Annotated in this window: 102 protein-coding genes, 1 tRNA gene and 1 riboswitch (2 of these 104 cut by a window edge); of the genes, 43 read left to right on the top strand and 60 right to left on the bottom strand. The window is 68.4% G+C overall.

The features are described from left to right. Window positions 1-425, bottom strand: partial view of a molecular chaperone DnaK gene (gene dnaK / locus P6F26_RS00825; RefSeq protein ID WP_278026729.1) — the beginning only. Its footprint begins 1,492 nt before the window's first position; the window shows 425 of its 1,917 coding nt (coding positions 1-425); its start codon is at window positions 423-425; the stop codon falls past the left edge of the window. A gap of 187 nt (window positions 426-612) precedes the next feature. On the opposite strand from dnaK, the gene P6F26_RS00830 reads away from it, so the two are divergent. Continuing rightward, window positions 613-1,215 (top strand): alpha-ketoglutarate-dependent dioxygenase AlkB family protein, encoded by a 603-nt coding sequence (locus tag P6F26_RS00830; RefSeq protein WP_278026730.1) that lies wholly within the window; start codon window positions 613-615, stop codon window positions 1,213-1,215. Window positions 1,216-1,222: 7 nt separating this feature from the next. Here the strand turns inward: P6F26_RS00830 and P6F26_RS00835 are convergent, their stop codons facing one another. Beyond that, the gene (locus P6F26_RS00835; protein WP_278026731.1) at window positions 1,223-2,047 is read right to left on the bottom strand and encodes an ABC transporter permease; all 825 of its coding nucleotides are present in this window, start codon (window positions 2,045-2,047) and stop codon (window positions 1,223-1,225) included. Between the two features lie 142 nt (window positions 2,048-2,189). Between P6F26_RS00835 and cysQ the strand changes: the two genes are divergently transcribed. The 8 genes from cysQ to P6F26_RS00875 are packed head-to-tail and all read left to right on the top strand — an operon-like array spanning window position 2,190 to window position 11,380. Continuing rightward, window positions 2,190-2,987 carry a 3'(2'),5'-bisphosphate nucleotidase CysQ gene (gene cysQ / locus P6F26_RS00840; RefSeq protein WP_278026862.1) on the top strand — a complete coding sequence of 266 codons (798 nt, stop codon included), beginning with the start codon at window positions 2,190-2,192 and terminating at the stop codon, window positions 2,985-2,987. Between the two features lie 13 nt (window positions 2,988-3,000). After that, window positions 3,001-3,801 carry a 3-deoxy-manno-octulosonate cytidylyltransferase gene (locus P6F26_RS00845; protein ID WP_278026732.1) on the top strand — a complete coding sequence of 267 codons (801 nt, stop codon included), beginning with the start codon at window positions 3,001-3,003 and terminating at the stop codon, window positions 3,799-3,801. Further along, window positions 3,798-5,054 (top strand): glycosyltransferase family 2 protein, encoded by a 1,257-nt coding sequence (locus P6F26_RS00850; RefSeq protein WP_278026733.1) that lies wholly within the window; start codon window positions 3,798-3,800, stop codon window positions 5,052-5,054. The genes P6F26_RS00845 and P6F26_RS00850 overlap by 4 nt, the downstream gene beginning before the upstream one ends. A gap of 56 nt (window positions 5,055-5,110) precedes the next feature. Then, a complete protein-coding gene (gene galU / locus P6F26_RS00855) occupies window positions 5,111-6,004 on the top strand; it encodes a UTP--glucose-1-phosphate uridylyltransferase GalU (protein ID WP_278026734.1) in 894 nt (297 codons plus the stop codon). Next, the gene (locus tag P6F26_RS00860) at window positions 6,001-7,272 is read left to right on the top strand and encodes a glycosyltransferase (RefSeq protein WP_278026735.1); all 1,272 of its coding nucleotides are present in this window, start codon (window positions 6,001-6,003) and stop codon (window positions 7,270-7,272) included. The genes galU and P6F26_RS00860 overlap by 4 nt, the downstream gene beginning before the upstream one ends. Continuing rightward, on the top strand, window positions 7,269-8,279 hold the full coding sequence (locus P6F26_RS00865; protein WP_278026736.1) for a glycosyltransferase family 2 protein: 1,011 nt from the start codon (window positions 7,269-7,271) through the stop codon (window positions 8,277-8,279). The genes P6F26_RS00860 and P6F26_RS00865 overlap by 4 nt, the downstream gene beginning before the upstream one ends. Then, window positions 8,276-9,979, top strand: a complete 1,704-nt coding sequence (locus tag P6F26_RS00870) for a DUF5927 domain-containing protein (RefSeq protein WP_488356494.1) — start codon at window positions 8,276-8,278, stop codon at window positions 9,977-9,979. The genes P6F26_RS00865 and P6F26_RS00870 overlap by 4 nt, the downstream gene beginning before the upstream one ends. Window positions 9,980-9,982: 3 nt before the next feature. Continuing rightward, complete coding sequence (locus tag P6F26_RS00875; RefSeq protein WP_278026737.1) at window positions 9,983-11,380, top strand: nodulation protein NodH; 1,398 nt, start codon at window positions 9,983-9,985, stop codon at window positions 11,378-11,380. A gap of 17 nt (window positions 11,381-11,397) precedes the next feature. On the opposite strand, the gene P6F26_RS00880 is transcribed toward P6F26_RS00875, so the two are convergent. The 9 genes from P6F26_RS00880 to P6F26_RS00920 all read right to left on the bottom strand — a co-directional run bounded on the left by P6F26_RS00880 (window position 11,398) and on the right by P6F26_RS00920 (window position 20,848). Beyond that, window positions 11,398-11,862: a PTS sugar transporter subunit IIA gene (locus P6F26_RS00880; protein ID WP_278026738.1), complete on the bottom strand. Its 465-nt coding sequence runs from the start codon at window positions 11,860-11,862 to the stop codon at window positions 11,398-11,400. Between the two features lie 79 nt (window positions 11,863-11,941). Then, window positions 11,942-12,517 (bottom strand): ribosome hibernation-promoting factor, HPF/YfiA family, encoded by a 576-nt coding sequence (hpf, locus tag P6F26_RS00885; protein WP_278026739.1) that lies wholly within the window; start codon window positions 12,515-12,517, stop codon window positions 11,942-11,944. Window positions 12,518-12,739: 222 nt separating this feature from the next. Then, complete coding sequence (gene lptB, locus P6F26_RS00890; RefSeq protein WP_278026740.1) at window positions 12,740-13,501, bottom strand: LPS export ABC transporter ATP-binding protein; 762 nt, start codon at window positions 13,499-13,501, stop codon at window positions 12,740-12,742. Continuing rightward, window positions 13,498-14,001 carry an LptA/OstA family protein gene (locus P6F26_RS00895; protein ID WP_278026741.1) on the bottom strand — a complete coding sequence of 168 codons (504 nt, stop codon included), beginning with the start codon at window positions 13,999-14,001 and terminating at the stop codon, window positions 13,498-13,500. The genes lptB and P6F26_RS00895 overlap by 4 nt, the downstream gene beginning before the upstream one ends. 9 nt (window positions 14,002-14,010) lie before the next feature. Then, window positions 14,011-14,607, bottom strand: a complete 597-nt coding sequence (locus P6F26_RS00900; RefSeq protein ID WP_278026742.1) for a hypothetical protein — start codon at window positions 14,605-14,607, stop codon at window positions 14,011-14,013. Between the two features lie 12 nt (window positions 14,608-14,619). Further along, complete coding sequence (locus P6F26_RS00905; protein ID WP_278026743.1) at window positions 14,620-15,231, bottom strand: ribonuclease D; 612 nt, start codon at window positions 15,229-15,231, stop codon at window positions 14,620-14,622. A gap of 63 nt (window positions 15,232-15,294) precedes the next feature. Beyond that, window positions 15,295-15,381: transfer RNA gene (locus P6F26_RS00910), tRNA-Leu, on the bottom strand. Window positions 15,382-15,464: 83 nt separating this feature from the next. Then, the gene (locus tag P6F26_RS00915) at window positions 15,465-19,046 is read right to left on the bottom strand and encodes a translocation/assembly module TamB domain-containing protein (RefSeq protein WP_278026744.1); all 3,582 of its coding nucleotides are present in this window, start codon (window positions 19,044-19,046) and stop codon (window positions 15,465-15,467) included. Then, a complete protein-coding gene (locus P6F26_RS00920; RefSeq protein WP_278026745.1) occupies window positions 19,043-20,848 on the bottom strand; it encodes an autotransporter assembly complex protein TamA in 1,806 nt (601 codons plus the stop codon). The genes P6F26_RS00915 and P6F26_RS00920 overlap by 4 nt, the downstream gene beginning before the upstream one ends. Window positions 20,849-20,985: 137 nt before the next feature. Here P6F26_RS00920 and P6F26_RS00925 point away from each other — a divergent pair, with 137 nt between their 5' ends. Continuing rightward, a complete protein-coding gene (locus tag P6F26_RS00925) occupies window positions 20,986-21,972 on the top strand; it encodes a complex I NDUFA9 subunit family protein (protein ID WP_278026746.1) in 987 nt (328 codons plus the stop codon). Here the strand turns inward: P6F26_RS00925 and P6F26_RS00930 are convergent. Beyond that, window positions 21,959-22,780 carry an undecaprenyl-diphosphate phosphatase gene (locus tag P6F26_RS00930; protein WP_278026747.1) on the bottom strand — a complete coding sequence of 274 codons (822 nt, stop codon included), beginning with the start codon at window positions 22,778-22,780 and terminating at the stop codon, window positions 21,959-21,961. The genes P6F26_RS00925 and P6F26_RS00930 overlap by 14 nt on opposite strands. A 204-nt stretch (window positions 22,781-22,984) precedes the next feature. Here P6F26_RS00930 and P6F26_RS00935 point away from each other — a divergent pair, with 204 nt between their 5' ends. The 4 genes from P6F26_RS00935 to gltB are packed head-to-tail and all read left to right on the top strand — an operon-like array spanning window position 22,985 to window position 30,162. Further along, the gene (locus tag P6F26_RS00935; RefSeq protein ID WP_278026748.1) at window positions 22,985-24,427 is read left to right on the top strand and encodes an NAD(P)-dependent oxidoreductase; all 1,443 of its coding nucleotides are present in this window, start codon (window positions 22,985-22,987) and stop codon (window positions 24,425-24,427) included. 10 nt (window positions 24,428-24,437) lie between these two features. Then, entirely contained in the window at window positions 24,438-25,175 is a 738-nt protein-coding gene (locus tag P6F26_RS00940; RefSeq protein ID WP_278026749.1) for a hypothetical protein, read from the top strand. Further along, window positions 25,172-25,627, top strand: a complete 456-nt coding sequence (locus P6F26_RS00945; protein ID WP_278026750.1) for a GFA family protein — start codon at window positions 25,172-25,174, stop codon at window positions 25,625-25,627. The genes P6F26_RS00940 and P6F26_RS00945 overlap by 4 nt, the downstream gene beginning before the upstream one ends. Next, on the top strand, window positions 25,624-30,162 hold the full coding sequence (gene gltB, locus P6F26_RS00950) for a glutamate synthase large subunit (RefSeq protein WP_278026751.1): 4,539 nt from the start codon (window positions 25,624-25,626) through the stop codon (window positions 30,160-30,162). The genes P6F26_RS00945 and gltB overlap by 4 nt, the downstream gene beginning before the upstream one ends. A 42-nt stretch (window positions 30,163-30,204) precedes the next feature. Here the strand turns inward: gltB and serB are convergent, their stop codons facing one another. Then, window positions 30,205-31,080 carry a phosphoserine phosphatase SerB gene (gene serB / locus P6F26_RS00955; RefSeq protein ID WP_278026752.1) on the bottom strand — a complete coding sequence of 292 codons (876 nt, stop codon included), beginning with the start codon at window positions 31,078-31,080 and terminating at the stop codon, window positions 30,205-30,207. A gap of 127 nt (window positions 31,081-31,207) precedes the next feature. Between serB and P6F26_RS00960 the strand changes: the two genes are divergently transcribed. After that, the gene (locus tag P6F26_RS00960) at window positions 31,208-32,686 is read left to right on the top strand and encodes an esterase/lipase family protein (RefSeq protein WP_278026753.1); all 1,479 of its coding nucleotides are present in this window, start codon (window positions 31,208-31,210) and stop codon (window positions 32,684-32,686) included. Between the two features lie 4 nt (window positions 32,687-32,690). Here the strand turns inward: P6F26_RS00960 and P6F26_RS00965 are convergent, their stop codons facing one another. From P6F26_RS00965 to P6F26_RS01005, 9 genes are all read right to left on the bottom strand, one after another. Beyond that, the gene (locus P6F26_RS00965; protein WP_278026754.1) at window positions 32,691-33,218 is read right to left on the bottom strand and encodes a pyridoxamine 5'-phosphate oxidase family protein; all 528 of its coding nucleotides are present in this window, start codon (window positions 33,216-33,218) and stop codon (window positions 32,691-32,693) included. A 5-nt stretch (window positions 33,219-33,223) separates the two neighbouring features. After that, complete coding sequence (locus P6F26_RS00970) at window positions 33,224-35,626, bottom strand: FtsX-like permease family protein (protein ID WP_278026755.1); 2,403 nt, start codon at window positions 35,624-35,626, stop codon at window positions 33,224-33,226. Window positions 35,627-35,628: 2 nt separating this feature from the next. Next, the gene (locus P6F26_RS00975; RefSeq protein ID WP_278026756.1) at window positions 35,629-36,309 is read right to left on the bottom strand and encodes an ABC transporter ATP-binding protein; all 681 of its coding nucleotides are present in this window, start codon (window positions 36,307-36,309) and stop codon (window positions 35,629-35,631) included. A gap of 48 nt (window positions 36,310-36,357) precedes the next feature. After that, entirely contained in the window at window positions 36,358-37,002 is a 645-nt protein-coding gene (locus tag P6F26_RS00980; protein ID WP_278026757.1) for an adenosylcobinamide amidohydrolase, read from the bottom strand. Then, complete coding sequence (locus P6F26_RS00985) at window positions 36,999-37,757, bottom strand: ABC transporter ATP-binding protein (RefSeq protein ID WP_278026758.1); 759 nt, start codon at window positions 37,755-37,757, stop codon at window positions 36,999-37,001. The genes P6F26_RS00980 and P6F26_RS00985 overlap by 4 nt, the downstream gene beginning before the upstream one ends. Beyond that, entirely contained in the window at window positions 37,754-38,743 is a 990-nt protein-coding gene (locus tag P6F26_RS00990) for a FecCD family ABC transporter permease (RefSeq protein WP_278026759.1), read from the bottom strand. Before P6F26_RS00990 ends, P6F26_RS00985 begins: the two co-directional genes overlap by 4 nt. Next, complete coding sequence (locus tag P6F26_RS00995) at window positions 38,740-39,576, bottom strand: ABC transporter substrate-binding protein (protein ID WP_278026760.1); 837 nt, start codon at window positions 39,574-39,576, stop codon at window positions 38,740-38,742. Before P6F26_RS00995 ends, P6F26_RS00990 begins: the two co-directional genes overlap by 4 nt. Next, complete coding sequence (locus tag P6F26_RS01000) at window positions 39,563-41,422, bottom strand: TonB-dependent receptor plug domain-containing protein (RefSeq protein ID WP_278026761.1); 1,860 nt, start codon at window positions 41,420-41,422, stop codon at window positions 39,563-39,565. The genes P6F26_RS00995 and P6F26_RS01000 overlap by 14 nt, the downstream gene beginning before the upstream one ends. Before the next feature lie 143 nt (window positions 41,423-41,565). Continuing rightward, window positions 41,566-41,757: riboswitch (cobalamin riboswitch) on the bottom strand. Window positions 41,758-41,886: 129 nt separating this feature from the next. After that, the gene (locus tag P6F26_RS01005) at window positions 41,887-42,321 is read right to left on the bottom strand and encodes a MarR family winged helix-turn-helix transcriptional regulator (protein WP_278026762.1); all 435 of its coding nucleotides are present in this window, start codon (window positions 42,319-42,321) and stop codon (window positions 41,887-41,889) included. A 340-nt stretch (window positions 42,322-42,661) separates the two neighbouring features. Between P6F26_RS01005 and P6F26_RS01010 the strand changes: the two genes are divergently transcribed. The 4 genes from P6F26_RS01010 (at window position 42,662) to P6F26_RS01025 (ending at window position 49,029) form a co-directional block, all read left to right on the top strand. Then, the gene (locus P6F26_RS01010) at window positions 42,662-43,816 is read left to right on the top strand and encodes a phosphoserine transaminase (protein ID WP_278026763.1); all 1,155 of its coding nucleotides are present in this window, start codon (window positions 42,662-42,664) and stop codon (window positions 43,814-43,816) included. A 78-nt stretch (window positions 43,817-43,894) separates the two neighbouring features. Further along, on the top strand, window positions 43,895-45,490 hold the full coding sequence (gene serA / locus P6F26_RS01015) for a phosphoglycerate dehydrogenase (protein WP_278026764.1): 1,596 nt from the start codon (window positions 43,895-43,897) through the stop codon (window positions 45,488-45,490). A 107-nt stretch (window positions 45,491-45,597) separates the two neighbouring features. After that, window positions 45,598-46,773: an acetyl-CoA C-acyltransferase family protein gene (locus P6F26_RS01020; protein ID WP_278026765.1), complete on the top strand. Its 1,176-nt coding sequence runs from the start codon at window positions 45,598-45,600 to the stop codon at window positions 46,771-46,773. A 105-nt stretch (window positions 46,774-46,878) separates the two neighbouring features. Further along, a complete protein-coding gene (locus P6F26_RS01025) occupies window positions 46,879-49,029 on the top strand; it encodes an ATP-binding protein (protein ID WP_278026766.1) in 2,151 nt (716 codons plus the stop codon). A 7-nt stretch (window positions 49,030-49,036) separates the two neighbouring features. On the opposite strand, the gene P6F26_RS01030 is transcribed toward P6F26_RS01025, so the two are convergent. Next, a complete protein-coding gene (locus P6F26_RS01030; RefSeq protein ID WP_278026767.1) occupies window positions 49,037-50,053 on the bottom strand; it encodes an asparaginase in 1,017 nt (338 codons plus the stop codon). Between the two features lie 225 nt (window positions 50,054-50,278). On the opposite strand from P6F26_RS01030, the gene P6F26_RS01035 reads away from it, so the two are divergent. Together P6F26_RS01035 and rlmN are read left to right on the top strand one after the other, a co-directional pair. Then, window positions 50,279-50,794 carry an invasion associated locus B family protein gene (locus P6F26_RS01035; RefSeq protein WP_278026864.1) on the top strand — a complete coding sequence of 172 codons (516 nt, stop codon included), beginning with the start codon at window positions 50,279-50,281 and terminating at the stop codon, window positions 50,792-50,794. Between the two features lie 62 nt (window positions 50,795-50,856). Then, window positions 50,857-52,044 carry a dual-specificity RNA methyltransferase RlmN gene (rlmN, locus tag P6F26_RS01040; RefSeq protein ID WP_278026768.1) on the top strand — a complete coding sequence of 396 codons (1,188 nt, stop codon included), beginning with the start codon at window positions 50,857-50,859 and terminating at the stop codon, window positions 52,042-52,044. Window positions 52,045-52,162: 118 nt separating this feature from the next. Here the strand turns inward: rlmN and P6F26_RS01045 are convergent, their stop codons facing one another. The 9 genes from P6F26_RS01045 to paaI form a co-directional block, all read right to left on the bottom strand. Beyond that, window positions 52,163-52,345 (bottom strand): hypothetical protein, encoded by a 183-nt coding sequence (locus P6F26_RS01045; RefSeq protein ID WP_278026769.1) that lies wholly within the window; start codon window positions 52,343-52,345, stop codon window positions 52,163-52,165. 347 nt (window positions 52,346-52,692) lie between these two features. After that, on the bottom strand, window positions 52,693-53,181 hold the full coding sequence (locus tag P6F26_RS01050; RefSeq protein ID WP_278026770.1) for a L,D-transpeptidase family protein: 489 nt from the start codon (window positions 53,179-53,181) through the stop codon (window positions 52,693-52,695). A gap of 67 nt (window positions 53,182-53,248) precedes the next feature. Beyond that, on the bottom strand, window positions 53,249-54,115 hold the full coding sequence (locus tag P6F26_RS01055) for an SDR family oxidoreductase (RefSeq protein WP_278026771.1): 867 nt from the start codon (window positions 54,113-54,115) through the stop codon (window positions 53,249-53,251). Next, on the bottom strand, window positions 54,112-55,119 hold the full coding sequence (queG, locus tag P6F26_RS01060) for a tRNA epoxyqueuosine(34) reductase QueG (RefSeq protein WP_430736708.1): 1,008 nt from the start codon (window positions 55,117-55,119) through the stop codon (window positions 54,112-54,114). Before queG ends, P6F26_RS01055 begins: the two co-directional genes overlap by 4 nt. 20 nt (window positions 55,120-55,139) lie before the next feature. Then, window positions 55,140-55,805, bottom strand: a complete 666-nt coding sequence (gene fzlA / locus P6F26_RS01065; protein ID WP_278026773.1) for an FtsZ-binding protein FzlA — start codon at window positions 55,803-55,805, stop codon at window positions 55,140-55,142. Window positions 55,806-55,862: 57 nt separating this feature from the next. Next, window positions 55,863-56,621, bottom strand: a complete 759-nt coding sequence (mtgA, locus tag P6F26_RS01070; protein ID WP_430736703.1) for a monofunctional biosynthetic peptidoglycan transglycosylase — start codon at window positions 56,619-56,621, stop codon at window positions 55,863-55,865. Between the two features lie 120 nt (window positions 56,622-56,741). Then, window positions 56,742-57,326: a TetR/AcrR family transcriptional regulator gene (locus tag P6F26_RS01075; protein ID WP_278026774.1), complete on the bottom strand. Its 585-nt coding sequence runs from the start codon at window positions 57,324-57,326 to the stop codon at window positions 56,742-56,744. 3 nt (window positions 57,327-57,329) lie between these two features. Further along, window positions 57,330-58,640, bottom strand: a complete 1,311-nt coding sequence (paaK, locus tag P6F26_RS01080) for a phenylacetate--CoA ligase PaaK (protein WP_278026775.1) — start codon at window positions 58,638-58,640, stop codon at window positions 57,330-57,332. Then, on the bottom strand, window positions 58,633-59,070 hold the full coding sequence (gene paaI, locus P6F26_RS01085; protein WP_278026776.1) for a hydroxyphenylacetyl-CoA thioesterase PaaI: 438 nt from the start codon (window positions 59,068-59,070) through the stop codon (window positions 58,633-58,635). Before paaI ends, paaK begins: the two co-directional genes overlap by 8 nt. A 100-nt stretch (window positions 59,071-59,170) precedes the next feature. On the opposite strand from paaI, the gene P6F26_RS01090 reads away from it, so the two are divergent. After that, window positions 59,171-60,001 (top strand): class I SAM-dependent DNA methyltransferase, encoded by an 831-nt coding sequence (locus P6F26_RS01090; RefSeq protein ID WP_278026777.1) that lies wholly within the window; start codon window positions 59,171-59,173, stop codon window positions 59,999-60,001. A gap of 126 nt (window positions 60,002-60,127) precedes the next feature. Here P6F26_RS01090 and P6F26_RS01095 read toward each other — a convergent pair whose 3' ends face one another. Then, window positions 60,128-60,922 (bottom strand): class II aldolase and adducin N-terminal domain-containing protein, encoded by a 795-nt coding sequence (locus tag P6F26_RS01095; protein WP_278026866.1) that lies wholly within the window; start codon window positions 60,920-60,922, stop codon window positions 60,128-60,130. Window positions 60,923-61,059: 137 nt separating this feature from the next. On the opposite strand from P6F26_RS01095, the gene P6F26_RS01100 reads away from it, so the two are divergent. After that, window positions 61,060-61,965 (top strand): LysR family transcriptional regulator, encoded by a 906-nt coding sequence (locus P6F26_RS01100; protein ID WP_278026778.1) that lies wholly within the window; start codon window positions 61,060-61,062, stop codon window positions 61,963-61,965. Window positions 61,966-61,978: 13 nt separating this feature from the next. Here P6F26_RS01100 and P6F26_RS01105 read toward each other — a convergent pair whose 3' ends face one another. The 3 genes from P6F26_RS01105 to P6F26_RS01115 are packed head-to-tail and all read right to left on the bottom strand — an operon-like array spanning window position 61,979 to window position 64,441. After that, window positions 61,979-62,968 (bottom strand): OmpA family protein, encoded by a 990-nt coding sequence (locus P6F26_RS01105; protein WP_278026779.1) that lies wholly within the window; start codon window positions 62,966-62,968, stop codon window positions 61,979-61,981. Between the two features lie 16 nt (window positions 62,969-62,984). Next, complete coding sequence (locus P6F26_RS01110; RefSeq protein ID WP_278026780.1) at window positions 62,985-63,716, bottom strand: GNAT family N-acetyltransferase; 732 nt, start codon at window positions 63,714-63,716, stop codon at window positions 62,985-62,987. Next, on the bottom strand, window positions 63,713-64,441 hold the full coding sequence (locus P6F26_RS01115) for a competence/damage-inducible protein A (RefSeq protein ID WP_278026781.1): 729 nt from the start codon (window positions 64,439-64,441) through the stop codon (window positions 63,713-63,715). The genes P6F26_RS01110 and P6F26_RS01115 overlap by 4 nt, the downstream gene beginning before the upstream one ends. A 54-nt stretch (window positions 64,442-64,495) precedes the next feature. Between P6F26_RS01115 and sfsA the strand changes: the two genes are divergently transcribed. The 3 genes from sfsA to radC are packed head-to-tail and all read left to right on the top strand — an operon-like array spanning window position 64,496 to window position 66,943. Then, a complete protein-coding gene (gene sfsA / locus P6F26_RS01120; protein ID WP_278026782.1) occupies window positions 64,496-65,236 on the top strand; it encodes a DNA/RNA nuclease SfsA in 741 nt (246 codons plus the stop codon). A 60-nt stretch (window positions 65,237-65,296) separates the two neighbouring features. After that, window positions 65,297-66,106, top strand: coding sequence for a type I methionyl aminopeptidase (gene map / locus P6F26_RS01125; protein WP_278026783.1), 810 nt, complete (start codon window positions 65,297-65,299; stop codon window positions 66,104-66,106). A 57-nt stretch (window positions 66,107-66,163) separates the two neighbouring features. Then, on the top strand, window positions 66,164-66,943 hold the full coding sequence (gene radC / locus P6F26_RS01130; RefSeq protein WP_278026784.1) for a RadC family protein: 780 nt from the start codon (window positions 66,164-66,166) through the stop codon (window positions 66,941-66,943). Between the two features lie 7 nt (window positions 66,944-66,950). On the opposite strand, the gene P6F26_RS01135 is transcribed toward radC, so the two are convergent. The 3 genes from P6F26_RS01135 to secA all read right to left on the bottom strand — a co-directional run bounded on the left by P6F26_RS01135 (window position 66,951) and on the right by secA (window position 72,389). Continuing rightward, window positions 66,951-68,510 (bottom strand): phosphate ABC transporter substrate-binding/OmpA family protein, encoded by a 1,560-nt coding sequence (locus P6F26_RS01135; RefSeq protein ID WP_278026785.1) that lies wholly within the window; start codon window positions 68,508-68,510, stop codon window positions 66,951-66,953. A gap of 22 nt (window positions 68,511-68,532) precedes the next feature. Further along, entirely contained in the window at window positions 68,533-69,552 is a 1,020-nt protein-coding gene (locus P6F26_RS01140; RefSeq protein ID WP_278026786.1) for a hypothetical protein, read from the bottom strand. Window positions 69,553-69,668: 116 nt separating this feature from the next. Beyond that, window positions 69,669-72,389 carry a preprotein translocase subunit SecA gene (gene secA / locus P6F26_RS01145; protein WP_278026787.1) on the bottom strand — a complete coding sequence of 907 codons (2,721 nt, stop codon included), beginning with the start codon at window positions 72,387-72,389 and terminating at the stop codon, window positions 69,669-69,671. Window positions 72,390-72,625: 236 nt separating this feature from the next. Here secA and P6F26_RS01150 point away from each other — a divergent pair, with 236 nt between their 5' ends. From P6F26_RS01150 to P6F26_RS01165, 4 genes are all read left to right on the top strand, one after another. Beyond that, window positions 72,626-73,465: a peptidylprolyl isomerase gene (locus P6F26_RS01150; RefSeq protein WP_278026788.1), complete on the top strand. Its 840-nt coding sequence runs from the start codon at window positions 72,626-72,628 to the stop codon at window positions 73,463-73,465. Window positions 73,466-73,481: 16 nt separating this feature from the next. Next, window positions 73,482-74,840, top strand: a complete 1,359-nt coding sequence (gene argJ, locus P6F26_RS01155; protein ID WP_278026789.1) for a bifunctional glutamate N-acetyltransferase/amino-acid acetyltransferase ArgJ — start codon at window positions 73,482-73,484, stop codon at window positions 74,838-74,840. Window positions 74,841-74,863: 23 nt separating this feature from the next. After that, the gene (mutT, locus tag P6F26_RS01160; protein WP_278026867.1) at window positions 74,864-75,262 is read left to right on the top strand and encodes an 8-oxo-dGTP diphosphatase MutT; all 399 of its coding nucleotides are present in this window, start codon (window positions 74,864-74,866) and stop codon (window positions 75,260-75,262) included. Window positions 75,263-75,407: 145 nt separating this feature from the next. Beyond that, on the top strand, window positions 75,408-75,548 hold the full coding sequence (locus P6F26_RS01165) for a hypothetical protein (RefSeq protein ID WP_278026790.1): 141 nt from the start codon (window positions 75,408-75,410) through the stop codon (window positions 75,546-75,548). Between the two features lie 3 nt (window positions 75,549-75,551). Here the strand turns inward: P6F26_RS01165 and hemH are convergent, their stop codons facing one another. Both hemH and P6F26_RS01175 read right to left on the bottom strand, forming a co-directional pair. Then, a complete protein-coding gene (gene hemH / locus P6F26_RS01170) occupies window positions 75,552-76,622 on the bottom strand; it encodes a ferrochelatase (protein WP_278026791.1) in 1,071 nt (356 codons plus the stop codon). 54 nt (window positions 76,623-76,676) lie between these two features. After that, the gene (locus P6F26_RS01175; RefSeq protein ID WP_430736709.1) at window positions 76,677-77,513 is read right to left on the bottom strand and encodes a methyltransferase domain-containing protein; all 837 of its coding nucleotides are present in this window, start codon (window positions 77,511-77,513) and stop codon (window positions 76,677-76,679) included. Window positions 77,514-77,559: 46 nt separating this feature from the next. Between P6F26_RS01175 and P6F26_RS01180 the strand changes: the two genes are divergently transcribed. From P6F26_RS01180 to P6F26_RS01190, 3 genes are all read left to right on the top strand, one after another. Then, the gene (locus tag P6F26_RS01180; RefSeq protein WP_278026793.1) at window positions 77,560-78,285 is read left to right on the top strand and encodes a ComF family protein; all 726 of its coding nucleotides are present in this window, start codon (window positions 77,560-77,562) and stop codon (window positions 78,283-78,285) included. 58 nt (window positions 78,286-78,343) lie between these two features. After that, entirely contained in the window at window positions 78,344-78,604 is a 261-nt protein-coding gene (gene grxC / locus P6F26_RS01185; protein ID WP_278026794.1) for a glutaredoxin 3, read from the top strand. A gap of 147 nt (window positions 78,605-78,751) precedes the next feature. Next, a complete protein-coding gene (locus tag P6F26_RS01190; RefSeq protein ID WP_278026868.1) occupies window positions 78,752-79,153 on the top strand; it encodes a MarR family winged helix-turn-helix transcriptional regulator in 402 nt (133 codons plus the stop codon). A 3-nt stretch (window positions 79,154-79,156) separates the two neighbouring features. Here P6F26_RS01190 and ubiG read toward each other — a convergent pair whose 3' ends face one another. Continuing rightward, window positions 79,157-79,927: a bifunctional 2-polyprenyl-6-hydroxyphenol methylase/3-demethylubiquinol 3-O-methyltransferase UbiG gene (gene ubiG / locus P6F26_RS01195; RefSeq protein WP_278026795.1), complete on the bottom strand. Its 771-nt coding sequence runs from the start codon at window positions 79,925-79,927 to the stop codon at window positions 79,157-79,159. Window positions 79,928-79,996: 69 nt separating this feature from the next. Here ubiG and pip point away from each other — a divergent pair, with 69 nt between their 5' ends. Next, window positions 79,997-80,986, top strand: a complete 990-nt coding sequence (gene pip / locus P6F26_RS01200; protein WP_278026796.1) for a prolyl aminopeptidase — start codon at window positions 79,997-79,999, stop codon at window positions 80,984-80,986. 15 nt (window positions 80,987-81,001) lie between these two features. On the opposite strand, the gene P6F26_RS01205 is transcribed toward pip, so the two are convergent. Beyond that, entirely contained in the window at window positions 81,002-83,932 is a 2,931-nt protein-coding gene (locus P6F26_RS01205; protein WP_278026797.1) for an error-prone DNA polymerase, read from the bottom strand. Window positions 83,933-84,046: 114 nt separating this feature from the next. Here P6F26_RS01205 and P6F26_RS01210 point away from each other — a divergent pair, with 114 nt between their 5' ends. Continuing rightward, window positions 84,047-84,532, top strand: a complete 486-nt coding sequence (locus P6F26_RS01210) for a hypothetical protein (protein WP_278026798.1) — start codon at window positions 84,047-84,049, stop codon at window positions 84,530-84,532. A 22-nt stretch (window positions 84,533-84,554) separates the two neighbouring features. Here the strand turns inward: P6F26_RS01210 and P6F26_RS01215 are convergent, their stop codons facing one another. The 7 genes from P6F26_RS01215 to rsfS all read right to left on the bottom strand — a co-directional run bounded on the left by P6F26_RS01215 (window position 84,555) and on the right by rsfS (window position 93,009). Next, window positions 84,555-85,034: an RNA pyrophosphohydrolase gene (locus tag P6F26_RS01215; protein ID WP_278026799.1), complete on the bottom strand. Its 480-nt coding sequence runs from the start codon at window positions 85,032-85,034 to the stop codon at window positions 84,555-84,557. A gap of 4 nt (window positions 85,035-85,038) precedes the next feature. Continuing rightward, window positions 85,039-86,373 carry a S41 family peptidase gene (locus P6F26_RS01220; protein WP_278026800.1) on the bottom strand — a complete coding sequence of 445 codons (1,335 nt, stop codon included), beginning with the start codon at window positions 86,371-86,373 and terminating at the stop codon, window positions 85,039-85,041. A gap of 77 nt (window positions 86,374-86,450) precedes the next feature. After that, on the bottom strand, window positions 86,451-87,584 hold the full coding sequence (locus P6F26_RS01225; RefSeq protein ID WP_278026801.1) for a murein hydrolase activator EnvC family protein: 1,134 nt from the start codon (window positions 87,582-87,584) through the stop codon (window positions 86,451-86,453). After that, window positions 87,581-89,098: a 2,3-bisphosphoglycerate-independent phosphoglycerate mutase gene (gpmI, locus tag P6F26_RS01230; protein ID WP_278026802.1), complete on the bottom strand. Its 1,518-nt coding sequence runs from the start codon at window positions 89,096-89,098 to the stop codon at window positions 87,581-87,583. Before gpmI ends, P6F26_RS01225 begins: the two co-directional genes overlap by 4 nt. Window positions 89,099-89,203: 105 nt before the next feature. After that, a complete protein-coding gene (locus tag P6F26_RS01235) occupies window positions 89,204-92,032 on the bottom strand; it encodes a calcium-binding protein (protein ID WP_278026803.1) in 2,829 nt (942 codons plus the stop codon). A gap of 131 nt (window positions 92,033-92,163) precedes the next feature. After that, window positions 92,164-92,634: a 23S rRNA (pseudouridine(1915)-N(3))-methyltransferase RlmH gene (gene rlmH, locus P6F26_RS01240; protein WP_278026804.1), complete on the bottom strand. Its 471-nt coding sequence runs from the start codon at window positions 92,632-92,634 to the stop codon at window positions 92,164-92,166. A gap of 6 nt (window positions 92,635-92,640) precedes the next feature. Further along, window positions 92,641-93,009, bottom strand: coding sequence for a ribosome silencing factor (gene rsfS, locus P6F26_RS01245; protein WP_278026805.1), 369 nt, complete (start codon window positions 93,007-93,009; stop codon window positions 92,641-92,643). Between the two features lie 481 nt (window positions 93,010-93,490). Here rsfS and P6F26_RS01250 point away from each other — a divergent pair, with 481 nt between their 5' ends. Both P6F26_RS01250 and P6F26_RS01255 read left to right on the top strand, forming a co-directional pair. Further along, window positions 93,491-96,946, top strand: a complete 3,456-nt coding sequence (locus tag P6F26_RS01250; RefSeq protein WP_278026806.1) for a chromosome segregation SMC family protein — start codon at window positions 93,491-93,493, stop codon at window positions 96,944-96,946. An 84-nt stretch (window positions 96,947-97,030) separates the two neighbouring features. After that, complete coding sequence (locus P6F26_RS01255) at window positions 97,031-97,402, top strand: YybH family protein (RefSeq protein ID WP_278026807.1); 372 nt, start codon at window positions 97,031-97,033, stop codon at window positions 97,400-97,402. Between the two features lie 54 nt (window positions 97,403-97,456). Here P6F26_RS01255 and P6F26_RS01260 read toward each other — a convergent pair whose 3' ends face one another. The 5 genes from P6F26_RS01260 to P6F26_RS01280 form a co-directional block, all read right to left on the bottom strand. Continuing rightward, window positions 97,457-98,638: a lytic murein transglycosylase gene (locus tag P6F26_RS01260; protein ID WP_278026808.1), complete on the bottom strand. Its 1,182-nt coding sequence runs from the start codon at window positions 98,636-98,638 to the stop codon at window positions 97,457-97,459. A 64-nt stretch (window positions 98,639-98,702) separates the two neighbouring features. After that, on the bottom strand, window positions 98,703-99,620 hold the full coding sequence (cbiB, locus tag P6F26_RS01265) for an adenosylcobinamide-phosphate synthase CbiB (protein ID WP_278026809.1): 918 nt from the start codon (window positions 99,618-99,620) through the stop codon (window positions 98,703-98,705). Further along, window positions 99,617-100,573: a threonine-phosphate decarboxylase gene (locus tag P6F26_RS01270; protein ID WP_278026810.1), complete on the bottom strand. Its 957-nt coding sequence runs from the start codon at window positions 100,571-100,573 to the stop codon at window positions 99,617-99,619. Before P6F26_RS01270 ends, cbiB begins: the two co-directional genes overlap by 4 nt. Before the next feature lie 42 nt (window positions 100,574-100,615). Next, window positions 100,616-101,605 carry a glutathione S-transferase family protein gene (locus P6F26_RS01275; RefSeq protein WP_278026811.1) on the bottom strand — a complete coding sequence of 330 codons (990 nt, stop codon included), beginning with the start codon at window positions 101,603-101,605 and terminating at the stop codon, window positions 100,616-100,618. 100 nt (window positions 101,606-101,705) lie between these two features. Next, window positions 101,706-102,278: a CGNR zinc finger domain-containing protein gene (locus P6F26_RS01280; protein ID WP_278026812.1), complete on the bottom strand. Its 573-nt coding sequence runs from the start codon at window positions 102,276-102,278 to the stop codon at window positions 101,706-101,708. A 253-nt stretch (window positions 102,279-102,531) separates the two neighbouring features. Between P6F26_RS01280 and P6F26_RS01285 the strand changes: the two genes are divergently transcribed. The 5 genes from P6F26_RS01285 to P6F26_RS01305 all read left to right on the top strand — a co-directional run bounded on the left by P6F26_RS01285 (window position 102,532) and on the right by P6F26_RS01305 (window position 106,521). Then, the gene (locus P6F26_RS01285) at window positions 102,532-102,882 is read left to right on the top strand and encodes a hypothetical protein (RefSeq protein WP_278026813.1); all 351 of its coding nucleotides are present in this window, start codon (window positions 102,532-102,534) and stop codon (window positions 102,880-102,882) included. Window positions 102,883-103,029: 147 nt separating this feature from the next. After that, entirely contained in the window at window positions 103,030-104,031 is a 1,002-nt protein-coding gene (gene dgcN, locus P6F26_RS01290; RefSeq protein ID WP_278026814.1) for an N-acetyltransferase DgcN, read from the top strand. Next, complete coding sequence (dgcA, locus tag P6F26_RS01295; RefSeq protein WP_278026815.1) at window positions 104,028-104,990, top strand: N-acetyl-D-Glu racemase DgcA; 963 nt, start codon at window positions 104,028-104,030, stop codon at window positions 104,988-104,990. Before dgcN ends, dgcA begins: the two co-directional genes overlap by 4 nt. 63 nt (window positions 104,991-105,053) lie before the next feature. Further along, window positions 105,054-105,596 (top strand): DUF421 domain-containing protein, encoded by a 543-nt coding sequence (locus P6F26_RS01300; RefSeq protein ID WP_347403024.1) that lies wholly within the window; start codon window positions 105,054-105,056, stop codon window positions 105,594-105,596. 52 nt (window positions 105,597-105,648) lie between these two features. Next, window positions 105,649-106,521 carry a D-amino-acid transaminase gene (locus P6F26_RS01305; RefSeq protein ID WP_278026817.1) on the top strand — a complete coding sequence of 291 codons (873 nt, stop codon included), beginning with the start codon at window positions 105,649-105,651 and terminating at the stop codon, window positions 106,519-106,521. Between the two features lie 96 nt (window positions 106,522-106,617). On the opposite strand, the gene P6F26_RS01310 is transcribed toward P6F26_RS01305, so the two are convergent. Both P6F26_RS01310 and P6F26_RS01315 read right to left on the bottom strand, forming a co-directional pair. Then, entirely contained in the window at window positions 106,618-107,049 is a 432-nt protein-coding gene (locus P6F26_RS01310; RefSeq protein ID WP_278026818.1) for a VOC family protein, read from the bottom strand. Window positions 107,050-107,060: 11 nt separating this feature from the next. Then, window positions 107,061-108,749 carry a DUF6504 family protein gene (locus tag P6F26_RS01315; RefSeq protein ID WP_278026819.1) on the bottom strand — a complete coding sequence of 563 codons (1,689 nt, stop codon included), beginning with the start codon at window positions 108,747-108,749 and terminating at the stop codon, window positions 107,061-107,063. Window positions 108,750-108,832: 83 nt separating this feature from the next. Here P6F26_RS01315 and P6F26_RS01320 point away from each other — a divergent pair, with 83 nt between their 5' ends. Next, window positions 108,833-109,306 carry an MOSC domain-containing protein gene (locus P6F26_RS01320; protein ID WP_278026820.1) on the top strand — a complete coding sequence of 158 codons (474 nt, stop codon included), beginning with the start codon at window positions 108,833-108,835 and terminating at the stop codon, window positions 109,304-109,306. A 3-nt stretch (window positions 109,307-109,309) separates the two neighbouring features. Here the strand turns inward: P6F26_RS01320 and P6F26_RS01325 are convergent, their stop codons facing one another. The 3 genes from P6F26_RS01325 to dapE all read right to left on the bottom strand — a co-directional run. Beyond that, window positions 109,310-110,680, bottom strand: a complete 1,371-nt coding sequence (locus P6F26_RS01325; RefSeq protein ID WP_278026821.1) for a lytic murein transglycosylase — start codon at window positions 110,678-110,680, stop codon at window positions 109,310-109,312. Between the two features lie 118 nt (window positions 110,681-110,798). Then, the gene (rnr, locus tag P6F26_RS01330) at window positions 110,799-113,054 is read right to left on the bottom strand and encodes a ribonuclease R (protein WP_278026822.1); all 2,256 of its coding nucleotides are present in this window, start codon (window positions 113,052-113,054) and stop codon (window positions 110,799-110,801) included. A gap of 200 nt (window positions 113,055-113,254) precedes the next feature. Beyond that, window positions 113,255-113,449 carry the final stretch of a succinyl-diaminopimelate desuccinylase gene (gene dapE / locus P6F26_RS01335; protein WP_278026823.1) on the bottom strand. Its footprint extends 951 nt past the window's final position, so only the last 195 of its 1,146 coding nucleotides appear in the window; its start codon lies beyond the right edge, outside the window; the stop codon is at window positions 113,255-113,257.

Raw genomic sequence — 113,449 nt, forward strand, 5'->3', positions numbered from 1 at the left:
GGAACCGTGATGACGGCCTGCGTGACTTCCTCGCCGAGGTAGCTTTCGGCAGTTTCCTTCATCTTGCCGAGGATCTGCGCCGAGATCTGCGACGGCGAGAACTTCTCACCCTTCACCTCGACCCATGCGTCGCCGTTGCCGCCGTCCACGATCGAATAGGGCACGAGCTTCTTGTCCTTCTCGACCTCGGCGTCGCCGAGGCGGCGGCCGACAAGCCGCTTGACCGCGAAGATCGTGTTCTCGGGGTTCGTGACCGCCTGCCGTTTCGCCGGCTGGCCGACGAGACGCTCGTCGTCGGTGTAGGCGACGATCGACGGCGTCGTCCGTGCGCCTTCAGAGTTTTCGATCACGCGCGCCTGGCTGCCGTCCATGATGGCAACGCAGGAGTTGGTGGTTCCAAGGTCGATACCGATCACTTTGGCCATATCGTATAGTCCCTTTCTTCAAGCGAACAGGTGGTCGCGGGTCCGGTTGCAGCCCCCTCGCCGCCTTGTCATGCCTCTTGTGATGCCCGGCCGGGATGCACGCCCCTGACCGCTTCCGGGCGTATATAAGAAGGGGGTTATGGGCCTGCAAGCGCCCGAGGGAAACGCGATGGCGAGGATTGGCCGAATGAACACCGTGGATGTGAACGGCGCAGTAGTTCATCCGGGGCTTCTGGACGAGACCGCGCAACGCGCGCTTGTCGAAGACGTGCGCGCCATCGTGCGCGCCGCACCGCTGTTCCGGCCTGTTACGGCGCGGGGCAAGCCGATGTCCGTGCGGATGACGTCGGCGGGGGAAAAGGGCTGGGTGTCGGACAGGCGCGGCTACCGCTACGAGCCGAGGCACCCCGATGGCGGTCCATGGCCGCCGATCCCGCAAGCCGTCCTCGAGATCTGGCGTCGGGTCGCGGGCGTCGCGCGCGATCCGCAATGCTGTCTCGTGAACTTCTACGACGCCGATGCGCGCATGGGGCTGCACCAGGACCGCGACGAGGCCGATTTCTCGATGCCGGTGGTCTCGGTTTCGCTGGGCGACGAGGCGCTTTTCCGGGTCGGCGGGACGGAACGAGGTGGCCCGACGAAATCGATCTGGCTGCGCTCGGGCGATGTCGCCGTACTGGGCGGCGCCGCGCGGCTCGCCTATCACGGGATCGACCGCATCCGCCCCGGAAGCTCGACGCTTCTTCCAAGGGGGGGACGGATCAACCTGACGCTCAGGGTCGTGGACTGATGGCGCTTCAGCGCCGCGCCTCCCAACTCGCCGAGGCGCGCTTGCGGGTATAGAATTCCGCCATCATGCCCAGAAGGAGCAGGAAGAGCATCGCGTAGAGCGGGTATTCCCAGTTCGTGTGATGCGGAAAATAGTTCACGAAGGTGAAGCCCCGGGCCTGGTCGATGATGTGGAACAGGGGGTTCCAGTCGAACATCGCGATCATCATGCCGGGAAGCATGTTCGCGACGAACATCTTTCCCGAGGCGATCATGTTCGCCCTGACGTAGACCATCTGCACGATCGTCACCACGTCGGGCGCCCACGGCTTGGCCGCCATGAGGATCAGTCCCAGCGCGCAGCCCGTGCCCCACGCCAGCAGGTACATCATGAACGCCCCGGCCCAATCGTGCAGCACGACAGGCTCGACGATGGCGTGCAGCGCGAAGAGGATCACCAGAAGGCTGACTGTCTTGACGTAGAGGACCGAAAACGCCGACGACAGGATCGCCACGAGCGTGTTCATCGGCGCGTGCTGCATCATCGCCGAGGTCGCGCTTTCGGAATTCATCACCGCCTGAAGCGCCTGGATGTGAACCAGGTACATGAAGATGCCGGTCAGCAGGTAAAGCATGAAGTCGCCGCGGATCGCCATCGTCCGCGCGCCTGGCACCAGCGTGAACAGAAGGTAGAAAGCGGCGACGAAAAGAACGCTCTGGAAGACGCTCATGACGATCGCCATCACGGCATTGCCGTGGTTTTTTCTGACCTTGCGGACCGTGGCGTGGTAGGTCACCTCGAGCATACCGAAGATCAGCGCGCCCGTGGTCGTCGGTCTCGAGGGTTGGAACATGGTGTTCTGCTCGTTCGCTGGGGCCCGTGCGTTCCGCGCCCGCCTTCCCGGACCGGTCGGACGACTTGGCCCCGAGGACAGGATCGACGATAACGTTTCAGGGCCGCGGGTTCAATCGCGCACGAAACCGGAATGGACGATGATGGATTACACCGAACTGATGTTGGAAATGCGGCGCTCGGCCATTCTGGCGGGTGAAAAGATCATGGAAATTTATGGATCTGACGAATTCGCCGTTCGCGCGAAGTCCGACGAAAGCCCCGTGACCGAAGCCGACGAGGCCGCAGATGCGCTGATTTCCGCGCGCCTTCGCGCGGCCTATCCCGATATCGCGCTGGTGACCGAGGAACAGGCCGACAGCCACGGCATGACGGCCTCGACCTTCCTGATCGTCGATCCCCTGGACGGCACGAAGGAATTCGTGAAACGGCGCGGCGACTTCACGGTGAACATCGCGCTGGTCGAGGACGGCGTCCCGGTGCGCGGCGTGGTCTACGCCCCGGCGCGCAACCGGCTGTTCTATACGCGCGGCGACGGAACCAGCGTCGAGGAGCGCGGACCGTTCGATCCCGACACGCCCGGCGAGGCCAGCCCGATCTCGGTGCGAAAGCCCGACAACTCGGCGCTTTTCGTCGTGGCCTCGGCGTCCCACCGCGATGCGGCCACCGACGCCTACATCGCGGCCTACGACGTGGCGGACATGAAAAGCGCGGGCAGTTCGCTGAAGTTCTGCCTCGTGGCTACTGGCGAGGCGGATCTCTATCCGCGCCTTGGCCGGACGATGGAATGGGACACCGCGGCGGGCGATGCGGTCCTGCGCGGCGCCGGCGGACAGGTGGTAAGGTTCGAGGACCACGCGCCGTTCACCTATGGCAAGCCGGGCTTCGCGAACGGTTTCTTCATCGCCCATGCGCCGGGCGTCGCGTTGCAGACGCCGTGAAGCGCGCCTGATCATGGGCATCGTCTGCATCATTCCCGCGCGCTATCCCTCGGTGCGCTTTCCGGGCAAGCCGCTTGCCATGCTGCGCGGCGCCACCGGCGAGGCGCGGAGCCTGATCGAACGCAGCTGGCGCGCCGCCCGCGACGTTGGGCGCTTCGACGCTGTCCATGTCGCCACCGATGACGAGCGCATCGCCGAGGCGGCGAGGGCGTTCGGCGCCGACGTCCTGATGACCTCCGACCGTTGCCGCAACGGCACCGAGCGCTGCGCCGAGGCACTTGCGCTTCTGGGACCGGGCGTCGACATGGTCGTCAACCTGCAGGGCGACGCGCCGCTGACGCCGCCTTGGTTCCTCGAGGCGCTGATCGACGGCCTCGAGGGCGACAGCCAGGCCGCGCTCGCCACGCCGATCCTGCGCTGCGACGGCGAGACGCTCGCCGCCCTAAAGGCCGACCGCGCCGCAGGGCGCGTCGGCGGCACGACGGCCGTTTGCGACAGCGAGATGCGGGGGCTCTATTTCTCGAAGGAAGTCATCCCCTACACCGCCGAGGCCTACGCTCCGGACGATCCCACGCCCGTCTTCCACCATGTCGGCGTCTACGCCTACCGCCCCTGGGCCTTGCACGCCTATCCCGACTGGGCGGTGGGGCCGCTGGAACGCCTCGAGGGGCTCGAACAGCTCCGCTTCCTCGAGGCCGGGCACCGCGTGCTCTGCGTCGAGGTCGAGGGGCGGGGCCGCAAGTTCTGGGAGCTGAACAACCCCGAAGACATTCCCCGGATCGAGGCGATGCTGGCCGAGATGGGCCAGCCGTGAAAGAGACGCCGGCGCTCAGCGTCGTGGTGGCCAGCCATGGGCGGCCCCGCGCGCTGAGGCGCTGCCTTCTGGGCCTGTCGCAATCCCGGCTTCGCCGCATGGAGGTCATCGTGGTGGCCGACGCGGCGGGTCTTCGGGCGACGTCGGATCTTGCCTTCGCGGATCGTCTGAAGACCGTGCCGCAGGCCGAGCCGAACCTGTCCGCCGCGCGCAACGACGGGGTCGCGCGGGCGGCGGGCGACGTGGTCGCCTTCATCGACGACGACGCGGTGCCCGAGCCCACTTGGGCCGGGGCGCTTGCCGAGGCCTTCGCCCGCGACGCCGATCTTGCCGCGGCGACCGGCCCGGTGCTTGGCCGGAACGGCATCTCGGTGCAGTGGGGCCGCATGTCCGTCGACCGGCAGGGCCGCGACGGGCCGTTTTCCGAACGGCTTCCCGCGGGTGCCGTCCTCAAGCTGCACGGGACGAACATGGCCGTACGCCGGGACGTCCTGCACGATCTCGGGGGGTTCGATCCGGCGTTCCGCTTCTACCTCGACGACACCGACCTGGCGCTGCGCCTCGGGCAGGCAGGCCATCGCGCGGTCTGGGTGCCGCGCGCGCAGGTTCATCACGCCTTCGCGCCAAGCGAGCGCCGGGATGCCGAACGGGTGCCGTTGAGCCTTTTCGACATCGGCGCCTCCACCGCGAGCTTCCTGCGCAAGCACGCGCCGGACGAGATGGAGGCGGAAATCGCCCGCCTTGCCGAGGATCAGCGCGCGCGTCTCTTTCGGCTCGTGCGGAGGCGGAAGCTTGGGGCCCAAGCGCTGGAGCGGCTGACTTCAAGCCTGCGCGACGGCATCGCCGAGGGCCGCGGCCGGCCCGTGGGCGCGCGCGGGCCGGCGTCTCAGGAGGCCGCCTGGATCGCCCTTCACGACGGCCCCTCCCCGCGCGACGAGGTGCTGTGGGGCTGGCGGACGCGCGCGCGACCCCTGCGGGCGGAGGCCGCGCGACGCGTCGCCGCCGGCGCGCGCGTCAGCCTTTTCCTGTTCGAACCGACGCCGAGGGCGCATCGCGTGCGCTTCGACGATGGCGGCTGGTGGGAGCAGACCGGCGGCCTTTACGGCCGATCCGAAAGGACGATGCCCAGAATTCAGGCATGGCGCTTCGATTCACGACTTTTTTCCGAAATCCGCCGCATCGGGGACACAAGATTTGGGGAAGGAGGGACCGATCGGTTCCGCGAGGATGCGGGAACCGGTATTTTCGAGTGATGAGCGCAGGCCCTGTGGACACATCGTCCGCCTTGCGCCGACCTAGAGAGGCCGACATGAAAAAGCGCGTGACCAAGGCGATTTTCCCGGTTGCGGGACTCGGGACACGGTTCCTGCCGGCGACCAAGTCGATCCCCAAGGAGATCATGACGCTGGTCGATCGACCCCTGATCCAGTACGCGATCGACGAGGCGCGCGCCGCCGGGATCGAGGAATTCATCTTCGTCACCAGCCGCGGGAAATCGGCGCTGGAGGATTATTTCGACCACTCCCCTGAACTGGAAAACCAGCTTCGGGAGAAGGGCAAGACGGACCTTCTCGAGGCGCTCGGCGCCAGCAACATGGCCTCGGGCGCGATCGCCTACATCCGGCAGCACAAGGCACTGGGCCTTGGACATGCGGTTTGGTGCGCGCGTCGCCTTCTGGCGGACGAGCCCTTCGCGGTCATACTGCCCGACGACGTGATCGCGGCCGAGACGCCCTGCCTCAAGCAGATGGTCGACGCCTATGCCGAAACCGGCGGAAACATGGTCGCGGCGATGGAAGTTCCCGATTCCAAGACCCACGCCTACGGCATCCTCGACATCGAGGACGACATGGGTTCCGTCGTGTCGGTGAAGGGGATGGTCGAGAAACCGAAGGCGGGCACCGCCCCGTCGAACCTTGCCGTCATCGGGCGCTACATCCTCGATCCGCGCGTGATGGAGAACCTCGAACGGATCGAGGCCGGCGCGGGCGGCGAGCTTCAGCTGACCGATGCCATCGCGCAGGAGATCGCGACTTCGGGCAACGTCTACGGCTTCCGGTTCCGGGGACAGCGGTTCGATTGCGGGTCGAAGGCCGGGTTCCTTCAGGCCACTGTCGCCTTCGGTCTGGCCCGCGACGACCTGCGCGGCGAGTTCTCCGAATTCCTGTCGGACATGACGTCGATCCGCACCGCGGCGCAGTGAGCCCGGCGCCGGACGACGCGCTGTTGCGTGGCGCGGTCTGGCTCGATCTCACGCGTCTGCTGACGCGGGCGGGACGGGGCGCGCCGACCGGGATCGACCGGGTGGAGCTTGCCTGGTTCGATCATCTCTCGGCGGCCAATTCCTGGCTCATGTGCCTGTGCCGCACCACGCGCGGCTTCCTGCTGCTTCCCCCCGGCGTCGCCCGTGCCATCGTGGACGTGGTGCGCGGCACGACCGGCCTCGGTCGGGCGGACCTGTGGTCGCGGGCGACCGGGCGCGGGGCGCGTCCGCGGCACCGGGCCGAGGCGATGGTGCGCCACGGCGCCGCCGACCGCTGTCCGCCGTGGGGACTTGCCGGGATGATCCGGCGGCACGGACCCGACGCCTACCTCAACGTCGGCCATGCCAACCTGCGCGACCGTGTGCTCGGCGCGTTCCAGGACGCCGGCACGGACGTGGTGGTGCTGGTTCACGACCTCATCCCCGTTCTGCATCCCGATCTCGTGCCACCCGATCAGCCGGGCGTCTTCGCGGCAAGGATCGACGCGGTCGCGCGGCACGCCAGCCTCGTCGCCACCGTCTCCGGGGATACGCGCGCCAGCCTTGAACGGCACTGGTCGTCGCGGGACCGAAGCCCGCCCGTCGTCGCCGTGCCGATCGGGATTCCCGCGATCCCGCCGGCCGGCCCGCCCGAGCGGGAGGCGGGACGCTTCCTGATGATCGGGACGCTGGAGCCGCGCAAGAACCACGCGACGCTCCTGAAGGCGTGGTCGCTTCTTGCCGGCGAGTTCCCCAAGTGGGATATGCCCCAGCTCCATATCCTTGGAAACGAGGGCTGGCAGGGCGACGCGATCCGGCGCGAGATCGAGGGTCACGACCTGTTCGGCACGGCGATCTTCCTTGGCGGCGGCGTGCATGACGACGCGCTGGCCGAGCAGATGCGGCGCGCCGATGCGCTGCTCTATCCCTCGCTCGCCGAGGGGTTCGGTCTGCCGCCTTGGGAGGCGTTGGACGCGGGCCTGCTTCCGATCTGTTCCGACCTGCCGGTGCTGCGCGAATTGCTCGGCGCACGCGCCGTTTACGTCGACCCGACCGACGTCTATTCTTGGGCGGAAACGGTCAGGCAACGGGCCCGTGGCGGTTTGGAAATGCCGGTTGGCGCCATGCCGGACAGGCCCCGATGGCAGGAGCATTTCGCCGGTGTCGCCAGGGCGCTGGCCGAGGTGCGGCAGGCAGGTCGCCTGACCGGGCAGAAGGGCCGTGAATGAAGGCGGTTGAACGCTATGCGTTGCGACTGGAGCGCAAGAAGTACCTCGTCCGCGCATGGCGGAAGGGACGGACGCTCGCGCCCGTGGCCGACCGGACGGATGCGATCCGGGCGGGGGATGTCCTGTGCTTCTCCACGCTGCGCAACGAACGTCCGCGCCTGAAGTATTTCCTCGATTACTACCGCGCGCTCGGCATCGCGCATTTCCTGTTCGTCGACAACGGCAGCGACGACGGCTCGCGCGAGTTTCTCGCAGGTCAGCCCGACTGCTCGGTCTGGAGCACGCCCGACAGCTACAAGCGCGCCCGTTTCGGCATCGACTGGATGAACCGGTTGCTGAGGCTGCACGGTTCCGGGCACTGGTGCCTGACCGTCGATCCCGACGAGTTCCTCGTCTACCCGTTTTCGGATACGCGCCCCATCCCGGCGCTGTGCGACTGGCTGGACGCCTCGTCCATCAAGAGCTTCGGGACCATGGTCCTCGACATGTATCCCAAGGGACCCTTCACCGCGCAGCCCTGTGCCGAGGGGCAGAACCCGTTCGAGATCGCGTGCTGGTTCGATCCCGGCAACTACATGATCGAACGGAACTGGACCTACGGGAACCTATGGATCCAGGGCGGGCCCCGCGCGCGCACTTTCTTCGCCGAGGATCCCGCCCGCGCGCCCGCGCTCAACAAGATCCCGCTGGTGCGCTGGCAGAAGGGGTTCGCCTATGCCAGCTCTACGCACATGCTCCTGCCGCGCGGCCTGAACCTCGTGTTCGACGAATGGGGCGGGGAAAAGGCCTCGGGCGTCCTTCTGCACGCCAAGTTCCTGTCGACTTTCGCCGAAAAGGCCGCCGAAGAAATGGTGCGCCGGCAGCACTACGCCGCAAGCGCGGAATACAAGGCCTACAACGAAGGGGTCTCGGCCAACCCCGACCTTTGGACGCGCTGGTCGGAGCGATACATCAACTGGCGCCAGCTCGAGATCCTCGGCCTCATGTCCAAGGGAAACTGGGCGTGAGCGCGCTGGGCTTCGTCATGCTGTGCCATACGGCCCTGCACCGCGCGGCGCAGGTCGCCCGCCACTGGGCCGAGCGTGACTGCCCCGTGGTGATCCACGTCGATCGTGCCGTGGGCCGCGCGCGTTTCGACGAGTTTCGCGCCGCGCTCGCCGACCTTTCGAACGTGCGGTTCTGCAAGCGCCATCGCTGCGAGTGGGGGACATGGTCGCTGGTCGCGGCAAGCCAGACCGCGTCCGAGATGATGCTCGAGGATTTTCCCTCGGTGCGGCACGTCTATCTCGCATCGGGATCGTGTCTTCCGCTACGTCCCGTCGACGACCTGCGCGCCTATCTGGCCGCGCGACCGATGACCGATTTCATCGAAAGCGTCACGATCCGCGACGTGGACTGGACGGTGGGCGGGCTGAATGAGGAACGGTTCGAGTTCCGCTTTCCGTGGCCGTGGAAGAAGCGCCGGTTCCTTTTCGACCGCTATGTCGAGGTGCAGCGCGCCCTTGGATGGCGCCGCCGGATGCCCGAGGGCGTGACCCCGCACCTCGGCAGTCAGTGGTGGTGCCTGACGCGCCACACCCTGTCGGCCATCCTCGAGGATCCGCGCCGCGGGGAGCTGGAGGATTTCTTCCGCCTCGTCTGGATTCCCGACGAAAGCTACTATCAGACGCTGGTGCGCAAGTATGGCCGCAGGGTCGAAAGCCGGTCCCTGACGCTGTCCAAGTTCGATTTCCAGGGCAAGCCGCACGTCTTCTACGACGATCACCTGCACCTTCTGCGCCGTTCCGACTGCTTCGTCGCGCGCAAGATCTGGCCAAAGGCGAACCGCCTTTACCGCACCTTCCTGTCCGACGAGCATACGTCCGACCGGATGGCCGAGCCTGCGCCGGGCAAGATCGACCGGGTGTTCTCGGGGGCGCTGGAACGGCGGACGCGCGGGCGATCCGGTCTCTACATGCACAGTCGGTTCCCGAACCCCGGCTGGGAAAACGGCATCACGGCGGCGCCCTATTCAGTCTTCCAGGGATTCAACGACCTGTTCGAGGATTTCGAGCCGTGGCTGTCGCGCCGGCTTGGAACCATGGTGCACGGCAACCTCTTTGCGCCGCGCCGCGCAAGGTTCGCGGGCGACGCCGACATCCACGCCGGCGCGCTCAGCGCCTCGGCGAGCCTCCGGGACTACAATCCCGAGGCGTTCCTGACGAACCTCGTCTGGAATACCCGCGGCGCGCGCCAGGTCTTCATGTTCGGCCCGCAGGACAATCAGCGACCCGGCGCTTTCATGGCCAACGACGCCAACGCGCAGATCTCAGTCATCACCGGCGCATGGGCGGTGCGCCTCTTCATGTCGAACCGAAACTTCGCCACGATCCGCGCCGAGGCTGCGCGGCTTCAGCGGCGCGAGGCCGAGTTCGTCGAGACGCTTCGCGACCGCAGCCGGAGGGCCGATATCCGCATCTGGACGCTTGCGGAGTTCGTCGACGAACCGATGGAGAACGTTCAGGCGATCCTCGACGCCATGGAGGGCGCGCCCATCCAGCGGCTCGGCGAGGCGCCGCGCCTCGTCGATCTGCAGGGGTTCCCGCAATTCCTTCAGAACCTCAGGAACCAGGGGATGAACCCCTTCCTCGTGGGCGATTTCCCGCAGGAGGGATACGGCGACGCCCCAAGGCCCGGCGACGAAAGCCGCCCCTACCTGGTGCGCTAGGCCATGACGCGCCCGTTCGACGCCTTCGTGATCTTCGCCGAGATGCGGACCGGGTCCAACCATCTCGAGGAAAGCCTGAATTCCCTGCCGGACGTCACCTGCCACGGCGAGGTGTTCAATCCCGTCTTCATCGGTCGCAAGGACCGGTTCGAGTTGTTGGGACACGATCTTGCGGCGCGGGAGCGCGATCCCATGAGCCTGCTTCGCGCGATGATCGCCGATGCGAAGGGCCTGGCCGGGTTCCGTTTCTTCCACGACCACGATCCCCGCGTGCTTGCCCCCGTGATCGCGGATGCGCGCATCGCCAAGGTGATCCTCACGCGCAACCCGCTCGACGCCTATGTCAGCCGCAAGATCGCCGCCGAGACCGGACAGTGGCGGCTGACCGACCTCAAGGACGCGCGGACCAGCCGCATCCGCTTCGACGCGGACGAATTCGCCGCGATGCTCGGAGACTGGACGGCGTTTCACGACCAGGTGAGCAATGGGCTTCAGCGCGCCGGACAGGGCGCTTTCCACATAAGGTTCGAGGACATCAACGACCTCGAGGTCCTGAACGGCCTCGCGCAGTTCCTCGGCTCGGAGCATCGGCTGTCGCGGGCGTCCGGGCGGCTGAAGCGCCAGAACCCCGCGCCGCTCGAGGACAAGGTCGAGAACCACGACGAAATGGTGGCCGCGCTGGGCCGCATGGAACGGTTCGGGCTGGACCGGATCGTCGAGACGGAGGCGCCGCGTGCGCCGGGCGTGCCAGGTTTCGTGGCGCATCCCGACGCGGGGCTCCTGTTCCTGCCGGTTTCGGGCGCGCCCCGGTCCGGCGTCCTCGACTGGATGGCCGCCATCGGAGACGTCGGTCGGAACGGATTGCTGCGGGGGATGTCGCAGAAGGACCTGCGCAAATGGATGCGGGGGCATCCCGGCTTCACCAGTTTCACCGTGCTGCGCCACCCAGCGCCACGCGCGTTCGGGGCCTACTTGCGCCTTCTTTCGCCAGCCATGGTCGCGACCCGCGAGGTTCTGCGCGGGCGTTACGGCGTTCCGTTCCCCGCCGACGAAGGCGGTCCGCACCGCGATGCGTTCTTGCGGTTCCTCGCATTCCTGAAGGGCAACATCGCGGGGCAGACCAGTCTTCGGACCGAGGCCGACTGGGCGACGCAGACCGCGATCCTTCAGCGCGCGGCCCATGCCGTCCTGCCCCAAATGGTCCTGAAGGAGGCCGAGGCGCCGCAGGCCCTTGCGGGCCTTGCCGCCCGGTCGGGCCTCGACGCCCCGCCGATGTCCGCCGGGGAGGGCCGCGCTCGGTCCCTTTCGGCGATTTGGGACGATGGTGTCGAGCGCGCCGTCTTCGACGCCTACAGACGCGATTTCGTGCAGCTCGGCTTCGGCCCGTGGTCGAGGCCGTGATGCGCGCCCTCGGGGCGTCAGGCGGCCTGGGTTTCGGCGCCGTCGGCGAGGATCGTGTAGAGCGTCGATGGATCGCTGTTGGCGCGAAGTTTCGCGCACAGTGCGGGATTGCGCAGCGTGCGTGACACCAGCGCGAGAGCCTTCAGGTGATCGACCCCGCTGTCGGCGGGGGCGAACAGGGCGAACACCAGATCCACTGGCTGCCGGTCGGCCGAGTCGAAATCGATCGGCTTCTCAAGCTTCAGGAACGCGCCCTGAACCTCGCTCAGGGCGGAGAGCCGCGCATGTGGAAGCGCCACGCCATGGCCGACGCCGGTGGGCCCGAGGCTTTCGCGTTCCTGCAGGGCGTCGAAAATGTCCGATGCAGGCAGCCCGATCAGATCCCCGGCCATGTCCGCGATGGACTGAAGGAGGCGCTTCTTGCTGCTGATATCCGTCACCACGCGCACCGCACGAGGTTTCAGCAAGGACGACAGGTTCATACGACCTCCCTTGTTTCAGTCGTATCGTGGTCGTTTCACGGTTCCGCGAGTTCGAATCCCGTGGGCTCTGTTTCGTCATTCAGCTCCGGCGGGGGTCGATCCAGCCGACGTTGCCGTCCTCGCGCCGGTACACGACGTTCACGCCGTCATGACCTTCGTTGCGGAACACAAGCAGCGGCGCGCCGGCGATCTCCATCTGCATCACGGCTTCGCCTACGGAGAGCGAAGGGATCTTCGTCTCCATTTCGGCCACGATGATGGGCTGGAGGGTCTCCGGTTCGGCGTCTTCATGCTCCGCGTCGGACGAGGCGAGGATATAGGTCGGTGCTCCGAAAACATCAACCGGTTGCGTCCGTTCGCGGTGATGGTCCTTGAGCCGGCGCTTGTAGCGGCGCAGCTGCTTTTCCATCTTGTCAGCCGTCTTTTCGAAGGCCGCGTAGATCTCGTGCGCGGTGCCCTTGGCGGAGGCCGTCAGGCCAGTGGACAGATGGACGGTCGCCTCGCAGACGTACTCGGCCCCGGACTTCGAGAAGATCACGGTCGAGTCGGTCGGCCGCTCGGCGTATTTGCCGACCACGGTGCCGAGGCTGTCCTTGACGTGCGTCTGCAACGCCTCGCCGATGTCGATCTGTTTTCCGCTGATCTGGTAACGCATGTGTCCTCCCGAGTGTAAGACGTGCCGCCTTCCGCGTCGGAACGCGTGTGCTGCACGCAGCGTGTTCGTGTTGTCCTGATGGGAGCCTGTCCACTCCCCGATGGGTGTCGTGGCGCAAGTCGCGGGGACTGGGTCGCAGATGAAGCAAACGCGAACATCGGCTTCATTTGGCGACAACTTCGCGGCCCGTGTCAACGTGGGTCGTGCGGATGGACGGACGCATCAGCCGATGCGGAAGCTCTGGCCGAGATAGACGCGGCGCACCGTCTCGTCGCGCACGACCTCGTCGGCGCTGCCGGACATGATGATGGTCCCGTCGTGCAGGATGTAGGCGCGATCCACGATCTCGAGCGTCTCGCGCACGTTGTGATCGGTAATGAGAACGCCGATGCCGCGGGTCTTCAGTTCGGAAACTAGGTGGCGGATGTCGCCAACCGCGATGGGATCGACGCCCGCGAAAGGCTCGTCAAGAAGGACGTATCGCGGGTTCGAGGCAAGGCAGCGCGCGATCTCGGCGCGTCTCCGCTCGCCGCCCGAAAGCGACAGGGCGGGCGCGCGCCGCAGGTGCTCGATCGAGAATTCCGCCAGAAGCTCTTCCAGGCGTTCCTTACGGCGCGAGCGCTTGGGCTCCACCACCTCGAGGATGGCCATGATGTTGTCCTCGACGGACAATCCGCGGAAGATCGACATCTCCTGCGGAAGATAGCCGATCCCCGACCGCGCGCGGCGATACATCGGGAAAAGCGTGACGTCCTGCCCGTCGATCGTGACGCTTCCCCCGTCCGGCGTGATCAGGCCGGCGATGCAGTAGAACGACGTCGTCTTGCCCGAACCGTTCGGGCCGAGCAGCGCGACGACCTCGCCTCGGTTCAGCTCCATCGTCACGTCGCGGATGATCGGGCGCCGGCGATAGCTCTTTCTGAGCCTGTTCACCTTCAGGCCGCTGGACCCTTCGGTGACGGAGAACGGCGCGTCGTCCCTCATTCGTCCCCGCTGGTGTCGAGGACGGTCCGCACCCGCCCCTCGACCGAGCCGTTGCCGGTGCGCATGTTCACGACCATCCGGTCGCCCGCCACTGCCGTCGGACCCTGCGTCACGAGGACGGAGCCTGACATCGTCAGAAGCGAGGCGGCCACGTCGAAGCGCGCCTCCTGCCCCTCGGCCGCGTCCGCGCCGCGCGTCACGAGGACGCCGCCGGTCGCAAGAACCTCGTCCACGGCCCGCCGGCCTTCAGCCTCGCTGTAGAAGACGCGAACCTGCGACGCCGCCATGCGCAGGTCGCCCTGATGCACGATCACGTTGCCGGTGAACACGGCCTCGCCCGTCGTCTGGTCGATGGTCAGGCTTTCGGACGTGACCTCGACGGGCTGGCTGGAATCGTAAGCGATGCCGCCGAAGCCGATGGCGACCTGCGCCGACGCGGGAATGGCGACGACTGCGCTCAGGAGCAGCGCGAGGATTGGGAATGCATGACGTGCGATCATCGCCGTTCCTTACTCTTCCGGTTCGTATAGCAGCCGGACACCGCCGGTGAAACTCAGAACCTCCGCGCCCGATGGACCGGCAAGTTCCATCGCGCCCGCCGTCAGGATCAGGCCCGGCCCCTCCACCCGCACGTCCGATGGCGTGCTCAGCCCCAGTTCGGCAAGCTTCATGCGCATCGTGGCGGAAGTCAGGCGGTAGCCCTGCGAAGTTTCGGCCTCCACGCCGCCGGACAGGTCGGCGATGCGGCCCGCCACGTCGATCCGCCCCGACCCGGCGTCGACGTAGAGGAACTCGTTGTCGTCCAGCGCGATCCGCCCCTCCAGCGTGTCGGTCAATATGACGTCAGTCGTCTCGAAATCCGGAGCGGCTGTTTCGGCCACGAGCGTGATCTCCCGGCCGTCCGGCAGAAGCCCGGCGTAGCGCGGCTGCGTCAGCCGCATCTCGCGGGCGAGCTGCGCCACGTCGACCTCGGCATAAGGCAGCGCGCGCTCGGGGTCCGGCGGGTCGGACAGGAGGAAGATCGTCGACAGAAGGACAATCGCCCCGAGCGGCATCACGACCTTGAGCCCGGTCACGAGCCTCGAATATCGGTTATGCCGGGCCATGATCGTGGCGGCTCAGTGCGCGAAGATGTCGGCCTCGGGCCAGCCTTCGAGGTCGAGGCGCGCGCGCGTCGGCAGAAAGTCGAAGCACGCCTGCGCCAGTGCGGTCCGCCCTTCGCGCGCGAGCATGGCGTCAAGCGCGTCGCGCAGGCGATGCAGGTAAAGGACGTCCGACGCGGCATAGGCCACCTGCGCCTCCGTCAGCTTGGCCGCGCCCCAGTCCGAGCTTTGCTGCTGCTTGGAGATGTCGACGTCGAGCAATTCCTGCAGCAGGTACTTCAGCCCGTGCCGGTCGGTATAGGTCCGCACCAGCTTCGAGGCGATCTTGGTGCAGTAGACGGGCGCGGCAAGCGCGCCGAACGCATGGTCGAGCACGGCGATATCGAAACGGCCGAAGTGAAACAGCTTCAGCACCTCGGGGTTGCGCAGCATCCGCACGAGGTTTGGCGCCTCGGTCTGGCCGATCTCGACCTGTACGAGGTGCGCGTCGCCGTCGCCGCCCGACAACTGCACGACGCAGAGCCGGTCGCGGTGGGGGTTCAGCCCCATGGTCTCGCAATCGATGGCGACGACCGGCCCAAGGTCGAGGCCGTTCGGAAGATCGCGCGTGTGAAGATGATTGGTCAAAGCCGAACCCTTTCCATTCCCCACCCCGAAGCCTTTGCGGTCAGGGCCCGCGACTGGGAAGGATGGTGCCCAGGAGAGGACTCGAACCTCCACGACCGTTAAGTCACTGGTACCTGAAACCAGCGCGTCTACCAATTCCGCCACCTGGGCAGGTGTCGTGAATGCGGCTGATATAGCGGGGCTCGGGACGTGTCAACAAGCTCCGGAACGGTTTCGGCCCCGGCCGCGAACGCTCAGTAATCGCGCTCGAAAAACACGCCCAGCGAGCTGCCGCCGCCCGAGGACACGCTTCCCCGCGCCGTGATGCTGGGGGTCAGGTCGATGTTCAGCGAAACCTCGCTGTCACCCTGCGCGCCTACGGTGACGTCCGTGTAAATGTTGTCCGACAGGTAGCGCCCCGCGCGCACGGCGGCGTTGCCCTCGTCGTCGGTCTGCAGGTCGAGGTTGTCGAGACCGAGCCCCTGCCGGAGATTCGACAGGATGCCGCCGTCGGACCGCCCGCCCGCGAGCGAGCTTGCGGCATCGGCCAGTTGCAGAAGCTGGATCGGCGACAGCGCCGAGACCGACCTGCCGAACAGGAGCTGGGCGAGGATCTCGTCCTCGGGAAGGAACGGATCGGACCTGAGGGAAATGTCCGGCGACGAGGCCGGTCCCCCGACAGCGATCGTGATCCGGTATCCGCCCGCGCGGCTGACCGCGCTCAGGTCGAGAAACGGGTCGAAGTCGCCCTGCAGCGTCGCGGATCCCTCGCTGATGTCGAGGCGGGTTCCGAGGATCGAGATGCGGCCCCGCACCAGCTCGAACCGGCCCGCCGGGATCACGTTGGCGGTGGTGCCGCCGATCCTGATCGAGCCGCCGAACTCCGCGTCGATGCCCCGGCCCCGCAGGAAGATCCGGCCCGGCGCGGCGATCTCGACGTCAAGGCCGATCGGGGACGACCCGCCGCCGCCATTGCCGCGCGTCTCAAGGAAGCCCGCGGCGGCGAGCGTGCGCCGTTCCGTTGCCGTCATGCCGACGTGGCTGATGTCCGGCACAGCCGCCGCGACGCCAAGTCCGGCCTCCGGCACCCGCAACTCCGACTCGCCCAGCACGATGCGCCCGGCGACCACCGGCCCGGCCGCAAGCGCGCCGCTGATCGACAGGTCGCCGCGGCTCACCACCACCTGGTAAAGGGTGGGGTCCACCAGGCGGACGGCGTCGAGCGTGGCCTCGATGGTGCCGGGCACGCCCGACGCAGCGGCGTTCACCGACCCCGAAAGCCCGACGCGCCCGCCCGTCGAGACGTCGCCACCGCCCTCGAACGACACCTGCCCGCCCGACAGCGATGCCCGCAGGCCGATGTTCTCGAGCGCAAACTGCAAGGTCGGCGCCGAGAGGCGCGCGTTGGCCGTCGACAGGGTTCCCGACAGCGCCTGAAGGCCCGGCTGGCCCCGCAGGCCGAGGTCGAACCGAAGTGCGCCCGCGACGGAGCGGGGCGTGATGTACTGGTTCGCCAGTTCCAGCGGAACCGTGCCGGTGGCCGCGAGGTCCACGCGCCCGCCCTCCAGTCCCACGGTCCCGTTCACCGCCGCGCCAAGGCCGCCAGGTCCGCGCAGCGTTCCATCGACGCCCCAGCCCTCGCCGCCGTCCTTGGCGAGGCTGACCGCGACCGTGGCCGGACCGTTGATCGCCGTCGTGAAAAGGCCAAGGTCGGCAAGCCGCGCCTCGGCGCTCAGGCTGCCGCCGCGCGCCGTCACCTCGCCCGATCCGTTCAGAGTAAACTGGGTGCCGTCGATCGAAAGCGTCTCGATCCGCCCGTTCCCTGCATCGTCCCTCGCGGCGGCGACGCGAAGCCGCGTCTCGCCGGACAGAAGCCGGGGGGGGAGCGCCGGGGCCGCCACGACATCTTGCGCAAGGCCGTCCAGAACGAAGTCGACCGCCCCCGTGCCGAGATCCGCCGTGCCCTCGAGGCCGGCGCGGAGCGACCCCGAAAGGTTCTGCCCTCCGAGGCCCGAGAACCGGCCGAGATCGCCGATGTCGAGGGCGACGTCATAGCCAAGCGGGGTCCCGCCCTCAGCCGACCCGATCGAGACGGACCCGTCCACGGAAAGGTCCCCCGAAACCAGCGAAAGGTCCTCGATGCGGGTTCCCGTCTCGTCGCGGACGGCCGCGACCCGCAGGCGCGTTTCCTCGGCCAGCAGCCGGGGGGGCAGGGCCGGACTTGCGCCCGCGTTCCGCGCCAACCCTTCGAAGGTGAGGTCGAAGGCGCCCGACAGCGCCTCGGCGGTGCCTGCGAGGTCGGCCGTCAGAGCGCCCGACAGATCCTGCCCGGCGAGGCCCGAGAAACGGCCGAGATCGGCGATGCGCGCCGTCAGGTCGTAATCCAGCGGCACCCGTGCGTCCCCGAAACCGGCGGACAGCGTGCCCTCGGCCGAAAGACCGTCGGACGCGACCGAGATCGCGTCGAGGCGGATCGGCGAGCCTTCGGACCAGCTTGCCTGCGTGGACAGGGTCAGCGCCCCGCCAAGCGCTTGCGACAGGTCGGGATCGGAATGGTCGATGCCGGAAAGCCCGGCGGTGAGGTCGACCGTCACGGCGCCGACGCCGTCCGCCGAGGGCGTGATCCTCCCGCTGGAGGAGATCTCGGCCGAAGCGAGGGTCAGCGCGTCGACGGCCAGTCCGTTCAGGCGCGCCGAAAACCTGAAGGCGTCGCTTTCGGTCGCGTCGAAATCGAAGTTCACGTCAGCCGAGGACACCAGCGTTTCGGCGCCCGGCACCGGAAGCCGGATGGGTCCTGACGCATCGGGATCAGCGATGCGGCCGCTGACGTCGATCGCGACCGGACGGCTTTGCGGATCGAGCGTGACATCGCCCCGAAGCAGCAGGGCCGCCGAGGCGAGGCGCATGTCGTTCAGCCGCGTGGTGCCGTCCGCCTCGCGCGCGACACGGGCCGTGATCTCCGACGACGTGCCGAAGAAGGGCCGGTATTCCGAAGCCAGGAGCGGCGAGAGATCGCCCGCCAGATCGAGCTCGATGATCTGGCCTTCGCCGTCGGCCATCGCCATGCTGCGCAGCGTGCCGTTCACGCGCTCCTCGCCGCCCGTCGCAAGGCCGAGGGTGATCGCGATGTCATCCAGCGGACCCTCACCCGCCAGCTCGAGCCGCACCGAAGGTTCGTCGGGGATGTTCAGGACGCCAGCCACGATGCCGCCCTCGGCCTCGTTCAGCAGAACCCCGAGGTCGAGCACGCGCGTCGCGTTGTCGAAGGCCGCCTCGAGGCGGAACGTGCCCTCGGGACCGTCGAGGCGCTGCATCACCACATTCGCCTGGCCCGACCCGCCAGCAAGCCGCGCCTGCCCGGACAGCGACACCTCAGCCGGCGTTCCGAGGATCGGTTCGCCCAGCTCTAGCGTGGCGATGGAGATCTCGCCGATGTCGATGCTGACCGGCAGCTCGGGCAGGGAGAACGGCGTCGCGGCGGCGGGCGGAAGGTCGGGACCTTCGGGTGGCAGCGGCTGTCGCAGGATCGTCAGGCGGTCGGCCGTCAGAGACTGGATGCGCAATTCGCCCCGCAGAAGGGCGGCGCGCCTCCAGTTCAGCGCCGCATCCTCCAGGATCAGCCACGCGCCGTCCGGGTCCGAGATGGTCATCCGGTCCAGCGTCGCCTCGGAGGACAGCGCGCCGCGGAAGCCGTCGATGCGCACCTGCCGATCCGCGCCTTGCGACAGCTGGCTTTCGATGAGCCGCGTCAGCCGTCCCCGGTCGTCGTCCTGCGCCGACGCGCCCTGCGGAAGTCCCGCCAGAAGCAGGATGGCGATGAGGAGAACCCGAATCAAAATGCCTGTCCGATGCCGATGTACAGAAACAGATCCTCGCCCACGCCATTGCCGCGGACGGGTGTGGCGATGTCCACGCGGACGGGCCCGAAGGGCGTCGCATAGCGCAGGCCTACGCCAGCGCCGGCGTGCCAGTCCCCGTCCTGGAAATCCGCCCCGGGCGAGATGAAGCCCGCGTCGGCGAAGGCGACGAGCCCGAAATTCGAATCGCCCAGCGATTGCCGGATCTCCGCGGAAAGCCCGGCAAAGCCGCGCCCGCCTGAATCGATGCCCTGCTGCACAGCGCCGAGGGATTGGTATTCCTGCCCTCGAACCGTGCCCGAGCCGCCCGAGAAGAACAGGAAGTCAGGCGGAATGGTGTCGTAGTCTCCCCCCGCAAGCACGCCGAGCTGGGCGCGCCCGGCCAGCACGGTCCGGTCGTTCTCGCCGAAACCGACATAGCCGCGGGTGTCGGCGGTCAGGCGGATGCCGGTCCCGTCGTCGAGGCTGAGGAACGGCGTCGCCGTGCCGACCATGTAGACACCGGCGGTCGGGTTCAGCGCGTCGTCACGGTTGTCCCATGTGATTTCCCCCGGAAGGAAAAGCACCGTGGTCTCGCGCGTGCCCAGCGCATCCTCGAACCGGACCTGCCTCACGCCGATGCCCAGCGCGCCTTCCAGCGAAGTCGAGAACCAGCGTTCGACACCGACCTCAAGCTCGATCGCGGCAAGCCGGTAGGTGGGCTCGTCGAGGCCGATGATGGACAATTCGCCATAGGCCAGCGTGTCTGGCGTGAAGGTCGCGGGCCGTGAAAGCCGCGCGCGCAGTCCCGCGTCGATGCCCTCGACCTCCTCGGTGTCTATGCCTTCCTGGCCAATGCCGCTGATCTCGCCGTCGATCCGCAGCCGTTCGGCCCCGCCAAAGAGGTTGCGGTGCAGCCAGAAGGCCGTGACCCGCGCGCCCTCGTCCGTAGAAAGCTCGGCGCCGGCGCCGAAGCGGCGCGGAGGCGATTCGGCGACGTTCGCGATGATGTTCATCGTGTTGTCGGGCCCAAGCGGCCGTTCCTCGAGGGCGACCGCCGAGAAGACGCCGGTGTCGCGAAGCCGTTCGGTCACGCGGGCGAGGATCTCGGGCGAGTAGACGACGCCCTGTGGCAGCCCCGCGATTTCCGTGATGCGCTCGGTCCGCATCCGGTCCTCGCCGCGCGGCACCAGCCGTCCGAAGGTCACGACCGGGCCGGGCGCGACCACGATCGAGGCGTCGAGCGCGGCGTCCCTGTGCCTCGCGACGATCCTCTGGCTCTGGACATCGGCCACGGCGTGGCCGCGCGCGCGCCACTGGTCGATCGCGGCGGCAGCCGTGTCCTGAAGCACGGGTGTGGTCGCGGCGCCGCCGGGACGGAAGTCTTCCGGCAGGTCCGTTCCCGGCGCGAGAGGCCCGATCTCGGCGGTGCCGAACGAAAATACCGGGCCCGGCTCCACCTCGATCGCGACCGTAGCGATGCTGGCGGGAACCGAGAATGGCGACAGGCCCGAGGCCTCGCGGCCGTCGAGCGTGATGCTCACGACCGGGGCGAAATGCCCGAACTCGTAGAGCGTCGCCGTCAGCCGGGCATAATCCGTCCGCGCCGCCGCGACGATGTCCTGCGCCGTTCGTCCGGCGCCGTCCTCGGCCTCCTGCAGGAGCAGGGCGTTCGCGCGCAGCCGGTCGGCCAGGTCCTCGTCCGCGCCGGGCGCGTCGAAGGTGATGTCCTGCGCCGCCGCAGGCAGGGCCAGGCACCCCGCAAGGACCAATCGCGCCAGGGTTCGAGAAGCAAAAACCATGACCAACACCTAGAGCCCTTGAGGAGCCAAGGCCAGTAACCTTTGCCACGCCCCCCGCGATTGGGACGATTTGCGCCTTGTGACGGTGCGCCATGGGTCCTATCACCCGGCGGGAACAGACTCCGGGAGTTTCGGTCATGGCGAAACTGGTCACCATATTCGGCGGCTCGGGCTTCATTGGGCGATATATTGCACGCCGCATGGCCAAGGAGGGCTGGCGCGTCCGTGTCGCGGTGCGCCGCCCGAACGACGCACATTTCGTGCGGCCCTATGGCGTCGTCGGCCAAGTGGAGCCGGTGTTTGCCAATATCCGTGACGACGATTCGGTGCGCGCCGCGATCCATGGTGCGGATGCGGTGGTGAACTGCGTCGGCATCCTTGCCGAAACCGGAAAGAACCGCTTCGGCCTCGTCCAGCACCATGGCGCCGCGCGCATCGCCCGGATCGCCGCCGACGAGGGCGTGTCCCGCCTCGTCCAGATTTCGGCCATCGGCGCGGACGCCGACAGCGACAGTCAGTATGCGGAAAGCAAGGGCCTTGGCGAGCAGGCCGTGCTCGAGGCCTTTCCGCAGGCCGTGATCCTGCGTCCCTCCATCGTGTTCGGCCCCGAGGACCAGTTCTTCAACCGTTTCGCGAAGATGACGCGCCTCAGCCCGTTCCTTCCGGTGGTAGGCGCCCAGACCCGTTTTCAGCCGGTCTATGCCGACGACGTCGCGCGCGCGGCCGTCAAGGGTGTGCTGGGCGAGGCGGAACCGGGCATCTACGAGCTTGGCGGCCCCGAAGTGCGCAGTTTCCGCGAGCTCATGGCGATGATGCTGCGGATCATCCGCCGCCGCCGCCTGATCGTGAATGTGCCGTTCTGGGCCGGCATGATGATGGGCGGCGCGTTCGACCTGCTGCAGGCCGTGACGCTGGGCCTGTTCCGCAACGGCGTGCTGACCCGCGACCAGGTGCGCAACCTTCGCCGCGACAACGTCGTGACCGAAGGCCGCAAGACCTTCGCGGATCTCGGCATCTCGCCGGTGGCGATGGAGCTCGTGCTGGACGACTACCTGTGGCCGTATCGCCCGGCGGGCCAGTATGCGGCGATCATGGAAAGCGCCGAACGTCTCAAGCGCCCGTAAGGGCCCCGCTGTAGCCGAGCCATAGCAGGATCACGCCCAACACCACGCGGTAGATGACGTAGGGTGTGAAGCTGACGCTTTTCAGAAGCCGCATCATCAGGGTCAGCGCCGCGAGCGCCGCGACGAAGGCAAGAGCGGCCGCGATGGCGCCGTCACGGGCTGCCTGCGCATCCGCGGTGACGGCGACCTCGGCGCCAAGCACGACGCCGGAGGCAAGGATGGTGGGAATGGACATCAGCATGGCAAGCCGCGCCGACGATTCGCGGTCGTAGCCCAGAATCCGTCCGGCGGTGATGGTGATGCCCGAACGCGAGGTGCCGGGGATCAGCGCCACCGCCTGCCAGAGGCCCATCGAGATGGCGTCCCTGAGGGTCCAGTCCGCGTCCCGCCTGCTTTGCGCGCCGCGCTGGTCGGCCCAGTAGAGGACGAGGCCGAAGATCAGCATGGTCCAGCCGATCACGGTGACCGACCGCATGGCCTGCGCAAGGCCCGTCACCTGCAGGATCACGCCCGCGACGATGACAGGCACGGTGGCGACCGCCAGCAGGAAGGCGAGCCTTGCGCCGGGCGTGTCGATGCGGCCGGTCAGAAGCCGCGGCACGCCAGCGAGCCCCAGTTTCACGTCCCGCCAGAAGTAGACCACCACGGCGCCCAGCGTTCCGACATGGACCGCCACGTCGATGGCCTGGCCCTGGTCCTGCAGCCCGGAGAGATTCGGCAGGAGGATCAGGTGCCCGGAGGACGAGATCGGCAGGAACTCGGTGATGCCCTGGATCAGGGCGATGAGAAAAAGGTGGAGAAGCGACATGTTCTGGTTGTCTCGGCACTAACGGAAGGCATTGTTTTTATTTTATTGTTTCCAAACTAGGTTCGCCTCGTTACCTAATTTCGGCGCCGAACCTGACCCTGGCATCCATGGCGGCATCAGGAATTCGCAAATAGGTCAGTATTGCTGTCTTTTTATATCCCGGAACGCTCGGTATAGGGGCGTTCGAAGAATGGGAGATGTTCCGTGGCCAAGCAACCCATGTTGAAATTCGTGACGGTGCAAAAAGAGATGCCGTCGAAGCGTGCGGCGACCGACCGGACCGACGACTTCGCCGAGATCTATGGCGAGTACGCCCGAGAGAAGGCGGCCGAGCAGGCCGGGCGCTGCAGCCAGTGCGGCGTTCCCTACTGCCAGAGCCATTGTCCCCTGCACAACAATATCCCCGATTGGTTGAAGCTGACGGCCGAGGGTCGCCTGCAGGAAGCCTACGAGATCAGCCAGTCGACCAACACCTTCCCCGAGATCTGCGGCCGCATCTGCCCGCAGGACCGCCTGTGCGAGGGCAACTGCGTCATCGAGCAGTCCGGCCACGGCACCGTCACGATCGGCGCGGTGGAGAAATACATCACCGACACCGCCTGGGAGGAAGGCTGGGTGCAGCCCATCCGCCCCCATGCAGAGCGCGCGGAATCGGTCGGCATCATCGGTGCGGGACCGGGCGGCCTTGCCGCCGCGGACATGTTGCGCCGCGCCGGTCTGCAGGTCACCGTCTACGACCGCTACGACCGTTCGGGCGGGCTGATGGTCTACGGCATTCCCGGCTTCAAGCTGGAGAAGGACGTGGTCATGCGCCGCAACGCCCAGCTGGAAGAAGGCGGCGTCACCTTCGTGATGAACTGCGACGTCGGTCACGACATCACTTTCGACCAGATCCGCGAGAAGCATGACTTCGTCGTCATCGCCACGGGCGTCTACAAGTCCCGCGACCTGCAGGCGCCCGGCGTCGGCGCGACAGGCATCGTGCGGGCGATCGACTATCTCACCGCCTCCAGCCGGGTGGGCTTCGGGGACGAGGTGCCGGAATTCGCCTCGGGCGAGCTGGACGCCGAGGGCAAGCGCGTCGTCGTCATCGGCGGGGGCGACACGGCGATGGATTGCGTGCGCACCGCGGTGCGGCAGGGCGCCACCAGCGTGAAATGCCTCTACCGCCGCGACCGCGCCAACATGCCGGGCTCGCAGCGCGAGGTCGCGAACGCAGAAGAGGAGGGCGTGGAGTTCATCTGGCTCTCGGCGCCAAAGGGCTTCTCGGGTGATGCCGTAGAGGGCGTGATGGTCCAGAAGATGCGCCTTGGCGCCCCCGACGCGACGGGCCGCCAGATGCCCGAGGTGATCGAGGGCGCGGACTATGTCGAGGGCGCCGACCTCGTGATCAAGGCGCTGGGCTTCGAACCCGAGGACCTGCAAAGGCTCTGGGGCGTGCCGGAGCTGGAGGTGACGCGCTGGGGCACCATCAAGGCCGATTTCCGCAGCCACGAGACGTCGCTTCCGAACGTCTACGCGGTCGGCGACATCGTGCGCGGCGCAAGCCTTGTGGTCTGGGCGATCCGTGACGGCCGCGAGGCCGCCGAGGCCATCCTCGCGAAGGTGATGGCCGAGGGCGCGAGTGCGGGCGTGGCCGCGGAGTGAACCCCATCCGATGATCGCACGCGCCTTCCATATCCTGCTGGCCGCCGCGCTGGTCCTGCCTGCCGCCACGCCCGTCGTGGCGCAGGACGGCCCGCGCCTGTTCCAGGTGCCGGAAGGCTGCGAGGCGTTCCTGACGGTTCAGGCGCGGTCCTGCACGGTGTCCCACCATTGGACCTGCGAGGGTGACCCGGAAGGCACGCATTGGCGCGCCGCGCTCGACCAGGACGGCGCCTTCTATCTCAGCTTCACTGATGCGGAATTCCGCTGGATCAGGTCGTGGGACCTGCGCAACGGAGGCACCGACGTCCTGATCGAACCCGAGGAGGACCCGGCCTCGATGACGGAGCTGCTGGCCACCGGCAGCGACGCCATGGTGTTCTCGATCCTCGAGGAAAACGACCTCGGCACGTTCCAGCGCGACTACACGGGCTTCGACAGGCTGACGGGCGAGACCATCGTCGTGGATGGCCGCGAGCTTCTCGTGACCGAGTTCAGCTACCAGTACGACACACGCGACGGTCCGCGCCGGACGGAAGGCAACCAGTTCGTCCACGAGGGCTGGCGCCTGTTCTTCGGCGGGCTCGAGACGGTGACGTTGCCCGACGGCGAGACGTTCGAGGGAAACTACAGCCCGATGGAATTCGCCGAACCGGGCGAGCGCGGTTTCCTGACGACGCAGCCGCTCTACGATTGCGGAGAGATGATGAGCGCGTTTGACGATGGCGCCGTGTGGCGGGTCCGGCAATGATCGACGCCTTCCGCAGAACCGGCCGGATGACCGGCAAGTGCCTGTGCGGGGCGGTGACGCTGTCCATCGATGGCGATTACGTCGCCGCGGTCGGCGCCTGCCATTGCAGCAAGTGCCAGAGGTCGGCGGGCGTCATGTGGGCGGCGTTCACGGCCGAGGCCGAGGCGGTGACGGTGACGGGGGAGGTGACGCGCTACGCCTCGACGCCCTTCGCCGAGCGCGCCTTCTGCCCGGTCTGCGGCAGCAACCTGTGGCTGCGGAATACGGACGATCCTTCGGCGGAGTATGAGTTCATGCCCGCCCTGTTCCCCGAGGCGGCGGAGTTCCCGCTGATCTCGGAAATCTACACCGACCGGCGGCCGGCCTACGTGCCGCTGAGCGGAAACCACCGGACGAAGACCCGCGCCGAATGGGAAGCGGAGAACCGTCATGTCGAGGGAGACATGCCATGACCAAGTATGACGCCGACTGGGCCGCCGCCGAAGCCGCGAAGCGCGAGTGGATGGCGCAAAACAGTCTCTATTCCGAGGCGGACGAGCATTCCTCGTGCGGCGTCGGCCTTGTCGTGTCCATCGACGGCAAGCCCAGCCGCAAGGTCGTGCAGAACGGCATCGACGCGCTGAAGGCGGTCTGGCACCGGGGTGCCGTGGACGCGGACGGCAAGACGGGTGACGGGGCGGGCATCCACGTCCAGATCCCGCCGCGCTTCTTCTACGATCAGGTGCGCCGCACCGGCCACGAGCCGCGCGAGGACGAGCTGATGGCGGTGGGGCAGGTGTTCCTGCCGCGCACCGACTTCGGCGCGCAGGAAACCTGCCGGACCATCGTGGAGTCCGAGGTCCTGCGCATGGGCTACTACATCTACGGCTGGCGGCACGTCCCGGTGAACATCACCGTTCTGGGCGAGAAGGCGAACGCGACCCGGCCCGAGATCGAGCAGATCATCATCTCGAACTCGAAGGGCAGCGACGTCGAGACGTTCGAGCGCGAGCTCTACGTCATCCGCCGCAGGATCGAGAAGGCCGCGCAGGCCGCCGGTATCAAGGAGCTCTATCTCTGCTCGCTGTCCTGCCGGTCGATCATCTACAAGGGCATGATGCTGGCCGAGCAGGTCGCCGAGTTCTATCCCGACCTCAAGGACGAGCGTTTCGAAAGCGCCTTCGCGATTTATCACCAGCGCTATTCGACCAACACCTTCCCGCAGTGGTGGCTGGCGCAGCCGTTCCGGATGCTCGCCCACAACGGCGAGATCAACACGCTCAAGGGCAACATCAACTGGATGAAAAGCCACGAGATCCGGCTGTCGTCCGCCTACTTCGGCGACATGGCCGAGGACATCAAGCCGATCATCGCGGGCGGCGCGTCCGACAGCGCCGCACTTGACGCGGTGTTCGAGGTCCTTGTCCGCGCGGGCCGCAACGCGCCGATGGCCAAGACCATGCTGGTGCCCGAAGCCTGGTCCCAGACGGCGACCGAACTGCCGCAGGCTTGGCAGGACATGTATTCCTACTGCAACTCGGTGATGGAGCCGTGGGACGGCCCCGCCGCACTCGCCATGACGGACGGCCGCTGGGTCTGCGCCGGGCTTGACCGGAACGGCCTGCGCCCGATGCGCTACGTCGTCACCGGCGACGGCCTGCTGATCGCGGGCTCCGAGACCGGGATGATCCCGGTGGACGAGGCGACGGTGGTCGAGAAGGGCGCCCTCGGCCCCGGCCAGATGATCGCGGTCGACATGACCGAGCAGAAGCTGTTCCACGACACCGAGATCAAGGATGCGCTCGCAGCTTCGCGGCCGTTCGGCGACTGGGTGGGCAAGATCACCGACCTCGCGGCGGCCACGGAGTCCGTCGCCGAGATCGCTCTGCACGAAGGCCCCGAGCTGCGCAGGCGCCAGGTCGCGGCCGGCTACTCGATCGAGGAGCTGGAGCAGATCCTCGCGCCGATGGCCGAGGACGGCAAGGAGATGGTGGCGTCCATGGGCGACGACACGCCCGCCGCCGTTCTGTCGAGCCAGTATCGCCCGCTCAGCCACTACTTCCGTCAGAACTTCAGCCAGGTCACAAACCCGCCGATCGACAGCCTGCGGGAATTCCGCGTGATGAGCCTGAAGACGCGCTTCGGCAACCTCAAGAACGTGCTCGACGAGGATTCCAGCCAGACCGAGATCCTTGTCCTCGACAGCCCCTTCGTCTCGAACGCGCAGTTCGACGAGATGGTGAAGCACTTCAACGCCGATCACGCGATCATCGACTGCACCTTCCCCGCCGGCGGCGAGACGGGGGCCCTCAGGGCCGGCCTCGAGCGGATCCGCCGCGAGGCCGAGGATGCGGTGCGTTCGGGCGCCGGGCATATCGTGCTGACCGATCAGGGCCAGGGGCCCGAGCGCGTGCCGATGCCGATGATCCTTGCGACCAGCGCGGTCCATTCCTGGCTGACGCGGCAGGGCCTGCGCACCTTCTGCTCGCTCAACGTGCGGTCGGCCGAGTGCATCGACCCGCATTACTTCGCGGTTCTCGTGGGATGCGGCGCGACGACGGTGAACGCCTACCTCGCGCAGGACAGCATCGCGGACCGGATCTCGCGCGGGCTGATCGAGGGAAGCCTGACCGAAGCGATGGCCCGCTACCGCGCCGCCATCGACCAGGGCCTGCTGAAGATCATGTCGAAGATGGGAATCTCGGTCATCTCGTCCTACCGAGGCGGCCTCAACTTCGAGGCGGTCGGCCTCAGCCGCGCGATGGTCGCCGAGTTCTTCCCGGGAATGATCTCGCGCATTTCGGGGATCGGGGTCTCGGGTCTCCAGAAGAAGGTCGAGGAGGTGCATTCCCGCGGCTGGCTGCGTGGACAGGACGTCCTGCCCATCGGCGGGTTCTACAAGGCGCGCCGCTCGGGCGAGAAGCACGCCTGGGAAGCGCAGTCGATGCACATGATGCAGATGGCCTGCAACAAGGCCTCGTTCGAGCTGTGGAAGCAGTATTCGGCCAAGATGCAGTCCAACCCTCCGATCCACCTGCGCGACCTTCTGGACATCAAGCCGCTGGGCGGGCCGGTGCCGATCGAGGAGGTGGAAAGCATCACCTCGATCCGCAAGCGCTTCGTGACGCCGGGCATGTCGCTGGGTGCGCTGTCGCCCGAGGCGCACAAGACGCTGAACGTCGCGATGAACCGCATCGGCGCGAAGTCCGACAGCGGCGAGGGCGGCGAGGATCCGGCGCATTTCGTCCCCGAGCCGAATGGAGACAACCCTTCGGCCAAGATCAAGCAGGTCGCCTCGGGACGCTTCGGCGTCACGGCGGAATATCTGAACCACTGCGAGGAGCTGGAGATCAAGGTCGCGCAGGGCGCAAAGCCCGGCGAGGGCGGCCAGCTGCCCGGCATGAAGGTGACCAAGCTGATCGCACGGCTGCGCCATTCGACGCCGGGCGTGATGCTGATCTCGCCGCCGCCGCACCACGACATCTACTCGATCGAGGACCTCGCGCAGCTGATCTACGACCTCAAGCAGATCAACCCGCGCGCCAAGGTGACGGTGAAGCTGGTGGCGTCCTCGGGCGTCGGCACGATTGCCGCAGGGGTGGCCAAGGCCAAGGCCGACGTCATCCTGATCTCGGGGCACAACGGCGGCACCGGCGCTTCGCCGGCGACGTCGATCAAGTATGCCGGCCTCCCGTGGGAAATGGGTCTGACCGAGGCGCACCAGGTTCTCGCCATGAACAACCTGCGCGACCGCGTGACGCTCAGGACCGATGGCGGGCTTCGCACGGGGCGTGACATCGTCATGGCCGCGATGATGGGCGCCGAGGAATACGGCATCGGCACCGCGGCCCTGATCGCGATGGGCTGCATCATGGTGCGCCAGTGCCAGTCCAACACCTGCCCCGTGGGCGTCTGCACGCAGGACGAGCGCCTGCGCGAGAAATTCACCGGCACCGCGGACAAGGTGGTGAACCTGATCACCTTCTACGCCCAGGAGGTGCGGGAGATCCTCGCCTCCATCGGCGCGCGGTCGCTGGACGAGGTGATCGGGCGGGCCGACCTTCTGACGCAGGTCAGCCGGGGCGCGGCGCATCTGGACGATCTGGACCTCAACCCGATGCTCATCACCGTCGATGGCGCGGACCGGATCAAGTACGACCGCTACAAGCCGCGGAACCCGGTGCTCGACACGCTGGACGCGCAGATCGTGAAGGACGCGCACCGCTTCCTCGAGGATGGCGAGAAGATGCAGCTGTCCTATGCCGTGCAGAACACGCTGAGGACCATCGGCACGCGCACGTCCAGCCACATCGTTCAGGCCTTCGGGATGCGCAACCAGCTTCAGCCCGATCACCTGACGGTCAAGCTGGAAGGGTCCGCCGGCCAGTCGCTTGGCGCCTTCGCGGCGCCGGGGCTGAAGCTCGAGGTTTCGGGCGACGCCAACGACTACGTCGGCAAGGGGCTGTCGGGCGGCATCATCGTGGTGAAGCCGCCGCAGGTCAGTCCGCTTCAGGCTGACCAGAACGTCATCATCGGCAACACCGTGCTCTATGGCGCCACCGACGGCCATCTCTTTGCCGCCGGCCGCGCGGGCGAGCGTTTCGCGGTGCGGAACTCGGGCGCGCGCGTCGTGGTCGAGGGCTGCGGCTCGAACGGGTGCGAATACATGACGGGCGGCGTCGCCGTGATCCTCGGCGGGATCGGGGCGAACTTCGGCGCGGGCATGACGGGCGGCATGGCCTACCTCTACGATCCCGAGGGCGTCGCGATGGTCAACATGAACCTCGAGACGCTCGTGACCGTTCCGGTGACGGTCGCGCACTGGGAACAGGAGCTCAGGGGCCTGATCGAAACCCACGCCCGCGAGACCGGAAGCCGCAAGGCCGCAGAGATCCTGCAGCACTGGGATCTCGAGCTGCCGAATTTCGTTCAGGTCTGCCCCAAGGAGATGCTCGACAAGCTCGCGCATCCGCTTTCGGAAGGCGAGGCGGCGATCCCCGCCGAGTGACCCCCAAGGATCCGGCCGGCCGCATGCGTGGGGCGGCCGGACCTATGCGGTGACGAACTCGGACCTCGAATAGCCCTGAATGAACAGAAGGGCGGTCAGGTCGCAGTGATTGATCGCGTGCGCGGCCTGTTCCTGCACGATCGGCTTGGCGTGAACCGCGACACCGGTTCCCGCGCGCAGCAACATGCCCAGGTCGTTCGCGCCATCACCGATGGCCAGCACGTCCGACGCCTCGATGCCAAGCGCGGCCGTCGTCTCTTCCAGCGCCGCGACCTTCGCCTCGCGCCCGAGGATCGGCTGCGCGACGGTGCCGGTCAGGGTGCCGCCCTCGGCCAGCAGCACGTTCGCCCGATGTCCGTGGAACCCAAGCCTTTCGGCCACGACCGCTGAGAAGGCGGTGAACCCGCCCGAGACGAGCAGGGTATGCGCCCCGTGCGCCTTCATCGTCGCCACCAGCGTCGCGCCCCCCGGCATAGGCGTGATCCTGCGGTCGAGCACGGATGCGATCGTGGCCTCGGGCAGGCCTTTCAGCAGGCCGACGCGTTCGGTCAGCGCACCCTCGAAATCCAGCTCGCCGTTCATCGCCCGCGCGGTGATGGCCGCGACGGCCTCTCCGACACCGGCCTCCGCGGCAAGCTCGTCGATGCATTCCTGCCCGATCATGGTCGAATCCATGTCCGCCAGCAGCATCTTCTTGCGCCGCCCGACGGAGGGCTGGGCCACCATGTCCACGCCTTCCGCCTGAAGGCTTTCCCACACCGATTTCAGGTCGCGGGGCAGCTTCGGCACCTCGAACTCCGCGGCATGGTCTGGGTCCAGCCAGACCGCGTCTCCGCCGCCCATGGCGTTGCGAAGACTGTCGACCAGCGCGGGTTCGAGATACATTGCCGGGTTGGTGATCAGGGTGACTGTGTGCATCGCATGTTCCGTCGGGATCCAGCGGGCATTAAACATGCAGGGCCCGCAAGGGCCAGCGCGATATGCTTGGCGTGCAGGGCGGATGGTCTAGGTTCGAGGACCAGTGGACAGGGCGGGGAAATCGATCTTGGCGGGACGGATCTGGATAGGGTTTCTGGCCGTTGTCGCGATCGCCGCGGGCCTCTTTTTTCTGGAACGGCCGCGCACCGGGCTCGAGATCCGCGAGCTGCGGGCCGGCCCGACGCCCATCACCCTCATGCAGGAGCCCGGCGCCGATGGGCCGCTCGTGGTGATCGCGCATGGCTTCGCGGGGTCCCGGCAGCTCATGGCGGCCTACCAGCTGACGCTTGCGCGGGCGGGCTACGTCACGGCGAGCTTCGATTTCGAAGGGCATGGCAGGAACCCCGTTCCAATGTCGGGCGACGTGACCTCGGTCGACGGCACCACGCGGCTTCTGATGGACGAGATGGCGCGCGTGACGGACGCGGTGCTCGCGGAAACCGGCGCCGAACCGCGCGTCGCGCTTCTGGGCCATTCCATGGCCTCCGACATCGTGGTCCGGCAGGGGGTCCGCGATGCGCGCGTCGAGGCGATCGTCGGGATATCGCTGTTCTCGCAGGCCGTCACGGAAGAGCTTCCCCGCAACCTCCTGATCGTGAACGGCGCGCTGGAGGGGATGCTGAGGCAGGAGGCGCGCCGCGTCATGGCCGCCATCGGCGCGGAGGAGGGCGAGACCGCCGGGACCCCGGGTGAGGGGTTCGCCCGCCGCGCGGTGGCCGCGCCCTTCGTCGAGCATGTCGGCGTATTGTACTCGCCGACGGCGCTGGCCGAGGCGCGGGCGTGGCTCGATCGTTCGTTCGGCCGCTCCGTCACGGCTGCGCCCGTCGCTGCGATCGGTCCGGCCATCCTTCTGGCCCTTCTGGGCGTCGTCCTTCTGGCCCGCGCGCTCGGGGGGGCACTCCCCGAAGGACGAGGCCCCGCGCAGGCCGCGCCCGGCCGGTTCTGGATCATGGCCGCATTGCCGGCGGCCGCCACGCCCCTCTTGCTGGCGCCGTTCGATACGCGGTTCCTCCCGGTTCTGGTGGCGGACTACCTGGCGCTGCATCTCGCGGTCTATGGCGCGCTGGTCCTCGCCGTCGCGGCCTGGGCCGGGACGCTTCCGGCGCGGCGGGGATGGATCTGGGGCCTCGCGCTTGCCGCCTACGGCCTCATCGCCTTCGGCGGCGTCATGGATCGTTACGTGGCCAGCTTCTTTCCGGTCGCGGGGCGCATCCCCATCGTGGCGGCCATACTACCGGGGGCGATCCTTGCCATGCTGGCCGATGCCGTCCTGCTCGAGGCGGGACGCGCGCGGCTCTGGCGGCGCTGGACGGCGCGGTTCCTGTTCCTCGCCTCGCTCGGCATCGCCATGGCGCTGGATTTCGAGAGGCTGTTCTTCCTGCTCATCATCCTGCCGGTGATCCTGCTGTTCTACCTCAGCTTCGGGCTGATGGGCGGCTGGGTCGGACGGCGCACGGGTTCGGTCATGGCGATGGGTCTCGGGCTTGGCATCATCCTTGGATGGGCGCTGGGCGTGACCTTCCCCCTGTTTGATCCCGGCGCCTGAGGCGTCAGGGCGCGATCCACCGTCCGGTCCAGTCCGGCCCGGTGAAGCGCGCGCGCCGGTGAAGCGTGTCGAGGACCAGCGCGTCGATCTCGGACAGCGTGCAGCGTATCAAAGTGAAACGCGCAAGCTCGCCATCCGGGGGGGGCGCCTGAGGCGCTTCGCCCGGCACCGCGCCGCCATAGTTCGCCCGCGCCTGCACGGGCAGCGAGGCGAACAGGGACGGATCGCCGGGATGCAGTTCGGCGCGCGCGCGAAGGCGGATCTGCAGCCTGTCCTTCGGCACCCAGACGTGCAGGGCGACCCGCGGGTCGCGGGCGATCTGGGCGGCCTTCGGCGACATCGCGTCGGTATGAAGCTCGAGCAGGGCCTCGTCCCTTCGCGCGCCGCGCAGCACGAGGGTGCGGGCCTCGGGACCGTCGGGCCCGATGCTGGCCAGCACAGGATGCCGCGCCGGATGGCGACGATCGGCGACGCCGCGCTGCAGCCGGGACCAGACCGTGTCCAGCAAGTCCGCCAACCCGCGATCTTCCATGTCCGTCACCTTTCCTGCGAAAAGACCTGAAGAAGGCGCACGGGCGCCATCCGTGACAGCCGAAGCGCCGGGTAGCTGGCCGCGACCCCGGCGGCCACGAGCGCAAGCACCAGAAGCCGGATCCAGTCGGCCGGGAACACCCGCATCGGCAGGCGCCACCCGAAGGCCTCGACGTTGACGACCGCCAGAAGCACCCACGCCAGCGCAAGGCCGACCGGCAGGGCAAGCACGAATGTCAGCGCCGCCAGCAGGAGAAGCCGCCAGACCTCGGCACGGGCGAGGCGGCCGCGCGCCACGCCGATCGCCCAGACCGGCGCCACCTGCGGCAGGCGCAGGGACGCCAGCGTCAGAAGGCTGGTCAGCAATGCGAGCGAGGCCACCCCAAGCGTCAGGACGTTCAGCGCGCCCGTGACTCGGAACGTGTTCTCGAAGACATCCAGCGAGAAGCGCTTGATCTGCGCCTGGTTACGCACGGCTGTGTCGGGCAGGCCGAATTCTTCGCGCAGGGCGGCAGCAAGCGCGGGCGCGTCCTGCGGGGCCACGCGAATGGCGAAGTCGTCGGCGCGGGCATCGGGAAACATCTCGCGGAACAGGGCATGGGCGACGATCACCTGCCCGGTCGGATTGCCGTAGTCCGAATAGACGCCGGCAAGCGGCAGGGTCACGCCTGGACCGACCTCCAGCGTATCGCCCAGCGACAGGTCCTGTCGGCGGGCCAATTGCTCGTTCGCGAGGGCCGCCTCGCCCGCGAACAGGGCGTCCCATGCGCCATCGCGCGCGCTCAGAAGGGGCCACGCGTCCCGGTAGGTCGCATCGTCCACGACGCCGTAGACGTCCACCGGAAGATCGAGAATTCGCGCTTCGGCCGACACGATTGGCAGGACCGCCTCCGCCCGACCGACGAGGAACGCCTGCAGGCGCATCGCTTCGGCCTCGTCCGCGGTCGAAACGTAAAGCTCGGCCGCCAGCCGCTGGTCGAGCCATCCGATGAAGGTGGCGCGGAACGACCCCACCATCGAGGAGACGCCGATATTGGCCGCAAGCGCCAGCAAAAGCGCCATCAGCGACAGCGACAGAGCCGGTAGTTGCTGCCTCGCGTCCGCGAAGACCCATTCCGCGAAGGGTCCGCGCGCCGCCCGCGACAGCACGCCCAGCGCCACCGCCAGAACGACCGGAAGCGCCAGCGCCGCCCCCATCAGAAGTGCGGCCAGAACCGCGAACCCGGCGATGAGCCCGTCGCCCAGCCACGCCGTCAGGACCGCGACGCCCGCAAGTCCGACGGCCGCCACGGCCTGTCGCCTCATCGCGCGACCGGACGCCTGCGCCCATGCCCGCGGCTGCGCCGGCGCCAGAAGCGGCATCCGCGCCGTGCGGATCATCGCTTGTGCCGCTGCCACCCCGGCGCCGATCAGTGTGATGCCCATCGCCGAGGCGGCCCATACGGGATCGAAGGTGAGGCCGCCCGGAACGCTCGCGCCGTAGAGACCGCGCAAGGTCCCCGCGACACCCGGCATCAGTGCCGCCGCCACCGCGTAGCCGAGCGTGATGCCGATCGCTCCTGCGATCAGCGCCATGATCGCGACCTCGACGGCCAGCGCGGTGATCAGCGTTCCAAGCGGCAGCCCAAGCGCCCTCAGTGTCCGAAAGGCCTGTCGGCGCTGCTCGAAAGCCAGCCCGATGGCGGCATGGACGATGAACAGACCGACAGCGAAGGCAAGAAGGCCGAAAGCGGTCAGGTTGAGGTGGAAGCTTTCGGTGAGGCGCGCGACGTCGCCGGCCTCGTCCGGTGGCACGGCACGCAGACCGGAGGCTGTGCCGATCGGCGGAAGGCCCGGCGGCTGCACCGGAGCCACGAGGAGGTAGCTCGGATCGCTCTGCCCAAGGAGCCGCGCTGCGGTCGCGATGTCGGTGAGCGCGGCGGCGGGCGGGACTGTCCCGTCGACCTGCAAGGGCGGCAGGTTCGCGGGAAGCGGACCTTCGGCGGTGTCCCGCGACACCAGAAGAAGCCCCGGATGCGTCAGGAAGGCGCGAAGGTCGGCCTCGCCGCCGATGCCGGGGGCCCCGGTCTCGGCCGGCGCGGTGAACGGATCGATCCCGATCAGGCGAAGGCGGCCCGCCTCGTCCCGGAGTTCGCCGGTGATGACGGGCGAAACGCGGTAGCCCGCCCGGCGCAGCGTCGTGTAGTCCGCGCGCGGGACCGGCCCGCCGTCCGAGGCCACCAGCCGCGCCAGCCTGTCCTGTCCGAGGGTCGATGCGGCCTGATCGTAGCTGGTGCGCGCCTCGGCGTTGATCGCCTGCACCGCGGACCAAAGCGCCGTCGCCAGCGCGAGGCCCAGCCACAGCATCGCGAGCTGAAGGGGATTGCGCCGCCAGTGCGAAAACAGGGTCGAAAGTGCGGTATAGAGCATGATCAGGCCGGCGCGTGCGGCACGAGGCGGCCACGCGACAGGACCAGCCTGCGGCCGAGGCGCGCGGCAAGACGCTCGGAATGGGTGACCATCAGAAGGCCCGCGCCCGTCTCGCCCACGAGTTCGAGAAGAAGCTGAAGGACCGCGTCGCCCGTCGCCTCGTCGAGGTTGCCCGTCGGCTCGTCGGCGAGGATGAGGTCCGGCCGCGCGGCCAGCGCGCGCGCGATCGCGACGCGCTGCTGCTGTCCGCCCGAAAGCTGCTCGGGGTAGCGGCCGCGGAAATCGGACAGGCCAAGCCGGTCCATCAGGCGGGTCTCGAGCGCCGGGTCGCGGCGTCCGGAAAGCCGCGACTGGATGGCGACGTTGGCCGCGACATCAAGCGATGGAACCAGGTTGAACTGCTGGAACACGAGGCCGACATGGCGTCCGCGAACCCGCGCGCGCGACGCGTCCGACATGGCCGAAAGGTCGTTTCCCATGAGCGAGACGCGCCCTTCGTCGGGCGCGTCAAGCCCGCCCGCGAGGTGCATCAGCGTGCTTTTGCCCGACCCGCTTTCGCCGGTCAGCGCAACCGTTTCGCCGGCCGAGATCGAGAGCGTCACCGAGGACAGGACCGTGACCTGACCGTCGCCGCCCGGATAGCGCCGGGTCACGTCCGAAAGCTCGAGGATCGTTTCGCTCATGGGCGGGATGTAGCAGGACGGGCGGGCCGGAACAGCCCCCGTGCGGCCTCAGGCCTCCTGCTCGCGCATCCAGGCGGCGGTGCCGGCCGCCACGGCGCGATATACGGCGGCGCCCACGGCCTCGCCGACGTCGGTGTGCAGTCCCGCGAAAAGGCCGGGTCCTGCTGGCGCGGCGACGACGATGCAATCCGTCCCGGTTCCCGTGGCACGACCCGACAGAAGGTCCGGCCCATGGTCAATGACCGCAGCCGTCCGTGCTTCGGCGACGATGGAAAGAAGCTCGGTCAGGGCGGTGTCGGAAAGCCCGGCATCCGTCGCGGCGAGAATGTTGATCGTGCCCCAGGCGTCGGCGTCCCGCGGCAGCCTGTGGCCGACCCGTTCCGCGTTCGTAAGCCCGATCGTGGCGAGGCACGATGCGGACACCAGACCCGAACAGGCAGTTTCGAGACGATACCGCGCCAAGTCGCGCGAGGTCAGAAGCCCCACCGCGGCGGCGTCCCCGCGCGCGTCCATCGAGGCCGCAAGCCAGCCCAGCGCATCGAAGTCCTCGGTCAGGTCGGCGTCGCGCACCTCGCGCCAGACGACGCGGCTCGCCGTGACGAAACCGGGATTGTGGGGCGCCCAGCCAAGCATCCGGCAAGGGCGGTCCAGATCCGCGGTCAGCCACGGCCGCTCCAGCGTCACGCGCATCACGCGATCACCTCGAGCGGCTGGAACACGAGGCCGTCCGGGCCCCGCGACAGGTGCGCGCGGATGCCGAAGACATCGCGCAGGCGCTCGGGCGACAGCACATCGTCCGGGGCGCCGTCGGCCTCGATCCGGCCCCGGTTCATGAGGATCAGCCGGTCGCAGTGCCGCGCGGCGAGGCCGAGATCGTGCAGGGACGCGAGGATCGACTTTCCGCCCCGCGCCATCGCCGAAAAGCGCGCAAGCGTCGCGATCTGGTGCCCGGGGTCCAGCCCCGCCGTCGGTTCGTCGGCCAGGATCAGGGGCGTTTCCTGCGCGAGGGCGCGGGCGATCAGGACGCGCGCCTGCTCGCCGCCGGACAATTCGGTGGCGGGTCGGTCGCCGAACGCGGCGAGATCCGTCGCGTTGAGCGCCTCGGAAACCGCGTCCTCGTCTTCGGGACGCGGCCGCTGTCCACCGGCGAGATACGGCACACGTCCAAGCATGACGAGGGTGCGCACCGGAACCGGCCAAGCGATCTCGCGCGATTGCGGAAGCCATGCGACATGCCGCGCCCGGTCCGCTGGCGACAGGCTGGCGAGCGAGCTTGTGCCGCGTGCCGGAAGAAGGCCCAGCGCACCGCGCATCAGCGACGTCTTGCCCGCGCCGTTCGGCCCGATGAGGCCGACAAGCTCGCCGCCGCGCATCTCGAGGCTGGCGCAGTCGACGACCGGACACTCGCCACGGCGCACCGTCAACCGGTCGAGCGACAGGTGCGTCACGCCATTTGCCTCCGCGTCTTGTGGATCAGGTGCAGGAACAGCGGCGCCCCCACGATCGCCATCAGGACACCGAGCTTGAGGTCGCGCTCCGGCAGGACCAGCCGCACTGCGATGTCGGCCGCCAGCACCATCGCCGCGCCGCCCAGCGCGGACGCCGGCAAAAGGCGGCCGGGACGCGCGCCCACGAGCGGGCGCAGCAGGTGCGGCACCACGAGGCCCACGAACCCGATCGCGCCGGCGACCGCCGTCGCAGCGCCGACCGCCGAGGCGGAGCCGATCACCACCATCAGCCGCAGGCGGTTCAGCCTGATACCGAGGGACGCCGCCGCGTCCTCGCCCAGCGTCAGCGCGTCGAGGCCCCGTGCGGTGAGCCCCAGAAGAAGCCAGCCCGCAGCCATGAAGGGAAGGGCGATCCAGACGTGGCTGAAGGACCGGTCGGCCAGCGATCCCAGCATCCAGAAGACGGTTTCGGACACCGCGAAAGGGTTCGGAGACAGGTTCAGCACAAGTGACGTCAGCGCACCGGCGAGCGCGGAAATCGCGATGCCCGCCAGGATCAGCGTCAGGGATCCGCCGCGCGGCCCGGCAAGCCCGAGAACGAGAAGCACCGCCACGAGCGCGCCGCCCAGCGCGGCAAGCGGAAGGCCCAGCGCGAAGCTGGCCGCGAAGCCCGTCTGAAGCGCGATCACGGCCCCCAGCGCGGCGGACCCCGAGACGCCGATCAATCCGGGTTCGGCCAGCGGGTTGCGCAGGTAGCCCTGGAGCGCCGCGCCCGACAGCCCGAGCGACGCACCCACCATGACGGCGAGGACAGCGCGCGGCAGCCGGATCTCGCGCATCACCAACGTGACGGCGCCGCCGTCCCCGGACAGGAGCGCGTCGAGGCTTCGCCCCGGACCGAACCCCGCCGGACCGGTCAGAAGCGACGCCACGAAAAGCGCCGCGACGAGGCCTCCGAGGGCCAGGAGCAGGACGCGGAAGGTCAATTCGCCTCCATCGCGGCGCGCGTGCCGGCAAGGCCGGCGAGCGCCCTCAGCACATGCGGCGTCCCGCAGACCCATTCCGGACCGCTCGTCGTGCCGTGCGCGGCCGAAACGAGCGTTCGAAGCGCTGGATGACGCAGGATTTCCTCCGAACGCGACGCGCCCGGATACTGCGTTGCGCCGATGACGAGGTCCGGCGCGGCGACCACCAGAAGCTCCAGCGCGACGCGCCCCGAGGCATCCCGCCCCAATTCGTCGACGATGTGGGTGAAGCCCGCGTGGGTCAGGATCTCGTGCCCGAGCGACCCGGTGCCGAGCGTGTATCCGTTAGGGTAGTAGAACGCGGCGCGAGGACCGCCCGGCGCACCGGCAAGCGCGGCAAGATCAGTCTCGAACCGGCGGATCAGGGTCTGTGCGGCGTCCTCGCGGCCAAGAAGTGCGCCCATCTCGGCCACGCGGTCCGGGATGTCCTCCAGGGTGTCCGCCACGTCGAGTTGCGCGACCTCGATTCCAAGGCCGCGCAGCATCGACACCGTCGCGGGGTCGGACCAGATGCCGGCAAGGACGAGGTCGGGGCGCAGCAGGTAGATCTCTTCGGCGCCGCCATGGTTTTCGGGATAGGCCGCCGCCTCCTCGTGCATGACCGAGGACAGGGGATCGCGCGCGATCGCGCTGACCGATACAAGCTGCCCCTCGTCCGCCAGCATCATGGCAAGCTGGTCGGTGCACAGGTTCATCGACACGACGCGCCGGGGCGCATCGGCGTGAGACGGCAAGGCGGCGGCAAGCGCGAGGCCCGCCGCCGCGATCGGGGATATCGCGCTAGAACGACGCACGTAGCCCGACCTGGAACGCGCGGTCGGAGGTGCCGTAGCCGCGCCGCACCTGGTATTGCTCATCGAGGAGGTTGTGGATGCGGAAATAGGCCTCCATCCCGTCGCGGAACTCGTAGGCGACCGAGGTGTCCACCACCGTATAGTCCGGAAGCGGCGTGCCGCCTTCGAAGGTTCCCGTGACACGCCGCGCCGTCAACATCCCCAAGAAACCGGACCCCCATTCGGCATCGAGCCCGACCACGAGGTCATGCTCGGGGACGAAGGAAAGCGGATCGCCGATGGCATCTTGGGCATCCGTGAAGGTATAGGCCCCGTGAAGCGTGATCATCTCGTTGATCGGGAACCGTCCCGAAAGTTCGAGGCCCCGACGGGTCGAGACGCCCGGCGCGTTCACGAGAGTGGATGGCGTGCCGGGTTCGAACGTCACGAGGTTCTCGATTTCCAGAAGGAACGCCGTAGCGCCGAGCTCGGCGCCGTTGGAAAACCTGTAGTCGAAACCGACCTCGGCGGAAAAGCTCTCTTCCGGCGTCAGGTCCGGATTGCCCACGAAAGGAAAGAAGGGATCCGGATAATCGCCGTAGAGCTCGTCGATCGACGGCGGACGATAGCCCGTGCCCACAGCGCCACGGACCTGCAACGCCTGGGTCGGACGCCATGCGAACGCGAGCCGTCCGTTCGTGTCGCCGCCGAAGGCCGAATGCTCGTCCCGGCGAACGGTCGCCGTCACGTCGATGTCCGCGCTCGGCGACCACAGCGCCTCGAGGAAGGCGCCCGTGGTCTCCACGTCGCCCTCGCCGCCCGGAATGTTGTCGTATATCGCCGTTTCCCTCTGTGCCCTCAGGCCGAAGGAAAGCTGGAGCTCCTGCGACAGACGCGCCGTCGCGGTATATTCGGCCGCCAACCGCTCGCCGCGGAAGACCGAAAGCGATCCGTCGGAACGCGAACGGCGTTCGATCTCGTAGAGGCTGAGTGCCGCGTCATGCGTCCAGTCCCCGGCCGTGTATTCGAGATAAGCGCGGGCGCCATGTGCGACGCGCTCCTGCTCGTCGTCGGGCGTGCCGTCGACGGGGTCGGGGAAGAGAAAATCATCGAACTCCGTCGCCCCGGTCTCGACGAACCCGTTGACGCCGATCGTCAGGGCCGCGTTCACCTCGTATTCCGCACCGAAGCTCGCACGCGACCTGTCGAAGCCGTCCGCTTCGGTGTTTCCGTCGTTCTCGTCCGCCGCCGAGAATCCCTCGCTCTGCGTGTGGTCGAGGCCAAGGCTCAGGGTCATCGCACCCGTCCGCTGCACAAGGCCGTAGCTCAACGAATACGTCTCGTTGGAACCGGCCTCGAGTGCGAAGCTCTGCGTCGTTCCTTCGGGCGCGTCCTCGTCGGGAAGCGTCGAGATGTTTATCACTCCGCCGACCGCCGTTCCGCCATAGAGCGCCGACTGGGAGCCGCGCAGAACCTCGATGCGACGGATCGATCCCGTGCTGAGGCCGCCGAAGTCATCGTAGGAGATCGAGGTCCCCGACGGATCGGTGACGAGGATCCCGTCGACATAGACGCTGATGTAACGGCCCTGGGCGCCGCGGATGCGCAGGTCCGCGACGGTGCCGGGCGGGCCGGCGCGCGTCAGCGAGACGCCGGGCAGGCTTGCGAGATAGTCGGCGAGCTGCAGGTCGCCCGCCTGCTCGAGGTCCTCGGCCGTGACGACGCTGACGGCGTTGCCGACGCGGGACCGTTCGATATTCGCGGCGTTCACGGAAAACACGATGTCATCGAGGACGAAGGCGTCCTGCGCCGCCGCCGTGCCCGCGAAAAGGGCCGCAACGGCGGCCCCGGAGAGAATTCGGTTCATTGTCATGTCCCCCGACATGGGCAGGCGGACGCCCTGGCCGCGCCTGCGGACTTGCGATGTCCTTGAAGGGGAACCCCCTCCGCAGACGGTGAAGATGCCACCACTACGGAAAGGTCCGTTGCCCATGACGCCCACCGCGCCCGGACAGGGTGATCGCTCCGGCAGGTCTCCTGACTTGCGGGTCGTTGCGCGATCCGGGCCTTCCCGGGTTGTCCCCAGTGGCATGTGCCGGTTGCGCTCGCCGCTTACAGTTGCGGGGGCAGTCGCGGATTTGCACCGCGTTCCCTTTTCACCGGTCGCCCGAAGACGACCGGACCGAAGTAGGAAATCGTTACGCCCTCGGCCCGAGTCGGACAAGGCCCGGCATGGACGCTGCGCGGCGTGGTGCGAAATGGCCGCAGGCGGTTCGACCGATGGAAGGTCAGGCAGGGGCAGGACATGGCGAGGGCCGCGCGGCCCGGCGCTCAGATCTGTTCGTAGATCGCGCCGATCGCCGTCTTCAGCTGCGAGCGGTCCTCGGGGCCAAGCGCGTCCAGAAGGTCGTTTTCTGCGTCACGCGCGGCGGTCTTCAGGCGCAGGACCTCCGTGATCCCCTTCGCCGAAAGGCGCACGACCAGGCGCCGCCGGTCGTCCTTGTCGCGAATCACGGAAATGAGGTTCAGGTCCTCCAGCCGCCGCTGGGCACGGCTGACGCGCGCGGCATCCATCGCCGTAAGGACGCAGAGATCCTGCGAGGAACAGGGCTGGCTCGACGGCAGCGCCATCATGATCCGCCATTCCGGCACCTGCAGACCCGCATCCTCCATCACGCGCTGGAACACGCGACTGGCGATGACCGACATCTGGAACGGAAGGAATGCGCTGAGATCGAAGGCGAGGGATTGGGCCTGGTCTTTCACGCGCCGCAATCCTTTCAAAGCAGGGCTGATCGCCTTCCAGTTTAGCGCCGTGATCTCTATTCGTGCAAGAGGAATGTCCGGATCCACCCGAGCGGGCGGCCGCTCGCCTCCCTGGAGACGCCTGATACGCGCATTTGTCCGACATGCGCGTGCCCTTCCGGCGGATCGCTTCCGCGCCGGCGCCGCGTGTTTCCAATCGTGAACGTCGATCACCCCCGTCGATCCGAATGCGACGCTCGATGCGTCTTTTGCGGCTTGCCGGACCTCCGCGCGCCGCGTATGAGCGCCGGTGGGACACCCCTCCCCAACGAGGGGCGAATATCTGAGAGGGTATCCAGAGATGGCACTCAACCAACCGGCGACGCGGCCGGCCAATCCGCGTTTCTCTTCCGGCCCTTGCGCCAAACCTCCCGCATTCTCCGTCGACAGGCTTTCGGGCGCTGCGCTGGGCCGCTCGCACCGTGCGGCGATCGGCAAGGCCAAGCTCAAGGCCGCGATCGACGCCACGCGCTCGATCCTCGGGGTGCCCGACGACTACCGCATCGGTATCGTCCCCGCCTCCGACACCGGCGCCGTCGAAATGGCTATGTGGTCGATGCTTGGCGCCCGGCCCTGCACCATGGTCGCCTGGGAAAGCTTCGGCACCGGCTGGGTGACGGACGCGGTCAAGCAGCTCAAGCTCGACGCCCAGATCCGGACGGCCGACTACGGCGAGATCGTCGATCTGGCCACGATCGACTTCGACACCGACGTCGTCTTCACCTGGAACGGCACCACCAGCGGCGTTCGCGTGCCGAACGGGGATGCGATCCCCGCCGACCGCGGCGGCCTGACGATCTGCGACGCGACCTCCGCCGCTTTCGCGCAGGACCTGCCGTGGGACAAGCTCGACGTAACCACTTTCTCCTGGCAAAAGGTTATGGGTGGGGAGGCCGCGCACGGAATGCTCATCCTCGGCCCCCGCGCCGTCGAACGCCTCGAAGGCTACACGCCCCCCTGGCCCCTGCCGAAGATCTTCCGCATGACCAAGGGCGGAAAGCTGATCGAAGGCATCTTCGTCGGCGAGACGATCAACACCCCCTCCATGCTCGCGGTCGAGGACTACCTGCTCGCGCTCGACTGGGCGCGGGAGATCGGCGGTCTGCCGGCCCTGATGGCGCGTGCCGACGCCAACGCCCGCGCGATCTTCGACTTCTGCGAGACGCGCGACTGGATCGCGAACCTCGCCGTCGATCCCGCCACCCGCTCCAACACGTCGGTCTGCCTGAAGTTCACCGACCCGCGCATCGCGGACGGCGCCGCCTTCGCCAAGGCGGTGCAGAAGCGGCTCGAGGCCGAGGGCGTGGCGCTCGACGTGGGCGCCTACCGCGACGCGCCGGCCGGCCTGCGCATCTGGTGCGGCGCCACCGTCGAGACCTCGGATATCGAGGCGATGCTGCCATGGCTCGACTGGGCCTTCCACGCGGAGATCGAGGACCAGGCCCGAGCGGCCTGATCCCCCCTTCATCTTTCTTCAAATACGCATGACCCGGTCTGCCCCGACGCGGCCGGTCCGCAAGCAAGGAGCGCCCCCATGGCCCCCAAGGTTCTCGTATCCGACAAGCTCTCCGAAACCGCCGTCCAGATCTTCCGCGACCGCGGCATCGACGTCACGTTCGACCCCTCCATCGGCAAGGACAAGGACAAGCTCCTGTCGGTGATCGGTGACTACGATGGTCTCGCCATCCGCTCGGCCACCAAGGTCACGGAGAAGATCATCGCCGCCGCGACCAATCTCAAGGTGATCGGCCGCGCCGGCATCGGCGTCGACAACGTGGACATTCCCGAGGCGTCCAAGAAGGGCATCATCGTGATGAACACGCCCTTCGGAAACTCCATAACCACGGCCGAACACGCCATCGCGATGATGTTCGCCGTCGCCCGCCAGATCCCCGAGGCCAACACCTCGACCCATGCCGGCAAGTGGGAGAAGTCCCGCTTCATGGGCGTGGAGCTTACAGGCAAGACGCTGGGCGTGATCGGCGCGGGCAACATCGGCTCGATCGTCTGCAACCGCGCGCTCGGTCTGAAGATGAAGGTCGCCGCCTACGACCCCTTCCTCTCGGAGGAGCGCGCGACCCAGATGGGCGTGACCAAGGTCGAACTCGACGAACTTCTCGCCCGCGCCGACTTCATCACGCTGCACGTCCCCTTCACCGAGAAGACGGCGAACATCCTGTCGGCCGAGAACCTCGCGAAGACGAAGAAGGGCGTGCGCATCATCAACTGCGCGCGCGGCGGTCTCGTGGACGAGGCTGCGCTGGCCGAGCTGATCGGGTCAGGCCATGTGGCGGGCGCCGCCTTCGACGTCTTCAAGGAGGAGCCGGCGACGGAGAACCCGCTTTTCAACCTTCCCAACGTCGTCGTCACGCCGCATCTCGGCGCCGCCACGACCGAGGCGCAGGAAAACGTCGCCCTGCAGGTCGCCGAGCAGATGTCCGACTACCTTCTGACCGGCGCCGTGACGAACGCGCTCAACATGCCGTCCGTCACCGCCGAGGAGGCGCGGATCATGGGTCCGTGGCTGAAGCTCGCCGAGCATCTCGGCGCCTTCGTGGGCCAGCTGACCGAAGAGGCGATCGACGAGATCGAGATCGTCTACAACGGCGTCGCCAGGGACATGAACCTCAACGCGCTGAACTGTGCGGCGATCGCAGGCGTCATGAAGCCCGCAAACCCCGACGTGAACATGGTCTCGGCGCCCGTCGTCGCGCGTGAGCGGGGGATCGAGCTTTCAACCACCACCCAGGACAAGACCGGCGTCTTCGACGGCTACATCCGCCTCGTGGTCAAGACGCCGCACAAGACCCGGTCCATCGCCGGCACGGTGTTCTCGGACGGCAAGCCGCGCTTCATCCAGATCAAGGGCATCAACATCGACGCCGAGATCGGGGCGCACATGCTCTACACCACGAACAAGGACGTGCCGGGCATCATCGGCACGCTGGGCCAGACGCTCGGGACCAACGGGGTGAACATCGCCAACTTCACGCTCGGCCGCTCGGTCCGGGACGGAGAAGCCATCGCGCTGCTCTATCTCGACGAACAGCCGCCCGCGCACGTGCTCGAGAAACTGACCGCGACCGGCCTCTTCCAGCAGGTCCGCCCCCTGCAGTTCGACGCGGCCTGACGCGAGACGGGCGGCCCGTTCCGGCGGGCCGTCCGAACGCCACGTCGCTCTGGACGCGCGCCGGGGCTTCGGGCTCAATGGGGCCGACTTTCACGGGAGGAAGCACCATGGACGACGTCGTCATCCTGTCCGGCGCCAGGACGGCTATCGGAACCTTCGGCGGATCGCTGGCCGGCGTGCCGCCGATCCAGCTTGGCGCGACGGTGGCGAAGGCCGCGCTCGAGCGCGCCGGCGTGGAGGGCGCCCGGATCGGCCAGGTCGCCTACGGCCACGTCATCAACACCGAGCCGCGCGACATGTATCTCAGCCGGGTCGCAGCACTCGACGCGGGCATCCCGGACACGACGCCCGCGATGAACGTGAACCGCCTTTGCGGGTCCGGGGCGCAGGCCATCGTCTCGATCGTGCAGTCGCTTGCGCTGGGCGACGCGGATTTCGCGCTCGCGGGCGGGGCCGAGAGCATGAGCCGCGGGCCCCACATTCTCCCCGAGGTGCGTTTCGGCCAGAAAATGGGCGACGTGCGCGCGCTCGACATGATGATCGGCGCGCTGCACTGCCCCTTCGGCACGGGGCACATGGGCGTGACCGCCGAGAACGTGGCCGACGAACACCAGATCGGCCGCGAGGCGCAGGACGCCTTCGCGCTCGAAAGCCAGGAACGCGCCGCGCGCGCCATCGCCGAAGGGCGGTTCCGCGACCAGATCGTGCCGGTCGAGGTGAGAGTGAAGCGCGAGATCATGGCCTTCGACACCGACGAGCACCCCAAGGCCACCAACGCCGAGGCGCTGGGCGGGCTGAAGACGGTGTTCAAGAAGGACGGCACCGTCACCGCCGGCAATGCCAGCGGCATCAACGACGGGGCGGCCGCGCTGGTCCTCGCGCGCGCCGACGCGGCCGAGCAGGCGGGCCTGCAACCGCGCGCGCGGATCATCGGCTATGCCCATGCGGGTGTCCGTCCCGAGGTCATGGGGATCGGCCCGGTGCCCGCGGTCCGGAACCTGATGGAGAAGACCGGCCTTTCCATCGACGATTTCGACGTGATCGAATCGAACGAGGCCTTCGCCGCGCAGGCGCTTGCCGTGAACAAGGGCCTTGGGCTCGACCCCGCGCGCGTAAACCCCAATGGCGGTGCCATCGCGCTGGGCCATCCGGTCGGCGCCACGGGCGCGATCATCACCGTCAAGGCGCTTTACGAACTGGAGCGGACGGGCGGCAAGTATGGCCTGATCACCATGTGCATCGGAGGCGGGCAGGGCATCGCGCTCGCCATCGAGCGGATCTGACGCAAGGCCCCCCGGCCTGCGCGGTTAACCCGATCTTCAACGCGATGGGCGCATGGTCGCCTGCGTTGTCCGAAGGTTGATCGCGACGCCGGAGATGGGCCGGAAATGGGTACGAGCGGGTTCGACGCAAGGCTGGCGCAGGAGCGACGCGCCCGTCTGCAGGCCGAGCGCCTGCTCGCCCTCCGCTCGGAAGAGCTGTATTCGGCCAACCGCAAGCTGGCCGAACATGCCCATGCCCTGTCCCACCAGGTCATCGAGCAGCGCGAGGAGAACGCGGCCCTCAAGGGACGCACCAGCCAGGTCGCCGCCGAGCTTCGGATCGCCACCGACCGCGCCGCGCGCGCCGAGCGGCGGCTTTGGGACGCGCTGACCGCGGCCGAGGACGGGTTCGCCATCTTCGACCGCGACAGCCGCCTCGTGGTCGCCAATCCCGCATGGCTCGCGCCGTTCGAGGGGATCACCGATGTCGCGCCCGGCGCCGGTTACGAGGCGATCCTCAGGATCGCTGCCGACGAGGGGGTGGTCGACCTCGAAGGCGCCGATCCCGACGACTGGCTGGACCGGATGCTCGCCCGCTGGGAGGAGGAGGTCATTCCCCGCGCGGAGATCCGGCTATGGAACGGGACGTTCATACGACTGGTCGACACCCGGACGCCGCACGGCGATACCGTCTGCCTCAGCCTCGACATCACCTCGATGATCGACCGCGAGCAGGAACTGCGCGAGGCGCGCGACGCCGCCCTCGCCGCCAGCCGCGCCAAGTCCGCCTTCCTCGCCAACATGAGCCACGAGATCCGCACGCCGATGACCGGCATCGTCTCGATGGCCGAACTTCTGGGCGAGACGGCCCTGAGCGCCGACCAGAAGCTTTATGCGGACACGATGCGCCGCTCGGGCGAGGCGCTTCTGGAGATCATCAAGGACATCCTCGACTACTCCAAGATCGAGGCGGGAAAGCTGCAGCTGCACACCGGCGAATTCGATCTCCTGACCGTGATCCTCGAGGTCTTCGGCCTTCTGCATCCTGGGTTGGAGGGGCGCGATATCGACCTCAGGCTGGACCTCGATCTCGACCTGCCCGACAGGCTGATCGGCGATTGCGGACGCATCCGGCAGGTCCTGTTCAACCTCGTCGGCAACGCGGTGAAGTTCACCGAGACAGGGCATGTCGAGGTTTCGGTCAGGGCCGAGCGCGGTGCTGCGGGTGGCACGGTTCCGCTTCGCATCTCGGTGACGGACACGGGCATCGGCATCGCGCCCGAACTTCAGACCCATGTCTTCGGCGAGTTCAACCAGGCCGAGGACCAGACAAACCGCAGGTACGATGGCACCGGCCTCGGCCTCGCGATCACGCGCCGCCTGATCGATTTGATGGGCGGGGAGATCCGCCTGAAATCCGCGCCGGGAAAGGGCTCGGCCTTCACCTTCGACATCACCCTCGCCGAGGCCCCGCGCGAGGCCGGCGAATTGCCGAGGCTGCCGGACGAGCGACGCGAATGCCGCCTTGTCGGCCCCGTCTTCTCCGAGCGGGCCCACGACCTCATCGTGATGCTCGCGCATCTAGGCTGTCGCGTCCGGGCCACGCCGCGCCTCGTGGAGGCGGACCTGCCCGCGCAGGGCGACATCGTCATCCTCCTGCACGACGCCGCGGGATCGGCAGCCGTGCAGGCGCGGCTGCGCGACCTTGGCGGCCCGGCGGATTGTTTTCATCTTTGCGAGCCGGGCGAAGCGCCGGCGCCCGGTCTTTTGCCGCTCGTCCTGCCTCGGGGCGCAGCGCAGCTCGCCGAGGTTCTGTCCCAGCCCGCAAGGGCCTTGTCCGCCGTCGCCCAAGGCGCGTGCGATTCCAGCCCGTCAGGCGGGCGTCCCCTGCGGCGCCTCTCGCTTCTGGCGGCCGAGGACAACCGGACCAACCAGCTTGTCTTCCGCACCATGCTCAAGGGCCTCGACCTCGACCTTCGGATTGTCGACAACGGCGCCGACCTCGTGGAGGCCTACAGGCAGGCGCCGCCCGACCTCGTGTTCACCGACATCTCGATGCCCGGAATGGACGGGATCGAGGCGACGTCCCTGATCCGGGCGCACGAGGCCGGGACGGGCCTTCCCCGCGCCCCGATCATCGCGATGACCGCCCACGCCGTGTCGGGCGATCGCGAGCGGTTCCTCGCCGCGGGGATGGACGATTATCTCACCAAGCCGCTGAAGAAGTCGGGCCTTGTCGAGTGCATCGCGGCATTCTCGGCGACATGCGGCGCGTGACGCCGCCTCAGAGACGCCAACCGGCAAGCGGGGACGCGAGTTCGAAGTGCCCGGTTTCGATGCCGCGGCGGTTCAGGGTCGGCCCGTGCATCAGCGCCCGCGCGTCCGGGTGTTCGGGGTCGAGGACGCCGGCGCCCACCAGTAGACGCGCGATCGCGGCCTCGGAGGCGCGCGTCGCGCCGTCCTCGATCTTGACGGCGATGCCCAGCCGTTTCTCCGGAACGATCGCGGCAAAGACGCCCTCGGCGCCGGTCTTGATCGCGGCGCGGCCTTCCATCGCGCGCATCAGGCGGGTGCAGGCCTGCCCCTCGCCGGCGACGTATTCGGGATGCGCCATCATGGCCCCGGTCAGCCGCGCCATCGCCTCGCCCCGGCGGCCGCCGATATCGGATGCGGCCGCAAAGGCCGAAAGCGCGCGGGCGAATCCCGAAAGCGTCATCACGAAGTTCGGCGCCGAGCATCCGTCGATCCCGTACTCGTCGCAGGTCTCGCCGGACAATTCTTCGAGAGCGGACCGCACCGCACGCTGCACCGGGTGGTCGATCTCGAGGTATTCCGGCCCGGCCTCGAGATGTCTTGCCAGCGTGAGAAAGCCCGTGTGCTTGCCCGAGCAGTTGTTGTGCCGCTGGGCGGGCGAACCGCCCGCGCGGACGAGGTCGCGCATCGCCTCGTCGTCGTAGGGCCAGTGCGCGCCGCAGCGCAGATCGGCCTCCGAGCGCCCGATCGACGACAGCCACGACAGGACCATGTCGGTATGGATCGCCATGCCCCGGTGCGAGGCGCAGGCCAGCGCCAGTTGGGCCGACGACAGCCCGGCGGCATCCGCCGCGCCGCTTTCCACCAGGGGCAGCGCCTGGATCATCTTCACCGCGCTGCGCGGAAAGGTGCGCAGGCCCGGGTCGCCGAAGCTGGCCACGAGGCCGTCGTCATGATGCCAGACCGCGACGTGCCCGCGATGCGAGGACTCGACCATGGGCCCTCGGATCACGTGCAGAATCTCGGTCGCGTCGATATCGGTTCGCATCGTTTCCTCCGTTCGTGCCTTGCCGTTCCCATCCGGGTGGCGCAGGCGATTTTCCGCCATCGGGACTTCCGCTGGGGTGCATGATCCCCTATGGTTCCGGGCGGTAATTCCCTGCGCGTGCACAGTCCTGAACCATAAGCGCGCCGGGTTCCAGAGGCAGAAAATCGGCTGGAGGCTCACGTGTTGAGGAAGACTTCGATCACAGGCATTCTTGCTGCTGTGAGCATGATCGCTTTCGGCGGCATGGGCCTGGCGCAGGAGGAAAGCACCAACCGCGTCAGCGCGGACACCGACTGGAGCGTGTTCGTCGAGGACGATCCCACGCAGTGCTGGGTGGTTTCGCAGCCGACGGAGACGGTGAACCTCCGCGACGGAACCCAGGTCGAGGTGAACCGCGGCGACATCCTGATGTTCGTCAGTTTCTGGCCCGGACAGGACCGCATGGGCGAAGTGTCCTTCACCGGGGGCTATCCCTACCCCGACGGCCTTGTCGTAACGGTCGAGATCGGCAGCGACACATTCGAGTTCTACACCGAAAACCGGGACGTGGACGGTGGCCGGGTCGGGTTCGCGTGGTCGGCCTCGGCCGAAGAGGACGCTCGCCTGATCGCGGCCATGAAGCGCGGCGTCGATGCCGTCGTGACCGGCGTGTCCACGCGCGGGACCACGACGCGCGACACCATCTCGCTTCTGGGCTTCACCGCCGCGGTCGAGGATGCCGAGGCACGCTGCAGCGGCTGACAGGGTTTGCCTTGCAGCCTTGCAGGCCTTATCTGACCCGGATGCCTCCGAGGACAGACGACATGACCGCAAACGCCCCGATCACGCAGGACGTGCTGACCATTCCGCGCAAGTCGCCCGAGGGCGACCGTGTCAACCTCGTGGGGCTGACCCGCGACGGTCTGCGCGACGCCCTGATCGAGGCGGGAACGCCCGAGAAACAGGCGCGGATGCGTGTCGACCAGATCTGGCAGTGGATCTACCAGAAGGGCGTGCGCGACTTCGCCTCGATGACCAACCTCGCCAAGGCCTATCGCGCCGAGCTCGCAGCGCGATTCGAGATCCGCGTGCCCGAGGTCGTGTCGAAGCAGGTCTCGCTGGACGGGACGCGCAAGTATCTGATGCGGATCGCCGGCGGCCACGAGGTGGAGGTCGTCTACATTCCCGAGGCCGATCGCGGCACGCTTTGCATTTCCAGCCAGGTGGGCTGCACGCTCACCTGCTCGTTCTGCCATACCGGCACCCAGAAACTGGTGCGCAACCTCAGCGCCGGCGAGATCGTCGGCCAGGTCATGGTGGCCCGCGACGATCTGGATGAATGGGTCAGGCCCGGAGAGGGTTCGGGTGAACGTCCGCGGCTCATTTCCAACATCGTCCTGATGGGGATGGGCGAGCCGCTCTATAATTTCGAGAACGTGCGCGACGCGATGCGCATCGCGATGGACGGAGAGGGTATCGCGATCTCGCGGCGCCGGATCACCTTGTCGACCTCGGGTGTCGTGCCCGAGATCGCCCGGTGCGCGGACGAGATCGGCTGCATGTTGGCCGTGTCGTTCCATGCGACCACCGACGAGGTGCGCGACAAGCTGGTTCCGATCAACAAGCGCTGGCCGATCTCGACGCTTCTGGAGGCGCTGAAAGCCTATCCGAAGGCGTCGAATTCCGAGCGGATCACCTTCGAATACGTGATGTTGAAGGGCATCAACGACACCGACGACGACGCGCGGCGGCTGGTGAAGCTGATCGCGGGCATTCCGGCCAAGATCAACCTGATCCCGTTCAACGAATGGCCCGGGGCCCCGTACGAGCGTTCGGACTGGTCCCGGATCGAGCGGTTCGCCGACATCGTCTACAAGGCCGGTTATGCAAGCCCGATCAGGACGCCGCGCGGCGAGGACATCATGGCGGCCTGCGGCCAGCTCAAGTCGGCCACGGAACGCGAGCGCAAGTCGCGCGCCCGGATCGCGGCGGAGACCGGCCTGCAAGGCTGAAGGCGGCGCCGGTCGCTGGAAGAAGCTTCGGAAACCGCCGTTCGCACAACGGAAAAGACAACAGAAAAGACGGTCCGCATCGCGAACCGCCTTTTCCGTTCCGACTGATCCGGTTGGATCAGTTGTGGTGGATTGCCGCAGCGATCAGGATCAGGGCCAGAACCGGCACCAGGATCCCGCCAGCCGAGCTGGACGTGTCTTCGACAACGACCACGGGCTCGACCATCGGTTCGACCATGCCGCCGGCAAATGCGCCGGTTGCGACGACCGACAGAGCGGCAGCGAGAGCGAGTTTCTTCATAATATCCTCCAAGATACGCCCCGTTTTGTGCAACATGCACAGGTTAAGGGCACCCAAGACTGTACCTCGTGGGAATCTTTAAACAGCAACGGGCCGTAAATGCAATGCCAGCGCGATTTTCTGCGCCGCACGAAATGCCGCCTGTCGTCAAATTGGCAACACTCGCCGCGCGGTGTCTGACTGCATGGTTCCGACACCCTGCACAAGACGCCCAAAACTTCGATCAGGCCCTTGAAACATGGGGTTTCGCCGCACTTCGGCAGCGGTTCGCGGGGCTGATTCCAGGGGGTCGTGGTCACGCCATCCCGCAGCGCGACACGCCGTGAGCAATCCTCCGCCGACGCGACTCAGGGGAAGATGCCGATCGGCGTACCGTCCTGCACCATCGCGTAGATCCGGCGCATTTCCCTGTCCGACACCGCGATGCAGCCAGCGGTCCAGTCATCGGTCGCACGGAAGGCGCGCGGCGTGCCGTGAATGAAGATGTCGCCGCCGGGATCGACGCCAGCTTCCTCGGCCGCGGCGATGTCGTCCGCGTCGGGATAGTTGATGCCGATCGACAGGTAGTATTCGCTGTTGGGATTGCGCCGATCGACGATGTAATCGCCCTCGGGCGTGCGCCCGTCGCCCTCCTGAGCCTTGTGACCCTCGGGCGCGAAGCCGAGTTCGATCTCGAAGGCTTCGAGCACCTCGTCGTGATGCCACAGAACCATGGTCCGGCTGGACTTGAACACCTCGACCCGCGTCACTTCGGGACCGTCATACTCGATGAACCGGGAACACCCCGGTCCGGCGAGCAGGATCGCCAGGGCGGCGACCAGCGCGAGAGATTTCATGATCTGCAGCCTCGAGCGTGTTGTTCTTTCGCAGATCGTTACACGTTTTCGCGTCCGTCGGGGAGGATCATTCTTCCGTTTCGGCGGAAAGAAGCTGCGCCAGGCCCGCGCGGTAGTCGGGATAGCGCAGCGTGACGCCAAGCTCCCGCTTGATGCGGTCGTTCCGCACGCGCTTGCTCTCGGCGTAGAAGCTGCGCGCCATCGGCCCGAGGTCGGCCTTTTCGAACGGCACCTCCGGCGGGACCGGAAGGCCCAGAAGTCTGGCGGCATGTGCGATGACGTCCTGCGGCGGCGCCGGGTCGTCGTCGCAGATGTTGTAGATCGCGCCGGGGTCTGGCCGCCGCATCGAGGCGAGCAGGACCTGCGCGATGTCCTCCACGTGGCAGCGGCTGAAGACCTGGCCGGGCTTCACGATCCGCCGTGCGGTTCCGTTGCGCACCTTCTCGAAAGGCCCGCGCCCCGGCCCGTAGATGCCCGCAAGCCGGAAGACGTGAAGCGGCAGGCCGTGATCGCGCCAAAGTGCGCGCCATTCGCCCTCGGCGGCGACCCGGGCGCGCCCGCGTTCGGTCGAGGGGGTCAGGGGCGTATCCTCGTCCACCCAGCCACCGCCGTGGTCGCCGTAGACGCCAGTGGTCGAGAGGTAGCCCACCCACTGCAGGTCCGGCGCGGCCTTGGAGAACGCTTCGCGAAGATGGGCGAGCACCGGATCGCGTCCCTCGGCCGGTCCGGCCGTCGCCAGGACGTGTGTGGCCTTGGAAAGGTCACGGGCAAGGTCTTCGCCGGGGAAGACGCGTGCCGCGATCCCCTCGCGCGCAAGGGCCTCCGCCTTCTCTCGCGTGCGCGTCGTGGCCACGATGTCGCGCGGCCAGTCCTCGGGCCATGCCTGCACAAGCGCGCGCGCGGTGTAGCCCATGCCGAAGATCAGCAGCCTCATCGCAGTCTCTCCGTTGCCCATCTGGCCGCGTCAGACACCGTTTCGTCAGGATCGCCTTCCAGCCCCGCCGCCACCGGCAAGAGCCGCTCCGAACCAGAATTGCCTATTGCATACAGCACGTTGCGAACAAAGCGGTCGCGGCCAATCCGCTTGATCGGGCTGCCGGAGAACCTTGTGCGGAATGCCGCGTCGTCCAGGCCGGCCAGCTCTGCGAGGTCCGGCGCCTTCAGGTCGTCGCGCGCCGCGTAGCGCGCCTCGGAGGCCGTGACCGCGAACTTGTTCCACGGGCACACCGCGAGGCAGTCGTCGCAGCCGTAGATCCGGTTGCCGAGCGCAGGGCGCAGCGCGGGATCGACGGGTCCCTTGTGCTCGATCGTGAGGTAGGAAATGCAGCGCCGCGCATCCAGCCGGTAGGGCGCCGGAAAGGCATCCGTCGGACAGATGTCGAGGCAGGCGCGGCAGCTTCCGCAGTGATCCGTCTCGGGCGCGTCGGGCTCGAGGTCCACCGTGGTGAAGATCGCGCCGAGGAACACCCAGTTGCCGATGTCCCGTCCCAGCAGGTTGGTGTGCTTGCCCTGCCAGCCGAGGCCGGCGGCCGCAGCCAGCGGCTTTTCCATGACAGGGGCCGTGTCCACGAAGACCTTGATCCCCTCGCCCGGACAGCGGTCCAGAAGCCACCGGCCAACGCGTTTCAGGCGCTTCTTGACCAGGTCGTGATAGTCCCTGTTCCGCGCATAGACACTGATCGTGGCCTTTTCGGGCTGCGCGAGGGTCGCCATCGGATCCTCCTCGGGGGTGTAGGCTTCGGCGAGCATCACGACCGAACGCGCCTCGGGCCAGAGGGCGGCGGGATCGCCGCGCCAGGCCATGCGCTCTTCCATCCACGCCATCTGGCCGTGCCGCCCGTCCCCGACGAACCGCGCCAGCCTCCCGGCGGCTTCGGGGATCGCGTCGGGACGGCATACGCCCATCTTCACGAAGCCCGCGGCGCGGGCCTCGGCCATGAGATCGTGCTTGAGGCCGGTCAAAAGTCGAGGTTCGCGTAGTGCGGTGGCTGTGCGAAGCCCGAGATGTGGTCGGACAGGACCGACCGGAAGGCCGGGCGCGACTTCATCGTGGCATACCAGTCCTTGACCACCGGGCTCGCGGTCCAGTCCACGTCAGAAATGTAGTCGAGGCAGCTGATATGCGCCGCCGCCGCGAAGTCGGCCATCGTCATGCGGTCGCCGGCAAGCCAACGGCGGTGATCCAGAAGCCACTCCATGTATCGCAGGTGGAACTTGATCGCGTTGGCCCCGGTCTTCACCGCACGGCCGTCGGGATAGCCCGCGCGCATCACCTTCTTGTTGACGCGCTCGTAGACGAGGTTCCGCGTCACCTCGTGGTGGAACTTGTCGTCGAACCACGCGACGAGACGCCGGACCTCGACGCGGGCCTTGGGATCGGACGGCATCAGCGCCGGATCGGGCCGCGTTTCCTCGATGTATTCGCAGATCGCGTTGGAATCCGACAGGGTCAGGCCGTCGATCTTCAGGACCGGAACCTTGCCGGCCGGGTTGCGGCGCAGGAATTCGGTCGATGGCTCCCAGTATTTCTCGTCGATCAGCTCCACGTCGATCTTCTTCTCCGCGAGGACCAGACGGACCTTGCGGCAGAACGGGGACAGGGCGAAGTGGTAGAGGCGGGTCATGACAGCTCGACGGCGTCCTTGGGTTGCCGGACTACATGCCCGTCCGGCTGGAAAAATTCAATTCGCAAAGCAATCGTCCCGCCCATCGGCGCGAATCGTTGCCGCTCCGTCGCGTATGGCCGCCGCGCGGCGCTGCACGAAGTCCGAGGGGCTGCTGGCCGAACGGGCCTGCGGCGCGGGCAGGACCGCCGCAAGGCGCGCGGCCTGCGTTTCCGACAGATCCGCGGCCGGGACCCCGAAATGGTGCCGCGCCGCAGCTTCGGCGCCGAAGACGCCCTCGCCGAATTCGGCGATGTTGAGATAGACCTCGAGGATGCGCCGCTTCGGCCAGAGAGCCTCCATCAACGGGGTGATCGCGGCCTCGAGCGCCTTTCTCACCCAGGAACGCCCGTGCCAGAGAAAGGCGTTCTTGACCGTCTGCTGACTGATGGTGGAGCCCCCGCGCGCTGCGCCGGCCTCGATCGCGGCACGGATCGCGCGCATGTCGAAACCCCAGTGCAGACAGAAATCGGCGTCCTCGGCGGCGACGGCGGCGCGTTGCAGGTGGATCGAGATGTCCTCGATCGGAACCCAGTCATGTTCCACGCCGCCAAGCCGGAGGCGCTCGGACAGAATGTAGGGCGTCGTCGGCACCGGCAGGACGGCGTAGGCGGCGACCCAGACCAGCACGAAAACGCATAGGCCAAGCACGCCGCGCAGGACCCAGCGCCGCACCCGCCCCATCCATGCGCGCAGCGTCGACGGCCGGCGCGCCGTGCGGCCGGTCCTTGCCGGCGCCCGCCTGGCCCGGCCGTTCCGTTTTCCTGTCTTCGCCATGCCTGCCCGCCCGCCTCGAACGCGGTCTCGCCTTTTGCGGCCACCCTACCCGTTTCCGGCGCCCGCCTGAACCCCGCCCGATGCGCGCGCCGCGCGGATCTGGCCGGAAGGGTTCGCGGGTCACAGGCCGCCAAGCCCCCCCGCCACGAGGTCGGTCACGAGATCGGCGTAGTCCTCGCGCCCCGGCCAGCGGCCGGGACGGTGCCATGTGTAGAACCAGTTGAGCATTCCGAAGACGCTCATGGTGATGGCGCGGCGGCGGTCGCCAAGGCCCTCGGGCGAGGCCGCGTCCAGACGCTCGCCCAGCTGGCTCACCATTTCGCGCATCATGGCCACGAGTGGCTGGCGCATCGCCTCGGGCAACGTGTCGAGCGCGTCGAGCTGCACCATGTGGGCGTCGTCGGCATCCTCGTATTGCAGCAGGATTGCGCGGATCGTGTCGCGCAGCCGCTCCTTCGCCGTTCCGTCCTGCCCCGCCTCGAGGATCGCGTCCAGCAGGCGCGACAGGTGATCCTGAAGGATGTCGACCAGCAACGCCTCCTTGCTGTCGTAGTAATGGTAGATCAACGCCTTGGACACGCCGCAGGCGGTCGCCACCGAGGCCATTGACGCGCGGTCGTAGCCGAGCGCGGCGAAATGCGCCGCCGCGCCATGGCGGATCGCGTCGCGTTTGGCGGCATGGTCGCGGGCAAGGCCCCTCGGCATCGCTCAGTCCTTCGTCCGCTTGTCCACGATGCGCACGGCCTTGCCCTCGCTGCGCGGCACGCCGCCCGAGCCATGGGCGGCGATCTCGACGCTCAGGCCGATGCGCTCCTTTATGCGCCGCCGAAGCGCCCGCGCCGCGTGGTCCAGCACCTCCGATCCCATCGGCCCTTCCGCCGCCTCGACATGGACGATCATGGTGTCCATCCGCCCCTCCCTCGCCAGTTCGATCTGGAAGTGCGGGCCAAGGCCTTCGATCGCCATCAGCTGTTCCTCGATCTGGGTGGGAAAGACGTTGACGCCGCGCAGGATGATCATGTCGTCGGAGCGGCCCGTGACCTTCTCCATCCGCCGCATCGACCTGGCGGTGCCGGGCAGAAGCCGCGTCAGGTCGCGGGTGCGGTAGCGGACGATCGGGAACGCCTCCTTGGTGAGCGAGGTGAAGACCAGTTCGCCGATCTCGCCGTCGGGCAGCACCTTGCCGGTCTCGGGGTCGACGACCTCGGGGTAGAAGTGATCCTCCCAGACGTGCAGTCCGTCTTTCGCCTCGACGCATTCGCTGGCGACGCCGGGACCGATGACCTCGGAGAGGCCGTAGATGTCGACGGCGTGCATGTCGAATGCCTGCTCGACTTCGTGGCGCATCGCGTTGGTCCAGGGCTCGGCGCCGAAGATGCCGACCTGAAGCGGGCTTTGCCGGGGGTCGCGCCCCTGCGCGCGGTATTCGTCGAGGATGGACAGCGCGTAGGACGGCGTGACCATGATGGTAGAGGCGCCGAAATCCTCGATCAGCTGCACCTGCCGCGGCGTCATGCCGCCCGAGACGGGAATGACGGTGCAGCCGAGCTTCTCGGCCCCGTAATGCGCGCCGAGCCCGCCGGTGAATAGACCGTAGCCATAGGCGACATGGACGATGTCGCCGGGCCGGGTGCCCGCGGCGCGCATCGAGCGGGCCACGACGGCCGCCCATGTGTCCACGTCCCGCGCGGTGTAGCCCACGACGGTCGGCCTGCCCGTGGTCCCCGAGGAGGCATGGACGCGCGCGACCTGCTCGCGGGGGACGGCGAACATGCCGAACGGATAGTTGTCGCGCAGGTCCTGCTTCGTGGTGAAAGGGAATTTCGAAAGGTCCGACAGGTCCGTCAGGTCGCCGGGGTGCACGCCCTGCGCGTCGAAGGCCCGCCGGTAATGCGGGACGTTGTCGTAGGCGTGGCGCAGCGACCAGCGCAGGCGGTCGAGCTGGAGGGCCGCGATCTCGTCGCGGCTGGCGATCTCGATGGGATCGAGGTCGCCCCTGTCCGGTGCGAGGTCACGCATCGCCGTCCTCCTCGAAATGAACGCCAGCGATCTGCCGGGACGCGCCGCGGAACATCGCCACGACGCGGCCGTCGCCGCCGGTCACGGTCACGTCCGTCAGGCCCGAGCGGCCCGTCAGCGAGACCTCGCGCGCCTCGGCCACCAGGGTCTCGCCGCCGCGGCCGGGGCTGAGGTAGCTGATCGAGTTGTGCTGGGCGACGGCCACGCGGTTGTGCGAGTTGCAGGCGAAGGCGAAGGCGCTGTCGGCCAGCGTGAAGATGACACCGCCATGGCAGATGCCGTGACCGTTCAGGTGCTCGTCCCGCACCTGAAGCGACAGGCGCGCATGGCCCGGCCCGACCGCGTCGAGCCGCATCCCGACCCATTTCGACGCATGGTCGTCCGCCCACATGGCCTCGGCCGAGCGGCGCGCGCGTTCCTCTGGCGTCATGGCGGCCCTCCCCTGCCGGACAGCTTGTTGCAAAGCCGACCGAGCGGTCAAGTCTGTTGAGGGCTTGGCGCGACCCCGCCCCTCGTCTATTGGCAGCGCCATGAAACTGAAATCAGTCGAACTCGATGCGACCGCGCTCATGTCCGAGGTGATGTTCGGGCATGGTTACGCGCATTATGGATACTTTCCCGACGGCGCCCCGGAGGTCCTGTCCGCGCAGGCCGTCGGCGCAGCGCAGCAAGCCTACCTGGAAAAGCTGGTCGAGGCGATCGGGACCGTGCCTGGTGGCGTGGGGCGTATCCTCGACGTGGGGTCGGGCACGGGGGCCAACGCCCGCGCGCTGATCGAGCGCGGCTTCGATGTGGCCTGCGTCTCGCCGTCCTCGCAGATGAACGAGATGGCGCGCGCGAAGCTGCCCGAGGGCACGGCAGTGACGGACGCCTATTTCGAGACTTTCGAGAGCGGCGACCGCTTCGACCTCTGCCTGTTCGCCGAGAGCTTCCACTACATCGAGCTGGCGCCCGCCCTGCGCCAGGCCGCCCGCTATGCCGGCAAGGGCGTCGTGATCTTCGACTATTTCCGGCGCGCGGGGCACGAGCATCGCGACGGCACCCGCGGCACGCACGCGGCGTTCCTGGAGGAGGTCGCGCGCCAGGGCGCCTTCGAGATCCTGTCGGACGAGGACATGACGCAGGCGATCACGCCGACCTTCGTCATCCACGAGCATATCAAGAACGAGAAGGTTGCTCCGTTCGTCAGGCGGTTTCGCGACGAGTTGCGGCGCGAGTATCCGTGGCGGGCCTGGGCGCTGGACAAGCTGTTCGGGCGGACGCTCGACAAGCTCGGCCGCAAGACCGGCCGGTCGGAGAGCTTCGCGCGGGTACACGAGTACCGGCTGATCGTGATGCGGCGGACCGGCGGGGAGGCCTAAGGCAGCGGAGCGGGTTCCCCGCACGTCACCTGTCTCGCTGCGCTCGGGTCAAGGGGCTCCGCCCCCCGCGCCTGCGGCGCGTCCCCCGGAGTTTTTCGCAAGGATGAAGCGCCTCGCCGGGCCCCGTCAGGATGCGTAGTCCGCGCCTTCGGCGTCGAGGACCTCGCGCAGGCCGCCGAGGAAATCCGCTTCGGCCGCCGTGTCGCCCTCTTGCTGGCGGGCGGTCAGTTCGGCGATCTCGGGAGACAGCTCGCGCAGGGGGCGCCCGGTCTGGAGGGCGAGGACGTAGGTGCGCGCCGCGCGTTCGAAGTAATAGAGACGCATGAAGGTCTCGGCCACGGTCTCTCCGATGAAGAGGACGCCGTGGTTGCCCATGATCATGGTCCGGACGGAGGGATCCTGGAACAGGCGGGCGCAGCGGGTGCCTTCCTCCTCAAGGGCGAGGCCGCCGTAGTTCTCGTCGACGACCTGACGGTTGTGGAAGATCGCCGAGGATTGGTCGATCGGGGGCAGGCGGCTGTCGGCGAGGCAGGCGAGCACGGTCGCGTAGGTGGAATGGACGTGCATCGCGCAGCGGGCATGGGGAACATGGCGGTGCAGGCTTGCGTGAAGCCCCCAGGCCGTGGGGTCGGGCGCATCCGCACCCTGCGCGCTTTCCGGGTCGTCGGCGTCGATCACCCAGAGATCGGAGGCGCGGATGCGGCTGAAGTGCTTGCGCGGATTGATCAGGAACCGCGTGCCGTCATCGTTCACGGCGAGCGAGAAGTGGTTGGCGACGCCCTCGTGCATGTTCTCGCGCGCCGTCCAGCGGAAGGCCGCCGCGAGATCGGCGCGCTGTCGTGCATGGTCCATGCGGCGTTTCCTTTCGTGTTGCGGGGCCGAGACGCAGACTACCGGCACGGGTTGCTGCCGCAAGGGCATTGCGCCATGCAGGTTCTGTTGCGCCGACACGAACGATCCGCGCAAATTCCCGGCTTTGGACAACGGCTGACCCCAATGGCGCCGCATTTCGGAACGAGGTTGGGCGGCGAGTGGAACTGCACGATGCGGGAACGTCGATGGATCGTTTGACTGAAATGGAAGCTTTCGCCACGGTCGTCGACCAGGGCGGCTTCACGGATGCTGCGAAGAAGCTGGGCATTTCGAAGTCTGCGGTCTCGAAGCACGTCTCGAGCCTGGAGGCGCGTCTCGGCGCCCGCCTTCTCAACCGGACGACCCGGCGGGTCAGTCCCACGGAGATCGGTCTGGCCTACTACGACCGCGCCCGCAGGGTCCTGAACGACGCCGGAGAAGCCGACGCGCTGGTGACGGCGATGCAATCGGCCCCGTCGGGGACGCTGCGCGTGTCGATCGCGACCGATTTCGGGGTCAATCACGTCTCGCCCATCCTCGGGAGGTTCCTGCACCAGTATCCCGACATCACGGTGAACATGGAGCTGAACAACCGCTACGTCGAGCTGATCTCGGAAGGGTTCGACATGGCGATCCGGGTGGGAGAACTCGAGGATTCGAGCCTTCGGGCGCGCAAGATCTGCGAGACGCACAAGCGCATGATCGGTTCGCCCGCCTATTTCCAGACCTATGGCCGGCCGGCGCGGATCGACGACCTGAACGATCACAAGCTGCTGCATTATTCCAACGCATCCTCCAGCAACGCCTGGAAGATCACCGCCCCCTCGGGCGAACAGCGCCAGGTGCGCACCGGGGGCTGGCTGACGGTCAATGATGGTCAATCCCTTCTGAATGCCGCGATCGGCGGCCTCGGGATCGCCTACCTGCCCAGTTTCCTTTACGCCGAGGCGATGCGCGAAGGCCTTCTGGAGGACGCGATCCCCGATCTTCCCTTCGAGGTTCTTGGCATCTACGCGGTCTATCCGCCGGGACGCTTCATCCAGCCCAAGGTGCGGTCCTTCATCGATTTTCTCGTCGACAGCTTCCGCGACAAGGGGCCCGAGGACTGGTAGGCGCGGCCTCCGGTCAGCCGCCGCCCAGCACCACCACCTCGACACGCCGATTGGCTTCGCGGCCCTCTTCGGTTGCATTCGTGGCCCGTGGCGCGAGATAGCCGATGCCTGCGGCCTCAACCTGCGCCGGATCGACGCCGAGACGGTCCACGAGGTAGCGCCGGACCGCGTCGGCGCGGGCCTCGCTCAGCGCGATGTTGCTGTCGCGTCCGCCTTCCGAATCCGTATGGCCGACCAGAACGACGCGGCGCGCGGCGTCCTCGGACAGGAACCCTGCCAGCGTCCTGAGCGAGGCGTAGCCGCTGTCCGAAAGCTCCGACGCGCCGGTGCCGAACGTCAGGTCGTCAAGCGCCGCGCTGCCGTCGCGGAGAAGCCGTTCGACGATCGAAAGGCCGGCCTGGGGAACCGCGGGCGGTTCTGTCCGAGGCCGATCCGTGCGCGCTGGCGCGTCGGCCGGGGGCGTGGTCCAGTCCGGGGCATCGGCGCCGTCGCCCACATGCACGGCGTGCACATGCAGCGTTTCGCCGCCGCGCGACACGGTGATGGCGACGGCCTCCGCGCCATCGTCATCCAGCGCCGAAACGTAGCGGAAGTTGCCGAGGTCGACATACATCTCGGGACTGCGGCCCATGTCGAGCCGATGCCGGAAATCGAAGCCGCCGCAGGCGGTGTCGGCGCAGGAGAAGGCGATCTCGAAGCCCTGGGCCTCGAGCTGGGCCTCGAGCGCGCCGGCGAGCGCATCCACGGTTTCCGCCCCCGGGGACAACCGGATCCGCCATGTCGCCCTTTGCACCATGCCCGCGATTTCGCGGATCGGCACGGATCCGACGCGCCATGGACCGACGGCGATCTCGTGCCGGCCCTGCGTCCGCGCGCCGGACCCCGCAAGCTCGGCGTCCGGTGGCAGATCGAGCTCGAAGGCGAGAGCGAGCCCGGCCGAGGCGAACCAGGGAAGGAGCGCCAGCAGGACTACGGGCGTCGAGGGGCGTTGGCATCCCGTCATGGTTGAGACAAGGCCTTCATTTTGCACGGTAATGATAGCGCCCCGCCGCCTCCATGCCCATCGAGGCATAGAGCCGCTGCGCGGCCGCGTTTTCCTGCGTCACGAGGGCGGCGAAACGGTGCGCGCCCTGGCGGCCCCCCCAATCGGCGGCGGCCTGGACCATGGTGCGCGCGAGGCCCCTGCGCCGGGATGACGCCGCGATCTCCAACGCGTGGAGCATCGCGATCTCGCCGTCGAGCGCGACGAAGGCGGTTCCGGCGGGCCTGTCGCCGATCCGCCCGAAGATCGAGGTCCTGCGGCCCCTCGCGCGGTGCATGATGGCGAGCCGTGCGGGTCCTATGCCGCCCGCGGCCCAGATGTCCTCCTGCACGGCAAGGGGCGGCCAGATGTCGAAGCAGCAGACCGGCGGCGGGGCCGCGGCGATCGCGCCCGTCTCGGCGCAGAGCATGTCGGTGGCGTCGCGCACCCTGTAGCCCTCGGCCTCGAGTGCTTCGTCGAGCGGCGCTTGCCAGTCGAAGACCATGAAAAGCGGCGTCTGGCCCGATGCGGACTGGGCGGCGGACACCGCCTGTATATCGTCGGGCCCGATGCCTTCGCCCGTGCCGGACGTGTCGGTCAGCCGCGCGGCGGACACGCGGTTGCCGCCGCCCGCGCCTTGCGCGCGGCTGAAGCGGCCCACCCTGGAGGTCGCGGCGGGCGGCCAGGTCGCGGCGATGGCATCCGCGAGTGCGACCGCAATGGTGGTCATTTCGCTTCCGGGAACAGGCGGGCAAGTTCGCTCATGACCCGGTCGACGGCCGCGCCATCTTGCCCGCGGACCACGATGTTCGAGCCGTGCACCCCGTCCCTGATGAACGGGTAGGAGCCGATGGAGACCTCGGGATGCGCCCGCGCGAGATCACCGAGCGCCGAGGCGATGTCGCCCTCTCCGCGCACGACGCGAAGCGATTGCGACAGGACCGGCGCGCCGCCGGTGAGCGTCGGCAGGAGGCCTGCAAGCATCGCCTCGAAGATCGATGGGACGCCCGCCATGACGTGGACGTTGTCGAGGGAAAAGCCGGGCGCCGCCGAAACCGGGTTGTCGATTAGGGTCGCGCCTTCGGGAATGCGCGCCATGCGCAGCCGCGCCTCGTTCAGCTCTTGGCCGCTGCGGTCGTAATGCGCCTGCAGGATCGCGCGCGCGTCGTCGCGGACGCCAAGCGGAACCTCCAGCGCCTCGGCCACGGCGTCGGCCGTGATGTCGTCGTGCGTGGGACCGATGCCGCCCGACGTGAAGACGTGATCGAACAAGGCCTTCAGCGCACGGACGCCCTCGACGATCCGGTCGTGTTCGTCGGGGACGATGCGGACCTCCGAAAGGCGGATGCCGTGATCGGTCAGCGCGCGCGCAAGGTGGTGCATGTTGGCGTCGCGCGTTCGCCCCGACAGGATCTCGTCCCCGATCACGAGCATTGCGGCGGTTGGATTTTCCATTGCGCGGTTTCCGTCCCTTGGCATTCCGGTCCGTCCCGGTATAGGGGCGGGTCCATGCGCTTTCAAACGCCGCTTGTGCCTGCAAGGCTGCTTCGCCGCTACAAGCGGTTCCTGGCCGATGCCGAACTGACGGACGGCACCACCGTCACCGTTCATTGCCCCAATCCGGGCAGCATGATGGGCCTTGCTTCCTCGGGCGCGCGAATCTGGCTGGAGCCCAACGAGGATCCCCGCAAGAAGCTGAAGTTCGGCTGGCGCCTGGTGGAGCTGGAGGGCGGACACATGGCCGGCATCGACACCGGCGTTCCCAACCGCATCGTGGGCGAGGCGCTGGCCGGGGCGCGCATCGCCGAGCTGGCCGGTTACGACACGATCCGGCCCGAGCAGCCCTATGGCGCGAACAGCCGGATCGACTTTCTCCTGAAGGGCGCGTCCCGTCCCGATGCGATGGTGGAGGTCAAGAACGTGCATCTGCGCCGGGAGGGCGACTGGGCCGAGTTTCCCGACTGCGTGACCGCGCGGGGCGCAAGGCACCTCGACGAGTTGCGCGCCGTCGCCGCCTCCGGCCGCCGAGCGGTCATGCTCTATGTCGTGCAGCGCAGCGATTGCGCGCGCTTTCGCCTCGCACCAGACCTCGATCCGGCCTATGCCGCGGCCTTCGACGCCGCGCGCGACAGCGGTGTCGAGATGCTGTGCTACGGCACGTCGATCACAGCCGAGGGGATCACGCTCGCCGGCCCGCTTCCGGTAGATCCCGCCCCGCAAGCCACCCGCCTCCCCGTCAGGTCGCCCTGACTGGAAATCGTGGCGGAAAGTTCCTATTTATCGGGCGACAAAGCTCCCCGGAGACACGTTTTGGACGACTTCAAAGGCCGCCTCACCAAGGACGGCATCCGCATCCACAGCCCCGAGGACTTCGCCGGCATGCATAAGGCCGGGCGGGTCGCGGCCGACATCCTCGACCGCGTCGCCTCCCTCGTGGTGCCCGGCGTCACGACGGCCGCGCTGGACGAGGCGATCGAGCGCATGGTCGACGAGGCCGGCGCGACCTCGGCCACCATCGGCTACAGGGGCTACGAACACGCCAGCTGCATCTCGGTCAACCATGTCGTGTGCCATGGAATTCCGGGGGCCAAGGTCCTGAAGGACGGCGATATCCTGAATATCGACGTGACGGTGATCGTCGATGGCTGGTTCGGAGACACCAGCCGGATGTTCGTGGCCGGCCGGATCGGGCGCAAGGCCGAGCGGCTGGTGCAGGTGACGCACGACGCCCTGATGATCGGTATCGACGCGGTGCGGCCCGGCAACACCTTTGGCGACATCGGCCATGCGATCCAGACCTTCGTCGAGGGGCATCGCATGGCTGTGGTGCGCGACTTCTGCGGTCACGGACTGGGGCAGGTGTTCCACGCGCCGCCGAACGTCCTGCATTACGGACGGCCCGGAACCGGCCCGGTCCTGGAAGAAGGCATGTTCTTCACGATCGAGCCGATGGTGAACCTTGGCCGTCCCGAAACCAAGGTGCTGGCGGATGACTGGACGGCCGTGACGCGCGACAAGAGCCTTTCGGCGCAGTTCGAGCATTCCATCGGCGTCACCGCGACAGGCTGCGAGATCTTCACGCTGTCGCCTGCGGGCCGCTTCCATCCCACCTGGGACTGATCCGGCCGGCGTCGTGCGGCTAACGTTCGGTTAATGATTTCGGGCGAAGCTTCGGCCATGTCCAGGCAGCCCTCGTTTTCCTTCGACGACATGTCCGCGACCTTCGCCGGCAAACCCGTCACTCCGCGAACGGCAGTTCAGGCGTCGGGCCCCTCCACCGGTGCCGAGCTGCATCGCCACGCGCATCGTCAGCGCTTGCGGCAACGCTTCACCGACGGTGGGGCGGACGCGGTGCCGGATTACGAGCTTCTGGAAATGCTGCTCTACCGCGCGATAAGGCGCGGTGACACCAAGCCGCTCGCCAAGGCGCTTCTCAAGCGCTTTGGCGACCTGAACCACGTCCTCGCCGCCGCGCCGGCCCGGTTGCGCGAGGTCGATGGAGTTGGCGACCAGGTGATCTTCGAGCTGAAGCTGATGGAGGCCGTGGGCCACCGCATGGCGCGCGCCCGCGTGCTGAAGAAGGCCGTCCTGTCGTCATGGGACGCGCTTCTGGATTATTGCCAGTCCGCGATGGCGCATCGCGACATCGAGCAGTTCCGCGTCCTCTATCTCGACCGCAAGAACGTCCTCATCGCCGACGAGGCGCAGGCCGAGGGCACGGTGGACCACGTTCCCGTCTATCCCCGGGAGGTCGTGAAGCGCGCGTTGGAGCTGAACGCGTCGGCGCTGATCCTCGTGCACAATCATCCTTCGGGCGACCCCACGCCCAGCCGTTCGGACATCGAGATGACCTATGCAATCCGCGACGCGGCCGAGGTTCTTGGCCTCGTGATCCACGATCATCTCGTGATCGGAAAGGCACGCGTCCTGAGTTTCCGGGCCGAGGGCCACCTCTAGGCGGGTCCTATTCGACCCAGACCTCGACACGGCGATTCACGGCGCGGCCCCAGTCGGTGTCCTCGCACGCCATCGGAAGCGCCTCGCCGAAGGCCTCGGCGCGCAGAGTGACCCGGCGCCCGGCGCTTTCGGCGGCCGCATCGACCGCCTCCAGCACGGCCTGCGCCCTGCGCTGGGCGAGGCGCGTATTGATCTCGGGAGAGCCCGCGCTGTCGGAGAAGCCGACGAAAAGAAGCGTCCGGCCGTCGAAGGCGCCGCGCTCGATCGCGGCGGCGAGGCGCCCGACCGAGGCGCGCGACTGCGTGTCGAGCTCTGCCGCGCCATCGGCGAAGCGGAAGGTCGGAGACAGGCGTTCGCCCTCGCCAAGCCTGAGGAGCATGGCCTGGAGATCCTCCAGCGCCACGTCCTCGCCCGCTGCCAGAACGGCGTTGCGAATCCGCTCTCCCTGCAAGACGAGAGGCGTTCGTGTCAGCGTCTGGTTGACGTAACCCGCTTCCTGAACGATGCGCTCGGCCTCCTCGGTTTCGGTGAAGGCGAGGAACTGGCGCACGAGCTGCGGCAGGCGGTAGGGCGCGAGATAGAGGTAGACCGGCGCCGTGAGGGGGTAATCCTCGGACTTCACCGCATCCGCCGTGGCCCGCTGCGAAAACCCGCAGGGCCCGGTCAGCGGCAGCGCCCGCGCGGGGCCGACGGCGGAGCGGGTCGTGATGCCGACGGCGAAGGCGTCGCGGGCGACGGCCCCGGCAAGCGCGGCGGCGCTGTCGTGGCGCACGATGCCCTCGGCGAGGGGCAGGTCGGTCGCCATCAGCACCCGGTCCGCGAAATCCTGCGCCGGCCCCAGCCCCGGCGCGAGAAGATGCAGCGCGACCGGCGCGTCCGGCCCCCCGAGGGCGCGCCAATTGTCGATATCGCCCGAGAACAGCCGCGCGAGATCCGCAAGCGACAGTGCGTCGGCGGCGTTTTCGACCGACACCACGGGCACGAGCGCGTCCAGCGCCAGCACCCGCACGCGCCGGGTCAATGGCGGATCGCCCGGCGCCTGATCGCGGGCGGCCCTCCGCTCGGGCTCGTTCGGCTCGCGTTCGGCCAGCGCGATGTCGACTTCGGCGTTCAGCAGCGACAGGAACCCCTCGTCGGTGGAGCCCGGCGTGACGAGGAACCGCGCGGCCGGCTGTCCGTCCTCGCGCAGGAGCGTGTAGACGGTGCCGGGGCCCTCGCCGCCGTCGCGCAGAACGGTCATGCCCTTGACCCGGGCGAAGGCGTCGATGAGCTCGGGAAGCAGCCCCTCGGCCACGGTGGCCGCGCCGCTGATGCGCGCCTCCGCGACGAAGGACGTCAGGTCGGGACAGCCGGGCCCCGCGCACGACACGCCTTCCGCGGACACGGTGAGAAGGCCGTAGACCGTGTCGATCTGGTAATATGCGCCGTCATAGGCGACGAGGTTGCCCTCGAGCTCCACCGTGCCGTCGAACGACCGCAGTTCGACGTCCTGCGCTGCCGCCGCAAGGCTTGTCGCTATGAGCAGAAGGCCGGCGTTCCGACACGCGGCCGCGATGCGATGGAGCATGTGAAGGAGATTGCGCCTTGCCTCAATTCGCGGCGAGTCTCAGGTCCTGCACGGGATTTTGCAACACAAGAGTGTCGCCCACGGCATCGCAGCCGGGGTAGGTGAAGCCAAGCGGCGTCATGGCGATCCGGCCGCCTTCGGCCTGCACGATTCGTGCGGTGGCCTGAAGTGCGCAGTTGGCGGCCGTGATCGGCGCGTCGATGGAAAGGGTCACGCCGGACGCGGCGCGCGTCCCGCGCGGGATCGTGTAGACCTGCGCCAGCAGGGGCACCGATGCCCGCGGGTCGCCGAGAAGACTGAGGAAGCCCCTTCCCTCCGACGCCGCCTCGGGGCCGCGGGGCGCTGCGGGACGCACATGGCCGTCCGACGCCCATGCGGCGCCGTCCTCCAGCGCGTGAAGCTCCATGTCGAGCTCGCCCTCCCACGCGAGTGCGATCCGGTCGAAGCCTGCGAGGTCCGAAACCGGAAGCATCGCGGTCCGTTCGGTTCCGTCGGCCAGTTCGACGGCGACGATCGCCGGGCTTTCGAGGGCGGGGAGGTCCAGCGTCAGAAGGCCGAAAGCGTCCGTCCTTGCGGAAATGGCAATGCCCGCGTGGCGCAGCGTGACGTCAGCGTCGGGGTGGCACGGCGCCGAAATGTCCACGGCGATCATCGCCGCCGTCCCGGCCTTGGCCGAGACCTCGAGGCCGCAGGGCAGGCCGAAGCGGCTGAAGGTCCGTGCATCCGTCGCGGCGGTGCTGCGCGGGGCGGGCGGGGCCAGCTCGGGCGCAAGGGCCGCGGGACGCACCACGGCCTCGATCCGCGGAACGGCGGGCGCGGCGGCCTCGGGGGTTGGCGCGGCAGCAAAGCCCGAGCCGGGGGGAAGCTGGTGTCCATGTGCGCGCGCGAAGGCACCCGTGGTCGCGGTGGGCCGCGCCTCGTCCTGCGGGCGGACGCCAAGTTCGATCCCCGGAAGCATCCCGGCCTGCGCGGCGTAGATCGCCAGTCCGCAAGACAGGATCCCGGCCGAGGTCATCCGTGCGAGGGTGCGTTGTCTGGTCATGCCGCCGTCTCCGCAATCTGGATCGGAGTGTCTGCATGGCCCTGGAATGCGGCGGGATTTAGGAAGCAATCGTGTGATACAGGGGAGATTGTCTCCCCTGTATCGACATCATTCGCTCAGGCGAGACGCCCGTGGCAGTGCTTGAACTTCCGGCCCGAGCCGCAGGGGCAGGGGTCGTTGCGGCCGGGATTGCCCCAGCTGTCGGGGTTGGTCTCGTCGAAGCCGGGCACCAGCGGTTCCGGCGCGGCGTCGTCGGACCGGCCGTCGCCCGTGCCCGCCGAGGCGGTCTCGAGCTCCTTGCGGGCGGCGGATTGCTGCGCCTGAAGCTGGCGGATGATCTCGGCCTGCTGCTCGGGCGTCAGCGGCTGGATCCGCGCCAGCTTGCTGCTGACCTCGGCGCGCAGGCTGTCGAGCATCCGCTCGAACAGCTGGAAGGACTCGGTCTTGTATTCGTTGAGCGGGTCGCGCTGCGCGTAGCCGCGGAAGCCCACGACCGATCGCAGGTGCTCGAGCGTCAGAAGGTGCTCGCGCCACTTCTGGTCGATCGTCTGAAGCAGGATCTGCTTCTCGATGTTGCGCATCTGCTCGGGGCCGAACTGCGCCGCTTTCGAAGCCATGTATTCGTCGGCCTTGGTCTCGAGCCGCTCGCGCACCGTCTCCTGGTCGACGCCGTCCTCCTCGGCCCATTCCTCGATCGGCAGGTCGAGTCCGAGGGTCTGGCGCGCCGCCGCCTTCAGGCCTTCGGTATCCCACTGGTCGGCGTAGGATCTCGGCGGCATGTGCGTGGCGACCATGTCCTCGATCACCTGGTGGCGCATGTCGCGCGCGACCTCGGCGATGTCCTCGGCGCCCATGATCTCGTGGCGCTGGCCGAAGATCACCTTGCGCTGGTCGTTCATGACGTCGTCGAACTTCAGAAGCTGCTTGCGGATGTCGAAGTTGCGCCCCTCGACCTTCGCCTGCGCCCGCTCGAGCGACTTGTTGACCCACGGATGGACGATGGCCTCGCCTTCCTTCATCCCCAGGGTCGACAGCATCTTGTCGAGCCGGTCCGACCCGAAGATCCGCATCAGGTCGTCTTCCAGAGACAGGAAGAACGACGAGCGTCCCGGATCGCCCTGCCGGCCCGAGCGGCCGCGCAGCTGGTTGTCGATGCGCCGGCTCTCGTGGCGTTCGGTCGCGAGGACATAAAGGCCTCCGGCCTCCTTCACCTTCCGCTCGTCGGCCTCGTGCTCGGCCTCGATTTGGCGGCGGATCTCCTCGTGGTCGCCCTCGGGGTTGGCCGCGATGGCCTCCATGACCTTGAACTCGACGTTGCCGCCCAGCTTGATGTCGGTGCCGCGCCCGGCCATGTTCGTGGCGATGGTGATCGCGCCGAGCTTGCCGGCATCGGCGACGATCTGCGCCTCCTGCTCGTGCTGGCGCGCGTTCAGGACGTTGTGCGGCAGCTTCGCCTTGGTCAGAAGCTGGCTGAGCATCTCGGATTTCTCGATCGACGTGGTGCCGACGAGGACGGGCTGGCCCTTTTCGTGGGCCTCGCGGATCGCCGCGACGATGGCGTCGTATTTCTCGGTGCCGGTGCGATAGACCTGATCGTCCTCGTCGATCCGGGCAATGGGCTTGTTCGTCGGGATCTCGACGACGCCGAGCCCGTAGATCGAGGCGAATTCCTCGGCCTCGGTCGTGGCGGTGCCGGTCATGCCCGCCAGCTTGTCGTAGAGGCGGAAGTAGTTCTGGAAGGTGACGGAGGCCATCGTCACGTTCTCGGGCTGGATCTTGCAGCCCTCCTTGGCCTCGATGGCCTGGTGCAGGCCGTCCGACAGGCGGCGGCCCTGCATCATGCGGCCGGTGAATTCGTCGACCAGCACCACCTCGCCGCCGCGCACCATGTATTGCTGGTCGCGGTGGAACAGCTTGTGCGCGCGCAGGGCGTTGGTGACGTGGTGCACGATCGAGGTCGATTCGGGGTCGTAGAGGCTCTGGCCCTCGGGAAGGATCCCCATCTCGTGCAGCTTGTCCTCGAGGAAGTCGTTGCCCTCGTCGGTGAAGGTCGCGCTGCGCTGCTTCTCGTCGAGGGTGAAATGCTCCTCGGCGAGTTCGGGGATCACCTTGTCGATTGAGACATAGAGGTCTGAACGGTCCTCACTCGGGCCCGAGATGATCAGGGGGGTCCGCGCTTCGTCGATCAGGATCGAGTCGACCTCGTCCACGATGGCGAAGTTGTGCCCGCGCTGCGCCATCTCGGCGAGGCTGCCGCGCATGTTGTCGCGCAGGTAATCGAAGCCCAGCTCGTTGTTGGTGGCGTAGGTGATGTCGGCGGCGTAGGCCGCGCGCTTCTCGTCCTCGGGCTGGCGCGGGTAGACGACGCCCGTGGTCAGGCCGAGCGCAGCATAGACCTTGCCCATCCACTCGGCGTCACGCCGCGCGAGGTAGTCGTTCACCGTGACGATGTGAACGCCCTTGCCGGACAGGGCATTGAGGTAGGCCGGGAAGGTCGCGACGAGGGTCTTGCCCTCGCCGGTCTTCATCTCGGCGATGTTTCCGCGGTGCAGGAAGATCCCCCCAACGAGCTGCACGTCGAAGGCCCTGAGGCCAAGCGCGCGGCGCGCGGCCTCGCGGCAGTTTGCGAAGGCTTCGGGAAGAAGGTCGTCGAGGCCTTCGCCGGCCTCGGCGCGGCCCCGCAGCTCGGCGGTGCGGGCGATGATCTCGTCGTCGCTCAGCTTCTGGAACTCGGGCTCGAGGGCGTTGATCTTCTCGACCAGGGGCCTGACGGCCTTCACCTTGCGGTCGTTCGGCGTGCCGAAGACCTTCTTCGCGATCGTCCCTAGTCCGAGCATTCGAAACGCCTTCCCGCCGGACCATCCGTTCGACGGGCCGGCCTTCCTCAAGCCAATGTGTGGGGCACCCGGGTTGTTCGGCCCATCGCGGCGGTCTATCAACGACGCCGAGACGGCGCCGGCCTCGATGCGAACCCCGTGCGAAACCCGCTTGGGACATAAGGGCGGGCCGATAGACTGTCAACGCGGCCCCTCGGACACATGTCGGGGGGCCCGATCGTGAAGGAACCTCCCCGATGAAAAGACTTCTCGCCAGCGCCGCCGTCGTCGCAATGACCGCCATGCCGCTTCAAGCGCAGGACGAGGTCGGCGCGGACACCGTGCTTGCCACCGTGAATGGCAACGAGATCACCGTCGGCCACCTGATCGCGATGCGCCAGATGCTGCCGCAGCAGTATCAGGAGCTTCCGGCGCAGGTGCTGTTCGAGGGAATGCTCGAGCAGCTGGTGCAGCAGCAGGTTCTGGCGGACGTCGCGGCCGAGGACATCGACCGCGCGACGGAGCTGGGCCTCGACAACGAGCGCCGGGCCTTCCTGGCGGCGGGGTATGTCGATGACATCGCCATGGCCGAGATCAGCGACGAGGAGCTTCAGGCAGAGTACGACGCGCAGTTCGCGGACGTCGATCCGGTCGAGGAGTTCAACGCAAGCCACATCCTCGTCGAGGCCGAGGACGAGGCGCAGGCCATCATCGACGAGCTCGCCGGCGGCGCCGACTTCGCCGAGCTTGCCGCCGAACGCTCCATCGGCCCGTCGGGCCCCAATGGCGGGCAGCTTGGCTGGTTCAGCGCCGGCATGATGGTGCCCGAGTTCGAGACCGCCGTGTTCGACCTCGAGCCGGGCGAGGTCTCCGCGCCGGTCGAGACCCAGTTCGGCTGGCACGTCATCTTGCTCAACGACACGCGCGAGCAGGCGCCGCCGGCCCTCGAGGAGGTCCGCGCCGAGCTGATCGACGGGCTGCGCCGCGCGCGTGTCGAGGCCCGCATCGAAGAGCTGATGACCGAGGCCGAGATCGAGCGCCCCGAGCTTGACATCGATCCTGCCGTCATCGCGAATGTCGATCTGCTGCAGGATTGACACGCGTGAGGGCGGAATGGCCAAGGCCGACAAGAAGACAAGAAAGTTGAAGGCCGAAAAGGCCGCGTCCAAGGATGCGGTCGGCAAGAAGGGCAAGGGCAAGGCGAAGGCGACCGGGGCGGTGAAGGCCCCGCCGCCCGTCTCGCCCCTCGCCCCCGCCTCCTTCCCCGCACTGCCGCCGGTCGACGGCGTTCTTTTCGCAACCGGGGCGGCAGGGGTGCGCTACGCCAACCGCACCGACGTAATGCTTGTCGACATCGCGCCGGGCAGCACCGTGGCCGGCGTCTTCACGCGGTCGGCCACGCGGTCCGCCGCAGTCCTCGATTGCCAGGACAAGATCGCGAAGCTGTCTGACCGCCACAAGCACGGCTTCGCCATCGTCGTGAACTCGGGCAACGCCAACACCTTCACGGGCGCGCGCGGCGCAAGCGACGTCGCCGCGATTTCCGAGGCCGCGGGGCGTGCCGTGGGAATCCCGGCCGACCATGTCTTCACCTCGTCCACCGGCGTCATCGGCGAGCCGCTTCCGGCAAGCAGGATCACCGACATCCTTCCAGAACTGGTCACGCGCCTCGCCGCCGACCGGATGCAGGAGGCCGCGCGGGCGATCATGACCACCGACACCTTCCCCAAGGGCGCGGCGGAGAAGGTCGAGATCGCCGGAAAGACGGTCACGATCGCCGGCATCGCCAAGGGCTCGGGCATGATCGCGCCCGACATGGCCACGATGCTCGCCTATGTCTTCACGGATGCCAACGTCACCCGCGACGGGCTGCAATCCATGCTGAGCGCCGCCACGAGAACCAGCTTCAACGCCATCACCGTGGACAGCGACACCTCCACCTCGGACACCGTGCTCCTGGTCGCGACGGGCCGCGCGCACGGCGTCCCCATCTCGTCGGGGCGGAGCGCCGAGGGCCGGGTGTTCGCCGCCGCGCTGGACCGCGTGATGCGGGATCTCGCGCTTCAGATCGTCCGTGACGGCGAAGGCGCGACCAAGCTGGTCGAGGTCCGGGTTTCGGGCGCGAAGTCCGCCCGCGACGCCGACAAGGTCGCCCGCGCCATCGCCAATTCCCCGCTGGTCAAGACCGCCATCGCCGGCGAAGATCCGAACTGGGGCCGTGTCGTGATGGCGGTGGGCAAGTCCGGCGCCGCCGCCGACCGCGACCTTCTGTCGATCCGGTTCGGCGAGATCCTCGTGGCCGAGAAGGGCTGGGTCGCCGAGAGCTACCGCGAAAAGGACGGCGCGGACTACATGAAGGGGCAGGAACTGACGATTTCCGTGGACCTCGGTCTCGGGCGCGGCGAGGCGACGGTGTGGACCTGCGATTTCACGAGCCGCTACATCGAGATCAACGCGGATTACCGGTCATGAACATCGCGACGGACGCCGCGCCCTTGAAGGTCGTCCTCGTGTCCGCCGTCGCGCTGATCGACCGGGACGGGCGCGTCCTGCTGGCGCAGCGGCCCGAGGGCAAGTCGATGGCCGGCCTGTGGGAGTTTCCCGGCGGAAAGGTCGAGCCGGGCGAAACGCCCGAGGCCGCGCTGGTGCGCGAACTGCACGAGGAACTCGGGATCGAGACATGGGACAGCTGCCTTGCGCCGCTGACCTTTGCAAGCCACGGCTACCCTGATTTCCACCTTCTGATGCCGCTGTTCGCCTGCCGCAAATGGAATGGCATTCCGCGGTCGAACGAGGGCCAGCGCCTCGCGTGGGCGCGGGCCTCCGAATTGCGGGACTACCCGATGCCGCCCGCCGACGAGCCGCTGATCCCCATCCTTCGGGATTGGCTCTGACGGCGTTCCGTAGCTGGGCGGTTTTCCGCCGGCAGCACAGGGATCGGGCAAAAGGCTCAAATTTTAGCTGATTTTTTGGTCGATTTGTGGGGCGCACCGTCTAAGGTCGCGGCACGACACATCACTCGGTCAGGGGGTTTCGACCGTGCTCACCACGATCTTCCTTGGAAGCTGCGTATCGGTGCAGGGCACTTTCGTGGAGCGCCTTCCGAACGGTTTCGTGACCGTGCGGGTGGGCCGCCGGCTCTATACCGGCCGGCCCGTTGAGCTTGTCCGCGCCGCCTGAACCTCAGTCCAGCCAACCCTGCAGGTTGTCCATCGCCACGCGGGCGAGCGCATCGACATGCGCGTCGTCATCGTTGAGGCAGGGAATGTAGGTGAATTCCTCGCCGCCCGCCTCCTCGAAGCTCTCGCGGATCTCCTCGTTGATCTCTTCGAGCGTCTCGATGCAGTCGGCGCTGAAGGCCGGCGCGACGACGGCGATGCGCTTCTTGCCCTGCTCGGCGAGGCGGGCGACCTCCTCTACCGTGTAGGGCTTCAGCCATTCCTCGGGGCCGAAGCGGCTCTGGAAGGTGGTGACGATCTCGGTCTTGTCCCAGCCCAGGCGCTCGCGCAGGAGGCGCGTCGTCTTCTGGCACTGGCAATGGTAGGGGTCGCCTTCCATCAGGTAGCGCTTGGGCACGCCATGGTAGCTTGCCACCAGCACGTCGGGGCGGTTCTCGAGGCCGGCATAGGCGCGCTCGACCGACTGGGCCAGCGCCTCGATATAGCCGGGATCCTCGTAATAGGGCTCGACCGTGCGGGCGATGGGCTGCCACTTGATGTTCTGCAGGGCGCGGAAGAATTCGTCGCAGGCCGTGGCCGAGGTCGCGCCCGCGTATTGCGGATAGAGCGGGAAGAACAGGATCTTGGTGCAGCCCTGCGCCACCAGTTCGTCCACCTTCGACTTGGTCGAGGGGTTGCCATAGCGCATGCAGAAATCGACCACGACCCTGTCGCCGTAGGCCTCTTCCAGCCGCGCCTTGATCTTGGCCGTCTGGTCCTTGGTGATCGTCATCAAGGGGCTTTCGTTCTGCTCCTCGTTCCAGATCGACTTGTATGCGGCGCCCGACGAGAATGGCCGCTTGGTCAGGATCACGAGCTGCAGGAGCGGCTGCCAGATCCACGGCGAGTAGTCGATCACGCGGCGGTCGGACAGGAACTCGTTGAGATACCGGCGCATCGGCCAGTAGCTGTAGTGATCAGGCGTGCCGAGGTTGGCCAGAAGGATGCCGACCTTGCCGAACGTCACCTTGGGATGGTCCGCGGGCGCGTGGACCAGCTTGGGCGCGGCTTCGGCGGCTTCGGTCGTTTTTGACATTTGCTGCAACATGTTCATGTGTGGCTGGCCTCAATCGTGGCCCCGGTCAAGGGTCTATTCGGTTTCGTCGTGGACATGCGTTGCATTGAGGGCGTCGGCAAGCCGCGCCTCGGCACTGCCGGGGCGGAGCGGCTTCTGCTGGCTCTCGTGCGGTGCCCATCCGGTGAGGAAGACGAGCTGGAAGGTCGCACGGATGCGGCCCTCGCCTTCTGGGAAGTTCGCCCTGTAGATCGCATCGGCGCGGTCGAAAAGGCTTCGGCGCGTCGGAGCGCGATGACGTCCGGCCAGCGCGTTCGTCTCGCCCATCGCGCGCAGGTCGCGCATCAGCGCGAAGATGTCCGCATAACTCGCCACCTGGTCCAGAACGTCCGCCACCGGAAGCGACAGCCCCGCACGCTGCAGAAGGGAGCCCAACTGGCGAACCTCGGCCATCGGGGCCACGCGGGGACTGAGCCCGCCGGTTTCGGCGATCTCGGCCTCGGCCAGCGCGGCGCGCAACTCGGCCAGCGTCTCGCCGCCGAAACAGGCCCCCAGAAACAACCCGTCCGCCTTGAGCGCGCGGCGGCACTGGACGATCTGTCCCACGGGATCGTCGGCCCAGTGCAGGGCCATCGCGTGAACCACGAGGTCATGCGCGCCCGGTTCGAGATCGAGGACATCGCCGGGCGCGACGCAGGTGGCGCCGGAGGCGACGCCGCCCCAGATCCCGGGATGCGCGGTCACGATCGCGGGTGACGTAAACGTTCTGTTAACGTCCCTCAGCCTTTCATTGATCTCGTCGAGAGCGGTCTCGTGCAGGAACCCGGCGTCCCGCAGCCGTGCGCGGGCCCGATGCCGGGACAATGCCGCGGCATCCACAAGGCGTGGCTGCTGGGTCTGTGGGGTCACGATCGTGGCCTGTCCTGGACGCTGACCTTCGGGAACTTAGGGGCCGGACATGAGATTGCAAACGCTGCTGCACGCGGTCTTCCCTCCGGAATGCCTCAATTGCGGCGCGCAGGTCGAAGGGGACTTCGCGCTCTGCGGCCCTTGCTGGTCCGCGACGCCCTTCATCCTCGGCGCCGCGTGCGATCTGTGCGGCAAGGCCCTGCCGGGTCAGACCGCCGGCGGCGAGCGGCTGACCTGCGAGGAATGTCACGCGATCGCAAGGCCTTGGGAGGCGGGGCGCGCGGTCATGGGCTATGCCGATGTCGGCCGCAGGCTGGTCCTTGGGCTGAAGCACGGCGACCGCGCCGAGGTGGCGCGCGCCGCGGGGCCGTGGCTGGCGCGGGCGGGCGCCGACCTGCTGGCCGGCGACCCGCTTCTCGTGCCGATCCCGCTGCATCCCCTCCGGCTTGCCCGCAGACGCTACAACCAGTCGGCGCTTCTGGTCCGGGCGATGGCCTCGGTCACGGGCGCCGAGATCGCGGTGCAGGCGCTCCGCCGCTTGCGCGCGACGCCAAGTCAGGACGGGCGGACCCGCGACGCGCGTTTCGAGAACCTGAGCGGCGCGATCGGCCCGCATCCCCGCTTCGGCAAGGCGCTGAAGGGCCGGGCCGTCGTGCTTGTCGACGACGTGATGACCTCGGGCGCCACCTTCGCCGCCGCATCCGAGGCCTGCCGAACCGCCGGCGCCACACATCTGCGTGTCCTGGCACTGGCGCGCGTGGGTGGTGACGCCTAAATACGGCATCGTGACAGACGATCGCGGAAGTCGATCGCAAACGCCGGAGTAACGGGACATGCCGAACGTCGAAATCTACACCTCCCCGCTTTGCGGCTATTGCCACGCCGCCAAGCGTCTTCTGACGGACAAGGGGATCGCCTACACCGAATACGACGTGTCGCGCGCGCCTGAGAAGCGTCAGGAGATGCTCGGCCGGTCCAGCGGACGGCACACCGTGCCCCAGATCTTCATCGGCGAGCGGCACGTCGGCGGCTACGACGACATGGCCGCGCTGGACCGTGACGGTAAGCTCGATCCCCTTCTGCAGGAGGCGTGAGGGCCTGCCGCGACGCGGTGTCCCTTGATGCGGACGCCGCCAAGGCCCTTTAATCCGGTCATGGTGCAGGACGGTTCCAGACGAGACCACCCGAGGCCGGACGGGTCGCAGTCCGACGATCCGCTTTCGGTCGCGCTGTTCAGCGAGATGTTCATGGCCGACCAGCTGGCGCGCAACCGGCTGAGCCGGGCACTGCCCAAGGGCATGGAGCTGAGCCATTTCTCGGTGCTGAACCACCTTGCCCGCACCAACGAGGAGAAGACGCCGGCGCAGCTGGCGCGCATCTTCCATGTGACGCGCGGCGCGATGACGAACACGCTCAACCGGCTGGAATGGGCCGGGCACATCCACGTCCGCCCCGATTGGGACGACGCGCGCCGCAAGCTTATCGCGATCAGCCCATCGGGGCGGCGCGCGCGCGAGGCGGCCATCGCGGCCATCGCGCCGATCCTCTCCGAGACGGTGCGCGAGATCGGCTCCGAGCGCGTGCGCCAGGCGATTCCCGTGATCCGGGAGCTTCGCCTCAGGCTCGAGGAAGACGGAAGCTGAGGATCAGGCGGGCTTCGTCGAGGCCGTGACGTAGTTCACGCCGAGGTCCCGGTCGGACAGCGACCAGCCCCATGTGATCGGGTTGAACACGAACCCCTTGCGGTCCACCGGCGCGAGCCCGGCCTTGCGCAACATCTCGAACAATTCGTCCGGCGTGATGAATTTCGACCATTCATGCGTGCCCTTGGGCAGCCAGCGCATGACGTATTCCGCTCCGACGATGGCCATCGCGAAGCTCTTCGGATTGCGGTTGATCGTCGAGCAGATCATCAGCCCGCCGGGTTTCAGAAGTTCCTGGCAGGCGGTCAGGTAGGCCTGCGGGTCGGCCACATGCTCGACCACTTCCATGTTGAGCACCACGTCGAACCGCTCGCCCGCGCCGGCCAGCGCCTCGGCGGTGGTGTGGCGGTAGTCGATCCTGAGGCCGGACTGCTCGGCATGAAGACGGGCGACGGGGATGTTGCGCTCGGCCGCGTCGGCGCCCACCACATCGGCCCCAAGCCGCGCCATCGGCTCGGACAACAGGCCGCCGCCGCAGCCGATGTCGAGGATGCGCAGACCTTCGAACGGCCGGTCCGCCCTGAGGTCGCGCCCGAGCTCTGCGGCGATCTGGGACGTGATGTAGTCCAGCCGGCAGGGGTTCAGCATGTGCAGCGGCTTGAACTTCCCGGCCGGGTCCCACCACTCGGCCGCCATGGCCTCGAACTTCGCCACTTCGGCGGCGTCGACCGTCGTCGTGCGCTCCTCGGCGGTCCCTGCGCTGGCAGTCTTCATGGACATCTCCCCGTCTTCCTGCGAGTGTTGGTGCGGCAATGGCCACTTCGGGATCTATATAGGAACCGCATGGACAAGTTCTCCGGCCAAAAGCGCGCAGCGGCGCATCTGTTTCCTCCGATCGACCCTTTCGATCAGCGGATGCTGGATGTCGGGGACGGTCATCACCTTTATGTCGAGCAGTGCGGAAACCCCAAGGGCGCGCCGGTCGTGGTGCTGCATGGCGGGCCGGGCGGCGGCTGCAGCCCCGCGATGCGGCGGTATTTCGATCCCGCGGACTGGCGCATCATCCTGTTCGACCAGCGCGGTTGCGGGCGGTCGCGCCCCCACGCAAGCGTGCGCGGCAACACGACGTGGCACCTCGTCGCGGACATCGAGCGCATCCGAAACACGCTCGGGATCGAGCGCTGGGCCGTCTTCGGCGGATCCTGGGGCGCGACGCTGGGCCTGATCTATTCCGAAACGCATCCCGACCGCGTCGGCTACCTGGCGCTGCGCGGCGTCTTCCTGTCGATGCAGCGCGAGCTCGACTGGTTCTACGGCGGCGGCGCGGGTCAGTTCTGGCCCGACCAATGGTCGCGGTTCGTCGCCATGATCCCCGAGGACGAGAGGGGCGACCTGATCGCCGCTTACAACCGGCGCCTGTTCTCCGGCGATCTCATGGTCGAGACGCGCTATGCCCGCGCCTGGGCGTCGTGGGAGAACGCGCTCGCCTCGATGGACAGCGATGGCGGTGGCGGCGAGAGCCCCGCGGATTACGCCCGCGCCTTCGCGCGCCTCGAGAACCATTATTTCCTGAACAAGGGCTTTCTGGAGGAGGACGGGCAGATCCTGCGCGACCTGCATCGCATCGCGCATGTTCCGGGAACCATCGTGCAGGGCCGCTACGACATGATCTGCCCGCCGGTCTCCGCGCACAGGCTCGCTGCGGAATGGCCCTCGGGCAGGCTTCACATGATCCGTCAGGCGGGCCACGCCCTCAGCGAGGTCGGGATCAGCGAAGAGCTTGTGCGCCTGATGAAGATCGTCGGCCAGCGGCGCGAGAAGTTCGGCCTCTGAGGCCTGGGCGCCCGCCTAACCGGACCGAAGGCCGCGGGCGTGTTCCGGCGCACTCAGCAGCCGCGGGTCGATCCCCGGGCTCAGCCGGTGCCGGATCAGCGCCACGGGATGCGCCCTGAGCGTCAGGCGCATTGCGACGTAATCCTCGACCACCTCCTCGCCCTCGGTCATCTGCGGCAGGTTAACCTTGCCCTCCACGATGCCCTCGCCGTCCAGGTCGCCCGCGAACAGGGGCAGTTCGCGCTTCGGCGTCAGCGCGCGCGCGGCCCAGAGCGCCTCGCGCCGCGAAAGCCCGAGACCAGCGAAGGCGTCCGCCTCGGCCAGAACGGTCAGCGTCCGCGCGTCGAGGCCCGCGCGCCGCCAGACATCCTCGACCGTGACATAGCCGTTGCCGCGCGCGGCGGTCAGCCAGTCGGCGTCCTCCTCGCGCATCGACCTGATCTGCCGAAAGCCCAGCCGCAGCACGAGGTCGCCGGTCTCCGTCCGCTCCATCACGTTGTCCCAGTGCGAGCGGTTCACGCAGACGGGGCGCACCTCGACGCCGTGTTCGCGGGCGTCGCGCACGATCTGGGCGGGCGCGTAGAAGCCCATGGGCTGCGCGTTCAGAAGCGCGCAGGCGAAGATGCCTGGGTGGTGCCGCTTCAGCCACGACGAAGCGTAGACCAGAAGCGCGAAGGACGCGGCGTGGCTTTCGGGGAAGCCGTAGCTGCCAAAGCCCTCGATCTGGCTGAAACAGCGCTCGGCGAAGGCCTCGTCATAGCCGTTGGCGCGCATTCCCCGCAGGAACCGCGTGCGGAATTCCGAGACGTTGCCGTGCTTCTTGAACGTGGCGAGCGCGCGGCGCAGGCGGTCGGCCTCCTCGGGCGTGAAGCCCGCGCCGACGATCGCGATCTGCATCGCCTGCTCCTGGAACAGCGGCACGCCCAGCGTCTTGGCGAGCACGCGGCCAAGCTCGTCTGAGGGAAAGCTGACCTCCTCCTCGCCGTTGCGGCGCCGGATGAAGGGGTGGACCATGTCGCCCTGGATGGGACCGGGGCGGATGATCGCCACCTGGATCACGAGGTCGTAGAAGCAGCGCGGCCGCATCCGGGGGAGGAAGTTCATCTGCGCCCGGCTCTCCACCTGGAAGACGCCAAGCGAGTCGGACCTGCAGAGCATGTCGTAGACGGCCGGATCCTCGGGCGGGAGCGTCGCCAGAGTGTAATCCGCCTGGTGGTGCGTCTTCAGAAGCGAGAACGCCTTGCGGATGCAGGTCAGCATCCCCAGCGCGAGGATGTCCACCTTCAGGATGCCGAGCGCGTCGATGTCGTCCTTGTCCCAGCAGATGACGGTGCGGTCCTCCATCGTCGCGTTCTCGATGGGCACCAGTTCGTCCAGCCGCCCCTCGGTGATGACGAAGCCGCCGACATGCTGCGACAGGTGCCGGGGAAAGCCGATGATCTCCTCGATCAGGCGAATCGTCTGCTTCAGGCGCGGGCTTTCGGGGTCGAGGCCGATCTCGCGCATCCGCTCCAGTTCCGGGCCATGTTTCGACCACGACCCCCAGATCTGGCTCGACAGCGCGGACAGCACGTCCTCCGACAGACCCATCGCGCGGCCGACCTCGCGCACGGCGCGCTTGCCGCGATAGTGGATCACGGTGGCGCACAGCCCCGCGCGGTGGCGGCCGTAGCGTTCGTAGATGTGCTGGATCACCTCCTCGCGCCGCTCGTGCTCGAAATCGACGTCGATGTCGGGCGGCTCGTTGCGCGCCTCGGACACGAAACGCTCGAAGACCATGGTGCCGATCTCGGGCGAGACGGAGGTGACGCCGAGCGCGTAGCAGGTGATCGAGTTCGCCGCCGAGCCGCGCCCCTGGCACAGGATCCCACGGGACCGCGCGAATTCCACGATGTCGTGGACGGTCAGGAAATAGGGCTCGTAGCCGAGTTTCGCGATAAGCCGCAACTCGTGGTCGAGCTGCCTCGAGGCGCGATCGGGGATGCCTTGCGGATAGCGCCATGCCAGCCCCGCCCTGGCCAGCCGGGTCAGCCGGTCCGAGGCGCTTTCGCCGTCGGCGATCTCGGAGGGGTATTCGTAACGCAGCGAGCGGATGTCGAACCGCAGCCGCGCGACGATCTCCACGGTGCGGTCCACGGCATCGCGATACCCGTCGAAGATCCGCCGCATCTCGGCCTCGCCGCGCAGGCGCTGTTCGGCGTTGGCCTGCGCGGCCGTGCCAAGCTCCTCGACGCGCAGGCCCTCGCGGATGCAGGTCAGGATATCGGTCAGCCTGCGGCGCGATCCGTGATGCATCAGCGGCCGGGCGGAGGCCACGAGCGGCAGGCCCAGCGTCTGGGAAAGCGTCTCTGCACGGCTGAATCGAGACTTGTCCTGCCCGTCGTAGCGGGGCGCCATCAGAAGGCCCGTCTGCGGGCCGAGCTGCCGCGAAAGCCGCTCCGTTGCGCGGCGCCATTCCTTCGTGGACCTGTCCGGCGCGTGAAGCAGCAGCTCCAGACCCTTCGAATGGGCCAGCAGGTCGTCGAGGTGCAGGATGCAGTTTCCCTTTTCCGCGCGCCGCCGCCCGACCGACAGAACCCGGCAGAGGCTGGCCCAACCCTGCCGGTCGCGCGGCAGGGCGGTGATCCGAAGACCCTCGGTCAGGTGCAGGCAGGACGCCGGCAGAAGCCGCGGGACATGGTCCAGCTTCAGGCTCGGCGGGTCGGGCAGGTGCGCCGGCTTCGGCGGGCCGATGGGGTCCTTCATCGCCTCGGCGCGATCCTCGATCTCCTCGCGGATCTTCTTCAGTTCGGACCATGCGCGGACCACGCCCGCGACCGTGTTCACGTCGGCGATCGCGATGGCCTCCAGCCCCAGAAGCGCGGCGCGCCGCGCGTATTCCTCGGGGTGCGACCCGCCCGTGAGGAAGGTGAAGTTCGACGTGATGGAGAGTTCCGCGAATCCCATGCCACATAGTATATTCACGTTTTGTTCTCATTTGGAGTCGAAGCTTGCCGGGCGTCCGGGTTTCCGGTCCGGGCCTGTCATGGTCTTGCCAAATTCCCCCGTGATAACGAGGCCATGACGCAGCACGCACCCATCATCGGCGACCCCGCGCCGCATCCGTTCTACACCTTCGGCCTCTGGGCCGTCATCACCGGCGGCCTCGGGCTGATCGCGGTCTTCACCCACATGGCTGGGCCCTGGCTGGAGCCGTCCCCCTCGGCGGCCAGCCAGATCGGCGAAATCGCGGGCGAGATCCGACGTTCGGCATGGGCGAGCCTCTTTGGCGGTCCCGAACCCGCGCCCGTCGAGGAAACGGTCGAATGGTGGATCTACCTCGCCGTCGTCGGACCCACGCTGGGCGTCATGGCGCTCGTGCTGTCCCTCATTTCCGGGGTTCGCCGTGAAAACTGGCACTACCCGGCCTATGGCACGGCGCTTGGCGCCTCGGCGATCCTGTTACAGTTCGTGTGGATAGTCGCGATGATGATCATGGGCGTCATCCTGTTGGTCGCAATCATCGAGAACATCGGCGACATCTTCGGCGGCGGCTTCTGGGGGTGATCCTGCCTGCCGCCGCCAAGGTTCAGGCAAGCCCGAATTCCGACAGCACGGCCTCGTAGATCGGGCGCTTGAACGCCACGATCGCCTCCAGCAGGTCCGGCCCGGTCATCCAGCGCCAAGCCGAGAATTCCACGTCCCTGTAGGTCAGGTCGATGACATCTTCGGACGCCGTCAGCTCCATCAGGAACCACATCTGCTTCTGTCCGCGATACCGGCCCTTCCAGCGGGTCGGCACGACCTCGGCGGGCAGGTCGTAATACTGCCAGTCCCGCGTCTGCCCGCGAAGGGCGACATGCGCCGTCTGCACGCCGGTTTCCTCCAGAAGCTCGCGGTAGGCTGCTGCAAGAACGTCCTCGCCCGGATCGACCCCGCCCTGCGGCATCTGCCAGGCCGGGGTGTCCATGTCCGCGCGCTGCCCGGCAAAGACACGGCCCCGCCCGTCCGTCAGGACAACGCCCACGCAGGGGCGATAGGGCAGGGCCGCGATCTCGTCCGGTGTCACGGGCTCAGTTCGCGCTCGGTCCGAGGGCGTTGAGACCGGTGAGGATGTCGATGGCATAGGCCAGCTGGTAGTCCTCGTTCCGGAGGCGGGCCGAAGCCTCGGCGATGGCCTGCTCTTCCTCGAGCTGGCGCAGCTGGTCCTCGGTGAGCGTCGAGTTCTCGATCGCGCCCCGCAGGCTCGCCTCGTTGCGGCGGAAGGGGCTCTGCTCCTCGTCCTCGGCGACCTCGACCGGCTCGCGCTGCTCCACCAGGATGTCGGGCGCAACGCCCAGGGCCTGGATCGAGCGGCCAGACGGCGTGTAATAAAGCGATGTCGTCAGGCGCATCGCGCCGTTGCCGGGCATCGGCATGACCGACTGGACCGAGCCCTTGCCGAACGTGTTCGTCCCCACGACCACCGCGCGGCGGTGATCCTGAAGCGCGCCGGCCACGATCTCGGAGGCCGAAGCCGAGCCGCCGTTGACCAGCACCACCATGGGCCGCCCGTCGATGAGGTCGCCCGGCGTGGCATTGTAGCGCTCGCCGTCCTGCGGGTCGCGCCCGCGGGTCGAGACGATCTCGCCCTGTTCGAGGAACGCGTCGCTGACGCGGATCGCCTCGCTCAGCAGGCCGCCGGCATTGTTGCGCAGGTCGATGACCACGCCGTTGAGGTTCTCGAGGCCGCCGACTTCCTCGATCAGGCCCTCGAGCCCCTCGGTGAGGTTGGGGAATGTCTGGTCGTTGAATGTGGATACCCGCAGGACGGCCGTATTGCCCTCGAGCCGCGAACGCACGGCCGTCAGGCGGATACGGTCGCGCACGATGGTCACGTCGAAGGGCTGTTCCTCGCCCTCGCGCACGATCGTGATGACGATCTCCGAACCGACGGGCCCGCGCATAAGGTCGACAGCCTGTTCCAGCGTCAGCCCCAGAAGCGCTTCGCCGTCGACATGGGTGATGAAATCGCCCGCCTCGACGCCCGCTTCCATCGCCGGCGTGTCGTCCATGGGCGTGATGACCCGCACGAAGCCGTCTTCCTGCGTCACCTCGATGCCGAGGCCGCCGAACTCGCCGCGGGTCTGGACCTGCATCGAATCGAAGTCGCGCGGTGGCAGATAGCTCGAGTGCGGGTCGAGGGAGGTGAGCATGCCGTTGATCGCAGCCTCGATCAGCGCGGCCTCGTCAACTTCTTCGACGTAGTTCGAGCGGATGCGCTCGAAGACGTCGCCGAACAGGTCGAGCTGTTCGTAGACGGAGGCGTTGCGCACCTCTTCCTGCGCGAGCAGGGGACCGGCGACCTGCGTGCTGAGCAGGACGCCCCCTGCGATCCCCCCGACTGCCGCCACGATCAGCTTGTTCATCTGGATGTGTCCTTGTGCGTATAGCGTCTCTGGTCTTGCGTCTGTCCCGGGTGCACGCCACGGGTGGCCACGACGGCCTACTCTAATGCGAACCAGTCCTCCGGGTCTACCGGGCGGCCGTTCTCTCTGAGCTCCAAATAGAGCGTTTCCGACAGGGTGACGCCGCTCCCGTCGCCGTCGGGCAGTATCAGGTCTTCTCCGGCGCCTTCCGGTCCCGGCATCAGGCCGAGCGGCGTATCCCCCGGCACCAGCTGGCCGGCCTCGACGAAAACCTCGCCGAGACCCGCTGTAATGATGAGATAGTCAGCCTCCGGCTCGATGATAATGACATTTCCGTAATCGAGCAGGGGTCCCACATATCTCACCGAGGCCGGCCATGGCGTCGTGACCAGCGCACGGGGCCTGCTTGCCAGCACGAGGCCGGGGCGCGCCACGCCGGCGGCGTCGCTTTCCCCGTAGCGCCGCAGGACCGTCCCGAGCACTGGGGCCTGCAAGCCGCCGCGCGCCTCGCGGAAGTCCGGGATGTCGTCCGGGGCGGTCGAGGGAAGCTCGCGCAGCAACTCCGCGAAGCTGTCGAGCGAAGTCGCGTTGCGCAGGATCGACTGCATCGCCGCGCTGTCGAGGGCGAAGGGCGCCGGAAGCTCGCGCCGGTCTGCAATGGCCTGGGACAGCGCCGACCGCGCCTCCTGCACGCCCCTGAGGCCGTCCGACAGCTGCGTGAGCGAATCGTCCTGGACCGCGCGAAGCAGCGCCAGCTCCTCCAGTTGCGCGCGCAGCGCCTGCGCCTGGCGGGCGACGGCGGGCGTGACGTCCGAGACGATCATCCCCGCCCGCGCGGTGCCCAGCGGCCCCTCGGGATGCAGAAGCAGCGCCGGCCCGGGCGATGACTGGATCGTCTGCAGGACCGCCAGCAACCGCGCGAGGCGGTCGCGCTCGGTCTCGAAGACCAGCAGGATCGCGCGTTCGCGCAGGGCCGCCTGCCGCACGCCTTCGCGAAGGGCGAGAAGCCCCTCCTCGTAGGCGCGCACGGTCTCGGTCAGGGCCTCCACGCGGTCGCGCGCGCCGTCGGCTTCTGCCAGCGCCGTGGCCGCCTCCTGCAGCATGAGGGCCGCGCGCCCTGCAGCGGTGGCTGCGTCCGTGTCGGCATGACCCTGCAAGGTCGTCACGGCCAGAAGAAGCGCCGCGGCGGCATGTCGCGCGGCACGCCTCATGCGATCAGGCTTTCCCCTGTCATCTCGGCAGGTTTCTCGAGTCCCACCAGGTCCAGAAGCGTCGGCGCAAGATCGGCGAGACGGCCATCGCGAAGCGTCGCGCCCTCGGGCCCGCCCACGAGGATCACGGGCACCGGGTTCAGGGTATGGGACGTGTGCGGCCCGCCCGTCACCGGATCCACCATCGTCTCGCAATTGCCGTGGTCCGCGGTGACGATCATCGCGCCGCCAGCCTTCTCCAGCGCCGCGAGCGCGCGGCCCAGGCCTTCGTCCACCGCTTCGCAGGCGCGGATGGCGGCCTTGAGGTCGCCGGTATGGCCGACCATGTCCGGGTTCGCGTAGTTGACCACGATAAGGTCGTAGCCGCCGCCTATGGCCTCCACAAGCTGGTCGGACACCTCGGCGGCGCTCATTTCCGGGGCGAGGTCGTAGGTCGCGACCTTGGGCGATGGCGCCATGTAGCGGTCCTCGCCCTCCTCGGGGGTTTCCTTGCCGCCATTGAGGAAGAAGGTGACGTGCGGATACTTCTCCGTTTCGGCGAGGCGGAACTGCCGCAGGCCGTGCCGCGCGACCCACGCGCCGATCGTGTTGACCACGGGCCGCTTTGGATAGGCCGCGGTCATGAAGCGGTCGTGGTCGGTGGAATAGTCAACCATTCCCAGAAGCGTCATCTCGGGGCGGCCCGACACGTCGAACGCGTCGAAGTCGGGATCGCCGAGAGCGCGCAGGATCTGCCGCGCCCGGTCGGCCCTGAAGTTGAGGCAGAACAGACCGTCGCCGTCGCGGATGCCGTCGTATCCGTCCACGACGCGCGGCATCAGGAACTCGTCCGTCTCGCCCGCCTCGTAGCCCTGCGCGACGGCCTCTGCCGCGGTGGCGGCCCTGGTGCCGGTTCCGTGGACGATGGCGCCGTATGCCTTCTCGATCCGGTCCCATCGATTGTCGCGGTCCATCGCGAAGTAGCGCCCGATTACCGTGCCGATCCGTGCGCCGTCGGGCAGTGCGTCCTGCAGATGAGGCACGAACCCGTCGGCGGATTTCGGCGCCACGTCGCGCCCGTCGGTGATCGCGTGGACGATCACCGGCACGCCGGCCTGCGTGATCATCCGCGCGGCGGCGAGGATGTGATCGAGATGGCCGTGCACGCCCCCGTCCGAGGCGACCCCGAACAGATGCGCGGTGCCACCGCCTTTCTTCAGGGTGTCGATGAAGGCGAGGATGGCCGCGTTCTCGAAGAAGGTGCCGTCCTCGATTGCGAGGTCGATCATGCCGAGGTCCATGGCGACGACGCGGCCTGCGCCGATGTTCGTGTGCCCGACCTCGGAATTGCCCATCTGCCCCTCGGGCAGGCCGGCATCGCGGCCATGGGTCACCAGCGTGGCGTGCGGTCCGTCGGCCATGATCCGGTCGAAATTCGGGGTCTTCGCAAGGTGCGGGGCATTGTCGGCTTCGGTGGGGCCGATGCCCCAGCCATCCAGAATGCAGAGCACGACCGGTCTGTGTGGGGCTGACATTGGCGTGAAGCTCCTTCGGGGGTCGGGGATCGTTCTAGTCAGCCGCCGGCCGCGCCGCAAGGAAGCGCCGGCTGCTGCCGCGCCGCGATGATCGGCACCGCCCGGTCAGGCGCCCCAGATGTCGCCCTCGGAAAGGCCCCCCGTCTCCAGCGCGAATAGCGCCCTCGCGTCGCCGCTCCCGCCGCCGTCGGCATCGAACCAGAGCGCGCGGTAGAACGTCTCGTAGTAGAGGACGGGGCCGCCGGTGCCGAAATCCGAGGGCAAGCCCTCTCCGGTCTGCCAGACCCCGGTCCCGGCAAGCGCGCCGGCCGCACCCAGGCCGAAGGCCGCCGCATCGAGCACGATCCGGTCCACGCCCGTCACGAAGTCGCGGATCAGGTCCTCGCCCTCGTCGGCGGCCCGGAACACGAACTCGTCGGCGCCCGCCCCGCCGAACAGCACGTCGACGCCATGGCCCCCGGCGAGCGTGTCGGCCCCGTCGCCGCCGTCGAGGGCGTCGCCGTCCGTCCCGCCCTCAAGCAGGTCGTCGCCATCGCCGCCGAAAAGCACGTCCGACCCGGCGTCGCCATGCAGAAGGTCGTTCTGCGACTGCCCGAACAGCCAGTCGGCCCCGTCGCCGCCATGAAGGACATCCGCCCCCGCGCCCCCGTCGAGGTTGTCGCCGCCGCCGCCGCCGTGCAGCGTGTCATCGCCCTCCTGTCCGAAAAGCGCGTCGGTGTCGGCGCTTGGCGCCGCGAAGCTGGCGCCATGCAGCACGTCGTTGCCGAAGCTTCCGAACAGCCAGTCCACGCCGTCACCGCCTTCCAGAGTGTCGTCGCCGTGGCCGCCGTCCAGCCCGTCCCCGCCGTCGCCGCCCTGCAGCAGGTCCGGACCGTCCTCGCCGAACAGCGCGTCGAGGTCGGCACCGCCGCGCAGCACGTCGCCGTCGGGCCCGCCGAACAGCCAGTCGATCCCGCCACCCCCGTCGAGCGTGTCGCGCCCGGCGCCGCCGTCGAGGCCGTCATCGCCGCCTCCGCCCTCGATGGAATCGTCGCCGTCGCCCCCGAACAGCGCGTCCGTCTCCGTCCCGCCGCGCAACAGGTCGTTGCCGCCGCGTCCGAACAGCCAGTCGACGCCGGCCCCGCCGTCGAGCGTGTCGTCGCCCGTCCCGCCGTCGAGGCCGTCGTCGCCGTCGCCGCCCCGGAGCACGTCGGCATCGTCTTCGCCGAACAGCGCGTCCGTGCCAGCCCCGCCCTCGAGGCTGTCGGGGCCGGTCCCACCTTCCAGACGGTCCTCGCCGTCGCCTCCCCACAACCGGTCGGCTCCGGCGAGACCGCGCAGGATGTCGTTCCCGGCGTTTCCGTTCAGCGTGTCGTCCTGCGTCCCGCCCTCGAGGACGTCGGCCCCGGCCGTGCCGTCGAGGACGAGGCCCGAGGGACCCAGAAGCTCGAGGAAGGGCTGGCGTTGCGGCGCATCGAGCACCGCGGCGAGGATCTCGGCCTCCGACAGGGGACCGCCGCCCGTGCGCTGCACCAGCAGGATCTCGTCGCGCCATGTCACGGTCGCACCACTCGCGGAGGGCGCGATGCCGAGCTGCGCGGCGTCGTAGAGGAACGCCCAGTCGGAAAGGTCCAGAACGTCGGCGCCCGGTTCGAAATCCGTGATCACGTCCATCTCGCCGTCGCCGCGCAGGATGAAGCGGTCGGCGCCCGCGCCCCCTTCCAGCGTGTCGGCGCCGGCCCCATCCTCGATGATGTCGCCGCCGCCCAGGCCGCGGAGCAGGTCATGCCCGGCCCCTCCCACGATGACGTCGCCGGACGGGCCGCCCTGCGTCACGCCGCCTGGATGCGGCGCCGTGACCGTCATTCCCGCGCCGTTCAGCGCCAGCTTGAACATGGCCACGCCACCGGTTGTCTCCGACGCGGCATAAATCTGCAGGACATCGCCATCGGCCCAGCCCGCCAGCGCCGTGACATTGGCAAGCCCGTTCTGGCCGTCATGCGCGATCACCTCCAGCAGGTGCAGGCGACCGTTCGGCAGCAGGACGAACAGGCTGAGACCATCGTCGCCCCCCCCGGCCAGCACATGCGTCCGGCCCGCGGCCGCGATCACCTCGATGGCCTGGATGCGGCCGAAGCGTGTGGCGAGCGTATCGGTGACGTGGTCGGTCGGGATTAGCGCGCCGCCCTGGGTCAGTTCCAGGACGCTGAGCGCGCCGGACGATCCCGTGTCGGGGGCCGAGGCGACAAGCGCGAAATGCCGTCCCGCGATCTCGACGACCTCCATCGCGGTGGGGATCATGACGCCGAGCCCCTCGTTCGCGCCCATGCTTCCGGTCGCGACGAGGCCGCCCGCCTCCGCGCGAAACGCCGTGACGCCACTTTCGCCTTCGCTTGCCATCAGGACGTAGTTCCCGCCCGCGGTCGCGACCGCCTCGACCCGGAAGACGTCCGCGGCGTAGGTGGCGGCGGTGTCTGCCACGGTGAACAGCGGCTGCAAGTCGGTCAGCGTGAGGCCGTAGGCGCCGACGCTGCCCGTCGCGGCGTCCACGATGTAGGTCCAGCCGCCATCATGCGCGGCGAGATCCCGGATCGCGCCCATGTCCTGCGGCAGGTCCGAAAGGCGCGTCGCTTCCCCAAGCGTTCCGTCGGCCGCGAGCGCATAGCCCCAGAGCCCTGCGGTCCCGCTTCCCGCGACCGCGAGAAATGCGCCGCCCATGCCGGACTGGACGGGCTCCCACAGGCCTGCGGCCGTCCAGCCGGCTTCGAAATAGGCGTGATCGGCAAGGGTCGCCGGGCCGGCCGCCAGCTGGTAGGCGGCCATCCCCCCGAAGGCCCCGCTGCTGGTATAGAGCATCGCGCCCGAGGCCGTGGGCCGCACCGTGATCGACGTGATCCCGAGGTCCAGGGTGCCGTGGCCGGATTGGAATTGTCCAAGGAAGGTGATGCCCGGCATCCGGTCTCTCCGCGCGACGGCAGGCGTTGGGTGCGCAAGTCTCGCGGAAACTGCAGAAGGAACGGTTAACGGGCTGACGGGTCAGGCCTGCGATGCGCCGAACCCGATCGCCGCCCCGTGCATGCGCCGGTTCATGTCCTGTGGTAGGGGCTTCCCGCTAGTATCGTCGCCGCGCGGTAGAGCTGTTCGGCCAGCATGACGCGCGCCAGCATGTGCGGCCAGACCATCGCGCCGAAAGAGATCGCCATGTCGGCGTCGTCCCGCAGCGAAGGGTCGAGGCCGTCCGCGCCACCGATCATGAATACGAGGTCCTTGCCACCTTCGTCGCGCCTTGCCGCGATGGCCGTGGCGAAATCCGGGCTGGACAGGGTGCGGCCGCGCTCGTCGAGGACCCAGACCGTGGCGCCGTCCGGCGCGGCCGACCTGAGCAGCCGTGCCTCGGCCGCCGCCCCGCCGCCCTTCCGGTCCTCGACCTCGACCATCTCTCCAAGGCTCAGGCCAAGGCCGCGGCCCGTCCTGTCGAGCCGCCCGAGGTAGTCGTCCACGAGCGTGCGCTCCGCCCCGCCCCGCAGACGGCCCACGGCGGCGATGTGAAGACGCACGGCGCGCTACTGCGCCGTGGCGCCGGCCGGCATCCACATCTTCTCGATCTGGTAGAAGTCGCGCACTTCGGGGCGGAAGACGTGGACGATGACGTCGCCCGCGTCGATCAGCACCCAGTCGCCCGCATCCTTGCCCTCGACCTTGCAGCCGAGCCCGTGCTCCTGCTTGAGCCGCTCGACGAGCTTTTCCGAGATCGCCGCGACCTGGCGCGAGGAGCGGCCCGAGGCCACGACCATCCAGTCGGCGATCGAGGACTTGCCGCGCAGGTCGATCCGCACGATTTCCTCGGCCTTGTCGTCTTCGAGAGAAGCGATGACACGCTCGAGCAGCTCGTCGCTGGTGAGGGTGTCGGTATTCGGCGCCCGTGGCGCCATGGTGGCCGGTGTCGCCACCGCGTGTTGCGGTCCGGTCAGGACTCAGTCCTCCTTGGTTGTGCGCCGCGTCATGCCGCGGCGCCGGAAACGCCCTTAATGTAGCATCGCGCCGCCCGCTTCTCAATGATCGCTCAGGACTGAGGGGCCGGAACTGTTGCAATCGCCGGACGGCGTCGTGGCCCCCTGTCGGTGTCGCGGGAACGGATCCCGGCCGCTCGCCCGTGGCAGGATAAATTCCAAGTGATTGATACTGCAAAATACAGGCCGCAACCATTACCTTTTTTCGGCGCACATTTCGCTGCGACTCGCGGTGTGTAGGTGCGGATCTGCGAGGATCAGCAGCCCCATATATGGAGATCGTGTCGATATGTTGGGGATAATGGCGGTTTGTCGCCGATATGCGGGTCATGCGCGATTGACTTGAAGCCGTGTCGGCGCGGAGACTTCCCGCTCACGGAATCGAAAACCGAGGGCAGGGCGCGTGCGTTTCAACAGGCTCCGACTGAACGGCTTCAAATCCTTCGTCGATCCCACCGATCTGGTGATCGCCGAGGGTCTGACCGGCGTCGTGGGCCCCAATGGCTGCGGCAAGTCCAACCTTCTGGAGGCGCTCCGTTGGGTGATGGGCGAAAACCGTCCGACCGCGATGCGGGGCGGCGGCATGGAGGACGTGATTTTCGCTGGCGCGGCGACCCGTCCCGCGCGCAATTTCGCCGAAGTGCACGTCCAGATCGACAACAGCCAGCGTCTCGCACCCGCGGGGTTCAACGACACTGACCAGATCGACATCGTCCGTCGGATCACCCGCGACGCGGGGTCCGCCTACAAGCTGAACGGCAAGGACGTGCGGGCCCGCGACGTGCAGATGCTGTTCGCCGACGCGGCCACCGGCGCGCAGTCGCCCGCGCTGGTCCGGCAGGGGCAGATTTCGGAACTCATCAACGCGAAGCCAAGGAACCGCCGCCGCGTGCTGGAGGATGCGGCCGGGATCGCGGGCTTGTACCAACGCCGCCACGAGGCCGAGCTGAAGCTGCGCGCCGCCGAACAGAACCTCGCCCGGGTGGACGACGTTCTGGAAAGCCTCGCGGGGCAGCTTGCCACGCTGGCCCGCCAGGCGAAGCAGGCCGCGCGCTATCGTGCCATCGGCGCCGAGTTGAGACAGGCCGAGGGGCTTCTGATGTGGCTGCGCTGGCGCGATGCCGACGTCGCGCGACTTTCGACCGAGGAGGTGCTGCGCGCGGCACTTTCCGGTGCGGTGCGTGCCGAGGCCGCGGCGCGCGATGCCTCGGCCGCGCGCGAGGCGGCGGAGGCCGCGCTCCCCGCCCTGCGCGAGGAGGAGGCCATCGCCGCCGCGATCCTGCAGCGTCTCCTGGTGGAGCGCGATACGCTGGACGCCGAGGCGGCGCGGGCGGCCGAGGCCGTGACGTCGCTCGACGGCCGCATCGCGCAGCTGTCGCGTGACATCGACCGCGAGGCGGCGCTGAACGCGGATGCAGGAGACAGCATGGCCGCGCTCGAGGCCGAGGCGAGCGACCTGACGCAGGCGAGCGAGGGACACGATGCGGCCGTCGCCGACGCGGAGGCTGCAGCGGTCGCCGCCAACGACGTGCTCGGCGAACGTGAAGGCGCGCTTGCCATGGAAACCGAGGCGCAGGCGGACCTCGCCGCGCGCCACCAGTCCGCCGACCGGCGCATCGCGGAGGCCGCCCGGTCTCGCGCGCGCCACGACGAGGAGGCGCGCAAGGCCGCCGCTGCCGCGCGTGACGGGGTCGAGCGTCTCGCGGGCCTGACCCGCGACGTGGAGGCCGCCGGTGAGGCGCTGGACGCAGCGACGTCGCTTGCCGCGCGCGCCGAGGAGACCGTGGCCGAAACCGAGCACGCCCGCGCGGAGGCGGAGGCGAACGAGGTCGAGGCCCGCGCCGCGCGCTCGGACGCCGAGGGCCGCGCCGGAACGCTGGCCGCCGAGGTGACGGCGCTCGCCCGTCTTCTCGACCGGGAGAAGGGTGCGGAAGACACGCTTCTCGATGCGCTGAAGGTAGACAAGGGGTTCGAGGCCGCGCTCGGCGCCGCCCTGTCCGACGACTTGAACGCGCCGCTGGCAGGCCGGCCCGGCGGCAGCGGCTGGTCCGCGCTCCCCGATTACGACGAGACCGCGCCTCTGCCGGGTGGGGTAGAACCGCTCGCCCGCCATGTCGCCGCGCCGCCCGCGCTGTCGCGGCGCCTGTCGCAGATCGGGGTTGTCGAGGCGGCGGAGGGTCCGCGTCTGCAGCCGCTTCTGCGTCCCGGCCAGCGCCTCGTGTCGCGGGCCGGCGACGTCTGGCGCTGGGACGGCTACGCGATGGCCGCCGGCGATGCCGTTTCGGGTGCCGCACGGAGGCTGGAGCAGCAGAACCGCCTTGCCGAGTTGCAGGCCGAGGCGGCCAGGGTCGAGGCCGAGGCGGCCGAGGCGCGCGCGGCGCACGAGATCTGGGCCAGGCGTCTCGCCGAACTGAGCGATGCGGACCGCTTGGCGCGCAAGGCGCGGCGTGACGCCGAGACCAACCTTGCCGAGGCCAGCCGCGCCCGCACCCGCGCCGAGACCGAGCGCGCCGGCCTCGATTCGCGGCTCGACACGTTGCGCGAGACCGCGCGCCGCCACGAGGCCGAAGCCGAGGCCGCCCGGGCCGAGGAGGCTGACGCACAGCACGCGAAGGCGTCGCTTGAGGACCTCGAAGCCGTGCGCGCCCGCCTTGCCGACACCCGCACGACGGTCGAGGCCGCGCGGATGACCATGCTGGCCAAGCGCGCCGCGCATGACGAGTTGAAGCGTGAGGGCGAGATGCGCGCCCGGCGCCTGTCTCGCATCGTCGAGGAAATGGCCAGCTGGCGCGCGCGCCTCGCCTCGGCCGAGACGCAGCTGGCCGACCTGCGGCGCCGCAAGGACGAGGCGGAGGCGCAGCTTGTCGAGGCCCGCGCGCGTCCCGGCGAGATCGCCGCGCGGCGCGAGGCGCTCGCCGGCAAGATCGCGGACGCCGAGAAGCGCCGCACTGCCGCCGCCGATACCCTGACCGGCGCGGAGCGCGGCCATTCCGAGGCGCAGGCCGCCGAACGCGCCGCCGAGCGTGCGGCCTCCGAGGCACGCGAGGGGCGCGCCGCCGCCGAAGCCCGCCGCGATGCAGCCGCAGAGGCCGTGCAGGCCGCCGCGGACCGCATCGCCGAAGAGCACGAGACCAGCCCCGAGGCGCTTCGCGAGGAGCTTGGCGATCTTCCCGAACCGCCGCCGCGGGCCGATGCGGTCGAGGCCGATGTCCACCGCCTTCGCCGGCAGCGTGACGCGCTGGGCGCGGTGAACCTGCGCGCCGAGGAGGACGCGAGGTCGGTCGAGGAGGAGCATTCGACACTCACCCGCGAGAAGGAGGACCTCGAGGCCGCGATCGCCAAGCTGCGCTCGGGGATCTCGTCGCTGAACCGAGAGGGGCGCGCGCGGCTTCTGACCGCGTTCGAGCAGGTGAACACGAACTTCGCCAAGCTGTTCACGCATCTCTTCGGCGGCGGCGAGGCAAGGCTCGTGCTGGTCGAATCCGACGATCCGCTCGAGGCCGGCCTCGAGATCCTGTGCCAGCCGCCAGGCAAGAAGCTGTCGACGCTGTCGCTCCTGTCGGGTGGCGAGCAGACGCTGACCGCTCTTGCGCTGATCTTCGCGGTGTTCCTCGCCAATCCCGCCCCGATCTGCGTGCTCGACGAGGTCGACGCGCCGCTCGACGACGCGAACGTTGGCCGCTTCTGCGACCTCCTCGACGAGATGACCCGCCAGACCGAGACCCGCTTTCTCATCATCACGCACCACGCCGTGACGATGGCGCGCATGGATCGCCTGTTCGGCGTGACGATGGGCGAGCAGGGCGTGTCCCAGCTGGTGTCGGTGGATCTGAAGAAAGCCGAGCAGATGGTCGCCTGAGGGGGGCCTCGAAGCAGGTGGCCGCGCCTTGACCGAAGCAACGGGGCGCCGAGTGAGATCGCTTCATCAAAAGGGGGGTGAGTCATGCCCGCAGAAAGCGCGAAGGACCTCATCGGACTGTTCTCGCAACGGTTCTCAAGCGGCGACGTGGACAGGCTTCTGGACCTCTACGAAGACCAGGCGGTGTTTCCGACCCATCACGGCACGGCGCGTGGCCTCGACCAGATCCGCTCGGTCCTTCAGGGCTATGTCGACAGCGGCGCGACGCTCGATTTCACGGGGCAGGTCGCGTTCGAAACCGGGGATCTGGCCCTCGTTCAGAACGCATGGACCATGACGACGGCAAGCGGGGACAAGGCGACGGGCGTGACCGTGGAGATCGCCCGAAAGCAGGCGGATGGCCTCTGGAAATATGCGATCGACAGCCCGGACGGCGCCGCCCTTCTCGGGACGTGAGCCGCCTTTCGGGTCGTCCGCGTACCTGGGCCTGAACGGCCGGACGCGCCCCTGTCAGAGAGCGTTAAGCAGTGTCTGGGTGGGCCAGGCGTCCGCCGGCAGGCCCAGGCGCCGCTGTTCCTCGCGGACGGCGGCGCGGGTGCCGGCGCCCAGGATGCCGTCGATCGCGCCCACGTCATGCCCGCGCGCGGCAAGCCTGCGCTGAAGCTCGCGCATCGCGTTTCCCTCAAGGCCCGGATCGGGATTGCCCGCGTCGAAGACCGGCGCGCCCTCGAGCCTGTTGGCGAAATAGGCGGCGGTCAGGACGTAGGTGAAGCTCTGGTTCCACTCGAACAGCACGCTGAAATTCGGGTAGGCGAGGAAGGCCGGGCCGTTACGTCCCTGCGGCAGCACCACCGAGGCCTGCGCGCCCGGCATCGGAAGGCTGCCGCCCGACCGGGCGCGGACGCCGGCCTGCTCCCAGTCCGAGACGCGGGCAGAGGTGTGGATACCCGTCCGGTACCAGTCGAGATCCGGCGGCACGACGATCTCGACCAGCCAGGGCTCGTTCGGCCGCCACCCCAGCGACGACAGCACGTTGGCCCCGCTCATCAGCGCGTCGGGCGCGGAGGTCTGAAGGTAGACATGACCGTCGCCGTCGCCGTCGATTCCGTGCGCCACGATGTCCTCGGGCAGCATCTGGACCATGCCGATCTCTCCGGCCCAGGCCCCTTGCGTGTTGACGGGATCGAAGTCGCCCGCCCGGAAGAGTTCCAGCGCCGCGAAGACCTGCGGGCGGAAGATGTGCGGGCGGCGGCAGTCATGCGCCAGCGTCACCAGCGCGTCGAGCGTGTTGTAGTCGCCCTGGAACGCACCGTAGTCCGTCTCGAACGCCCAGAACGACAGGAGGATGCCGCGCGACACGCCGAACCGCTGCTCGATCGCATCGAAGACGGAGGCATACCGCTGCGCGTTGGCCCGCCCGTTGTCGATGCGGTTCTGCGAGATCAGGCGCCGCGCGAACTCGGTGAACGGAACGGTGAAGATGCCCTGCCGCCGGTCCGCGTCGATGGCCCGCTGAGAATATCCGGCATGTGTGAAGAAAGCGTCTACGGCCGCCTGCGGATGCCCGCGCGACAGCGCCTCGGCCCTCAGGTCCTGCACGAACCGGCCGAAATCGCCTCCGCATTGCTGGGCCGCCACAGGTCCGGCCAGGACCCCGAGCGCCACCAGCCCCGCAATGATTCCCGTTTTCATGAGACCCGGCCCTCGCTGACTGACTACGGGCCGAGACTAGCAAGGCTTGGCGATGCCGCAAGCCTCAGATCAGGGCGATGGCCGCGAGGGCCAGGAATACGCCAGACCAGACGCGCCATAGGGCAACGACGGCAGCGTCGATGTCGGCTGCCGTGGCATCGCGCCGCCCGTCCGGGTTCAGGACGGGGTCCGACGTCGTCGCGCCGGCATAGCTGCGCGGACCCGACAGCGCGAGGCCGAGGCCGCGGGCCATCGCGGCCTCGGGCCAGCCCGCGTTGACGGAGCGGTGCCTTGGCCCCTCGCGAGCGGCGCTTCGCAGGGCGCCGGGATCGGCGAAGGCGGCCGCGATCAAGAGCGCCGTGATCCGCGCCGGCACCCAGTTCAGGACATCGTCGAGCCGCGCCGCGGCCCAGCCGAATTCACCGTGACGCTCGGTGCGGTGCCCGATCATGGAATCCGCGGTGTTGCAGATCTTGTAGAAGATCATGCCGGGCAGCCCTCCCAGGAGGAACCAGAAGGCGGGCGCGACGACGCCGTCCGACAGGTTCTCGGCCGCGCTTTCGATGGCCGCGCGCGCCACGGCGGCCTCGTCGAGCGACGCCGTGTCGCGCCCCACGATCATCGAGACCGCGCGGCGTCCTTCCATGAGCGAGCGGCGCAAGCCCTCGGCGACCGCGCGCACATGGTCCACGAGGCTTTTCTGCGCGAGAAGGATGGCCGCGCCGACGACCTCGATCACCGGGCCGCCCGGTAGTGCTGCAAGTGCCCACCCCGTCGCGATGGCCGCCGTCGACAGCGCCGCGACCACCAGCACACCCCGGACGCGCCGGGCGCCACCTCTGTTGAAGCGCGCGTCGCACCAGCCTACCGCCCGGCCCATCAGCACGGCAGGGTGCGGCAGCCGATCCCACAGAAACCCCGGCTCGCCGAAGATCGCGTCGAGGATGAGAGCGGCCAGAAGGAGAAGGGCGTGGTCGCTCACCCCAGCGCGTCCCGAAGGCGGATCCAGTCCTCGTCGCGGCCCGGCAGGCCGAGGCGGATCCAGGTTCGGGAATAGGGGAACACGCGGGTCCAGATCCGAGCCCGCGCAAGCCGCTCCTGCCACGCGGACGCGTCGTTTACGGCGTAGGTGCGGTAAAGCGTCGTCCCTCCGACAAGCTCCGCGCCCTTGGCCGTCATCATGGCGTCGAGCCGCGCCGCATCGCGGGCAAGCCGTTGCCGTGTCGCCCCGGCCCAGCCCGGATCCTCGAGCGCGCGGGCGCCGATTTCCAGCGCCGGGCCCGACACCGCCCAAGGCCCGAGCGCCTCTTGCATCCGGGCGCAGGTCTCGGGTGGTCCGATCATCAGCCCGAGGCGCAACCCGGCCAGGCCCCAGAACTTGCCGAAACTCTTCAGGACGACGACGCCGGACTCGGCTGTGCGCCCGGCATGGGACGCATCCGGGCAGGTTTCGCAGAAGCTTTCGTCGATCACGGTCAGGCGGCGTCCGCCGATGTCTCGCGCGTTGAAGTGACGGCCATCGGGATTGTTGGGGTGAACGCCGACGCGCACCTCGGCCTCGCCGGTCTCCACGACCTCCCATCCGGCGGCGCGGAAGGCTGCTGCGTGTTCGTTGTAGGTGGGGCCGGGGATCGCCGCGCGGCATCCTTCGACCAGGCCGGGCAGTCTCGCGATCAGCGCGCTCGCCCCCGGAGCCGCGACGATCCCAGCCCCGTCGGGCACGTTCCAGAACGATCGCGCCGCAGAAAGCAGGCGGTCGGCCGCGGCCCTGTCGGGCAGATCCGTCCACGCGCCGCCGGAAAGTTGGCCGACCGGGTAGGGCACCGGGTTGATCCCGGTGGACAGGTCCAGCCAATCCCGGCGAAGGCCGCCGAAACGGGCGGTGGCGGCATCTAGGCCGCCGCCATGGTCACGGATCGGAACGGTGTCGCGCATCGCGCCTCGCCTGTTGGCAACGGCCCGATCTAGACCCTTTCCTCAGGCTGCCTTCAAGGCCCCGCGTCCATGCGCCTCCGACCAGTCGATCACGGGGTTGATCGGAACGATCCGGTGCGGATTGATGGTTTCGTGACTGTAGTGATAGTGCCGCACGATGTGGTCGAAGTGCACGGTCTCCGCGACGCCCGGCCACTGGTAGAGCTCGCGCGCATAGGCCCAGAGGTTGGGATAGTCGATCAGCCGGCGCCGATTGCACTTGAAGTGCAGGTGGTAGACGGCATCGAACCGGACTAGCGTCGTGAAGAGCCGCCAGTCGGCCTCGGTCACGCGGTCGCCTGCAAGGTAGCGGTTTTCGGCCAGGATCCCCTCGGCCCAGTCCAGCCCCTCGAACAGCGCCTGCACGGCCTTGTCGTAGGCCGCCTGCGTGGTGGCGAAGCCGGCCTTGTAGACGCCGTTGTTGATGTCCGAGTAGACGCGCGCGTTCACCTCGTCGATGCGCGGGCGCAAGCCCTCGGGGCAGAAGTCGCGCGTGTTTCCGGTGATGCCGTCGAAGGCGGAGTTGAACATCCGAATGATCTCGGCGCTTTCGTTGGACACGATCTGCCCGGACTTCGTGTCCCACAGGACCGGAACGGTGACGCGGGTGGTCACATGGGGATCGGTGCGCTGGTAGATTTCGCGCATGTGCTCCGATCCGAACAGATGGTCTCCGGTCGCGCCGGGAAAATCCTGCGCGAAGCTCCAGCCCTCGCCCAGCATGTCGGGATGCACGACTGAGACGTCGATATGAGCCTCGAGGCCCTTCAGCGCGCGGAAGATCATCGTCCGGTTCGCCCAGGGGCAGGCATGGGAGACGTAGAGGTGGTATCTCCCGCTCTCGGCCGCGAAACCACCCCTGCCGGTCGGTCCGGGGGCGCCGTCGGGCGTGACCCAGTTGCGGAACTGCGATTCCTGTCGCTTGAAGGCCCCGCCGGTGGATTTCGTGTCAAACCACTGGTCGTGCCATTCGCCGTCTACCAAGAGACCCATCTGTCACTCCATTCTTCGCGTCATGAACATAGATAGGTCCGCGACGCCCATGGCGACACCGCAACGTCCGCAGGGCGCGTCCCGCATGAGCGCACACAGGTCAGACGCCGGCGCGTCGCCTGTCGCGGAACCCTTGCGCCTTCGCGCGATTTCCGCACCTCGCCATCGAGCACCAGCGCCGCCCTGTTCCCCGGCCGTGATCGAGGAACAGATGCGTGCAGCGCCGGCACTCGCGCAGGCGGGCGAGCGTGTCCCCCAGCATGAAGTCCGCGATGGCGAGCGCGACGTGGTCGTGCAGCCCGCCCATCGGTCCCGCCCGCCACGCCGGACGTCCCGCGTTCATGTCGAGCGTCGCGTCCTGCATCGCCGACTTGATCGCGGTCTCCACTGCCAGACGGTCCTCGTGCGGCGGACGCCGTCCCGCCGCAAGCGCGGACAGGACGGCATAGGCGGCCTCGCGCAGCGCCATGAGCGCGTGCAACTGCCCCGCGGCGCGCGTGTCCGCGGCTCCGTTCAGCCCGCAGAGCCGAAGATGCGACAGGAGGTCCTCTCCGGTTTCGAAAGTGTCGTGGCGGCGTGTCTTGCCGTCGTCCGAGACAGTGTTGAGGAATGCGAGCACCGGGTGCCCCGCTTCGATGATCGCCTCGGCGGTGCCTCGTGGGATCGGTCTCATGGTGCGGCAAGGTCCTTGGCGGGTGAAGGCTCGGACGCGGCTGTCCGCGTCGGATGCCGCGACTGATAACCAGTTATTGTAGATAAACAGTGACGATGGCAATGACCGAAGGCGCCGCCCCCGGTGTTGCCAGCGCGCATCGGAGAAAATTCATTCATGCGGGATCGGAACCCGGAGCGCGGCTTGAAATTGACCTGTCGGGCCGAACGGGCATCCTGCGGCCAGACGGTCTTCAAGCCGGGGCACGCGAGACATGACGGACTTCCTTCCCGAGGATCTGCAAAGGCAGCTCGATGCTGCGCGGCGCCAGACCCGGCGCAAGCGCGCGACGAGGGTCGTCCATGTCGGCGACCACGCGTTTCCGATCCTCGACTATTCGGACACGGGCTTTGCGGTCGATGCCGCCGAGGTCCCGCGCCTGCGCGGCCTGATCGACATCTACGACGGCCCGCGGCACCTGACGCAGGCGCTGATCGTCGCGTCGGTCCGCGAGGGGGACCTGATGCGCTACGAATTCAAGCGCAACACGGCCGCGGCCACGTCGGCCCCGGTCGACTTCGAGCGCGACGTCGAGCCGCCCGCGGCTCTGCTTCCGCCCGAATGATCGTCCGCACGGCGCACGAATTATGCGCACAACTGTCCGAACGCGGGTGAATTTTCGCGTCTGACGCCTTGCATGCGCCATCTTTTCCAGAAACGCCGTCCGTGGCCGGTCTAGTCTCGCCGTGATCGAATCCAGAGGGACACCGCGATGATCGAGACGCCCTATCTACTTTTCCTCGGCGACGCGCCGGACCAGCTTGCCGTGAAGGTCGCGCAAGGGATACGCGACTGGCGCCCCGACAATGCGGTGGGCCAGTTCCGCATGGCGGGATGCAAGGCCGACGTCGGCCTGCCCGACATGGACCTTGCGCAGGCCAGGGCGGCAGGTGCCCGGACGCTCGTGATCGGCGTGGCCAATCGCGGCGGCATGATCTCGCAGGCGTGGAAGAAGATCCTCGTGCAGGCGCTCGAGGAGGGATTCGACCTCGCCTCGGGCCTGCACAACCTGCTGCGCGACGAGGAAGACCTTGCCGCGGTCGCGCGCGCCACCGGCCGGACGCTTCACGACGTGCGGGTGCCATCGGTGAAATACCCGATCGCCAGCGGCGTTCCACGCACCGGCAGGCGCTGCCTTGCCGTGGGCACCGACTGCTCGGTCGGCAAGATGTATACCTCGCTCGCCATGGACCTCGAGATGAAGAAGCGCGGGCGGAAATCCTCGTTCCGCGCCACGGGCCAGACCGGCATCCTGATCACCGGCGAGGGCGTGCCGCTGGACGCCGTGATCGCCGACTTCATGGCCGGCTCCATCGAATGGCTGACGCCCGACAACGACGACGACCACTGGGACATGATCGAGGGACAGGGCAGCCTGTTCCATGTCTCCTACTCCGGAGTGACCATGGCCCTGATCCACGGCGGCGCGCCGGACGCCCTGATCCTGAGCCACGAGCCTACGCGGGCGCACATGCGCGGGCTGCCCGGATACGGGATGCCGACGCTGGAGGCGCTGCGCGACCTCGTTCTGCCCGTCGCCCGGATCGCCAATCCCAAGGCCGAGATCGTCGGCATCTCGATCAACACCGCCGCGATGGGCGAGGACGAGGCGCTGACGCATCTGGAGGAGGTCGAGAAGCGCATGGGCCTGCCGTCCGTCGATCCGTTCCGGCAGGGCGCGGCAAGGCTCTGCGACGCTCTGGACGCGACATGATCTCGGTCACGCGCGATACCTTCCGGCTGGCGCAGGCCTTCACCATCTCGCGCGGATCGCGGACGGAGGCCCGGGTGCTGACGGTCCGCGTGATGCGCGAGGGCGTGACCGGGTGGGGCGAATGCGTCCCCTACGCCCGTTACGGCGAGACGTTGGACAGCGTGGCCGCGCAGATCGAGGGTCTGCCCGAAGACATCTCGCGGCAGGATCTGCAGGACGCGCTGCCCGCCGGTGCCGCGCGGAACGCCGTCGATTGCGCGCTGTGGGACTGGAAGGCCAAGCGCGATGGTTGCCCGGCGCACCAGCTTGCCGGCCTTCCGGCGCCGCGCGCCGTGACGACGGCCTACACCCTGTCGCTCGACACGCCCGAGGCGATGCGCGCCGAGGCGGCGAAGCAGGCGCACAGGCCGCTCCTGAAGATCAAGCTCGGCACGCCCGAGGACATGACGCGGCTGGAAGCCGTGCGCGCAGGCGCGCCCGACACGCGGATCATCGTCGATGCCAACGAAGGCTGGACCGCCGACATCTACAGCGAACTCGCGCCGCACCTCCTCCGGCTGGGTGTGGGGATGGTGGAGCAGCCGCTGCCGGCGGGCCAGGACGATCTGCTGCAGGAGATCGAGCGTCCGCTTCCGGTCTGCGCCGACGAAAGCTGCCATGACCGCGAAAGCCTGCCGGGTCTGGTCGGCAAGTACGACATGGTCAACGTCAAGCTCGACAAGACCGGCGGCCTGACCGAGGCGCTGGCGCTGAAAGCCGAGGCCGAGGCGCTGGGCTTCCGGGTGATGGTGGGCTGCATGGTGGGCTCGTCGCTTGCCATGGCGCCCGCGATGCTGGTGGCGCAGGGGGCCGAGATCGTGGACCTCGACGGGCCGCTCCTGCTGGCGGAGGACAGGCCGGTGCCGCTTCGGTTCGAGGGCTCGACGATCCAGCCAACCGACCCCGCGCTCTGGGGCTGAGCGGCCGGGCGGAACAGGTCGGCCCGCATCACCGTTGGTCCCGCGACCTTGGGGATCGGAATGATGATGGAGCCTGTCGCGAGCCTGCCCGAAGCCGCCCTGCGCGGCGCCGTCCTTGCGGTGGCGGCGATGGTGTGGATCATCGCCCTGACCCGCGTGGTGGGCCTGCGATCCTTCTCGAAGATGACGACGTTCGACTTCGTGATGACGGTCGCGATGGGCTCGCTTCTTGCCGGGGCGTCGCGTTCGACGGACTGGGGCCAGCTGGTGCAGGCGATGTGCGCGATGGCGGGCCTCTTCGCGGCGCAATACGGCATCGCGCGCCTGCGCTTCGTCTCGGAAAGGGCCGAGGCGGCGATCCAGAACACGCCCGTGGTGCTGATGCGCGACGGAAGGATCGACGAGGCTGCGCTGGACTTCACGAGGGTCGAGCGAAAGGACCTGATCGCCAAGCTGCGCGCGGCGAACGTTCGCCGGATGGCGGAGGTGGGCGCCGTCGTGCTGGAGACGACCGGCGACATCTCGGTGCTGCATGGCGGCGATGTCGCGGACGAGATCATGGACGGCACGAGGAGCGTCGGGCCCGTGGCGGAGCAACGGGCTTGACGCTGCGGGAGGGACGCGGGAAGTAGGCCGGGCAAAGCCCGGAGGTCCGTCCATGTCCAGCCCCGCCGCCAGAACCGTCTACGTCAACGGCGAATACCTGCCCGAGCACGACGCCAAGGTGTCCATCTTCGACCGCGGCTTCCTGTTCGCCGACGGCGTCTACGAGGTGACGTCGGTTCTGGGCGGCAAGCTGATCGACTTCGACGGGCACGCGCAACGCCTGAAGCGGTCGTTGGGCGAGCTGGACATGGCCGAGCCTGTCGGGACTGACGAGTTGCTGGAGATCCACCGACAGCTGGTGGCGAGGAACGCGATCGAGGACGGCCTGATCTACCTTCAGATCACGCGGGGTGCGGCTGCGGACAGGGACTTCGCCTATCCGCCCGAGGATACGCCGCCGACCGTCGTGCTGTTCACCCAGTCCAAGCCCGGCCTCGCCGAAAGCCCTTCCGCGCGTACCGGGATCCGCGTGATCTCGATCGAGGACCAGCGCTGGGGCCGCCGCGACATCAAGACGGTGCAGCTTCTCTATCCGTCGATGGGCAAGATGATGGCCAAGGCCGCGGGATGCGACGACGCGTGGATGGTCGAGGACGGCCACGTCACCGAGGGCACGTCGAACAACGCCTACATCGTCAAGGACGGCGTCATCGTCACGCGCCATCTCGGCCACGAGATCCTGCACGGCATCACGCGGTCCGCCGTCCTGCGCTTCGCGGCCGAGGCGCAGATGAAGGTCGAGGAGCGGCCCTTCACGATCGAGGAGGCGAAGGCGGCGGACGAGGCATTCATCACTTCGGCATCCGCCTTCGTGACGCCTGTGGTGGAAATCGACGGCGCGCCGGTCGGCCGGGGAACCCCCGGACCCGTCGCGGCGCGGCTGCGCGAGGTCTATCTCGACGAGATGCGCAAGGCCGCGATCTGAGCGGCGCAGCCTGCGGCTGCATTTCCTTTTCCGGGGACGAGGGGGCCGTCTGCCCCCTCGTGCTCCCCCGAGCGGTATTTGAGGAAAGATGAAGGCCTAGCGTGTCTTCAAGTCGGGATGGTGGGCGACGATTTCGACGGTGTTGCCCTCGGGATCCTCTGTGAAGATCCCCTGCCAGCCGATCCAGCCGAAACGTTCGATGCGGAAGGGCTGACCGAGACTGTCGTACCAGCGCATGACGGCGTCCTGTTCCTCGAACGGCAGGGAGAGGGCGATGTGGTGCAGCGAGGAGCGCGCGCCCGTCCCGGGGGCGCCGGCCTCTGCGGCGAAGAGGGCGAGGACGGCGGTGTGGCCGCCGAAGCCCTCGGCGATGCGGAAGAAGACGATGCCGTCCGAGGCGTTGCCGGACAGGCGTTCGAGCCCGATGACCTTCTCGTAGAAGTCCGTCATCGCGGGAAGGTCCCGGCAGCGGATCGCGATCTCTCCCAGTGCGCGGACCCTGAAGCCTCGGTCGCCGTTTTCCGCCATGTGTTCTCTCCTCATCCGAAGTCGCCGTGGGCGAACCATCCGTCGCCCGTGCCGAGGCCGCCTCCCGGCGCGCCATGGGCATAGTAGAGCCAAAGCGCCGCGCCGTCCTCGGTCACGACGCGCCAGTAGTCCCGCACGCCCGAGCGCCAGTCGGGATCGTCGAGCCACCATTCGGGGGCGATCCGTTCCGGGCCGGTGGCGGCGCGGGTGCGCAGGCGGCGTCCGCGCCAGGCGAACTCGGCGGGAATGTCGGGGCCTTGGGGGGCGCGGACCGGCTCGGGACGGAACAGCGTCAGGGGGCGCGGCCGGGGCGTCCGGGGCCAGTCCGCCGCGGGCTCCGACCAGGCGGCGGCAAGGATGGCTGCGGTCTTCTCGGGGATGTGGCTGTCGGCGGGGCGGGCGCGGGTGATCGCCTCGAGCCCGACGCGCGCGCCGATCCGGGCGACCAGGTCGGCCATGGCCTGCTCATCGCCTCGAGGGGCGCCGGCCTCGGCGCTGACCGCCCAGCCGCCCTTGTGTTCGGTGGCATGAAGGGGTTCGGTCAGCGGCGCCGAGAGGCGCAGGCGGTCGATGCCGAAGCCTGCGTCGATCTCGCCTGTCTTCAGCTCGAACAGGGAGCGGATCCGGCCGGGGTGGTCCGCGGGGCGGGCGAGACCCACCTCCAGGGTCTGGCTGCCGCCATCGACGCGCGACAGCTCCAGCCGAACGCGCCGCGCGCCCCGGCCCTGGGCGCGCATCCTGCCGCACAGGACGGGCAGCAGGCGGTCGAGCCCGGCGAGGATGTCGGCCTCGAGGCCGATCGGGTCCGGCAGGCTGAGACGCACGGCGAAATGGAGCGGCGCGCCCGCGGGCGAGATCGGTTCGGGCTCGACGCCCAGGGCCTGGTCGAGACGCCGCACCAGGTCCGAGCCGAAGCGCCGGGCGAGGCCGGCACGCGGCATTCCAAGAAGATCGCCGATCTGCCTGAGGCCGAGGCGGGCAAGGCCCTGCGCCGTTGCCGGCTGCACGCGCAGGGCGGCCACGGGCAGTGAGGCCAGCGCCTGCCGTGTCGCCCCCGGCCGCGCGATCCGGGCCTGTGCGCCGTTGTGGCGCGCGCGCGGGGGTGCGCCGCCGCCCTTCGTCCAGTGCCGCCTCGCCGCGCGCGAGCGGGTTGCCCGCGCCTCCTGGTCGATGGCGTCCCCGCTTCGGGTCGGACCCGCGGCCCCCGTCGCGAACCGCGCAAGCGCCCAGGCTGCGCCCGCCGTGTCGGCGATGCCCGCGCGCACTGTCAGGCCCAGGTCGGCGCAGTCCTGCTCCACCTGGGCGAAAAGCGCCTCCTCGCCGCCGAAGAGATGCGCGCAGCCCGTCAGGTCGACCATCAGTCCTTCGGGCGCCTCCTCGGCCACCCAGGGACTGAACTTGCCCGCCCAGCGACGAAGCGCGGCGAGAAAGGCGGTCTCGGCGGATGAATCGCTGGGCCGCGTCACGAGGTCCGGACACAGCGCCGCCGCCTCGCTCAGCGGCTGCTGTCGGTGCAGGCCGCGCACCTCGGCGGCGGTGTTGAGCGAAGCGACAAGGCGCAGGTTCCCCGTTTCCGACACCACGGCGAGCGGGGTTTCGGAGAGGGCGGGTTCCAGCCGCAGCACCCGCTCGGCGGCGAGGCGCGGGAACCAGAGCGACAGGATGCGCCGGGTCTTGGTGTCGGTGTGCTGAGAGGGCATGGTGGCAGACTGTTCATGCTTTGTTCCAATCCTAGGGCCGCGCAGGCTGGGAGTCGAGTCCGCCATGCGCTATCCCGGTGGTCATGGAAACCATCGCAAGCCTCACCGCCCGCCACGCGAGGTCAGGCCGCCTCGAGCGGATCTGCCTCCGGCCTGCGCGACGGACAGGCGTCACGATCGCCGACTCGGCCGAGATCGCGCCGGAGGGTCTGCGCGGCGACCACGGCCACGCCCGAAAACGCGCCGTCACGCTGATCCAGGCCGAGCATCTTCCCGTCATCGCGGCGCTCGCCGGTCTGGAGGACGTCGCGCCCGGGACGCTGCGCCGGAACCTCGTGATCTCCGGCATCAACCTGTCCGCGCTGCGCGGGCGCGCGTTCCGCCTCGGAGGTGCGGTCCTGCAGATCACCGGGCCCTGTGCGCCATGCTCGCGGATGGAGGAGGCGCTGGGCCCCGGCGGCTATAACGCGATGCGCGGGCATGGCGGCTGGTGCGCGGAAGTGATCCGGCCTGGGTCGATCGCCGTCGGCGACATGCTCAGGCCCGTCGATGCCTGAGCGCTAGCGCAGCCGTTCCAGAAGCCTCAGCGAGGCGTATCCGTCGGGCACGACGCCCGAGGCCTGCTGGTATCGGCGCACCGCCTCGATCGTGTTCGGCCCCACGACACCGTCGACGCCGTCCGTCGGGAAACCGGCCGCGGTCAGGCGGCGCTGCAACTCGCGGCGCTCGTCCCCGCTGAGGGCGCGGTCACCCCGAGGCCACCCGGCCCGGAATGCCGGCCCGCCGGCGATGCGGTCGGCAAGGTGCCCGACGCCGATCACGTAGGCGTCGGCGGGGTTGTAGCGCTCGATCACCCGGAAATTGTCGAAGATCATCAGGGCGACCCCGCTCGCGCCCGCAGGCAGGAGGATCGACGCATCACCGTGATCGGGCACCCTGCCGCCATCGGCGAGGGTGACGCCGCGCGCGCGCCAGAATCCTGCGCCGCGCCGCACGCGCTCGCCGGTCTGGGAATAGTCGAACCCCTGCGGCAGCCGCACCTCGACGCCCCAGGGCTGGCCATAGGTCCAGCCGAAATGCGCGAGATAGGCCGCGGTCGAGGCCAGCGCATCGGTGGGATCGTCCGACCAGATGTCGCGCCTTCCGTCGCCGTCGAAATCCTGCGCGTGCTCGAGGTAGCTTGTCGGCATGAACTGGGTGTGGCCCATCGCCCCGGCCCACGATCCGGTCATCTGCCGCGGCGCCACGTCGCCCGCCTGCAGGATGCGCAAGGCCGCGATCAGTTGCTCCTCGAAGAAGTCCCGGCGGCGGCCGTCATGGGCCAGCGTCGCCATCGCCGCGATGATGTCCGTCGATCCCCTGACCGCGCCATAGGCGCTTTCCAGGCCCCAGATCGCGACCACGACCTCGGCATCGACGCGGTAGCGACGTTCGATCCGGGCCAGCGTGTCGCGATGCTCGGCGACCGCGGCGCGTCCGTTCCTGACCCTGGTGTCGGACACGGCGCCGTCGAGGTAATCCCAGAGCGTGCGACTGAACTCCGCCTGGTTGCGGTCGCGCTCGACCACGCGGCGCACCGGCTCGACGCCGGCAAAGGCGCGGTCGAAGGTTTCGGGGCGGATCCCGCGGGCGATGGCGCTGGTCCGGAAATCGGCGATCCACCGGCGAAAGCCGGGATCCGACGCCTCGACGGTCGCGACCGTGGCCGTCCGGGTCCGGGCGAAGCCGTCGGGCGCCGCGCCGCGCAGGACGGGCCGCAGCGAACTGGCCACGGCCAGCGCCGAGGGCACGCGCCGTTCCGCCGCCGTCGACACGGCGAGGGTCCGCAATTCGGGGCGGGGCTTCGGCACCGGCGAGGACACCGGCGGAAGCGCGAGGGCGGGAAGGCCGAATGCGAGAGTGCTCAGGAAAAGTGCTGTCGCGCCGCGCATGATTTGCGGTCCATTCTTGCTCGATCGCGGTGGAGCATAGCCCAAACAAGGCGGTAGTCACAGGCCCGCGCGAATGGTCGAAACGCGATGCGCGGGGTCTTGCCGCAAGCTCCGCCGCTCAGGCCTTGCGCGCGGCCTTCTTGCGAAGCTTGCCACGCTTCTTCGCGGCCTTCGCCTCCTTGCGGCGCGGGGGCGCACCCTTTCGCGCGCGGCCCGGACGGCGCGGCATCGCCCGGTCCTCCAGCTCGATCAGCTCCAGCGTCAGGCCGCCCGTCACCGGAACCGCCTCGGCCAGCTTCACCTTCACCCGGTCGCCGATCCCGATCACGATGCCGCTGTCCGCGCCCATCAGCGTCTGGCTTTCGGCATCATGGTGGAAGTATTCGTGACCGATGGCGCGCATCGGCAAGAGCCCGTCCGCCCCGGTCTCGTCCAGCTTCACGAAGGCCCCGAAGCGCGCGATGCCGCTGATCCGGCCCGTGAACTCGGCGCCCACCCTGTCGGAAAGGTAGGCCGCGAGGTAGCGGTCGGTCGTGTCGCGTTCGGCCGTCATCGATCGCCGCTCAGTCTCGGAGATGTGCTTGGCGGTCTCGTCGAGCCGCTCGATCTCCTCGGGTTTCAGGCCGTCGCGGCCCCAGCCATGCGCCTCGATCAGTGCGCGGTGCACCACGAGGTCGGAATACCGGCGGATCGGCGAGGTGAAATGCGCGTATTGCGTCAGCGCGAGGCCGAAATGGCCGAAATTGTCGGGACTGTAATAGGCCTGCGTCATCGAACGCAGCGTGCTGAGGTTGATCAGCTCGTCGTGCTCGGTGCCCTCGGCCTGCGCCAGAAGACGGTTCAGTTGCGAGGTCTGCAGCACCTGGCCCTTGGCAAGCGTCAGGCCGGCGGCCTGCGCCGTCTCGCGCAGTGCCTCGATCTTCTCGGGCGCCGGCTCCTCGTGCACACGGTAGAGAAGCGGGACACGCTTCGCGGCCAGCGTGCGCGCGGCCGCGACATTCGCAAGCACCATGAACTCCTCGATCAGGCGGTGCGCGTCCAGCCTGTCCTTGAAGGCCACGGAGGCGACGCGCCCCCTGTCGTCCAGCTCGATGCGACGCTCCGGCAGGTCGAGGTCGAGCGGCTGGCGCTTCTGGCGCGCGGCGCGCAGGGCGTCGTAGGCGGCATAGAGCGGTTCGATCACGTCGCCCACGAGATCCTGCGTCCGCTCGGTCGCGTCGCCGTCCTTCGCGGCCTGAACCTCGGCGTATTCCAGCGACGCGCGCGACCGCATGAGCCCGCGCACGAAGTCGTGGGACCTCAGTTCGCCCTCGGCGTCGATCACCATGCGCACGGCGATGCAGGCCCGCGGCACGCCTTCGTGCAGGCTGCACAGGTCGCCGGACAGCGTGTCGGGCAGCATCGGCACGACACGGTCGGGGAAATAGGTGGAGTTGCCGCGCCTGCGCGCCTCACGGTCCAGTGCGCTGCCGTAGCGGACGTAATGCGCGACATCGGCGATCGCGACCCAGATGACGTGGCCGCCCCTGTTCGCCGGGTCCGCGTCGGGATGCGCGAGGACCGCGTCGTCGCGGTCCCGCGCATCGGACGGATCGATGGTGACAAGCGCGAGGTCGCGCAAATCCTCGCGTCCCGCAAGGCCGGCGGGCTTCGCCGCGTCGGCCTCGGCGACGACGGCGTCGGGGAAGGCGTCGGGGATGCCGTGCTCGTGGATCGCGATCAGGCTCACGGCCCTCGGCGCGCCAGGATCGCCAATCCGGTCGGTGATCCGCGCCCGGGCGAGGCCCAGGCGGCCCTTGGGACCGGCCTGTTCGGCCTCGACCAGCTCGCCGTCCTTCGCGCCATGCGTGTCGCCGGGCCTGACCTGCCACTCGCGGTCGGCGCCCTTCGAGATCGGCACGATCCGCCCGCCCTCGGCGCCTTGGCGGTAGACACCGAGGATCCGCCGCGGATTGGTCCCGATCCGCCGGATCAGCCGGGCGACGTACTGGTAATCCTCGCCCGGGACCTCCTGCAGCCGCGCGAGGATGCGGTCGCCTTCGCCCACCGCCGGGTCCGTCGCGCGCGCCGAGAACAAGATGCGCGGCGCCGGCCCCTCGCCGTGCCACTCCAGCGGACGGCAGAACACGTCGCCAAGCTCGTCGGGGCCCTGCACCTGCAGCACGCTGACCGGCGGCAGCCTGTCGGGGTCGCGGTAGGTCTTGCGGCGCTTCTCGAGGTGGCCCTCCTCCTCGAGTTCCTTCAGCACGCGCTTCAGGTCGATGCGCGCCGCGCCCTTGATGTTGAACGCCCGCGCGATGTCGCGCTTCGAGTTCGCCGCCGGATTCGCGGCGATCCAGTCTAGGATCTGGGCCTTGGTGGGAATGCCGGACATGGCGCCGGGTTAGCACGGCGCGCGCGGCAGGTCATCGGGGAAATGGACCCCTGCCGCCCCCCCGGCCGGGCCTCCGGCGAGGCGACGCCGCCGGGCCGCCGGAAAGCGGCCTTCACGCTTCATCCTTGCAGGAAAACTCCGGGGGAGACGCGCGGAACGCGCGGCGGGGGCAGCGCCCCCTCGCAGGGCGCCCCGAGGGCTCAGGCGGCGAAGTAGTCGCCCAGGATCCTTCGGTAGATCGCCTTGAGGTCGCGGATGTCCTGCTCCCACACACGCTCGTCCACCTCGTGCATCCGGTGACCGACCAGGCCGAACTCGACGACGGGACAGTGATCCTTCACGAAACGCGCGTCCGAGGTGCCGCCCGTCGTGGACAGCACGGGCCGCCGTCCCGT

The organism is Roseicyclus salinarum, assembly GCF_029624655.1.
Lineage (GTDB): Bacteria > Pseudomonadota > Alphaproteobacteria > Rhodobacterales > Rhodobacteraceae > Roseibacterium > Roseibacterium salinarum.

Bases quoted from the DNA above. Each gene is read 5' to 3' on its own strand.
- P6F26_RS01055 (WP_278026771.1), bottom strand. From the start codon at position 54,115: ATGAGGCTGCTGATCTTCGGCATGGGCTACACCGCGCGCGCGCTTGTG.
- rnr (WP_278026822.1), bottom strand. From the start codon at position 113,054: ATGTCCGGCATTCCCACCAAGGCCCAGATCCTAGACTGGATCGCCGCG.
- sfsA (WP_278026782.1), top strand. From the start codon at position 64,496: ATGCGCTTTCAAACGCCGCTTGTGCCTGCAAGGCTGCTTCGCCGCTAC.
- paaI (WP_278026776.1), bottom strand. From the start codon at position 59,070: ATGACGCCAGAGGAACGCGCGCGCCGCTCGGCCGAGGCCATGTGGGCG.
- P6F26_RS01270 (WP_278026810.1), bottom strand. From the start codon at position 100,573: ATGCGCGACACCGTTCCGATCCGTGACCATGGCGGCGGCCTAGATGCC.
- argJ (WP_278026789.1), top strand. From the start codon at position 73,482: ATGGCCAAGGCCGACAAGAAGACAAGAAAGTTGAAGGCCGAAAAGGCC.
- P6F26_RS01000 (WP_278026761.1), bottom strand. From the start codon at position 41,422: ATGAACCGAATTCTCTCCGGGGCCGCCGTTGCGGCCCTTTTCGCGGGC.
- P6F26_RS01210 (WP_278026798.1), top strand. From the start codon at position 84,047: ATGACGCAGCACGCACCCATCATCGGCGACCCCGCGCCGCATCCGTTC.
- P6F26_RS00930 (WP_278026747.1), bottom strand. From the start codon at position 22,780: ATGTCGCTTCTCCACCTTTTTCTCATCGCCCTGATCCAGGGCATCACC.
- P6F26_RS01280 (WP_278026812.1), bottom strand. From the start codon at position 102,278: ATGAGACCGATCCCACGAGGCACCGCCGAGGCGATCATCGAAGCGGGG.
- grxC (WP_278026794.1), top strand. From the start codon at position 78,344: ATGCCGAACGTCGAAATCTACACCTCCCCGCTTTGCGGCTATTGCCAC.
- P6F26_RS00865 (WP_278026736.1), top strand. From the start codon at position 7,269: ATGAAGGCGGTTGAACGCTATGCGTTGCGACTGGAGCGCAAGAAGTAC.
- P6F26_RS01100 (WP_278026778.1), top strand. From the start codon at position 61,060: ATGGATCGTTTGACTGAAATGGAAGCTTTCGCCACGGTCGTCGACCAG.
- P6F26_RS00920 (WP_278026745.1), bottom strand. From the start codon at position 20,848: ATGGTTTTTGCTTCTCGAACCCTGGCGCGATTGGTCCTTGCGGGGTGC.
- P6F26_RS00945 (WP_278026750.1), top strand. From the start codon at position 25,172: ATGATCGACGCCTTCCGCAGAACCGGCCGGATGACCGGCAAGTGCCTG.
- lptB (WP_278026740.1), bottom strand. From the start codon at position 13,501: ATGAGGGACGACGCGCCGTTCTCCGTCACCGAAGGGTCCAGCGGCCTG.
- serA (WP_278026764.1), top strand. From the start codon at position 43,895: ATGGCCCCCAAGGTTCTCGTATCCGACAAGCTCTCCGAAACCGCCGTC.
- P6F26_RS01150 (WP_278026788.1), top strand. From the start codon at position 72,626: ATGAAAAGACTTCTCGCCAGCGCCGCCGTCGTCGCAATGACCGCCATG.
- P6F26_RS00965 (WP_278026754.1), bottom strand. From the start codon at position 33,218: ATGGAAGATCGCGGGTTGGCGGACTTGCTGGACACGGTCTGGTCCCGG.
- P6F26_RS01300 (WP_347403024.1), top strand. From the start codon at position 105,054: ATGATGGAGCCTGTCGCGAGCCTGCCCGAAGCCGCCCTGCGCGGCGCC.
- P6F26_RS01050 (WP_278026770.1), bottom strand. From the start codon at position 53,181: ATGAAATCTCTCGCGCTGGTCGCCGCCCTGGCGATCCTGCTCGCCGGA.
- P6F26_RS01190 (WP_278026868.1), top strand. From the start codon at position 78,752: ATGTTCATGGCCGACCAGCTGGCGCGCAACCGGCTGAGCCGGGCACTG.
- P6F26_RS01135 (WP_278026785.1), bottom strand. From the start codon at position 68,510: ATGCTCCATCGCATCGCGGCCGCGTGTCGGAACGCCGGCCTTCTGCTC.
- P6F26_RS01180 (WP_278026793.1), top strand. From the start codon at position 77,560: ATGAGATTGCAAACGCTGCTGCACGCGGTCTTCCCTCCGGAATGCCTC.
- P6F26_RS01315 (WP_278026819.1), bottom strand. From the start codon at position 108,749: ATGCCCTCTCAGCACACCGACACCAAGACCCGGCGCATCCTGTCGCTC.
- hpf (WP_278026739.1), bottom strand. From the start codon at position 12,517: ATGCGTTACCAGATCAGCGGAAAACAGATCGACATCGGCGAGGCGTTG.
- P6F26_RS01025 (WP_278026766.1), top strand. From the start codon at position 46,879: ATGGGTACGAGCGGGTTCGACGCAAGGCTGGCGCAGGAGCGACGCGCC.
- P6F26_RS00970 (WP_278026755.1), bottom strand. From the start codon at position 35,626: ATGCTCTATACCGCACTTTCGACCCTGTTTTCGCACTGGCGGCGCAAT.
- rlmN (WP_278026768.1), top strand. From the start codon at position 50,857: ATGACCGCAAACGCCCCGATCACGCAGGACGTGCTGACCATTCCGCGC.
- P6F26_RS00830 (WP_278026730.1), top strand. From the start codon at position 613: ATGAACACCGTGGATGTGAACGGCGCAGTAGTTCATCCGGGGCTTCTG.
- ubiG (WP_278026795.1), bottom strand. From the start codon at position 79,927: ATGAAGACTGCCAGCGCAGGGACCGCCGAGGAGCGCACGACGACGGTC.
- P6F26_RS00875 (WP_278026737.1), top strand. From the start codon at position 9,983: ATGACGCGCCCGTTCGACGCCTTCGTGATCTTCGCCGAGATGCGGACC.
- hemH (WP_278026791.1), bottom strand. From the start codon at position 76,622: ATGTCAAAAACGACCGAAGCCGCCGAAGCCGCGCCCAAGCTGGTCCAC.
- P6F26_RS01020 (WP_278026765.1), top strand. From the start codon at position 45,598: ATGGACGACGTCGTCATCCTGTCCGGCGCCAGGACGGCTATCGGAACC.
- P6F26_RS01075 (WP_278026774.1), bottom strand. From the start codon at position 57,326: ATGCCGAGGGGCCTTGCCCGCGACCATGCCGCCAAACGCGACGCGATC.
- P6F26_RS01030 (WP_278026767.1), bottom strand. From the start codon at position 50,053: ATGCGAACCGATATCGACGCGACCGAGATTCTGCACGTGATCCGAGGG.
- P6F26_RS01260 (WP_278026808.1), bottom strand. From the start codon at position 98,638: ATGAAAACGGGAATCATTGCGGGGCTGGTGGCGCTCGGGGTCCTGGCC.
- P6F26_RS01090 (WP_278026777.1), top strand. From the start codon at position 59,171: ATGAAACTGAAATCAGTCGAACTCGATGCGACCGCGCTCATGTCCGAG.
- P6F26_RS01255 (WP_278026807.1), top strand. From the start codon at position 97,031: ATGCCCGCAGAAAGCGCGAAGGACCTCATCGGACTGTTCTCGCAACGG.
- cysQ (WP_278026862.1), top strand. From the start codon at position 2,190: ATGGATTACACCGAACTGATGTTGGAAATGCGGCGCTCGGCCATTCTG.
- queG (WP_430736708.1), bottom strand. From the start codon at position 55,119: ATGGCCGAGGCCCGCGCCGCGGGCTTCGTGAAGATGGGCGTATGCCGT.
- paaK (WP_278026775.1), bottom strand. From the start codon at position 58,640: ATGCGTGACCTCGCACCGGACAGGGGCGACCTCGATCCCATCGAGATC.
- P6F26_RS01105 (WP_278026779.1), bottom strand. From the start codon at position 62,968: ATGACGGGATGCCAACGCCCCTCGACGCCCGTAGTCCTGCTGGCGCTC.
- P6F26_RS01010 (WP_278026763.1), top strand. From the start codon at position 42,662: ATGGCACTCAACCAACCGGCGACGCGGCCGGCCAATCCGCGTTTCTCT.
- gpmI (WP_278026802.1), bottom strand. From the start codon at position 89,098: ATGTCAGCCCCACACAGACCGGTCGTGCTCTGCATTCTGGATGGCTGG.
- P6F26_RS01320 (WP_278026820.1), top strand. From the start codon at position 108,833: ATGGAAACCATCGCAAGCCTCACCGCCCGCCACGCGAGGTCAGGCCGC.
- P6F26_RS01140 (WP_278026786.1), bottom strand. From the start codon at position 69,552: ATGACCAGACAACGCACCCTCGCACGGATGACCTCGGCCGGGATCCTG.
- mtgA (WP_430736703.1), bottom strand. From the start codon at position 56,621: ATGGCGAAGACAGGAAAACGGAACGGCCGGGCCAGGCGGGCGCCGGCA.
- P6F26_RS01305 (WP_278026817.1), top strand. From the start codon at position 105,649: ATGTCCAGCCCCGCCGCCAGAACCGTCTACGTCAACGGCGAATACCTG.
- P6F26_RS00845 (WP_278026732.1), top strand. From the start codon at position 3,001: ATGGGCATCGTCTGCATCATTCCCGCGCGCTATCCCTCGGTGCGCTTT.
- P6F26_RS01035 (WP_278026864.1), top strand. From the start codon at position 50,279: ATGATCGCTTTCGGCGGCATGGGCCTGGCGCAGGAGGAAAGCACCAAC.
- P6F26_RS00975 (WP_278026756.1), bottom strand. From the start codon at position 36,309: ATGAGCGAAACGATCCTCGAGCTTTCGGACGTGACCCGGCGCTATCCG.
- P6F26_RS00925 (WP_278026746.1), top strand. From the start codon at position 20,986: ATGGCGAAACTGGTCACCATATTCGGCGGCTCGGGCTTCATTGGGCGA.
- P6F26_RS01045 (WP_278026769.1), bottom strand. From the start codon at position 52,345: ATGAAGAAACTCGCTCTCGCTGCCGCTCTGTCGGTCGTCGCAACCGGC.
- P6F26_RS01325 (WP_278026821.1), bottom strand. From the start codon at position 110,680: ATGCGCGGCGCGACAGCACTTTTCCTGAGCACTCTCGCATTCGGCCTT.
- pip (WP_278026796.1), top strand. From the start codon at position 79,997: ATGGACAAGTTCTCCGGCCAAAAGCGCGCAGCGGCGCATCTGTTTCCT.
- serB (WP_278026752.1), bottom strand. From the start codon at position 31,080: ATGCACACAGTCACCCTGATCACCAACCCGGCAATGTATCTCGAACCC.
- secA (WP_278026787.1), bottom strand. From the start codon at position 72,389: ATGCTCGGACTAGGGACGATCGCGAAGAAGGTCTTCGGCACGCCGAAC.
- rsfS (WP_278026805.1), bottom strand. From the start codon at position 93,009: ATGGCGCCACGGGCGCCGAATACCGACACCCTCACCAGCGACGAGCTG.
- fzlA (WP_278026773.1), bottom strand. From the start codon at position 55,805: ATGACCCGCCTCTACCACTTCGCCCTGTCCCCGTTCTGCCGCAAGGTC.
- P6F26_RS01310 (WP_278026818.1), bottom strand. From the start codon at position 107,049: ATGGCGGAAAACGGCGACCGAGGCTTCAGGGTCCGCGCACTGGGAGAG.
- P6F26_RS01115 (WP_278026781.1), bottom strand. From the start codon at position 64,441: ATGGAAAATCCAACCGCCGCAATGCTCGTGATCGGGGACGAGATCCTG.
- galU (WP_278026734.1), top strand. From the start codon at position 5,111: ATGAAAAAGCGCGTGACCAAGGCGATTTTCCCGGTTGCGGGACTCGGG.
- P6F26_RS01220 (WP_278026800.1), bottom strand. From the start codon at position 86,373: ATGAACAAGCTGATCGTGGCGGCAGTCGGGGGGATCGCAGGGGGCGTC.
- P6F26_RS01225 (WP_278026801.1), bottom strand. From the start codon at position 87,584: ATGAGGCGTGCCGCGCGACATGCCGCCGCGGCGCTTCTTCTGGCCGTG.
- radC (WP_278026784.1), top strand. From the start codon at position 66,164: ATGTCCAGGCAGCCCTCGTTTTCCTTCGACGACATGTCCGCGACCTTC.
- dgcN (WP_278026814.1), top strand. From the start codon at position 103,030: ATGATCGAGACGCCCTATCTACTTTTCCTCGGCGACGCGCCGGACCAG.
- gltB (WP_278026751.1), top strand. From the start codon at position 25,624: ATGACCAAGTATGACGCCGACTGGGCCGCCGCCGAAGCCGCGAAGCGC.
- P6F26_RS01110 (WP_278026780.1), bottom strand. From the start codon at position 63,716: ATGACCACCATTGCGGTCGCACTCGCGGATGCCATCGCCGCGACCTGG.
- P6F26_RS01285 (WP_278026813.1), top strand. From the start codon at position 102,532: ATGACGGACTTCCTTCCCGAGGATCTGCAAAGGCAGCTCGATGCTGCG.
- P6F26_RS01205 (WP_278026797.1), bottom strand. From the start codon at position 83,932: ATGGGATTCGCGGAACTCTCCATCACGTCGAACTTCACCTTCCTCACG.
- P6F26_RS01095 (WP_278026866.1), bottom strand. From the start codon at position 60,922: ATGCCCTTGCGGCAGCAACCCGTGCCGGTAGTCTGCGTCTCGGCCCCG.
- P6F26_RS00940 (WP_278026749.1), top strand. From the start codon at position 24,438: ATGATCGCACGCGCCTTCCATATCCTGCTGGCCGCCGCGCTGGTCCTG.
- P6F26_RS00880 (WP_278026738.1), bottom strand. From the start codon at position 11,862: ATGAACCTGTCGTCCTTGCTGAAACCTCGTGCGGTGCGCGTGGTGACG.
- P6F26_RS01275 (WP_278026811.1), bottom strand. From the start codon at position 101,605: ATGGGTCTCTTGGTAGACGGCGAATGGCACGACCAGTGGTTTGACACG.
- P6F26_RS01235 (WP_278026803.1), bottom strand. From the start codon at position 92,032: ATGCCGGGCATCACCTTCCTTGGACAATTCCAATCCGGCCACGGCACC.
- P6F26_RS00835 (WP_278026731.1), bottom strand. From the start codon at position 2,047: ATGTTCCAACCCTCGAGACCGACGACCACGGGCGCGCTGATCTTCGGT.
- P6F26_RS00900 (WP_278026742.1), bottom strand. From the start codon at position 14,607: ATGGCCCGGCATAACCGATATTCGAGGCTCGTGACCGGGCTCAAGGTC.
- dgcA (WP_278026815.1), top strand. From the start codon at position 104,028: ATGATCTCGGTCACGCGCGATACCTTCCGGCTGGCGCAGGCCTTCACC.
- P6F26_RS00895 (WP_278026741.1), bottom strand. From the start codon at position 14,001: ATGATCGCACGTCATGCATTCCCAATCCTCGCGCTGCTCCTGAGCGCA.